Annotated in this window: 99 protein-coding genes and 2 pseudogenes; 52 read left to right on the top strand and 49 right to left on the bottom strand. The window is 72.3% G+C overall.

The window, feature by feature from the left end:
* Positions 1–174: 174 nt before the first annotated feature.
* Genes ABZ453_RS32155 through ABZ453_RS32145 form a run of 3 tightly spaced genes read right to left on the bottom strand, consistent with a single transcriptional unit; the run spans position 175 to position 2,236 of the window.
* Entirely contained in the window at positions 175–1,095 is a 921-nt protein-coding gene (locus ABZ453_RS32155) for an NAD(P)-dependent oxidoreductase (protein WP_359020414.1), read from the bottom strand.
* A 54-nt stretch (positions 1,096–1,149) separates the two neighbouring features.
* Positions 1,150–1,926, bottom strand: coding sequence for a GNAT family N-acetyltransferase (locus ABZ453_RS32150; protein ID WP_359020412.1), 777 nt, complete (start codon positions 1,924–1,926; stop codon positions 1,150–1,152).
* 52 nt (positions 1,927–1,978) lie between these two features.
* Positions 1,979–2,236, bottom strand: a complete 258-nt coding sequence (locus ABZ453_RS32145) for a hypothetical protein (protein WP_359020416.1) — start codon at positions 2,234–2,236, stop codon at positions 1,979–1,981.
* On the opposite strand from ABZ453_RS32145, the pseudogene ABZ453_RS32140 reads away from it, so the two are divergent.
* The 4 genes and pseudogenes from ABZ453_RS32140 (at position 2,117) to ABZ453_RS32125 (ending at position 9,789) form a co-directional block, all read left to right on the top strand.
* Positions 2,117–2,553: pseudogene (locus ABZ453_RS32140) on the top strand (nucleoside deaminase). The gene ABZ453_RS32145 and the pseudogene ABZ453_RS32140 sit on opposite strands and share 120 nt — an antisense overlap.
* A 128-nt stretch (positions 2,554–2,681) precedes the next feature.
* Positions 2,682–6,968: an aminotransferase class I/II-fold pyridoxal phosphate-dependent enzyme gene (locus ABZ453_RS32135; RefSeq protein WP_359020411.1), complete on the top strand. Its 4,287-nt coding sequence runs from the start codon at positions 2,682–2,684 to the stop codon at positions 6,966–6,968.
* Positions 6,969–6,975: 7 nt separating this feature from the next.
* The gene (locus ABZ453_RS32130) at positions 6,976–7,704 is read left to right on the top strand and encodes a class I SAM-dependent methyltransferase (RefSeq protein WP_359020410.1); all 729 of its coding nucleotides are present in this window, start codon (positions 6,976–6,978) and stop codon (positions 7,702–7,704) included.
* A gap of 510 nt (positions 7,705–8,214) precedes the next feature.
* Positions 8,215–9,789, top strand: a complete 1,575-nt coding sequence (locus ABZ453_RS32125; RefSeq protein ID WP_359020409.1) for an alpha/beta hydrolase — start codon at positions 8,215–8,217, stop codon at positions 9,787–9,789.
* A 21-nt stretch (positions 9,790–9,810) separates the two neighbouring features.
* Here the strand turns inward: ABZ453_RS32125 and ABZ453_RS32120 are convergent, their stop codons facing one another.
* The gene (locus ABZ453_RS32120) at positions 9,811–10,236 is read right to left on the bottom strand and encodes a MarR family winged helix-turn-helix transcriptional regulator (protein ID WP_359020408.1); all 426 of its coding nucleotides are present in this window, start codon (positions 10,234–10,236) and stop codon (positions 9,811–9,813) included.
* A gap of 66 nt (positions 10,237–10,302) precedes the next feature.
* Between ABZ453_RS32120 and ABZ453_RS32115 the strand changes: the two genes are divergently transcribed.
* The gene (locus tag ABZ453_RS32115) at positions 10,303–10,725 is read left to right on the top strand and encodes a PaaI family thioesterase (protein ID WP_359020407.1); all 423 of its coding nucleotides are present in this window, start codon (positions 10,303–10,305) and stop codon (positions 10,723–10,725) included.
* A gap of 19 nt (positions 10,726–10,744) precedes the next feature.
* On the opposite strand, the gene ABZ453_RS32110 is transcribed toward ABZ453_RS32115, so the two are convergent.
* A complete protein-coding gene (locus ABZ453_RS32110) occupies positions 10,745–11,440 on the bottom strand; it encodes an alpha/beta hydrolase (RefSeq protein WP_359020405.1) in 696 nt (231 codons plus the stop codon).
* Positions 11,441–11,616: 176 nt separating this feature from the next.
* Here ABZ453_RS32110 and ABZ453_RS32105 point away from each other — a divergent pair, with 176 nt between their 5' ends.
* Both ABZ453_RS32105 and ABZ453_RS32100 read left to right on the top strand, forming a co-directional pair.
* Positions 11,617–12,714: a chemotaxis protein gene (locus ABZ453_RS32105; protein WP_359020403.1), complete on the top strand. Its 1,098-nt coding sequence runs from the start codon at positions 11,617–11,619 to the stop codon at positions 12,712–12,714.
* Between the two features lie 72 nt (positions 12,715–12,786).
* A pseudogene (locus tag ABZ453_RS32100) lies at positions 12,787–13,268 on the top strand (hypothetical protein).
* 19 nt (positions 13,269–13,287) lie between these two features.
* On the opposite strand, the gene ABZ453_RS32095 reads toward ABZ453_RS32100, so the two are convergent.
* Positions 13,288–13,701 (bottom strand): SsgA family sporulation/cell division regulator, encoded by a 414-nt coding sequence (locus ABZ453_RS32095; protein ID WP_359020401.1) that lies wholly within the window; start codon positions 13,699–13,701, stop codon positions 13,288–13,290.
* 415 nt (positions 13,702–14,116) lie between these two features.
* Between ABZ453_RS32095 and ABZ453_RS32090 the strand changes: the two genes are divergently transcribed.
* Positions 14,117–15,547, top strand: a complete 1,431-nt coding sequence (locus ABZ453_RS32090; RefSeq protein WP_359020399.1) for a SpoIIE family protein phosphatase — start codon at positions 14,117–14,119, stop codon at positions 15,545–15,547.
* 18 nt (positions 15,548–15,565) lie between these two features.
* Here ABZ453_RS32090 and ABZ453_RS32085 read toward each other — a convergent pair whose 3' ends face one another.
* Complete coding sequence (locus ABZ453_RS32085; protein WP_359020397.1) at positions 15,566–17,056, bottom strand: hypothetical protein; 1,491 nt, start codon at positions 17,054–17,056, stop codon at positions 15,566–15,568.
* Positions 17,057–17,311: 255 nt separating this feature from the next.
* On the opposite strand from ABZ453_RS32085, the gene ABZ453_RS32080 reads away from it, so the two are divergent.
* Positions 17,312–18,454: an aminoglycoside phosphotransferase family protein gene (locus ABZ453_RS32080; protein ID WP_359020395.1), complete on the top strand. Its 1,143-nt coding sequence runs from the start codon at positions 17,312–17,314 to the stop codon at positions 18,452–18,454.
* A 264-nt stretch (positions 18,455–18,718) separates the two neighbouring features.
* Entirely contained in the window at positions 18,719–20,695 is a 1,977-nt protein-coding gene (locus tag ABZ453_RS32075) for a peptidoglycan recognition family protein (RefSeq protein ID WP_359020393.1), read from the top strand.
* Between the two features lie 10 nt (positions 20,696–20,705).
* Here the strand turns inward: ABZ453_RS32075 and ABZ453_RS32070 are convergent, their stop codons facing one another.
* The 4 genes from ABZ453_RS32070 to ABZ453_RS32055 all read right to left on the bottom strand — a co-directional run bounded on the left by ABZ453_RS32070 (position 20,706) and on the right by ABZ453_RS32055 (position 25,760).
* A complete protein-coding gene (locus ABZ453_RS32070; protein WP_208781660.1) occupies positions 20,706–21,203 on the bottom strand; it encodes a hypothetical protein in 498 nt (165 codons plus the stop codon).
* A 65-nt stretch (positions 21,204–21,268) separates the two neighbouring features.
* Positions 21,269–24,151 (bottom strand): AAA family ATPase, encoded by a 2,883-nt coding sequence (locus ABZ453_RS32065; RefSeq protein WP_359020390.1) that lies wholly within the window; start codon positions 24,149–24,151, stop codon positions 21,269–21,271.
* Between the two features lie 341 nt (positions 24,152–24,492).
* Positions 24,493–25,182 carry a M24 family metallopeptidase gene (locus ABZ453_RS32060; protein WP_359020388.1) on the bottom strand — a complete coding sequence of 230 codons (690 nt, stop codon included), beginning with the start codon at positions 25,180–25,182 and terminating at the stop codon, positions 24,493–24,495.
* Between the two features lie 107 nt (positions 25,183–25,289).
* Entirely contained in the window at positions 25,290–25,760 is a 471-nt protein-coding gene (locus ABZ453_RS32055; protein WP_359020386.1) for a hypothetical protein, read from the bottom strand.
* 138 nt (positions 25,761–25,898) lie between these two features.
* Between ABZ453_RS32055 and ABZ453_RS32050 the strand changes: the two genes are divergently transcribed.
* From ABZ453_RS32050 to ABZ453_RS31990, 13 genes are all read left to right on the top strand, one after another.
* Positions 25,899–26,285 (top strand): helix-turn-helix transcriptional regulator, encoded by a 387-nt coding sequence (locus ABZ453_RS32050; RefSeq protein WP_359020384.1) that lies wholly within the window; start codon positions 25,899–25,901, stop codon positions 26,283–26,285.
* A 61-nt stretch (positions 26,286–26,346) separates the two neighbouring features.
* The gene (modA, locus tag ABZ453_RS32045; RefSeq protein ID WP_359020383.1) at positions 26,347–27,183 is read left to right on the top strand and encodes a molybdate ABC transporter substrate-binding protein; all 837 of its coding nucleotides are present in this window, start codon (positions 26,347–26,349) and stop codon (positions 27,181–27,183) included.
* Entirely contained in the window at positions 27,180–28,037 is an 858-nt protein-coding gene (gene modB, locus ABZ453_RS32040; RefSeq protein WP_359020380.1) for a molybdate ABC transporter permease subunit, read from the top strand. The genes modA and modB overlap by 4 nt, the downstream gene beginning before the upstream one ends.
* Positions 28,034–29,110, top strand: a complete 1,077-nt coding sequence (locus ABZ453_RS32035; protein ID WP_359020378.1) for an ABC transporter ATP-binding protein — start codon at positions 28,034–28,036, stop codon at positions 29,108–29,110. Before modB ends, ABZ453_RS32035 begins: the two co-directional genes overlap by 4 nt.
* Positions 29,111–29,218: 108 nt before the next feature.
* Complete coding sequence (locus tag ABZ453_RS32030; protein WP_359020376.1) at positions 29,219–29,362, top strand: hypothetical protein; 144 nt, start codon at positions 29,219–29,221, stop codon at positions 29,360–29,362.
* A 263-nt stretch (positions 29,363–29,625) separates the two neighbouring features.
* On the top strand, positions 29,626–30,321 hold the full coding sequence (locus ABZ453_RS32025) for a response regulator transcription factor (protein WP_359020374.1): 696 nt from the start codon (positions 29,626–29,628) through the stop codon (positions 30,319–30,321).
* Positions 30,318–31,712, top strand: coding sequence for a HAMP domain-containing sensor histidine kinase (locus tag ABZ453_RS32020; RefSeq protein WP_359020372.1), 1,395 nt, complete (start codon positions 30,318–30,320; stop codon positions 31,710–31,712). Before ABZ453_RS32025 ends, ABZ453_RS32020 begins: the two co-directional genes overlap by 4 nt.
* An 80-nt stretch (positions 31,713–31,792) precedes the next feature.
* On the top strand, positions 31,793–32,161 hold the full coding sequence (locus ABZ453_RS32015) for a hypothetical protein (protein ID WP_359020370.1): 369 nt from the start codon (positions 31,793–31,795) through the stop codon (positions 32,159–32,161).
* Positions 32,158–33,102, top strand: coding sequence for an FAD:protein FMN transferase (locus tag ABZ453_RS32010; protein ID WP_359020368.1), 945 nt, complete (start codon positions 32,158–32,160; stop codon positions 33,100–33,102). The genes ABZ453_RS32015 and ABZ453_RS32010 overlap by 4 nt, the downstream gene beginning before the upstream one ends.
* Complete coding sequence (locus ABZ453_RS32005) at positions 33,099–33,785, top strand: ferric reductase-like transmembrane domain-containing protein (RefSeq protein WP_359020366.1); 687 nt, start codon at positions 33,099–33,101, stop codon at positions 33,783–33,785. The genes ABZ453_RS32010 and ABZ453_RS32005 overlap by 4 nt, the downstream gene beginning before the upstream one ends.
* Positions 33,782–35,107, top strand: coding sequence for an NADH-ubiquinone oxidoreductase-F iron-sulfur binding region domain-containing protein (locus tag ABZ453_RS32000; protein WP_359020364.1), 1,326 nt, complete (start codon positions 33,782–33,784; stop codon positions 35,105–35,107). The genes ABZ453_RS32005 and ABZ453_RS32000 overlap by 4 nt, the downstream gene beginning before the upstream one ends.
* Positions 35,104–35,307, top strand: coding sequence for a ferredoxin (locus ABZ453_RS31995; RefSeq protein WP_359020361.1), 204 nt, complete (start codon positions 35,104–35,106; stop codon positions 35,305–35,307). The genes ABZ453_RS32000 and ABZ453_RS31995 overlap by 4 nt, the downstream gene beginning before the upstream one ends.
* Positions 35,308–35,447: 140 nt before the next feature.
* Entirely contained in the window at positions 35,448–36,344 is an 897-nt protein-coding gene (locus tag ABZ453_RS31990; RefSeq protein ID WP_359020359.1) for a universal stress protein, read from the top strand.
* Positions 36,345–36,365: 21 nt separating this feature from the next.
* Here the strand turns inward: ABZ453_RS31990 and ABZ453_RS31985 are convergent, their stop codons facing one another.
* Together ABZ453_RS31985 and ABZ453_RS31980 are read right to left on the bottom strand one after the other, a co-directional pair.
* Positions 36,366–37,037 carry a DUF4389 domain-containing protein gene (locus ABZ453_RS31985; protein WP_359020357.1) on the bottom strand — a complete coding sequence of 224 codons (672 nt, stop codon included), beginning with the start codon at positions 37,035–37,037 and terminating at the stop codon, positions 36,366–36,368.
* A gap of 339 nt (positions 37,038–37,376) precedes the next feature.
* Positions 37,377–38,162, bottom strand: a complete 786-nt coding sequence (locus ABZ453_RS31980) for an AraC family transcriptional regulator (RefSeq protein ID WP_359020355.1) — start codon at positions 38,160–38,162, stop codon at positions 37,377–37,379.
* 70 nt (positions 38,163–38,232) lie between these two features.
* Between ABZ453_RS31980 and ABZ453_RS31975 the strand changes: the two genes are divergently transcribed.
* Positions 38,233–39,054 (top strand): phytanoyl-CoA dioxygenase family protein, encoded by an 822-nt coding sequence (locus ABZ453_RS31975; RefSeq protein ID WP_359020354.1) that lies wholly within the window; start codon positions 38,233–38,235, stop codon positions 39,052–39,054.
* Complete coding sequence (locus tag ABZ453_RS31970) at positions 39,051–39,323, top strand: hypothetical protein (RefSeq protein WP_359020352.1); 273 nt, start codon at positions 39,051–39,053, stop codon at positions 39,321–39,323. Before ABZ453_RS31975 ends, ABZ453_RS31970 begins: the two co-directional genes overlap by 4 nt.
* 15 nt (positions 39,324–39,338) lie before the next feature.
* Here the strand turns inward: ABZ453_RS31970 and ABZ453_RS31965 are convergent, their stop codons facing one another.
* The 6 genes from ABZ453_RS31965 to ABZ453_RS31940 all read right to left on the bottom strand — a co-directional run bounded on the left by ABZ453_RS31965 (position 39,339) and on the right by ABZ453_RS31940 (position 44,725).
* A complete protein-coding gene (locus tag ABZ453_RS31965) occupies positions 39,339–40,241 on the bottom strand; it encodes a universal stress protein (RefSeq protein WP_359020350.1) in 903 nt (300 codons plus the stop codon).
* 173 nt (positions 40,242–40,414) lie between these two features.
* Complete coding sequence (locus ABZ453_RS31960) at positions 40,415–40,657, bottom strand: DUF397 domain-containing protein (RefSeq protein WP_133048453.1); 243 nt, start codon at positions 40,655–40,657, stop codon at positions 40,415–40,417.
* A gap of 94 nt (positions 40,658–40,751) precedes the next feature.
* A complete protein-coding gene (locus tag ABZ453_RS31955) occupies positions 40,752–41,918 on the bottom strand; it encodes a thiolase domain-containing protein (protein ID WP_208781670.1) in 1,167 nt (388 codons plus the stop codon).
* Positions 41,915–42,964 (bottom strand): thiolase domain-containing protein, encoded by a 1,050-nt coding sequence (locus ABZ453_RS31950; RefSeq protein WP_359020347.1) that lies wholly within the window; start codon positions 42,962–42,964, stop codon positions 41,915–41,917. The genes ABZ453_RS31955 and ABZ453_RS31950 overlap by 4 nt, the downstream gene beginning before the upstream one ends.
* The gene (locus tag ABZ453_RS31945) at positions 42,961–43,902 is read right to left on the bottom strand and encodes an OB-fold domain-containing protein (RefSeq protein ID WP_359020345.1); all 942 of its coding nucleotides are present in this window, start codon (positions 43,900–43,902) and stop codon (positions 42,961–42,963) included. The genes ABZ453_RS31950 and ABZ453_RS31945 overlap by 4 nt, the downstream gene beginning before the upstream one ends.
* Positions 43,903–43,924: 22 nt before the next feature.
* Positions 43,925–44,725: a crotonase/enoyl-CoA hydratase family protein gene (locus ABZ453_RS31940; protein ID WP_359020343.1), complete on the bottom strand. Its 801-nt coding sequence runs from the start codon at positions 44,723–44,725 to the stop codon at positions 43,925–43,927.
* Positions 44,726–44,911: 186 nt separating this feature from the next.
* Between ABZ453_RS31940 and ABZ453_RS31935 the strand changes: the two genes are divergently transcribed.
* The 3 genes from ABZ453_RS31935 (at position 44,912) to ABZ453_RS31925 (ending at position 49,480) form a co-directional block, all read left to right on the top strand.
* Entirely contained in the window at positions 44,912–46,522 is a 1,611-nt protein-coding gene (locus tag ABZ453_RS31935; RefSeq protein WP_359020341.1) for an acyl-CoA synthetase, read from the top strand.
* 253 nt (positions 46,523–46,775) lie between these two features.
* Entirely contained in the window at positions 46,776–48,962 is a 2,187-nt protein-coding gene (locus ABZ453_RS31930) for a sulfatase (protein ID WP_359020340.1), read from the top strand.
* Between the two features lie 110 nt (positions 48,963–49,072).
* The gene (locus tag ABZ453_RS31925) at positions 49,073–49,480 is read left to right on the top strand and encodes an excalibur calcium-binding domain-containing protein (RefSeq protein WP_359020338.1); all 408 of its coding nucleotides are present in this window, start codon (positions 49,073–49,075) and stop codon (positions 49,478–49,480) included.
* Here the strand turns inward: ABZ453_RS31925 and ABZ453_RS31920 are convergent.
* Entirely contained in the window at positions 49,474–50,364 is an 891-nt protein-coding gene (locus ABZ453_RS31920; protein WP_359020336.1) for an alpha/beta hydrolase, read from the bottom strand. The genes ABZ453_RS31925 and ABZ453_RS31920 overlap by 7 nt on opposite strands.
* Positions 50,365–50,525: 161 nt before the next feature.
* On the opposite strand from ABZ453_RS31920, the gene paaK reads away from it, so the two are divergent.
* Positions 50,526–51,821, top strand: a complete 1,296-nt coding sequence (gene paaK / locus ABZ453_RS31915) for a phenylacetate--CoA ligase PaaK (RefSeq protein ID WP_359020334.1) — start codon at positions 50,526–50,528, stop codon at positions 51,819–51,821.
* Between the two features lie 348 nt (positions 51,822–52,169).
* On the opposite strand, the gene ABZ453_RS31910 is transcribed toward paaK, so the two are convergent.
* Positions 52,170–53,672, bottom strand: a complete 1,503-nt coding sequence (locus tag ABZ453_RS31910; RefSeq protein WP_359020332.1) for a metallophosphoesterase family protein — start codon at positions 53,670–53,672, stop codon at positions 52,170–52,172.
* Positions 53,673–53,805: 133 nt separating this feature from the next.
* Entirely contained in the window at positions 53,806–55,302 is a 1,497-nt protein-coding gene (locus tag ABZ453_RS31905) for an acyl-CoA synthetase (RefSeq protein ID WP_359020330.1), read from the bottom strand.
* Positions 55,303–55,391: 89 nt separating this feature from the next.
* Here ABZ453_RS31905 and ABZ453_RS31900 point away from each other — a divergent pair, with 89 nt between their 5' ends.
* Complete coding sequence (locus ABZ453_RS31900) at positions 55,392–57,809, top strand: penicillin acylase family protein (protein WP_359020328.1); 2,418 nt, start codon at positions 55,392–55,394, stop codon at positions 57,807–57,809.
* A 7-nt stretch (positions 57,810–57,816) separates the two neighbouring features.
* Here ABZ453_RS31900 and ABZ453_RS31895 read toward each other — a convergent pair whose 3' ends face one another.
* The 6 genes from ABZ453_RS31895 to ABZ453_RS31870 form a co-directional block, all read right to left on the bottom strand.
* Positions 57,817–59,370 (bottom strand): acyl-CoA synthetase, encoded by a 1,554-nt coding sequence (locus ABZ453_RS31895; RefSeq protein WP_359020326.1) that lies wholly within the window; start codon positions 59,368–59,370, stop codon positions 57,817–57,819.
* Positions 59,367–60,476 (bottom strand): nitronate monooxygenase family protein, encoded by a 1,110-nt coding sequence (locus tag ABZ453_RS31890; RefSeq protein WP_133048440.1) that lies wholly within the window; start codon positions 60,474–60,476, stop codon positions 59,367–59,369. Before ABZ453_RS31890 ends, ABZ453_RS31895 begins: the two co-directional genes overlap by 4 nt.
* 119 nt (positions 60,477–60,595) lie before the next feature.
* Positions 60,596–61,006, bottom strand: coding sequence for a hypothetical protein (locus tag ABZ453_RS31885; protein ID WP_359020323.1), 411 nt, complete (start codon positions 61,004–61,006; stop codon positions 60,596–60,598).
* A 33-nt stretch (positions 61,007–61,039) separates the two neighbouring features.
* Positions 61,040–61,510 (bottom strand): PLD nuclease N-terminal domain-containing protein, encoded by a 471-nt coding sequence (locus ABZ453_RS31880; RefSeq protein ID WP_359020321.1) that lies wholly within the window; start codon positions 61,508–61,510, stop codon positions 61,040–61,042.
* Between the two features lie 78 nt (positions 61,511–61,588).
* Positions 61,589–62,941, bottom strand: coding sequence for a hypothetical protein (locus tag ABZ453_RS31875; RefSeq protein WP_359020319.1), 1,353 nt, complete (start codon positions 62,939–62,941; stop codon positions 61,589–61,591).
* 71 nt (positions 62,942–63,012) lie between these two features.
* Positions 63,013–63,678, bottom strand: a complete 666-nt coding sequence (locus ABZ453_RS31870; protein WP_359020317.1) for an HdeD family acid-resistance protein — start codon at positions 63,676–63,678, stop codon at positions 63,013–63,015.
* Positions 63,679–63,856: 178 nt separating this feature from the next.
* Between ABZ453_RS31870 and ABZ453_RS31865 the strand changes: the two genes are divergently transcribed.
* Positions 63,857–65,266: a DUF2252 domain-containing protein gene (locus tag ABZ453_RS31865; protein WP_359020315.1), complete on the top strand. Its 1,410-nt coding sequence runs from the start codon at positions 63,857–63,859 to the stop codon at positions 65,264–65,266.
* A gap of 12 nt (positions 65,267–65,278) precedes the next feature.
* Here the strand turns inward: ABZ453_RS31865 and ABZ453_RS31860 are convergent, their stop codons facing one another.
* From ABZ453_RS31860 to ABZ453_RS31820, 9 genes are all read right to left on the bottom strand, one after another.
* Entirely contained in the window at positions 65,279–65,479 is a 201-nt protein-coding gene (locus ABZ453_RS31860) for a hypothetical protein (protein WP_359020313.1), read from the bottom strand.
* Positions 65,480–65,501: 22 nt separating this feature from the next.
* Positions 65,502–66,020, bottom strand: a complete 519-nt coding sequence (locus tag ABZ453_RS31855; RefSeq protein ID WP_359020311.1) for a hypothetical protein — start codon at positions 66,018–66,020, stop codon at positions 65,502–65,504.
* Positions 66,021–66,036: 16 nt separating this feature from the next.
* On the bottom strand, positions 66,037–67,665 hold the full coding sequence (locus ABZ453_RS31850; RefSeq protein WP_359020309.1) for an MFS transporter: 1,629 nt from the start codon (positions 67,663–67,665) through the stop codon (positions 66,037–66,039).
* A 105-nt stretch (positions 67,666–67,770) separates the two neighbouring features.
* The gene (locus ABZ453_RS31845) at positions 67,771–68,562 is read right to left on the bottom strand and encodes a class I SAM-dependent methyltransferase (RefSeq protein WP_359020307.1); all 792 of its coding nucleotides are present in this window, start codon (positions 68,560–68,562) and stop codon (positions 67,771–67,773) included.
* Positions 68,559–70,136 (bottom strand): NAD(P)/FAD-dependent oxidoreductase, encoded by a 1,578-nt coding sequence (locus ABZ453_RS31840; protein ID WP_359020305.1) that lies wholly within the window; start codon positions 70,134–70,136, stop codon positions 68,559–68,561. Before ABZ453_RS31840 ends, ABZ453_RS31845 begins: the two co-directional genes overlap by 4 nt.
* Before the next feature lie 66 nt (positions 70,137–70,202).
* A complete protein-coding gene (locus tag ABZ453_RS31835; protein WP_359020303.1) occupies positions 70,203–72,443 on the bottom strand; it encodes a serine/threonine-protein kinase in 2,241 nt (746 codons plus the stop codon).
* Complete coding sequence (locus tag ABZ453_RS31830; protein WP_359020301.1) at positions 72,425–73,348, bottom strand: oxygenase MpaB family protein; 924 nt, start codon at positions 73,346–73,348, stop codon at positions 72,425–72,427. The genes ABZ453_RS31835 and ABZ453_RS31830 overlap by 19 nt, the downstream gene beginning before the upstream one ends.
* Before the next feature lie 9 nt (positions 73,349–73,357).
* On the bottom strand, positions 73,358–74,536 hold the full coding sequence (locus ABZ453_RS31825) for an acyl-CoA dehydrogenase family protein (RefSeq protein WP_359020299.1): 1,179 nt from the start codon (positions 74,534–74,536) through the stop codon (positions 73,358–73,360).
* Positions 74,537–74,660: 124 nt separating this feature from the next.
* Positions 74,661–75,035, bottom strand: coding sequence for a ferredoxin (locus tag ABZ453_RS31820; protein ID WP_356949345.1), 375 nt, complete (start codon positions 75,033–75,035; stop codon positions 74,661–74,663).
* Between the two features lie 100 nt (positions 75,036–75,135).
* Here ABZ453_RS31820 and ABZ453_RS31815 point away from each other — a divergent pair, with 100 nt between their 5' ends.
* Positions 75,136–75,495 carry a DUF6479 family protein gene (locus tag ABZ453_RS31815; RefSeq protein WP_359020297.1) on the top strand — a complete coding sequence of 120 codons (360 nt, stop codon included), beginning with the start codon at positions 75,136–75,138 and terminating at the stop codon, positions 75,493–75,495.
* 121 nt (positions 75,496–75,616) lie between these two features.
* Positions 75,617–75,967: a hypothetical protein gene (locus tag ABZ453_RS31810; RefSeq protein WP_359020295.1), complete on the top strand. Its 351-nt coding sequence runs from the start codon at positions 75,617–75,619 to the stop codon at positions 75,965–75,967.
* Between the two features lie 227 nt (positions 75,968–76,194).
* On the opposite strand, the gene ppdK is transcribed toward ABZ453_RS31810, so the two are convergent.
* Both ppdK and ABZ453_RS31800 read right to left on the bottom strand, forming a co-directional pair.
* On the bottom strand, positions 76,195–78,867 hold the full coding sequence (ppdK, locus tag ABZ453_RS31805) for a pyruvate, phosphate dikinase (RefSeq protein WP_359020293.1): 2,673 nt from the start codon (positions 78,865–78,867) through the stop codon (positions 76,195–76,197).
* Positions 78,868–78,876: 9 nt separating this feature from the next.
* Positions 78,877–79,761 carry a universal stress protein gene (locus tag ABZ453_RS31800; protein WP_359020291.1) on the bottom strand — a complete coding sequence of 295 codons (885 nt, stop codon included), beginning with the start codon at positions 79,759–79,761 and terminating at the stop codon, positions 78,877–78,879.
* A gap of 162 nt (positions 79,762–79,923) precedes the next feature.
* Between ABZ453_RS31800 and ABZ453_RS31795 the strand changes: the two genes are divergently transcribed.
* A complete protein-coding gene (locus ABZ453_RS31795) occupies positions 79,924–80,565 on the top strand; it encodes a universal stress protein (RefSeq protein ID WP_359020289.1) in 642 nt (213 codons plus the stop codon).
* Here ABZ453_RS31795 and ABZ453_RS31790 read toward each other — a convergent pair.
* A complete protein-coding gene (locus ABZ453_RS31790) occupies positions 80,562–81,200 on the bottom strand; it encodes a hypothetical protein (RefSeq protein WP_359020287.1) in 639 nt (212 codons plus the stop codon). The two genes, ABZ453_RS31795 and ABZ453_RS31790, sit on opposite strands and share 4 nt — an antisense overlap.
* A complete protein-coding gene (locus tag ABZ453_RS31785; RefSeq protein WP_359020285.1) occupies positions 81,197–81,817 on the bottom strand; it encodes a sigma-70 family RNA polymerase sigma factor in 621 nt (206 codons plus the stop codon). Before ABZ453_RS31785 ends, ABZ453_RS31790 begins: the two co-directional genes overlap by 4 nt.
* Before the next feature lie 162 nt (positions 81,818–81,979).
* Between ABZ453_RS31785 and ABZ453_RS31780 the strand changes: the two genes are divergently transcribed.
* From ABZ453_RS31780 to ABZ453_RS31725, 12 genes are all read left to right on the top strand, one after another.
* Positions 81,980–82,486 (top strand): hydrogenase maturation protease, encoded by a 507-nt coding sequence (locus tag ABZ453_RS31780; protein WP_359020284.1) that lies wholly within the window; start codon positions 81,980–81,982, stop codon positions 82,484–82,486.
* Positions 82,483–84,768 (top strand): carbamoyltransferase HypF, encoded by a 2,286-nt coding sequence (gene hypF, locus ABZ453_RS31775; RefSeq protein ID WP_359020282.1) that lies wholly within the window; start codon positions 82,483–82,485, stop codon positions 84,766–84,768. The genes ABZ453_RS31780 and hypF overlap by 4 nt, the downstream gene beginning before the upstream one ends.
* Positions 84,769–84,774: 6 nt before the next feature.
* On the top strand, positions 84,775–85,032 hold the full coding sequence (locus tag ABZ453_RS31770; protein ID WP_359020281.1) for a HypC/HybG/HupF family hydrogenase formation chaperone: 258 nt from the start codon (positions 84,775–84,777) through the stop codon (positions 85,030–85,032).
* A 243-nt stretch (positions 85,033–85,275) separates the two neighbouring features.
* Positions 85,276–86,409 carry a 4Fe-4S dicluster domain-containing protein gene (locus tag ABZ453_RS31765; RefSeq protein ID WP_359020279.1) on the top strand — a complete coding sequence of 378 codons (1,134 nt, stop codon included), beginning with the start codon at positions 85,276–85,278 and terminating at the stop codon, positions 86,407–86,409.
* A complete protein-coding gene (locus tag ABZ453_RS31760; RefSeq protein ID WP_359020277.1) occupies positions 86,406–86,879 on the top strand; it encodes a cyclic nucleotide-binding domain-containing protein in 474 nt (157 codons plus the stop codon). Before ABZ453_RS31765 ends, ABZ453_RS31760 begins: the two co-directional genes overlap by 4 nt.
* On the top strand, positions 86,876–87,682 hold the full coding sequence (locus ABZ453_RS31755; RefSeq protein ID WP_359020275.1) for an FAD/NAD(P)-binding protein: 807 nt from the start codon (positions 86,876–86,878) through the stop codon (positions 87,680–87,682). The genes ABZ453_RS31760 and ABZ453_RS31755 overlap by 4 nt, the downstream gene beginning before the upstream one ends.
* A gap of 1 nt (position 87,683) precedes the next feature.
* Positions 87,684–88,439 (top strand): oxidoreductase, encoded by a 756-nt coding sequence (locus tag ABZ453_RS31750; protein WP_359020273.1) that lies wholly within the window; start codon positions 87,684–87,686, stop codon positions 88,437–88,439.
* Complete coding sequence (locus tag ABZ453_RS31745; RefSeq protein ID WP_359020271.1) at positions 88,436–89,809, top strand: nickel-dependent hydrogenase large subunit; 1,374 nt, start codon at positions 88,436–88,438, stop codon at positions 89,807–89,809. Before ABZ453_RS31750 ends, ABZ453_RS31745 begins: the two co-directional genes overlap by 4 nt.
* Entirely contained in the window at positions 89,802–90,425 is a 624-nt protein-coding gene (locus ABZ453_RS31740; RefSeq protein WP_359020269.1) for a CBS domain-containing protein, read from the top strand. Before ABZ453_RS31745 ends, ABZ453_RS31740 begins: the two co-directional genes overlap by 8 nt.
* Positions 90,422–91,543, top strand: coding sequence for a hydrogenase formation protein HypD (gene hypD, locus ABZ453_RS31735; RefSeq protein ID WP_359020267.1), 1,122 nt, complete (start codon positions 90,422–90,424; stop codon positions 91,541–91,543). Before ABZ453_RS31740 ends, hypD begins: the two co-directional genes overlap by 4 nt.
* Positions 91,540–92,574, top strand: a complete 1,035-nt coding sequence (gene hypE / locus ABZ453_RS31730; protein WP_359020265.1) for a hydrogenase expression/formation protein HypE — start codon at positions 91,540–91,542, stop codon at positions 92,572–92,574. Before hypD ends, hypE begins: the two co-directional genes overlap by 4 nt.
* Positions 92,575–92,909: 335 nt before the next feature.
* Positions 92,910–94,238 carry a N,N-dimethylformamidase beta subunit family domain-containing protein gene (locus tag ABZ453_RS31725; protein WP_359020263.1) on the top strand — a complete coding sequence of 443 codons (1,329 nt, stop codon included), beginning with the start codon at positions 92,910–92,912 and terminating at the stop codon, positions 94,236–94,238.
* Positions 94,239–94,271: 33 nt separating this feature from the next.
* Here ABZ453_RS31725 and ABZ453_RS31720 read toward each other — a convergent pair whose 3' ends face one another.
* The gene (locus ABZ453_RS31720; protein ID WP_359020261.1) at positions 94,272–94,817 is read right to left on the bottom strand and encodes a DinB family protein; all 546 of its coding nucleotides are present in this window, start codon (positions 94,815–94,817) and stop codon (positions 94,272–94,274) included.
* Between the two features lie 137 nt (positions 94,818–94,954).
* Here ABZ453_RS31720 and ABZ453_RS31715 point away from each other — a divergent pair, with 137 nt between their 5' ends.
* Positions 94,955–96,328 (top strand): FAD-binding oxidoreductase, encoded by a 1,374-nt coding sequence (locus ABZ453_RS31715; RefSeq protein ID WP_359020259.1) that lies wholly within the window; start codon positions 94,955–94,957, stop codon positions 96,326–96,328.
* A gap of 62 nt (positions 96,329–96,390) precedes the next feature.
* Positions 96,391–97,971 carry an acetolactate synthase large subunit gene (locus tag ABZ453_RS31710; RefSeq protein WP_359020257.1) on the top strand — a complete coding sequence of 527 codons (1,581 nt, stop codon included), beginning with the start codon at positions 96,391–96,393 and terminating at the stop codon, positions 97,969–97,971.
* A gap of 261 nt (positions 97,972–98,232) precedes the next feature.
* Here ABZ453_RS31710 and ABZ453_RS31705 read toward each other — a convergent pair whose 3' ends face one another.
* The 3 genes from ABZ453_RS31705 to ABZ453_RS31695 form a co-directional block, all read right to left on the bottom strand.
* Positions 98,233–99,747: a sialidase family protein gene (locus ABZ453_RS31705; protein ID WP_359020254.1), complete on the bottom strand. Its 1,515-nt coding sequence runs from the start codon at positions 99,745–99,747 to the stop codon at positions 98,233–98,235.
* Between the two features lie 196 nt (positions 99,748–99,943).
* Positions 99,944–102,583 (bottom strand): glycosyl hydrolase, encoded by a 2,640-nt coding sequence (locus ABZ453_RS31700; RefSeq protein ID WP_359020252.1) that lies wholly within the window; start codon positions 102,581–102,583, stop codon positions 99,944–99,946.
* 182 nt (positions 102,584–102,765) lie between these two features.
* Positions 102,766–103,110, bottom strand: coding sequence for a hypothetical protein (locus tag ABZ453_RS31695; RefSeq protein ID WP_359020250.1), 345 nt, complete (start codon positions 103,108–103,110; stop codon positions 102,766–102,768).
* A 386-nt stretch (positions 103,111–103,496) separates the two neighbouring features.
* Here ABZ453_RS31695 and ABZ453_RS31690 point away from each other — a divergent pair, with 386 nt between their 5' ends.
* A complete protein-coding gene (locus tag ABZ453_RS31690) occupies positions 103,497–105,005 on the top strand; it encodes an MFS transporter (RefSeq protein ID WP_359020248.1) in 1,509 nt (502 codons plus the stop codon).
* 96 nt (positions 105,006–105,101) lie between these two features.
* On the opposite strand, the gene ABZ453_RS31685 is transcribed toward ABZ453_RS31690, so the two are convergent.
* Entirely contained in the window at positions 105,102–105,938 is an 837-nt protein-coding gene (locus ABZ453_RS31685; protein WP_359020246.1) for a universal stress protein, read from the bottom strand.
* Positions 105,939–106,399: 461 nt separating this feature from the next.
* Here ABZ453_RS31685 and ABZ453_RS31680 point away from each other — a divergent pair, with 461 nt between their 5' ends.
* A complete protein-coding gene (locus ABZ453_RS31680; protein ID WP_359020244.1) occupies positions 106,400–107,062 on the top strand; it encodes a CBS domain-containing protein in 663 nt (220 codons plus the stop codon).
* Positions 107,063–107,165: 103 nt separating this feature from the next.
* Here ABZ453_RS31680 and ABZ453_RS31675 read toward each other — a convergent pair whose 3' ends face one another.
* Positions 107,166–107,456, bottom strand: a complete 291-nt coding sequence (locus ABZ453_RS31675; protein WP_359020242.1) for a DUF1876 domain-containing protein — start codon at positions 107,454–107,456, stop codon at positions 107,166–107,168.
* Positions 107,457–107,713: 257 nt separating this feature from the next.
* On the opposite strand from ABZ453_RS31675, the gene ABZ453_RS31670 reads away from it, so the two are divergent.
* Positions 107,714–108,739, top strand: a complete 1,026-nt coding sequence (locus ABZ453_RS31670) for a 6-phosphofructokinase (RefSeq protein ID WP_359020240.1) — start codon at positions 107,714–107,716, stop codon at positions 108,737–108,739.
* 122 nt (positions 108,740–108,861) lie between these two features.
* Entirely contained in the window at positions 108,862–109,914 is a 1,053-nt protein-coding gene (locus ABZ453_RS31665; RefSeq protein ID WP_359020238.1) for a class I fructose-bisphosphate aldolase, read from the top strand.
* A gap of 28 nt (positions 109,915–109,942) precedes the next feature.
* Here the strand turns inward: ABZ453_RS31665 and ABZ453_RS31660 are convergent, their stop codons facing one another.
* Together ABZ453_RS31660 and ABZ453_RS31655 are read right to left on the bottom strand one after the other, a co-directional pair.
* On the bottom strand, positions 109,943–110,380 hold the full coding sequence (locus tag ABZ453_RS31660) for an avidin/streptavidin family protein (RefSeq protein WP_359020236.1): 438 nt from the start codon (positions 110,378–110,380) through the stop codon (positions 109,943–109,945).
* A 217-nt stretch (positions 110,381–110,597) separates the two neighbouring features.
* The gene (locus tag ABZ453_RS31655; protein ID WP_359020234.1) at positions 110,598–111,299 is read right to left on the bottom strand and encodes a CBS domain-containing protein; all 702 of its coding nucleotides are present in this window, start codon (positions 111,297–111,299) and stop codon (positions 110,598–110,600) included.
* Between the last annotated feature and the right edge of the window lie 187 nt (positions 111,300–111,486).

The raw sequence follows: 111,486 nt of genomic DNA, 5'->3' as shown, positions 1-111,486 counted from the left end.
CCGCCGATGCGGCTCCCCTCGACGATCGGCGGGCCCACCGCCTCGACCGTGCGCCCCGAGCGGGAGAGTCGGGCGCCGGGAGGCTCTCCCCCGTGTCAGGTTCCCAGCCGCGGCCTTGCGTGGCGGGGGGCCGTTCGGCCTCCGACTCCGGTCCGAACGGCCCCGGTCGGCGGGTCACCGCTGTGCGGCCAGCGCTGCCAGACCGTCCCGGCAGGACGGGTGCACGGGCGTCCAGCCCAGCTCCCGCTCCGCCTTCGCCGAGGACACGCGCATGTTCGTCGCGAACATGGTGTGCGCGTAGGACATCGGTCGGGTCAGCCACCGCGGCACGGTCATCGGCCTGGGCAGGCCGAACTCCTCGGCCACGCACCGGACATGGGCGCGGAAGCCGAACGGGGTCCGGTCGGTGATGTTGTACGCCTGACCGGCCCGGCCGTGCTCGACGGCGGCGACGACCGCGCGGGCCGCGTCGGTGAGCTCGATCCACGGCAGCAACCGTCCGTGGTCGGCGGGAACGGGCAACTGCCGCTTGCGCAGCATGGGCAGGATCGCGTCGGTGCCACCGGGACCGTAGAACAAGCCGAAGCGCAGCGAGATGCCCGCCAACCCGGCGGCCTCGAAGGTCAGTTGTTCCTTGACGCGCATGCCCTCGACATGCCGCTGAAGCTCCGGGGTGGTGCCGCGCGGACCGAACACGTCGTCCTCGGTGATGACGTGGTCGCCGAAATCCCCGTAGCCGTAGCCGAAGACCATCGACTCGCCGATCAGGCGCCGGGCGCCGGTGGCCTGTGCGGCCTCGACGAGATGGGCGGTGCCCTCGGTGCGCAGCGCGTCGGTGGCGTACATGTCGCGGTGGCGCATGGGCGCCTTGCGCAGGGCGGTCGCGGCATGGATGACGGTGTCGAAGTGCTGCCCGTCGACGGCGCGCAGCAGCGCGTCGCGGTCCATCAGGTCGGCCCGTATGCCGTTCGCAGGCCCGCGCCCGAGGCCGGTGACCTTGTGGCCCGCCTCGGTCAGCGCGCGCGTGATGTGACCGCCGAGGACACCGCTGGCGCCCGCGAGGAGGATGCTCTGGCTCTTCTGGTTCGTCGTCATGCCCCTGCGACGGATCGCACCGCCGCGGATGTGACATCCGGTCCCCGGGCCGTCCTAGGGCATGTAGGTGTATGGCGTCGTCGTGGTCAGGGGCTCGAAGCCGAGGCGTTCCAGGATGGGGCGGCTCTGGCTGGAGGCGTCGACCTGGAGGTAGCGGTAGCCGCGTTCCACGGCGGCGCGGGCGCGGTGGGCGACCAGGGCCCGGTAGACACCCCGGCCGCGCCAGCCCTCCACGGTGCCGCCGCCCCACAGCCCGGCGAACCGGGTGCCGGGCACCAGCTCCATCCGGGCCGCGCTCACCGGTTCGTCCCCGGCCAGCGCGACGACGGCGACGATCGTGTCCGGCTCCCCCGTCAGCCGGGCCAGCAGCTGGTGCCGCAGCCGGGAGCCGTCGGTACCGAAGGCCTTCTCGTGCACGTCCGCCACCAGGTCGACGCCGGCCGCGTCGGTGACCGGCAGCAGGCGCACGCCCTCGGGCGGCCGGGCGTCGAGGTCGAGGGCGGCGACCTCGGCGATCATCAGCGTCTCCTCGGGCTCGGCCGTGAACCCCGCGCCCCGCAGCCGCTCCCCCAGGTCCACCGGCAGGTCGTGCCCGTACAGCTTCCACTCGAACCGGCGGCCCAGCCCGGAGAAGTAGGCGATCTGTCCGGCGATCACCTCGTCTGCGTTCGTCTCCTCCAGGTCGGACCACACGACGCCGTTCCAGCCGCGCGCCGAGGAGACCTGGCGGACCACGCCGCCCACCCGTTCCACTCTCGCGTCGGGGCTGTCCGGCTGCGCCCCCTCGCGCATGTCCCGGTCGAAGAGGGCGAGCACCGCTGCGTGATCCATGTGATCACTCCAGCACCGGGGCGCGCGCCCGGCAACCGCTTTACGCACCCAGCTACGCCGCCGCACCGGGCGGACTTTCCAGGCCCGCCGCGTCGCGCCTGGGCTGTCCGCGAAGATCGCCGCAGGAGGAGAGCCGTACGTCATGGTCGTGGGGGACGCCGAACTGCCGTATCGGCGCCGATGTGTCGAGCTGGCGGAAGAGGCGCTGGAGGCCGGGGACGAGCCGTTCAGGTCGGTGCTGGTGGGAGCGGACGGCACCGTGCTCGCCGAGGACCACGACCGGGTGGCCTCCGGCGGCCGCACCCGGCACCCCGAGTTCGAACTGGCCCGCTGGTCGACGGCCCGGCTCCCCCCGAGGAGCGGGCGTCCGCCACGGTATACACCTCGGGCGAGCACTGCCCGAGGTGCGCGGCCGCGCACATCGGGGTGGGCCTCGGCCGCATCGTGTACGTCGCCTCCTCGGAGCAACTCGTCGGCTGGCTGAAGGAGTTGGGCGTGCCCGCGCCGCCGGTGCGCACACTGTCCGTCAACGAAGTGGCACCGGGTGTAACGGTGGACGGGCCGGTACCGGAGCTGGCCGGGGAGGTGCGCGCCCTGCACCGGCGCTTCTACCACCGGGACGCCTGAGGCTCGAACCCGTCCGAGATGCAGCCCCGCGTCAGGGGTGCCTACGATCTGGGGGTACCACACCAGACGGACCGCCAGGTCTCCTCCCGCAGGGGAGGCGTTTGCCTTTGATGCCGACACAACGGCTAATGGCCGCTCATGGCACACTGGTTGCCGCCGCCACAGTCGTGTACATGACAGTTCCGGCGGCACGCGCGCCTCTGTGGGCCCTCATCGGCCTTTCCAGCGCCCTGGCCGTGGTGGCCGGAAGCCAGATCAACCGACCCGCCCACCGCTGGCCCTGGTGGGTGCTGGCCGCCGGATTGATCACTTTCGTCGCGGGGGACACGTACTACAACGTGCTGGAGCAGTACTTCCACGCCTCCAACCCCTTCCCCTCTCCCTCGGACGCCAGTTACCTGGCCACCTATCCCCTGTTCGCGATCGGCCTGTCCGGTCTGGTGCACTACCGCTGGTCGGGCCACGATCTGCCGAGCCTGCTGGACGCGATGATCTTCACGGCCGCCCTGGCCCTGCCGGTCTGGGTCTACCTGGTGCAGCCGCTCACCCAGCTGGACGGGCTGACCTGGCAGCAGCGGGCCATCAGCATCGCCTACCCCCTCGGTGACGTACTCGTCCTCGCCCTGCTCGCGCGCCTGCTCACCCTGAGTTCGGTCGACGGCCACAACCGGTCGGTGCAGCTCCTGGTCATCGGGACAGTCACCCTGCTCGGCTTCGACATCGCCTACGGCATCCTGCAGCTCAACTCCCTGTGGCAGACCGGCACGGCACTCGACGCCGGCTGGATCATCTTCTACACGGCGTGGGCCCAGGCCGCGCTGCACCCGGACATGGCCCAGCTGACCGCGGCCGAACCCCAGCGGCGGGCTCTGCCGGCGCCCCGCCGACGCCTGCTGCTCCTGGCCGCGGCGACACTGATCGCGCCGGGCATCCTGCTGTACGAGGGGCTGACGCGTACGGCCCACGACGCGTCCGTGATCGCCGCGTTCTCCGGCCTGCTCTTCCTCCTGGTGATCCTGCGGCTGTCGGCTCTGGTCGTGGCCCACCGCAGCGCCGTCACCCGGGAACTGACCCTGCGCCGGGCGGCCGCCTCGCTGGTCTCGGCGGTACGGCCGGGGCAGGTAGCCCAGTCCTGCGAGGCGGCCGTCGACCGGCTGCTGGGCACGGCCGTCGGCCACCGGACGCTGCTGCTGCCGGCCGAGCGGGCGGCGGAGCTGGCGCAGTACCACGGGCGGGTCGTGACCGCCCGCGAGCTCGACATCGACACCGGGCCCGATGCCGCCGACACCGTCCTGGTGTGCCTGACGATCCCGCCCGACCGTCCCTACGGCGACGTCCCGGGCGTGCTGCTGGTCGCCGGACCGGTCGGCCCACTGAGTGAGACCCGCGGCTCCCTGGAGATCCTGGCCTCGCACGCGGGCCTGGCCATGGAGCGGGTCTCCCTGCGCCAGGAGATCGTCCGCAGGGAGAGCGAGGCGTACTTCCGCACCCTCGTGCGCAACACCTCCGACGTCATCCTCATCGTCGAGGACGACGACACCATCCGCTACGCGAGCCCCTCGGCCGCCGGCGTGTTCGGCACCGCGGACGTGGTCGGCGCCCCTCTGCCGGACCTGGTCGACCCCCGCGACCGCAACCGGGCGGTACGCGAGCTGCGGGCCGTGCGGGAGTCCGGGCCGCGGGCCACCCACGACCACTGGTGGGTACGGCGCCACAACGGCCGGGTCGAGGTGGAGGTGCGGTGCAGCGACTTCCGGGACGAGCGGACCGTTAACGGCCTGGTGGTCACCCTGCGCGACGTGACCGAGCAGCGCCGGCTGGCGCACGAGCTGACCCAGCGCGCCTTCCACGACTCGCTGACCGGTCTGCCCAACCGGACCCTGCTGCTGGAGCGGATGGAACGCGCCCTGCTGCGCGGACGCCGCGAGTCCTCCCTGACCTGTCTGCTCTTCATCGACCTCGACGACTTCAAGCTGGTCAACGACACACTCGGGCACTCGGCCGGCGACCATCTGCTCGTCTCCGTCGGCAACCGCCTCTCCAAGACCCTCAGGCGCACCGACACCGCGGCCCGGCTGGGCGGCGACGAGTTCGCCGTGCTGATGGAGGACGCCCGTGAACCCCTGGACGCGGAGCTGCTGGCCGCCCAGGTGATCCAGACCCTCACCCGGCCCTTCCACGTCGCCTCCGAGTCGGTGACCGTCTCGGCCAGCGTGGGCGTGGCCACGGCCCGGGACAGCACCGACGCGGAGGAACTGCTCGGCCACGCCGACCTCGCGCTGTACGCGGCGAAGGCGGCCGGTAAACGCCAGTGGCGCCGGTTCCAGCCCCTGCTGCACACCCGGATGGTCGAGCGGCACGACCTGCAGAGCCGGCTGGCCCGCGCGGTCGAGGGCAACGAGTTCGCCCTGCGCTACCAGCCGGTCGTGGACATCACCGCAGGCGAGGTCGTCGGCTTCGAGGCGCTGATCCGCTGGCCGCAGGCCCTGCCCCGGCCGGTGCCGCCGGAGCAGTTCATCTCGATGGCCGAGGAGACCGGGCACATCGCCGTGCTCGGGGCGTGGGTGCTGGAGAACGCGGTCAACGACATCGCCGGACTGCAGAAACTGCCCGGGCCCGCCGTCCCGCCGTACGTCAGCGTGAACGTCTCCGCACGCCAGTTCCGTGACGTGGGCTTCCTGGACCAGGTCGACCAGGCCCTGCGCACACCCGGCCTGGCGCCCGGTTCCCTGCAGCTGGAACTGACCGAGACCGTGCTGCTGCGCCGCGACACCCAGATCCAGGCCGTGCTGCGCTCCCTGAAGGAGCTCGGGGTGCACATCGCGGTCGACGACTTCGGGACCGGCTTCTCCTCACTGCGCTATCTGCGGGACTTCCCCCTGGACGCGCTGAAGATAGACAAGACCTTCATCGACGACATCACCCGGGACGCCCAGCAGGTGGCGCTCGTCGAGGGCATCGTGCGGATCGCCGACACCCTGGGACTGCAGGTGATCGCCGAGGGCATCGAGGACCAGGCCCAGCGCGATCTGCTGGCCGGCATGGGCTGCCGGTTCGGGCAGGGCTTCCTGTTCGCCCGCCCGATGACGGTTCAGCAGAGCGAGCGCGTGCTGCGACAGCACCAGGGACGGTGCCCAGCACCCGCCGTCGCCCCGGGACCGGCGCGCGTCCCGGCCGCCCGGACCGAGGACGGGGAGCGGCGGGCGGCGCGGTGGGCGGACCTCGAACATCTGCGGCGGACCAGCCCGATGAGCGACGCGGTCCTCGACGAGGTACGCGGCCGGCACATCCGCAGCCGCGGCCACTGGCTGATCGACTTCGCGTCCTGCAACTACCTGGGCTTCGACTGGGACCCGGAGATCATCGACTCCGTGGAACCGACGGTGCGGCGCTGGGGCACCCATCCCAGCTGGTCCCGCCTGCTGGGCAGCCCGCGGCTGTACCCGGACATCGAGGAGCGGCTCGCCGGACTGCTGGGTGCCCCCGACACGCTGCTGCTGCCGACGCTCACCCTGATCCACTCGTCCGTGATCCCGATCCTGGCCGAGAGCGGCCATGTCTTCGTGGAGGCGACGGCGCACCGCACGGTGTACGACGGCTGCCTCGTGGCCCGCGGCCAGGGCGCCACCCTGCACCGCTTCCACGCCGAACGGCCCGACGAACTGGAGGCCCTGCTGGCCTCGGTGCCGGCGGGCCTGCCGCGGCTGGTGTGCCTCGACGGCGTCAACAGCATGAGCGGCAACATCCCCGACCTGCCCACGCTGGCCTCGGTGTGCCGGGCCGGGGGCGGGACGCTGTACATCGACGACGCGCACGGTTTCGGGGTGATCGGGGAGCGCGGGCCGCTCGAGCCCTGTCCTTACGGCTCGCGCGGCAACAGCATCGTGCGGCACACCGGTGAGTCGTACGACGGGATCGTGCTGTGCTCCGGGTTCTCCAAGGCGTACTCGTCGCTGCTCGCCTTCCTGGCGCTGCCGACCGAGCTGAAGAACCGGCTCAAGACGGCCGCGGGTCCGTATCTGTACTCCGGCCCCTCTCCGACCGCCTCCCTGGCGACCGCGCTGGCCGGGCTCGACGTCAACGAGCGCCGCGGCGACGCGCTGCGCGCCGATCTGTACCGCCGCACCGCCCGGGTCCTGGAACACCTCGACGACCTGAACGTCGGCACGCTCAACCGGGACCGGCTGCCGATCATCGAGATCCCGCTGGCGAACGCGGACGACCTGGACGCGGTGGCGGACTTCCTGTGGAACGAGGGCATCTATGTGACGCTGGCCTCGTATCCCCTCGTACCGCGTGACCGGGTGGGGTTCCGGATCCAGATCACGGCCCTGAACTCGGACGAGGACATCGACGTGCTGACCGGCGCGCTCAGTCGGCTGGCCGCGCGCTTCCCGTTGAAGGCGAAGGGCTGAGCCGGCCGTGACCACGCACAACGACGACGTGGACTGGGACCGGTGGCCGATCGCGGACTACCTCGCGGAGAACTACCGGGACCTGCATCCGTCGGACGCCGCGGTCATCGCCCACCACTCGGAGTTCTACCGGCGGCTGGCACCGGGCTGTGTCGAGCGGTCGGTCGAGTTCGGCGCGGGGCCCAACCTCTACCCGCTGATCCTCGCGTCCGCCGCGAGCCGCCGTATCGAGGCGGTGGAGGCGGGGGCGGGCAACGTCGCCTATCTGGAGCGGCAACTGCGGCACGGGCCCGACGCGAGCTGGCTGCCGTTCCACGCGCTGTGCCGGCGGCTCAATCCGGACATCCCCGCCAAGCTGGCGGGAGCGCTGGCGTATGTCGACGTCGTCCACGCCGACGCGCGCGGGATGGAACCCGGGGCGTACGGCCTGGCGTCCATGCACTTCGTCGCGGAGGGCGCCACGGAGGACCTCGCGGAGTTCGCCGACTTCTGCCGCGCCTTCGTGCGCTGCGTCGCACCGGGCGGGTATCTCGTGGCGGCCTTCATGGAGAACATGCCGACGTACCGCATCGGCCCGGCCTCCACCTGGCCCGGCTGCCCGGTGAGCCCGGAAACGGTCACCAAGGTCTTCACCCCCCTCACCCAAGCCCTGTCCGTCACCCGCATAGACACCGACCCGACACTCCCGGACTACGGCGACTCGGGAATGGTCCTGCTGACGGCAAGGGCCCGCTGAGCCGGCTGCTCCGGCGTGCGGGACCGGCACCGGCCCCTGACCTGCCGTTCCGGCAACGGCGCGGCGACAATTCGGCGAGCCGACGACCCAGAAGAGACACCGCGACGGCCACTGCCCCGGGAACCCCGAGGCACGGTGCCCCCTCGGCGAGCCGACGGTTCGGACGCGCGGAGCGATGCCGGCCCCCTGACCCACGGTCTGGCTCCGGCACGGTGACGATTCGCCGAGCCAACAATCCAGAAGCGACACCACGACGGCCACTGCCTCGGGAACCCCGAGGCACGGTGACCCCTCGGCGAGCCGACGCTCTCGACGCGCATCGGCCTTTCACCCCGTCGAGCGGCACGGTTGTCGAACCAGCCGTTAAGCCGTCCGATCACTGCCGGCGCGGCCGGAGCGTACGGCACCCCGGACACTCCCGCCCGTGCGGAGGCGCGCGTTCCGGCGTCCGCTTATCGTGATCGAGGGTGCCGTTCTCCCGGTCCGCGACGGGCGCCCATGGAGGCATCGATGCTGGCCAAGCTGTCGACGCGGCCCGCGGTGCGGCGCTGCGCGGTGACCGCGACCGCCGCCGCGACCCTGCTCGCCGCGGGACTGCCGACGGCCGCCGCCGAACGCACCGGCCCCGACCTGTCCCGCTTCTACGGGCAGCAGATCCACTGGACCCGGTGCAAGGGCGCGGACGTGCCGACGGATCTGCAGTGCGGCAAGATCACCGTGCCGCTCGACTACGCCCGCCCCCGCGCCGGCACGCTCGATCTCGCGCTGGCCCGCTACCGCGCGACGGGCCCGAAGCGCGGCTCGGTCCTGCTGAACTTCGGTGGCCCGGGCGGGGCGGGCGTGAGCGAACTCGCGGGCGGCGGCAAGGACTTCATGGGCCTGACGAACGCCTACGACGTGGTCACGTTCGACCCGCGCGGCGTCGGCCGGTCCTCCCCGGTCAGCTGCGGCAACGGTGTCGACGAGGCGGCGGTCGCGGAGGCGGGCGACCCGGACCTGGCCCATCCGCAGGGCGTGCTGCGGCAGTTGCGCAAGGCTGCCGCCGAGTGCGCCAGGCACTCCGGGCCCGTCCTGCCGTACATAGGCACGATGTACGCCGCCCGCGACCTGGACGTGATGCGCCAGGCCCTGGGCGACAAAAAGCTCAACTACCTCGGCTTCTCCTACGGAACCCGGCTCGGCGCCGTGTACGCGGCCCAGTTCCCCAAGAAGGTCGGCCGGTTGGTCCTCGACGGTGTCGACACACTCACCGAACCGATGTCCGAGCAGGGCATCGCGGGCGCCGAGGGACAGCAGACGGCGCTGGACGACTTCGTCGACTGGTGCGTCAAGGACATCGCCTGCCCGCTGGGCCAGGACGCCCGGCGCGCCGGTGAGCAGGTCGTGCAGCTGGTCCACTCCCTCGACGAGGACCCGGTGTCGACCGACCTGGGCCAGCAGTTCACCGGCCAGGACCTCGTGGGCGCCATCGGACAGGGCCTGTACAGCGAGGAGTTGTGGCCCTCGCTGGAGCGGGCCCTGGCCCAACTCGTGGAGGACGGCGACACCCGCGGCGTCATGGCGTTCGCGCACGGCGGTTTCTCGCCCGCCGCACCGCACGCGGGGGACGGCGGCCTGGTCGACGAGGACGACATCCCGCTCGACAATCTCCCCGCGGCGCTGATGGCGATCAACTGCGCCGACGATCCCGACCGCCCCAGCGCCGAGCAGCTCACCAAGGACCTGGCCCGGCTCCGGGCCCAGTACGAGGAGGCCTCCCCCGTCTTCGGCCGCTACCGGCTCACCCAACTGCTCATGTGCTACGGCCGCCCCAAGGGCACCGACTACATCCGCGACAAGGTGCGCGACCTCCACTCCCCCAGGATGCTCCTGGTCGGTACCCGCGGAGACCCGGCGACCCCCTACCGGTGGACCGTGGAGACCGCGAAACGGCTCGGCTCCTCGGCCGTGGTCCTCGACAACAGAGGCGAGGGCCACACCGGTTACGGCTCCTCCAAGTGCGTGCACCAGAAGGTCGACGACTTCCTGCTCTACGGCTCCCTGCCCCCGAGCGGCAGCTCGTGCGGGGCGGACGAGGACACCTGAGGAGGACGCCTGAGGAGGACGTCACTCGTCCCAGTGGGCGAGGCGGTGCAGCACGCCGGCCGTGTGGAGAAAGCCCTCCTCGCCGAGGAGGGACCGCAGTTCGGCGTTGAAGGCGTCGATCTCCGGTTGCGCGGTCCGCAGGGCGTCCGCGCCCATGTCGGTCAACTCCAGCACCACGGCCCGGTGTTGACGCGGATGCGGTCGCTTGCTCAGCAGGCCCGCGGAGCTGAGGCGGGTGACCAGCGCGGTGATGGCGGACTCGCGCAGCCCGAGGGTGCGGGCGAGTTCCTGTTGGGTGGTGCCGGGCCGGTCCCGCACGGCGAACAGCGCCCCGAGCTGGGCCGTGGTGACTCCGGCCGCGGCCACGCAGCGCCGGTCCGCCGTGGTGCGCAGCCGGTGTGCGGCGCGTTGCAGCAGGAAGAACAGTCGCTGGTCGGGCTCGGACATGGGCCGATGTTGACAGAGGACACCGTTGCGCGCCACTCTCACTTCACTGGTGAACTGAGGCTGGAGGTGAGCGCGGCGATGGATCTTGAGCTCGCTCGGAAGACCCTCGCGGCGCAGCCCTTCAGCCGTCTGCTGGGCGCCCGTCTGACGGCGTTCGGGGACGGTGAGGCCACGCTGGAGCTGGACATCCGCGAGGACCTGCTTCAGCAGTACGGCTTCGTCCACGGCGGGGTCCTGTCCTACGCCGCCGACAACACGCTGACGATCGCCGCGGCCACGGTGGCCGGCCCCGGCCTGATCACCTCCGGTTTCACCATCGACTACCTGCGTCCCGCCACCGGCGAGATCCTGCGGGCCCATGCCCAGGTGATGCGGGCGGGCCGGACCCGGATCGTGTGCCGCTGCGACCTGACGACCGTCGGCGGAGCCGGGGCGCGGACCCTGTGCGCGGTGGCACAGGGCAACATCGCGGTGACCGGGCCCCGCTAGGGATCGCGCCGGTTCGGCATCAAGCGGCACCGCCGAGTTCGACGAGGTGCCGGGCCGTGCCGGCCGGGTCGACCAGCTGGTGGAGGTGGGCGCCGGGCAGGTGGGCCACCCGCCAGCCACGTCCGCGCGCCTCGGCGGCGAGGTCGTCGTACGGCGGTCCGAACAGCAGGTAGGAACAGGGGTGGTCCTCCCAGCCGGCCGGGACCGGGATGCGCTGCTCGTAGTAGGACAGCGGCAGGGCGGGCTGTTCCTGGACGACCGCCTTGCGCACCTCGGGATCGGGGAGCATCGGCGCGACGTCCGCCTCGTCCCACCAGTCGGTCCAGCGGGGCAGTCTGCCGCCGACCGCCATCGGGCGCAGGAAGTCGAGCAACTCCGGTGACGCGACCGGGGTTGCCCCGCTCCGGGCCGGCAGCGCGGCGTCGACGAAGACCGAGGCGGCGACCGGTCGCTCGAGACCTGCGCGGATCGTCGGGAGGAACAGGCCCGCGTTGCTGTGGGCGACCAGCGTGACGGGGCTGTCCGCCGGGACCTGCCGCAGGTCGTCACGGACGGCGGCGGCGACGCGCGGCCAGAAGGGCGGGCCACCGGCGCCGACGTGCAGCAGGGACGGCACCCGTACCTGATGGCCCGCGGCCGTCAGGTGGTCGGCCACCGGACGCCAGGTCGAGGGGCCCACGGACGGACTGTGCACGAGAACGAAGATCGACGGCATGGGACGATCCTGTCCCTCCTGCCGGACGGGGCGCGAGGACCTTGGCCGACAGCAGAACGCGACCCGTCCCGCTGCCGCCCCGTTCACCCACCCTGTTCATCCACCCCGTTCATCCCGTTCGCCCGGCCCCCTTGTCCCTAATGCCCCATCCGCGAAACGGTCCTATGGTGCTTGTTATGGAGCACGACCTGAGTCCCACAACCCTGTCCGAGCTCCGGCGCCCGCGGCCCTATCCGGCCGTGTCCGTGCTGACGCCGACGCATCGTCGGGAGCCCGACAACGCCCAGGATCCGGTCCGGCTGCGCAATGTGGTGGCCGCGGCCAAGAAGCAGCTGGAGTCCGATCCCGCGGTCACCCGGGAGCGTCGCTCCGACGTCGTCCACCAGCTCGACCAGGCCCTCGCCGAGGTGGACCTGGCACACGCCGAGGACGGTCTGGTGATCTTCGCCGCTCCCGGTGAGCACCAGGTGTGGTCGCTGGCCCGTGCGGTGCCGGAGCGCGTGGTGCTCTCCGACACCTTCCTGACCCGCAACCTGGTCTCCGCGCAGGCCGCCGAACGGCCGTTCTGGGTGCTGTCGGTCTCCGCCGACCGGGTCACCCTCTGGAGCGGCGGCACCGACCGGGTCACGGAGGACCGCTCCGGCGGCTTCCCGATGACCAGAAGCCCCGAGAACTTCGACGCCGAGCGCCAGGAACGCATCGGCGACATGCCGAGCACCTTCCGCGACGAGGGCACCCGGCACTTCCTGCGGGAGGCCGACGCGGCGCTGGGCATGCTGCTGCGCGAACAGCCCCGTCCGCTGTACGTGACCGGCGAGCAGGCCGCCCTGTCGCTGCTGGACGAGATCGGCAGCGCGACCAAGGAGGCCGTGCACATCCCGCACGGCGGTCTCGCGCACGGCACACCCGAGGCGGTGTGGCAGGCGGTACGGCCGATGGTCGCCGCCGAGGCCCGCAAGGGCACCGACGCCGTTGCCCGCGAGCTGGAATCGGCCCGCAGCCGCAAGGCGTTCGCGGCCGGCGTCGACGAGGTCTGGCACAGCGCCCGCGAGGGCCGGCTGCGACTGCTGGCCGTCGAGGAGAACTACCGCGTCACGGTGAGCGATGTCCTCGGCGACCACCTGGTCCCGGCCGCGAGCGCCGACCTCGACGCCCGTGAGGACCTCGTGGACGAGATCGTCGAGCAGTGCCTGGAGACCGGCGCGGAGGTCCGCTTCGTCCCGGACGGCACGCTCGGCGACGCGCACGGGATCGCGGGCGTACTGCGCTACTGAACGGCCGTACCGACTGCCTCCCTTGACGACCATGAAAAACCCTGGCCGTCGAGGGAAGGCAGCCGACCGACCGTGTCTGAGGTGCTCGGAGTGGCCGTCCTGGGTGCGGGCCACATGGGTGCCGACCATACGACGCCTCGACCGGGTGGTGAGCGGAGCCAGGGTCGCTGCGGTCGCGGATCCCGATGCCGGCCGAGCCGAGGAGGCGGTGGCGGGCATAGACGGGGCCTCGCTGCACACGGATGTGGCGGGCGGGCGCTCTCGCGGGCAGCGCTCGGATCGGCGGCGGGCACGCGATGCGCGTCACCGCACGGGGCACCGAGGCCCGGAAGGTGCCGCAGGACTACCTCGTCCGGTTCGCCGACGCCCACGACCGCGAGGTGCAGAGCCGGGGCGACGCCACCCGGCATGACAGGGGCACCGGTCCGAGCGCCTGGGACGGCTGCGCGGCCTCCGTCGTCGCCGAGGCCGGGGTGGGGGCGCTGGAGAGCGGCGCCCGCATGGCCGTCGACCTCGTTCCGCGCCCGGATCCGTACACCGGGCCCGGACACTGACGCGCGGGAAGGACCCGGCTCAGACGTTGCCGAACAGGGAGCTCAGGCCGCGGTCGACGACCTCGCCGAGGTCCTCCTCGCCGACCCCGACCACGGCGTAGGTGCGCAGCAGGAACCGGCGCAGGGCAGAGGTGTCGAACTGCAGCAGGGCCAGGCCGTAGGGCGAGTGGAGCTCCAGGACCGTACGGGCCCGGCCGCACGGCCAGATGTGCACGTCACCGCCGCCGGTCGGGCCGCGCAGCCCGTCCTCCAGCAGCACGCGGCCGAAGGTCCAGGTGACGCCGGTGCCGTCGAGGGAGACCTGGGGCGGGAAGTCCAGGTGCACGGCCAGCGGGTCCGTGGAGACGTACCGCAGGGTCGTCGGTACGGGCAGCTCCTGCTCGTCGGAGGTGATCAGGCGGCCGCGGGCGGGCTGCTCGAGGGTGATGTCCATGGTCGGTCTCCCCTGCGGTCGAAGGTCGGCCGGTGTGCCGATCTGTTGTTACGACTCCGCAGGCGCCGATCGCATTACGCGGAAGCGCTTTCCAGTTTGTGTGACCTGCGTCACTATCAGTTGAGGCGTGCCGCATGCCGGGCATGCTCGAACAAGCACCCGTCGAACAGGCGACTGAGCACCCGCCCGAGTTCGGCTACGATGCCCCAAGTCACGTACGTCGCCTACGACTTGACCTACCCGGCGCGGTAGGCGATACGCGCAGCCGGACCGGTCCGCGGAGACGCTGGCATATGCCAGAAGCACCACCTCATCGTGTGTTGCCAAATCCCTTACAGCGCGTCGCGGGCTGTGCAACAGTCGTAACGGTCCCTCCGTCCGCCTTGGTCGTACCGTCCCCGCATCGGAGTGCGTCATGCCGTCCCACCTCTCTGCGGATCACCCAGCCGCCCAGCCGCCGGGGCGCGGCTCGGTCGACGCGCTGATATCGCAGACGCGACGGCTGAAGGGCGACGTGGACGCCGTACGGCGGGACACCCACGGCGACGGTTCGGACCCCGAGGAGCGGTGGCAGCGCGCGCTCTGCGATCTGGCGCTGCATCAACTGGACGACCTGGGCGCCCACTTGGCGCAACTACGGGACGGCCCGGCCCCCCTCGCCCCCGTCCAGGAGACGGCCTCCCCCGCCGCTGCCGTGCCGCCCGCTCCCCGGCGCGGCTCGCTGCTCAGCAGGGTCGGCAGCGCCGAATGGAATCTGCTGACCGACGAGGCCAGTTGGTCCGGCGAGCTCTACCAGATCCTGGGCCGCGACCCCGCCGCTCCTCCGCTCACCCTCGACGAACTGCCGTCCATGGTGCTGGACGAGGACCGCGCGAGACTGACGGCGATGGTCACCGACTGTCTCGTGGACGCCAAGCCCATCGACGGGGAGTTCCGCGTCGTACGCCCGGACGGCGAGGCACGGACCGTGCACATGATGGGCGAGCCCGTGCTCGACGCCGACGGCAGCACCGCCTCCATGTGGGCCGTACTGCGAGATGTCAGCGAACTGCGCCGCAGCCAGCGGGCGGTGAGCGAGACCCGTGACTCGCTGCACCGCCACCAGCAGCGCGCACAGACCGAGCACCGGATCGCGGTGGAGCTGCAGGAGGCCGTGCTGCCGCCATGGCGTGGCTCCCTGCGGCTCCCGCACCACGGCCCCGAGACCCTGGACCTCGCGGCCCACTGTCTGCCGGCGTCCCGGAGCGCGCTCATCGGCGGCGACTGGTACGACGCCCTCGAACTGCCCGACGGCCAGACCCTGTTGAGCGTCGGCGACCTCACCGGTCACGGCGTCACTGTCGCCTCCGGCATGGCGATGCTGCTCGGCGCCCTGCGGGGCATGGCGATGGCCGGGACCGATCCGGGCCACCTGCTGTCCCTGCTCAACCAGTTACTCGACGCCACCGTGCAACCCGCCCTCGGCAGCGCCGTCTGCTGCCGCTACCGGCCCGAGACCCGCACCCTGACCTGGGCACAGGCCGGACACCCCGCCCCGCTGCTGTTCCGCGACGGGACGGGGCGCAGGCTGCGGGCACCGGACGGTGTCCTGCTCGGCGCGACCGCCGGTGCCTCCTACGAGCAGACCGAACAGACCCTCGAACCAGGCGACCTGTTACTGCTGCACACCGACGGGCTGGTGCCCGCAAGCAGCCGTGACGAGGCCGTGGGCCGCCTCCTCGACCTGGCCCCACGCTTCGGCGAGGCGCGCACCGCACGGGACTGCGTGCGGACGGTCATGGAGGAGTTCGGTGATGAGACCGAGCGCGAGGACGACGCGTGCGTGCTCGTCGCCCGGGTGATGTAGTACGAGGCGATCGTCCCGCTACACCCGTGCGCTGCCGCCGCCCTTCGTCGGCTTGGGCAGAGCCAGTTTGATCTCCTCACGCAGCTCGTGGATCTTCGGGTAGCTGGAGTACTCGGCGGTCAGCCGGTACATCTGGCGCAGCCGGTCCCAGGTGCGGTGGGAGGAGTTGGATCCCATCGACATCAGGGCCAGCCGTGCGTACCGGTCGGCCTGCTCGGGGTCGTCGGCGATGAAGCAGGCCGACGCCATGGACAGGAAGTCGAAGATCTTCGACCGCTGACGGCCGTCGACCCTGAGTGCCAGGGCCTTCTCCGCGTAGTGCTGGGCGTGCACGGCCGCGCCCGGCTCGTGCTCGGCCAGCGTGCGGTAGGCCAGGGCCTGCATGCCGTAGAGGTCCTCCTCGCGGAACATCTGCATCCAGCTCGGCGGCGGCACGTCCCCCTTGTCGGAGACGAAGAGGTCCTCCGCCTGGCCGAGGGTGCGGCGCATCGCCTGGCCCTTGCCCATGGAGGCCTGCGCCCAGGCCTCGATGGTGTAGAGCATGGCCCGGGTGCGCGGCAGCACCTCCTCGCCGGACCCTGACCGGGCGAGCTTCATCAGGTCGAGCGCGTCGTCGGGCCGGCCCAGGTGCACCATCTGGCGCGCCGCCCGGGAGAGCGCCTCCCCCGCGCGGGGCCGGTCGCCGCCTTCTCTGGCCGCGTGGGCGGCGATGACGAAGTACTTCTGGGCCGTGGGCTCCAGGCCGACGTCGTGCGACATCCAGCCCGCGAGGACGGCGAGGTTGGCGGCGACGCCCCACAGGCGCCGCTGCAGATGGTCGGGGTGACGGTAGGCGAGCATGCCGCCCACCTCGTTGAGCTGGCCCACGACTGCCTTGCGCTGCAGCCCGCCGCCGCGGGCGGCGTCCCAGGCCCGGAACACCTCGACCGAGCGCTCCAGTTCCTCGATCTCCTGCGACCCGATGGGGGCGGCCTCATAGCGGTCGAACCCAGCGGGGTCGGCGTGCAGGGGGTCGTCGAACTGGGGAGCGTCGGCCCTGAGGGCCGGATCGGTGTGCAGCCAGTCGTGCATGGCGCTGCTGAGTGCGGATCCCGCGGTGAGCGCGACACCCGCACCCACCAAGCCGCGTCGGTTGAGCATGAGGTCCATTCCCGTGAATTCGGTGAGGACCGCCGCTGTCCGCTCGGGCGCCCACGGCACACCGTCGGGATGCTCCACGCTCCCGCCGTCCTGCCGTTTCCCCGTACGCCCGTGCCGGACCAGACCGAGGTCCTCGATGGTCACGACACGGCCGAGACGCTCGGTGAACAGAGCCGCCAGCACCCGCGGCACCGGATCGCGGGGGATCTCCCCCGTGTCGATCCAACGCCGCACCCGGGAGGTGTCGGTCGACAGCTGGGGGTGGCCCATGGCCGCCGCCTGCCGGTTGACCAGCCTCGCGAGTTCACCCTTGGACCAGCCGGCCAGGCCGAACAGGTCCGCAAGGCGGGTGTTGGGTTGTCCGCTCACGTCAAGCCCCCAGGTTCTCGGCTGAGTTGACAGTAGCCCTGGGAGAGTTGCCGGGCGACTATTCGCCAGGGTTCGCCAGGGTGCGCCAGATGGTGTGCCACTGGACGACGGGTGTCAGGTAGGAACGCGCCACCCCGACCCGGTTGCCTTTTCGCGAGAACGGCCGCATTCCCCAGGATGCGTCCGGGCGGCCGGGCCGGGCAGCGCACTTGAGCAGACAGGCACAGCAGGCACACGAAGGGATCTGTTTCGCCCATGTACGCAGCATCGTCCTCCGTGTCCGCCCCGCCCCGGTCGCTGTACCCCCGCCCGGCGGGCAGCGGCCCCTACCTCGACCCCGCCGCCCGGCAGGCGGCCCCCGTGCTCGGTGCGGGTCGGCCACGGCGTCCGGCGGGGCTCGGCACCCAACCGCTCAGCGGGAGACTCGACTTGTCCGGCCCCCAGGGCGCCCAGCTGCGTACGGCGATCGCGTCGGTGCACCGCATCTGCCCGGAGTTCGCTCCGGTGCAGGTGCTGCGCCGCAGCGGACGGTCCGTGCTCCTGGTCGGTACGACCGGGCGCAGCACGGCGGTCGCCAAGTGTTTACTCGATCACTCCCCCGCGTGGTCCGAGCGGATCCGGCACGAGATAGCGGCTTACCGCTCGTTCGTCCGGCACCGCCCCCCGGTGCGGGTGCCGAGACTGATCGCGGCGGACCCGGACAACTGCACCCTGGTCATCGAGCGGATGTCGGGACGGGTGGCGGCGCTGCAGCGGCACCCGGCCGAGGCCCCGCCCCGGGCGGACATCAGGGCGGCCCTCGGCGCGATCTGCCGGCTCAACGCCTGGCGACCGCCGGCGGGCACCTTCGACGCCCCGCTCGACTACGCCGCCCGCATCTCCCGGTATCACGAGCTGGGGCTGCTCACCGACCGGGACATGGGGGATCTGCAGAAGCTGCTGCACGGCATCGCGGCGACCGCGGGCCGGCAGGGCATGGGCCAGTTCTGCCACGGCGACGCACTCCTGTCGAACATCCTGTTGTCCCCGGCCGGTCCAGTGCTGGTGGACTGGGAGCACGCGGGCTGGTACCTGCCGGGCTACGACCTGGCGGTGCTGTGGTCGGTCCTCGGGGACGCGCCGGTGGCACGCCGTCAGATCAGCCAGATCGCCCAGTCGGCGGGTCCCGCCTCAAGGGACGCCTTCCTGGTGAACCTGATGCTCGTCCTGACCCGGGAGATCCGTACCTACGAGACGGCCGTGCAGCGTTCGATGCACGACGCGACCCCGGCGGCACCGGGAGTGGCCCACCCGGGTGCTGCGCCGTCCGGCGAGGAGCAACGGCTGCTGCTGCGGCGGCTGCACGACGACTGCCAGCTGGCCCGCAAGGCCGTGCGCGCGGCGGTCGGCACTCGCTGACGGGGACGGCGGTCCGCGGTGCGCCACCGACGGCGCACCGCGGATCTTCGTATGTCCGGGGCCGGTGCGGACACGGCCATTGGTGTGGGCCACTGACGCCCCGCAGGCCCGCACACCGCCCCCGCGAAACTCCGCCACCCTCGTGTTGACATGGGAAATCTCCCGCCTCTGGGCATGATTGACGGATCGTCGGCCAGCGGGTACCACTGACCCACCGCTCGGCCTTGCACGCCCCGTCACGCTCGTCCGTCCCAGGAGGCTGCGTTGAGAGGATCCGTCACCGACCCCGCGTCCACCCCCGGCCACAGACGCGCCCGCACGGCCGCGGGCGCCCTCGCCTCGGCGGCCCTGCTGCTGCCGCTGCTCGGCGCGGCCCCGGCCGCCGGCACCCCCGCGTCGTCCGCGGAGTCACTGCAGCGGGCGTTCGCAGCCGCGGCCGCCGAGTACCACGTCCCGCCGAGCGTGCTGCTCGGCGTCTCCTACCTCCAGTCCCGCTGGGACGCGCACGACGGCGCGCCGAGCGTGAGCGGCGGTTACGGCCCGATGCATCTCACCGACGCGCGCACCGCGCTCGCCGCCACCTCGCACCACAGCGAAGGCACGGAGGACGCCCGCGGCGACGGCGCCCGCCGCGCCCTGCACCCCACCGCCACCGTGCCGGCCGAGTCCCGGCTCCCCGCACGCCTCGAGACGCTGCCGAAGGCGGCCGCACTGACCGGCATCCCGGCCGAGCGGCTGCGTACCGACCAGGCGGCCAACGTCGCCGGCGGTGCCGCACTCCTCGCCGCGGCCCAGAAGGACCTCGGCGAGCCGCTGAGCGGCGACCCGGCGGACTGGTACGGGGCGGTCGCCCGTTTCTCCGGAGCGGACGACACCGCGACCGCGGCCGCCTATGCCAACGATGTCTTCGACGTGCTCCGCACGGGCGAGCGGCGCACCACGGACGCCGGTCAGCGGGTCTCCCTGGCCGCCGAGCCCGGCCTCGCCCCCGACACCGCGCAGATCGGAAGGACGGGCCTGCGCTCCCTGTCCGGCGACGGCACCGAGTGCCCGAAGTCGGTGTCCTGCGAGTGGATCCCGGCGCCGTACCAGCAGTTCGGCGACGACGACTACGGCAACCACGACCTGGGCGACCGCCCGGCCTCGCAGAGCATCAAGTACATCGTCGTCCATGACACCGAGGGCGCCTGGGACGGTGTGCTGAACCTGGTCCAGGACCCCACCTATGTGTCGTGGAACTACACCATCCGCTCCACCGACGGTCTGATCGCCCAGCATGTGAAGGCCAAGGACGTGGCCTGGCACGCGGGCAACTGGTACATCAACGCCAAGTCGATCGGCATCGAGCACGAGGGCTTCCTGGCCGCGCCGGACGCCTGGTACTCGGAGGCGATGTACCGCTCCTCGGCCCGGCTGGTGCGCTATCTGTCCGCGAAGTACCGCGTCCCGCTGGACCGGCAGCACATCCTCGGCCACGAGAACGTGCCCGGCCCGACCACGTCGACCATCCCCGGCATGCACACCGACCCCGGCCCCTACTGGGACTGGCGGCACTACTTCGAGCTGCTGGGCCACCCCTTCAAGCGGACCGCGGGCAAGAGCGGCGCACTGGTGACGATCCTGCCCGACTACGCCACCAACCGGCCGACGTACACCGGCTGTGCCACCTCCGGCGGGCCGTGCGCGGCGCACGGTTCCAGCGAGGTGCGGCTGTACTCCGACCACGACGAGAACTCCACCCTGATCAAGGACGTCGGGCTGCACAAGGGCGGGGACTCCACGATCGACGTCAACGACGTGGGCTCACGGGTCTCCACCGGCCAGCAGTACGCGGTCGCCGGGCACTACAAGGACTGGACGGCGATCTGGTACCTGGGGCAGAAGGCCTGGTTCAAGAACCCGAGGAAGCACCCGACGGCGGTGCCGGCATCGGGTCTCGTCGTCACGCCGAAGGCCGGCCTGGACAGCGTCCCGGTGTACGGACGCGCCTACCCGGAGGCCGCCGCGTACCCGGCGGGAGTGCCGGTCCAGGCGGTGTCCCCGCTGCCGTACACCCTGCCGAAGGGGCAGAAGTACGTGGTCGGGGATCTGGTGCCGGGTGAGTACTACTACGCGGTCACCTTCACCACCGACGCGCACCGGGTCGTCAGGGGCAAGGACCTGTACTACGAGATCCAGTACGGCCACCGGGTGGAGTTCGTCCGGGCGGCGGACGTGCGGCTGCTGCCCGCGGGCAAGTAGGCCAGCCGCGTCAGCCCTGCTGGAAAAGCTCCGCCGGAAGCGGCTTCAGCAGGGCGTACAGGTCGTCGGTGATGGGGCGGTCCCAGGCGGCGATGGTCACCAGGACGTTGTCACTGCGGTCGAACTGGACGCAGGAGATCCGGCTCTCCGACAGCTTCAACCGGCGCACGATCAGCAGGTTGTCGCCCTGCATGACGGGCATGTCCTCGACTCCGACGACGGTGACCTCCTCCTCGTTCTCCAGCGCGAGCAGCAGCTGGGCCACCTCGAAGGGGATCTCGCCCTCGCCGACCTCGCGGGCCGGCGAGCCCTCGGGGAGGTTGCCGATGATCATCGCGGGGCCGCGGCCGCCGAAGAGGTCGTAGCGCAGGAAGACGCCCTGGCAGGTGCCGTCGGGGGCGGGCAGCAGACCGGCGCCGAGGTTGCCGGGCCAGTCGCCCGGGTCCATGGCCAGGACGTCGAAGTCGGGGCCGGCGGGGGTGGCGTTGCGGCGGCGGAGGAACGACATGCGCCCATGGTAATGGGACGAGGGGCCGTACCGCGGGCGCGGGTGCGTACGGGACCGCACCGCTCTCAGGTCGTCCTCAGCGCGGCCGGCAGTCCGGTGATCTCCGTGCCCATCTTCCGGCAGACCGCCGAGAGCAGGCGGACCGCCATCGGCTCGTCGATCTGCATCTCCCGCGCGATCTCCGCCTCGCTGAGTCCCTCGGCCGCCAGGTTCGCGGCGGTGCGTTCGCGGGTCGTCAGGGTGTCCGTCTCCGTGCTGTGCAGGCGGCGGGGGCGCAGTCCGGCCGCGGTGAGTTCCTCGCGGGCCGACTCGACCAGTCCGTCGGCGCCGCACTGGACCGCCGCGTCGAGGCCCCGGTAGAGGTGTTCGGCGGCTTCGCGGGGGCGGCCGGTGCGGCGGAGTTCGGTGCCGAGGGCGACCAGGGCGCAGGCGAGTTCGTAGGCGGCCGGGGAGCGCTCCAGATGGGTGACGGACTCCTCCAGATACTTGACGCGGGCCGATCCCGAGGACACCTCCGCCACGGTGCGCAGGGCCTGCCCCACGGCGGACGGGGTGCCGTACTGCCGGGCGCGGGCGAGCGCTTCGAGGGCGGTGGCGACGGCCCGCTCGGGCGTCTCATGGGCCTCGGCGCGGGCGAGGTGGAGCTGCCAGGGGCACCAGGCCGGGTTGCGCATGCCGCGCGGTTCCAGGCGGCGGCCCGCGGCGGCCAGTTCCTCCGCCGCCGCCTTGGTCAGGCCGCGGGCGAGCAGGAGCTCGCCGTGGACGGTCTGGGCGTCGGGGAAGACGACGGCGGCGGGGAAGGGCGCGCAGAAGGAGTAGTCCTCGCCGACGTGGGTGGCCTCGGTGAGCCGACCGCGGGCGAGCAGGACCTCGATGAGGATGCCGACGGCGTACCAGTGGGCGGGGGTGCCGGGGCCGACGCGCTCGGCGAGGCGGAGGCCGGCGCGGACGAAGTCCTCCGCCTCGGCGAGCCGGCCGCGCCGGTAGCGGACGTAGGCGAGCAGGGTGTAGGCGAAGGAGAGGTGGGCGCCGCGCCAGCCCTGGCGTTCGTAGTCGGCGATGCCGGCCGCGAAGAGCTCCTCGGTGCGGCCGGGCCGGTCGGCGTATGTGAAGGCCAGGGCGACCAGGACGGGCACCTCGAAGCCGCGGTCGGGCTCGGTCCAGCCGAGGCCGCCGTCGAGGGCCCGTTCGGCGTGGTGCAGGGCGATGTGGGCGGGCTCGCCGCGCAGGGTGGCGTCCCAGGCGCGCAGGCCGATGATGTAACGCTCGGTGAGATCGCGGCCCTTGAGGCGGTCGGCGAGCTTGGTGAGGCGGCGGGAGCGCGAGGGGTGGTCGGGTTCGTCGGCGCGGAAGGCGTCCCACATGAGCTCCTCCGACACCATGCGCAGCTTGACCCGGGCGTCGTCGGTCACCCGGATCTCGCGGGCCAGGGTGTCGGAGGCCTCGGCGAGGCGGTCGCTGTGGGCGAGGACCTGTGAGAGCCGGTAGACGATGCGGTGGCGCAGGTCGGCGTCGGCGATGGGTTCCTCGAGGGCGGCGCGCAGATGGTTGACGGTGGTGGCGGGCTCGGTGAGCAGCGAGGCGGAGCCCAGTTCGTACAGGACGGCGGCGCGGGCCTCGGCGGTGGGGGGTTCGCGCAGGGCGCGGGCGAGGTAGCTGCGGGCGGCGTCGGGGGCGCCGGCGCGCAGGGTCTGCTCGGCGGCGGCGCGCAGCTGCTGCACGACCCAGGGGTCGCCCTCGGGGTGGGTCTCCAGGAGGTGGCGGGCGGCCGCGGCGGGGCCGAGTCCCGCGTCGATCACGCACCAGGCGGCCTGACCGTGCAGGGCGACGCGGACGCCGGGCGGGATGGCCCGGTAGACGGCGGTGGCGATCAGCGGGTGGACGAACTCGAGAGTCTCGCCGCCGGTGAGGATGCGGGCGCCACGCAGGGCGTCGGCGGCGTCGGCGGCCTCCTCGTGGCCGAGACCGGCGACGGCGGCGGCGAGCACCGGATGGATCTCGGTGCCGAGGACGGCGCAGGCCCAGGCGAAGCGGACGGTGGAGGCGCCCAGACGTTCGAGGCGGGCGACGAGGCCGCTGCCCTTGACGGCGGCGGCGAGATCGCGCAGCAGATGGGCGCTGTTCTCGGTCGGGGTGAGGCCGCGGTCGCGCACCTTGGCGATCAACTCGACCGTCTCGAAGGGGCTTCCGGCGGTGACGGCCCAGCACTCGCGGCAGAAAGCGTCGTCGGCGTGCGGCCCGAAGGTCTCGCGCACCAGACGGGCGACCGCGGCGGCGCTGAGCGGTTCCAGGTCCAGGGGGCGTCCGCCCGCGCGGCCGGGCAGTCCCCGTAACGGCTCGGCGTGGTCGGGGAGTTCGTCGGGCCGGTAGGCGACGACGACCAGCAGCGGCAACTGTTCGGCGCGCGGGGCGAACGCGGCGAGCCAGCGCAGGGATTCGGGATCGGCCCAGTGGGCGTCGTCCAGCACCAGCACCATCGGGGCGCGCAGCACGGCGAGATGGGTCAGCATCCAGTCCATGCCGTCGCGCAGGCCCTGCGGGTCGGGCGGGGCGGCGGCGGTCGGCGCGCACAGGCCGAGGGCGGGGCCGACGATGTCGTACCAACTGCCCAGTGAGGCCCGCAGATCGCTCTCGCCGGAGCCGGCGAACTGGGGCTGCAGCAGCTGGCGTGCCACGTGGAAGGCGACCCGCTGCTCCTGGTCGCCGCCGCGCGCGGAGAGCACGGTGCAGCCCCGCGCGGTGGCGCGTCGGCGGATCTCGGCGAGGAGGGTGGTCTTGCCGATGCCGGCGCGTCCGGCGACGGCCAGCAGGGCGCCCCGGGGACGGTCGGCCGCTTCGGCGCCGTCCGTGCGCAGTCCGGCCAGTTCGTCCAACGCCTCGTCGACGGCGGCGAGTTCGCTCTCGCGCTCGAAGAGGGTGCGCTTGCTCCGTACGATGCGCTGCACCATGTGTACCCCCCGCCCCGGTGGTGCGCCCGCGCGGGGAGCGAGCGCGCACCGTGGCCTACAGGCTGCTCAGAGTACGCCTCACGGGGGCGCCGCGCCCTGGTCTGACCGTTACTGCCGGACCCGGAAACTTCCTTCATGCAGGAAGTATTTAGGGGTAACGCCCTCTGCCTGGTCTCCTTTGCGCGCCCCACGGCATCCCCTCAACCCCCAGAGGCCCGGCATGAGCACCGAGCCACGACTGGCAGACGTCACCGATCCTCAGGCCCCACCGGCGGGCTCTGCCTGAGCACGGACAACGTCGGCGACCACGTCCTGCCCGCCGCACCGGCCGCGCGGCGGGGTCAGAGGGTGAGCAGCTCCTCGTAGAACCCGCCGAACTCCCGCTCCCGGTCGACCAGATGGATCTCCAGGATCCAGTGACAGCGGCGCCCGGCCTTGTCGGTGCGCCGCAGTGGGGTGTCGTTGGCGGGGGTGATGTACGACTCGGTGTGCGCGCCCTCGATCGTCTCGTGGGGGAACTCCCCGACCAGGTGCCCGGCGTGCCAGCCGCCCAGCTCCCAGCCGGCGTCCTTCGCGAGCCGCTCGACCTCGGCGTACAGCCCAGCGCCGGTGATGTCCGGGTCGGCCGCGAAGACCCGCTTGCCGGCGTCGAAGATCTCCGCCAGGTCGTCGCGCAGCCGGTGTTTGACCGGGTCGTCGCCGAGGACGAAGGTCCGGCCGAAGTCGGCCTCGTACTCCTCGAAGATCGGGCCGAAGTCGGCGAACACGATGTCGTCCGCGCCGATCGTCCGGTCCGGCGGATTCTCCCGGTACGGCATCAGGGTGTTCGGCCCGGAACGCACGATCCGTTTGTGCCAGTGCCGCGTCGTGCCGAACAGGTCGTTCGCCAGATCCCGGATCCGGTCACTGACCTCCCGCTCCCCCGCACCGGGCGCCACGAGCCCCCGCGCCCCGATCTCCGCGAAGAGCCGCTCGGCCTTCGCCTGGGCGTCCAGCAGCCTCGTCGCGCGCGTGATCTCGTCATCCGCCATGCGGCCGACCGTAATCACCGCGATCGTGTCCGGCAACGCGATTCCGGGGGCCTCGGGTGCGCCGCGTATCCCCCGGGCCGATCCTCATCGAGGGCGGGCCACAGGGGTCACGTCCACGCGCGGTAGCCGCCGTCCACACGGATCGCATCGATGCCGCTGATGTGCCGGGCGCCGCAGCGGTCCTGGGGCAGGACGAGTTGGGACCCCGTGCGGTCGAGCGGGGTGCGGTCGATGGTCACCGCGAGCAGGACGGGCGCGCGGCCGAAGTCCGGGTCGATCTCCGCCCAGGACAGCAGGGCGTAGTGGCCGTCCATACCGGACACGGCGATCAGGAAGCGCAGGCGGTCCTTGCCGCGGGCGGGGTCGAAGACGGGTCCGGCCGCTGTCAGTACGTCGTGCAGCAGCGGCCCGGTGAAGCGGCGGTGCTGGACGCCGCCGGCGGCGCACTCGAAGCTCACCTCGGCCGCGTGCTGCGGCCAGGCCGGCAGGTCGGGCACCGTCAGCCGGGCCGGACGGGTCAGATCGCCGGTGAGGGCGAGTTCCGCCACCGGTGCGGCGGCCGTGAGGGACTGGCTCACGGGCTACCACCTCCTGGATGACCGTACCCGGCCGCACTCCCCGTACAAACGCACATGCCAACCTGATAGATCACAATTCCGGCTCATGCGATGTGACAGGAGACTTTTCCCTCGCATCTGCGGCACTATCCTCTGTGTATGCACACCTACCGGATCGGAGACGCCGCCGCGTTGCTCGGCGTCAGCACCGACACCGTGAGGCGTCTGGTCGACGGTGGCAGACTCACCGCCGACCGGGACGAGATGGGCCACCGGATCATCCCCGGGCCCGCTCTCGCGGCCTACGCCCGGCGGTTGCACGGCACAGGGCGGGCGACCACCGGCTCCTCGGCCCGCAACCGCTTCTCCGGGATCGTCACCGACGTGATCCTCGGGGACGTGTCGGCGCAGGTGGAGATCCAGGCCGGGCCGTACCGGGTGGTGGCGACGGTCAGCCGGGAGTCGGCCGAGGAGCTGACGCTGGAGCCGGGTGTTCCGGCGGTGGCCGTGATCAAGTCGACCAACGTGGTCGTCGAGAGTCCGTGACTGGTCCGCCCGGACCAGACGTGATGTTGTGTCCGTGAGGACCAGAGGGAGTGGACCCGTGATGACCCGTACCGCGCGCCGGAACCGCCGGACCCTGCAGGTGGCCGGCGTGGGCGCCGCCGCGCTGCTGGCCCTGACTGCCTGCTCGTCGTCCGACTCGGACTCCTCCTCGGGGAAGTCGGACTCCTCGGCGTCCGCCTCCGGCTCCGCCTCGACGAAGATGTCCGGCACGGTGACCGTCTTCGCGGCCGCCTCGCTCCAGGAGAGCTTCACGGCCCTGGGCAAGGAGTTCGAGAAGGAGCACCCGGGCACCAAGGTCAATTTCAGCTTCGGCGGCAGTGACACCCTCGCCGCGCAGATCACGGGCGGCGCGCCCGCCGACGTGTTCGCCGCGGCGAGCCCGAAGACGATGGAGATCGTGACGGACAAGGGGGACGGGGTCGGCACCCCCGCCACCTTCGTCCGCAACCAGCTGGAGATCGCCACCCTGCCGGGCAACCCCGACAAGATCTCCTCCCTGAAGGACCTCACCAAGTCCTCGCTGAAGGTGGTGCTGTGCGAGAAGACGGTGCCGTGCGGCGCCGCCGCCCAGAAGGCGCTGACGGCCGGCAAGCTCAAGCTCACCCCGGTCTCCTACGAGCAGGACGTCAAGTCCGCGCTCAACAAGGTGGTGCTGAAGGAGGCCGACGCGGCCGTCGTCTACAAGACGGACGTGAAGGCGGCCGGGAGCAAGGTGCAGGGCGTGGAGTTCCCCGAGTCGGCGAACGCCACCAACGACTACCCCATCACCGTGGTCAAGAACGCCCCCAACTCCGTGGCGGCCAAGGCCTTCATCGCGCTCGTACAGTCCGCCGAGGGCCAGAAGGTCCTGACCGAGGCCGGGTTCCTCAAGCCGTGACCAAGGTGGACGCCTCCGACGCCGCGCCCGACACCCTGGTGTCCGGGGCGCGGCGGCGGCGCGCGCGGCGGTGGGGCCGCGGGGTGCCGCTGCCGCTGCTGGTGCCCGCGCTGATCGGCCTGGCGTTTCTGCTCGTACCGCTGGTCGCTCTGCTCGTGCGGACCGAATGGCACGACCTGCCGGGCCAGTTGAGCAGTCCCGCCGTGTGGCAGGCGCTCAAGCTGTCCCTGCTGTGCGCCACCGCCGCGACCGCGGTGAGTCTGGTGCTCGGCGTCCCGCTGGCCTGGCTGCTGGCCCGCGTGGACTTCCCCGGCCGTGGACTGGTCCGGGCCCTGGTCACCCTGCCGCTGGTGCTGCCGCCGGTGGTCGGCGGTGTGGCGCTGCTGATGGCGCTGGGCCGCAACGGGGTGGTGGGGCGGTTGCTGGACTCCTGGTTCGGCGTCACTCTGCCGTTCACCACGGCGGGCGTGGTGGTGGCCGAGGCGTTCGTCGCGATGCCGTTCCTCGTCATCAGCGTCGAGGGCACGCTCCGGGCCGCCGACCCGCGCTACGAGGAGGCCGCGACCACCCTGGGCGCCTCCCGCTTCACCGCGTTCCGCCGGGTCACGCTGCCCCTGATCGCGCCGGGCATCGGGGCCGGCGCGGTCCTCGCCTGGGCCCGCGCGCTCGGCGAGTTCGGCGCGACCATCACCTTCGCCGGGAACTTCCCGGGCCGTACCCAGACCATGCCGCTGGCCGTCTACCTCGCCCTGCAGAACGACCCCGAGGCGGCCATCGCCCTCAGTCTGGTGCTGCTCGCGGTGTCCATCGCGGTGCTCGCCGGGCTGCGCGACCGTTGGATGAGCGCCGGATGACCGGGACCCACGACGTGCGCGCCGACACCGCCCTGGACGGGCTGGACGCCCGCCTGATCGTCGCGCGGGGCGCCTTCCGCCTGGACGTGAGCCTGAGCGTCGCGCCCGGCGAGGTGGTCGCGTTGCTCGGTCCGAACGGGGCGGGCAAGACCACCGCGCTGCGCGCCCTGGCCGGTCTGACGCCGTTGACGGGCGGGCATCTGCGGCTGGACGGCGAGGAGCTGGACCGCACGCCGCCGGAGTCCCGCCCGGTCGGCGTGGTCTTCCAGGACTATCTGCTCTTCCCCCACCTCACGGCCCTGGACAACGTGGCCTTCGGCCCGCGCTGCCAGGGTGCCGGCAAGACGGAGGCGCGGGCGCGGGCCGCCGAGTGGCTCGACCGCATGGGTCTGGCGGACCACGCGGCCGTGAAGCCGCGCCGACTCTCCGGCGGCCAGGCCCAGCGCGTGGCCCTCGCCCGGGCCCTGGCCACGCGTCCGCGCCTGCTGCTCCTGGACGAGCCCCTCGCCGCCCTGGACGCCCGCACCCGTCTCGACGTACGGGCCCAACTCCGCCGTCATCTCGCCGAGTTCGAGGCCGTCGCCGTGCTCGTCACGCACGATCCGCTGGACGCGATGGTCCTGGCCGACCGTCTGGTCGTCGTCGAGCACGGCAAGGTCGTCCAGGAGGGCACCCCGTCCGGCATCGCCCGGCACCCACGCACGGAGTACGTCGCGCAGCTCGTCGGCCTGAACCTCTACCGCGGGCAGGCCGACGGCCACACCGTCCGCCTCGACACCGGCCCCGCCATCACCACCACCGAGGACCTCACCGGCCCGGTGTTCGTGGCCTTCCCGCCGAGCGCCGTCACCCTCTACCGGGACCGCCCCACCGGCTCCAGCGCCCGTAACCTCTGGCGCTGCGAGGTCGCCGGACTGGAGACGCACGGCGACCAGATCCGCGCCGACCTCACCGGCGAACTCCCGCTGGCCGCCGACCTCACCACGGTCGCCGCCGCGGAACTCGACCTGCACCAGGGCGCGTCGGTGTGGGCAACGGTGAAGGCGACACAGACACACGCCTATCCGGTCTGAGCACGCCTTTGACACACGACGCACGGACCGACGCCGATCCACGTCGGGTTTCCGGCGAACTCGGTACTTCGGCCACGGCAGGGCCGTGCCTGGGGCGTCGTCGCCGGGATGCTCCAACTGCTCATCCTGGTGGGCATGTTGTACGACACCGCCCAACTGCTGGCGGGCCGGATCGACGCCGCCATCTGTCGGGCGCGCATGCACGCCCTCGCCGACGACGAGGACGTGCCACGCCCCGGGCGCCCCACGTAGGGCCACGGCACAGGGGGAACCCGCGGCGCAAGGGCCTCAAGGGCCTCCATCTCGGGTCCCCCGTCCCTACAGGCGCGCAGCCCTCCGCGTGATCATCGAAGTAGACGCAGGCGCCGGCCACGGCACCCTCAGGGGCTCCCCCGTCCCCCGCCGTACCGGCGTCTGCGCGCCGAGAGGGACGAACGGCCCCTGCCGTGACGATCGAGTCCACCCCACGCTGGAGGAGAGGCGACCGAGCGGTCCCGATGGAGGCGGTTGCCGGCATGAACGCCGACAGCAATGGTGCGGACAGCGAGACGCGGGTGCTGGTCGTCGAGGACGACCGCGGCATCGCGGAGTCCCTGGTGCGCGGACTGCGGCAGGCCGGCTACACCGTCGACGGCGTCGGCACCGGCCGCGCCGCCCTGTCGTCGCCCACCCCCGACGTCGTACTGCTGGACCTGGGGCTGCCCGACATCGACGGTGTGGAGGTCTGCCGGATGCTGCGTGCCCGGTCCGACGCCGCGATCATCGCGGTGACAGCGCGCGGGGAGGAGGCGGACCGAGTGGTGGCCCTGGACGAGGGGGCCGACGACTACCTGGTCAAACCGTTCGGGCTGGCCGAGCTGCTGGCCCGGATACGGGCCGTGCTGCGCCGCAGGCGTCCGGCCGGCCCCGAGGTCGTACGCCACGGGCCGCTCGCGCTGGACCTGCGCACCCGGCAGGTCTCGGTGGACGGCCGCGCGATCCCTCTGACGCCGAAGGAGTTCGGCATCCTGGAGTGCCTGGCCGCCGACCCTGGACGGGTGGTGAGCCGGCAGCAGATCCTCGAGCGGGCCTGGGACGCGCACTGGTACGGCCCGACCAAGGTGCTGGACGTGCACATCGCCGCGCTGCGCAGGAAGCTCGGCGTGCCGGGCCTGGTCGAAACGGTCTACGGACACGGATTCCGGCTCGGCGCTCCCGAGGAACCGCCATGACCCGCCGTATCGCCTGGACGCTGCTGATCCTGACCTCCGTGCTGCTGGTCCTCGCGGTCGTCCCCCTGGGGGTGCTGCTGACGGCACGCGAACGGGTCGCCTTCCGGGACGACCAGCGGGCGTCCACACGGGTGATCGCCGCGGCGGCCGAGGAGCATCTCTCCGACCACAAACCGGCGACCGCCATGCGCCGGGAGCTGGACGCCGCGGCCCGGGCGGGCGACTGCGCCGCCGTGTACGACTCCGCCGCGCACCTGGTGGCCGCCACCCCGTGTACGGCGGGCCGGGGCGCGGAGGCCTCGGAGCTGGTCGCCCGCGTGCTGGGCGGGCACGAGCCGGGGCCGCCGGAGGACGAGGGACGGCTGCTGACGGCCGAACCGGTCGGCGAGGTGCGCCGGCCGGTCGGCGCGGTCGTCCTGGCCCGGTCCGCGGCGCCGCTCGACTCCAAGATCACGGCCGTGTGGGGCTGGTCGGCGGCGATCGGCGCCGCCGGCCTGGGCGCTTCCGTGCTGCTGTCCGTCCACCTGGCGCGCTGGGTCGGTCGTCCCCTGTCGACGCTGGACGACAGTGCGCGACGGCTGGGCGAGGGCGCCCTCGACGAACGGGCCGAGGTCGGCAGCGGTCCGCCGGAGGTGCGACGACTGGCCGCCACCTTCAACACCATGGCGGCCCGCACGGAGGCGCTGGTGCACGGTCATCGGGCCGTGATCGCGGACGTCTCCCATCAGCTGCGGACCCCACTGGCCGCCCTGCGGCTGCGGCTCGACGTCCTCGCCGCCGGAGCCCGAGGCGACACCGCCGAGGAACTGGCCGGAGCGCAGGAGGAGATCGCCCGGCTGTCGCGACTGGTCGACGGGCTGCTGGCGGTGGCGCGCGCCGAGCAGGCCACGCCTCGTCCGAGCGCCGTACGGGTCGAGGAGACGCTGGCCGAGCGGGTCGCCGCCTGGTCGCCGGTGGCCGAGGACCGCGGCGTGCGTCTGACCTGTGTCTCCGGGCCCACACTCACCGCCGCGCTGGGCGTCGGTCACCTGGAGCAGATCCTGGACAATCTGATCGCGAACGCGGTGGAGGCCGTGCCCGAGGGCGGGAGTGTGACGCTCGACCACGCCGCGGTCGGCGGCTCGGTCCGGGTCCGGGTGCGGGACGACGGACCGGGAATGCCGGCCGAGGTGAAGGCCGTCGCGTTCCGCCGGTTCGGCAACCCGGAGGCCCGGGGTACCGGGCTGGGGCTGGCCATCGTCCACCGGCTCGTCACCGCCAACGGCGGAACGGCGGCGCTGGAGGACACCCCGGGCGGCGGGCTGACCGTCGTACTGGAATTGCCGCTGTGGTCCGAGCGGGGCCATGGGCGGCCGGGGCCGAGGTCTTTACCGGTTCTGAAGAAGACGTGAGCGAGTTCCCGGGGGCCGGGGCCGGAGCCTGGAGGTGAACGCGGCCGCTCAGGGCCGCCGAGGCCCCAGGAGCCGCCGCCATGGTCTCCCCGCCCGACGACTTCCGGCACAGCGAAACTCCGGCCGGATCGCCACGAGCACGTGATCACGGTCTGCGCCGGACCAATCGGCTGACCCGTTGGATCGCCGTCGGCGCGGTGGCCGCGACGGCGGCCCTCGGCGGCGTCTACACCCATCTGCTGCCGGGCCATTCCGCCGCATCCGCGCCCACGACCTCGCCCGCGCCGCAACCGCAGACCCCGTCCGCCACCACGAGCACGAGCACGCATCAGGGAGAGGCGGACGACGAAGGCGGCGACGACGGCGCCTCCGCCCCCGCCCCGCAGCCTCCCGCCCAGCCGCCGGCCGCCGCCCACCAGCAGCCGCAGACCACCACGGGGGCGTCATGACCACGAGCGCCCCCGCACCCTCTCCCGCCGAGGTCTCCTTCCCGGCCCTCGGCACCACGGCCGCCCTGCTCGTGACCGACCCGCGCGCCCTGTCCGCGGCCGAAGCGGTCCTGCGCGAGGAACTGGCCGCTGTCGACCTCGCGTGCAGCCGCTTCCGGCCCGACTCCGAACTCACCCGCGTCAACCTGTCCACGGGCACCCCCACGACGGTCGGCGAACGCTTCGCCGAGGCCCTGGGCGCCGCTCTGCGCGCCGCCCGTCTCACCGACGGTGCGGTGGACCCGACCGTGGGGGACGCCGTGATCGCCCTCGGTTACGACCGTACGTTCGTCTCCCTGCGCCCCGTCGACGCTCGCCCACTGCCCGTCGCCCGACCCGCCACCGGCTGGCGGAGCATCGCCTGGAACCCGCGCACGCGCCGACTGCTCCTGCCCCCGCACACGCGCCTGGACCTCGGTGCCACCGCCAAGGCCCTGACCTCCGACCGCGCCGCCCGGCGCGCCGCCGCGGCCGCCGGCTGCGGAGTCCTGGTCAACCTGGGCGGCGACCTCGCGACGGCCGGCCCCGCGCCCGAGGGCGGCTGGCGGATCGCCCTGGCCGACGATCACGCCCGGCCCTCCGTCGACGGACCCGCCGTCACGATGAACAGCGGCGCGCTGGCGACCTCCGGCATCCGCGTGCGCACCTGGCGGCGCGCCGGACGCACCCTGCACCACATCGTGGACCCGGCCACCGGCGAACCGGCCGCCCCCGTCTGGCGCACCGCCACCGTCGCGGCCGCCGACTGCGTTGACGCCAACACCGCCGCCACCGCGGCGATCGTGCTGGGGGAACGTGCCCTCGACTGGCTGCGCGGCACCGGCCTCCCCACGCGTCTGGTGCGCCTCGACGGCACGGTCGTACGACTCGGCGGCTGGCCCCTCGAAGGAGGTGCGCGATGACGGCCCTGGCCCTGGCCGGCAGCCCGTTGTGGTACGCGAGCCGTGCGGGCGGCACCCTGGCGCTGGTCCTGCTCACGGCGACCGTCGTGCTCGGCATCGCCTCCGGCGGACGTGCGGCGCCCCGGCGTGTCGGCCGGTTCGAGATCGGTCTGCTGCACCGCAATCTGTCCCTGCTCACCCTGGTCTTCCTCGTCGTGCACGTGGTCACCGCGGTGCTCGATCCGTTCGTCCACCTCGGCTGGGCCGTCACCGTGCTGCCGTTCACCGCCTCCTACCGCCCGCTCTGGCTCGGGCTCGGCGCGGTCGCGCTCGATCTGCTGCTGGCCGTGCTCGTCACCAGTGCCGTGCGCCGTCGCCTGGGGGTGCGCCGCTGGAAGGCCGTGCACTGGCTGGCGTACGCGGCCTGGCCCTTCGCTCTCTTCCACGGCGCGGGAACGGGCACCGACACCCGTCTGTCGCTTCAGCTGTGGTTGTACGCCGGGTGTCTGGCCGCGGTGGTCGCTTCGGTGTGGTGGCGGCTGGCCAAGGCGGGTCCCGGCCGGGTCGTCGGACGGCTGGTGGCCGCCCTGACCGCGACCGCCGTTCCGCTGGTGCTCGGCGCGTTCCTCGCCGCCGGCCCGCTGCAGCCCGGCTGGTCCCAGCGCGCCGCCGCCACGGCGATGCTTCTCGGAGGTGGCCGGTGACCTCCGCGACCATGACGGGCTTCCGTCTGCCGCCCGCGCCCGACGCGCCGCGGCTGCTGGCGGGCTGGTACGCGACCGGGCGGCCGGCATCCCTGTCCGATCATCTCCGGCACTACGGACCCTCGCCCGTCACCAGGACCATCGGCACGCGCGCGGTGATGCCGCTGCTGGACGCCCTGGAGACGGCCGGGCTCACGGGGCGCGGCGGAGCCGGCTTCCCCACGACCCGCAAGCTGCGGACCGTGGCCGGCGGTCGCCGTCGCGCCGTGGTCGTCGTCAACGCGATGGAGAGCGAACCGGCCAGCCGCAAGGACGAGTTCCTGCTCGCGGTGGCTCCCCACCTCGTCCTCGACGGCGCGGTGCTGGCCGCGCTTGCCGTCGGCGCCGACACCGTCCATGTGTGCCTGCCCCGTACCCGCAGCGCGCAGTACCAGCAGCTGAGTACGGCCCTGGCGGAGCGTCGCCGTGCGCGCGTCGACGCCGTACGACTGCGTCTGCACGGCCTTCCGCACACGTACGTCTCCAGCGAGTCGACGTCGTTGGTGCGCTGGCTCGACGGAGGGCCCGCCCGGCCCCGAGGCGGGCCGCCGCGCATCGAGGAACGCGGGGTCGACCGGCGCCCCACCCTTTTGCACAACGCCGAGACCCTCGCTCATGTCGCCCTCGTCGCACGCTACGGGCCGGCCTGGTTCCGGCAGGCCGGGACCGCCGAGGAACCCGGCACGGCACTTCTGACCGTCTCGGGAGCCGTCTCGGTCCCCGGCGTCATGGAGGTCCCGCTCGGCAAGCCGCTCACCACGGTCCTCGACCTCGCCGGAGGGCCCACCGAGCCGCTGCGGGCGGTTCTCGTGGGCGGTTTCGCCGGGGCCTGGCTGGGGGCGGCCCATCTGAACACGCCCCTCTCCCGGCGCGGACTGGCTCCGCTGGGTGCCGCGCCGGGTGCGGGCGTGCTGGTGGCTCTGCCCCACTCCGCCTGCGGGCTGGTCGAAACCGCCCGGATCCTGGGCTACCTGGCCGCCAACGGCGCCCGCCAGTGCGGCCCCTGCCACTTCGGACTGCCCGCCGTCGCCGCGGACTTCACCGCCTTGGCCGTCGGCCGAGCCGACCCCGTCCTCCTCGACCGGCTGCGCCGTCGAACGGCCCTCCTGCCGGACCGCGGCGCCTGCCGTCACCCCGACGGTGCCGCTCGTCTCTCCGCCTCGGCCCTGGACACCTTCGCCGACGACGTCGACCGGCACCTCGACGCCGGGGCCTGCCCCGCCGCGCACCGGCGCCCCCGCCTGCCCGTACCGCCCGCCACACCACCGGAGACCTGGCGATGAACCACGACCGGACCCTGCGCGTGGACCGCATCGCCTGCACCGGCGAGGGACTGTGCGCCGAACTGCTCCCCGAACTCATCGGCCTCGACGAGTGGGGCTATCCGATCGTCAGGGACCGCATCGTTCCCGCGCACCTGCGGGGCCACGCCCGGCGGGCCGTCGCGGCCTGCCCACGCCTGGCCCTGCACACCGATGCCTGAAGGGTGCCGACCTGCGATCATCCGGGCCGCACGTCACCACCGGCACGGGCCACTCGGCCCTGCTGCCGCGTCCGTCCCCGGTGGCACGGTGACATCAGGCCGCTTCCGGCCGCTGCCGCTCTCCCGAGGAGGTCCTCGCCATGCCCCGTTCCGTGACCGTCGGAGTGGACGGCTCCCCCGAAAGCCTGGCCGCGGCACGGTGGGCCGCCCGTGAGGCGGAGCGGCGGGACCTGCCCCTGCGCCTGGTGCACGCCTGGGACTGGCAGCCGTACGCCGAGCCGGTGCCCGACGACGCCGCGCACCGGCACTGGGGCGGGCGCGTGCTGAGCGATGCGGCCGAGGAACTGCGCGCCGCTCACCCCCAGTTGGAGATCATCTCGGAGCAGGTGCGGCAGCCGCCCGTCACGGCTCTGCTGGCGGCCTCCGCCGAGGCCGACCCGCTGGTCGTCGGCTCCCGGGGTCTCGGCGGTGTGGTCGGCTTCCTGGTCGGTTCGGTCGGGCTCGCGCTCGCGGCGCAGGCCGACCGTCCCGTCGTCCTCGTCCGTTCCGGCACGGGTCCCGAGGACGAGCACCGGCTGGATGCGGACGGCCGCCCTTCGCCGCGCGCGCCCTACCGGGACGTCGTCCTGGGCCTCGACCCCGAGCGGCCCGACGACACGGTCATCGCGTACGCGTTCGAGGCCGCGGACCGTCGCGCCGCTCGGCTGCGGGTCGTCCACGGCTGGAGCCTGCCGCCCTACCTCGGCTACGGCCTTCCGCTGGATCCGGCGCTCGGCGAGGAACTCGCCGACCGGGAGACCGACGCCGTCGAGAAGGTCCTGGCGCCCTGGCGGGAGCGGTTCCCCGGCGTGGAGGTCGTCGAGCAGACCGCGGTCGGCAGTGCGGGGGCCCATCTCGTGGACGCGGCGGCCGACGCCTCACTGGTGGTCGTCGGTCACCGTGTCCGGCACACCCCACGGGCCTTCCACCTCAGCCCCGTCATCCACGCCGTACTGCACCACGCCACGGCACCGGTCGCGGTGGTGCCGCACGACTAGAAACGGCCACCTGAAACACCTTCATGTCACGTCCCGGATCTCCATACCGCCCGGCTCCGTGCCGCCCAGGTCGAGGCGGAACGGGGGATAGGCGTCCGTCATGAGGGCGACGTAGGCGGCGACCCGCAGGATCCAGCGGTTGAGGCCGAGGATGAAGTCGAACAGATCCTTGGGGTATTTCTCCGTGAAGGCCAGGATCACCGCGGCGATCAGGGCCAGTACGGCGACGAGCCCGCCCTCCCACCAGCCGACGCGCCAGCCGCCGAGGAAGAACCCGATGATGATGTAGTGGGGTATGGCCAGCAGCCACCACTTCACCAGCACCAGTCCCCGGGACAGCCGCTCGGGATAGGCGATCTCCAGCCGCGCCGGATAGCCGGGCTCCTCGCCCAGGCTGAACGGCGGATAGCGGTCGGTGCCCAGAGCGCCGTACGAGTAGTACCCGACCCGCCAGGACCAGCGCAGCACCCCCAGGTTGAAGTCGAACAGGGCGCGTGGGTAGCGCTCGGTGAACAGGATGCTGAAGAACGCGATCACGCTGACGACGGTGAAGGCGATCCACAGGAAGAACAGCACCACGTAGTGCGGGATGATCAGGATCCACTTCACCAGCCACAGCCACCGGGACAATGGCGCGTCGAGCACGGCGTCCACCCGGACCGGACGGTCGGGTACTCCGGCGAGCGTTGTCATGGCAATCAACTCCTTCGGCCCCCGGCGCCGAAGACCGTGAGGGCCCTCAGTACCAGACTGAACCCCATGGGCATCCTGGGCAGAAGGAGCCGTTCGGGGCGCCCAGGGGGCCCACCGGCCCCGGAGAGGCGAGGGGACCGGAGAGGCGAGGGGACCGAAGGTCGGGCCCTTTGGCCCTGCCGGTCGCGGTGGGCGCGGAGTTGTATGGGGGTGGCGGAAAGGACCGGAAAAGGCGCGAGAGACGAGCGGCCGACACCGCGCACCGCGCAATCAGGATCCGCGAGAAGCGGATGGTCCTCTCCGCCGCTCTCTTCCCCGCTCGGCGCGGGCGGACCGGCCTCAGCTCCCGGCGGTGGCCCGTACCGTGCGGGGTGAGGCGCCCAGTTCCCTGTGGCAGGTCTTGTTGAAGGCCTGCAGGTCGGGGATGCCGACCGTGGCCGCGATCGCCGGGATCGCGAGGGTCGAGGCGATGAGCAGGTGCCGGGCGCGCTCCATGCGGCGGCGCCGGATGTAGGCGACGACCGTGTGCCCGGTGCCGTCGCGGAACAGCCGGGTCAGATGGGTGTGCGAGACGCCGGCGGCCCGGGCGATGTCCGGGATGGTCAGGGGGCCGGCCAGCTGCTCCTCGATGTACGCCATGGCGGTGCGCAGCGCGGGGTGTCGGACGCCGGGACGGTGCTCGGCCGCGTCGGCCAGGGCCGTGGTACGCCACAGCACCGTCCACAGTTCCGCCGAGGCCCGCGCCGGGGACTGGGTGCCGGCGGCGACCGTCCGCCGCAGCAGCCCGCTGAGCACGGCCGCCTCGGCGCCCGCGTCCTGCATGGCCGGCACCCGGCGCCGTTCGCCCTCGCCGGGGAGACGAAAGTGGGCGTACAGGTGTTCGCATCGGGGCGTGTCGTAGTGGAAGTGGACCTCCGTGTCGGGCGGTACGAGGCTGATGTGGCCCGGGCGGATGGGATGCCGGGTGCCGCCGAACTCCAGGACGCCCGAGTAGCCGTACAGGTGCAGCTGCCACAGGCGCGGGAGGCGGAAGACCTCGTGCGGGCCGGCCGATCCGTGGACGCCGACGCCCGCGTTGACGACCTGCGGCGGCAGGTCGAGGGCCAGGTCCACGTACTGAGGCATGGTGGAAATTTACCAGCGCTCGCCGAATACAGCCCACGACGGGCCGCCCTGGGCTTTCTACGGTTGCCGTATGTCAACCACACGTCAGCTGCTGAACTCCGTCCAGGTGGCGCGGTTCGTGGCCCACGGATTCCTGCGTCTCGACGCGGTCGTGCCCCCGCAGATGAACGAGGAGGCCCTCGGCGTCTTCGACACCGGGCTCGACCCGGTGCCCTACGGCTGCGAGGTGCCGAAGGCGTTCCCCGAGGGTTCCTTCGCCCGCCGGCTCGTCGAACTGCCCGCCGTCGCGGGCGCGTTGGAGAGCCTTGTGGGGCCGGACCCGACCGTCGACCACCACTTCGTACACACCCGTGAGCCGCACCAGGGCAGCGCCCAGCCGCTGCACGCGGACGCCCTGATCGACCTGCGCACCGACGCGTTCGACGTGCAGCTCATGTACTACCCGCAGGAGGTCACCGCGGACATGGGCGGCACGCTCATCGTCCCGGGCAGCCATCTGCGCCGTACCAACGAGAGCGACACCGGCCGCTACCAGAATCTCCTCGGCCAGACCCGGCTGACCTGCCCGGCCGGCACGGTCGCCCTGCTGCACCACGGCATCTGGCACGGCGGCCGGCGCAACGACAGCGACACCGTCCGCCACATGTACAAGATCCGCTTCAACCCGACCGTGCCGCAGGTGCGGCTGTGGGACACGGCCGACCTGGACGACCCGGCCGTCGGCGAGGAGCTGCGGCGGGTCTTCCCCTGGTACGAGACCGCCACCGGCCGCCTGGAGATCCACAACCGGGTCCGGCTGTGGCGCTCGCTGACCCGCGACCCCGGCTTCGACATCGACCACTGGGCCACCCGGATCTCCAACCGGCCCGCCTCGCGAAGGAGCACGGTGTGACCACCCGACAGCAGGTCCTCGTCCTGTACCTGGGCACCTCCGCCCTCGACTCCGACGTCGTCGGCTGGGCCCGCTACGACGGCACGGGCGGCACCCGGCCCACGACGGGCGACAGCGACGAGCCCCCCTACAAGACGGGCGTGGCAGCCCTGGAGGACGGCTGGCGGCTGTTCCAGGCGGCCCAGCTCGTCCCGCCGTACCCGGGGGCGGAGCACGAGACGTCGTTCCTCAAGCACGAGTTCTTCTTCGAGAAGCTCGTCGAGGTGTGACCACCGGGGAGGGTGTCACTCCTCCGCCGGCGCCGGCGGCACCACCGCGACCGGGCTGACCGCGTGCAGCAGGACCGCGTGGGTGACCGAGCCCAGCATGCGGGCCGGGGCCAGCAGACGCCGGCGGTGGCGGCCGACCACCACCAGGTCGGCGTCGCGGGAGGCGGCGACCAGCACACCCGCCGCGTCGCCTGGCATGGCGTACGCCTCGGCGCGGACGTCGGGGTGGTTCTTGCGATGGGGGGCGAGGAAGCCTTCGGCGAGGGTCCACGTGTCGCGCTCGACGGCCTCCTGGTCGACCATCAGCGGCATGAGCTCCGAGGGGGCCGCCCAGGACTGCACCGGCCAGGCATAGGCGGCGATCACCTGCAGGCGGGCGCCGCGCAGCGCGGCCTCGGTGAAGGCGAAGTCCAGGGTGGCCTCGTCGGGACTGTCGACCTGCAGCCCGACGACGACACGGGGGCCGGGCTCGGCGGGCGCTTCGCCGTGCACCTCGCGGCCGGGCCGCGGGATCACCACCACGGGGCACTCGGCGTCCCGTGCGGCCGCCATGCCGGCGGAGCCGAGCAGCAGACTGGCGAAGCCGCCGCGCCCCCGTGAACCGAGCACCAACAGCTGTGCGTTGGACCCCAGTTCGGGCAGCAGAGCGGTGGGAGCGCCCTCCAGACCCACGTACTCGATGTCCGGCCGGTCCGGCATCCCCGCGACATACGCGTGGACCTGGTCCAGCACCGCATCAGCCTCCGGGTCCGGTGGCCCCGCGACCAGGACGTCGGGCTGTGCCCAGACGGCGTACTGCCGCACATGGACCACCCGCAGCGGCGCCCCGCGTCTGCGGGAGGTGTCGAGGGCCCAGTCCAGGCCGCGCAGGCTGTCGTCCGAACCGTCGACCGCCGCGATGACCGGCAGGGTGCTCATGGGTTCCTCACCTCCGGAGTACGACCGTCCCCCGGGGCCAGCCTCGCGCAGGCGGCGGTCCCGGGGACGTGCTCACGGTCGCGTGTCCGGAAAAACCGGCGAAACGCACCTCCGACGGTTCACACGGGCCGGTGTCCGCGGTTCGGGTTTGGCGCGGTTCGGGTGTCCGCGGTTCAGGTGAGGTCGAACTCGCCCTCCCTGGCACCCGACACGAACGCACCCCACTCCGCCGGAGTGAAGATCAGGGAAGGGCTCTCCGGGCGGCCGCTGTTGCGCATCGCGATGAATCCCTCGACAAAGGCGATCTGGACATCCCCCAGGCCACGGCTGCTCGAGTGCCAGTCGGCGTTGCTGAGGTCCAGCTCCGGCTTGTCCCAGCCCGCGAACGGGTGCTGCTGGATGGTGCTCTCGGCCACGTCCGTGCTCCTCCCGATTTCGTCGTCCGCGGTCAGCCTAGCGATCGGGTCCGACCGCCGACAGGCCACGTGAGGAGGACCTTTCGGGAACCTGTCAGGACTCGGGGGGTTCGGAGCCCACCAGCCACATCGAGAAGAACTGCGATCCGCCGCCGTAGGCGTGCCCGAGTACCCGCCGGGCCCCGTCCACCTGGTGTTCTCCGGCCTGCCCGCGCGCCTGGAGCGCCGCCTCGGCGAAGCGGATCATGCCCGACGCCCCGATCGGATTGGTCGACAGGACCCCGCCCGACATGTTGACCGGCAGATCACCGTCCAGCTCGGTGACCCCGGACTCGGTGAGCTTCCACCCCTCGCCCTCGTCGGCGAAGCCGAGGTTCTCCAGCCACATCGGCTCGTACCAGGAGAACGGCACGTACATCTCGACGGCGTCGATGTCCCGGCGCGGGTCGGCGATGCCCGCCTGCCGGTAGACGTCGGCGGCGCAGTCCTTGCCGGCCTGGGGCGAGACGAAGTCCTTGCCGGCGAAGAGGGTCGGTTCGCTGCGCATGGCGCCGCCCAGCATCCAGGCGGGCGGCCGGGGCGCCCGCGCGGCCCCCGCCCGGTCGGTCAGCACCATCGCGCAGGCGCCGTCGGAGGACGGACAGGTCTCCGAGTACCGGATCGGGTCCCACAGCATGGGTGAGGCCTGGACCTTCTCCAGAGTGATGTCGTGCTCGTGCAGATGGGCGTAGGGGTTCTTCAGCGCGTTGCGCCGGTCCTTGTACGCCACCAGGGAGCCGACGGTGTCGGGGGCGCCGCTGCGCCGCATGTACGCGCGCACATGGGGGGCGAAGAAGCCGCCCGCCCCGGCCAGCAACGGCTGCTGGAAGGGGATCGGCAGAGACAGGCCCCACATGGCGTTCGACTCGGACTGCTTCTCGAAGGCCAGCGTCAGCACCGTGCCGTGGACGCGGGCCGCGACCAGGTTGGCGGCGACGAGGGCCGTCGATCCGCCGACGCTGCCCGCGGTGTGCACCCGCAGCATCGGCTTGCCGACCGCGCCGAGGGCGTCGGCGAGGTACAGCTCGGGCATCATGACGCCCTCGAAGAAGTCGGGCGCCTTGCCGATGACTACGGCGTCGACGTCGGCCCAGGTCAGCTCGGCGTCCTCGAGCGCCCGCCCGGCGGCCTCGCGGACGAGGCCCGCGATCGACACGTCCCGGCGCGCCGCCACGTGCTTGGTCTGGCCGATCCCTACGACGGCCACGGGCTCCTTGCTCATCGCGGATCCCCTTCGAGTACGGCGACCAGGTTCTGTTGCAGACAGGGGCCGGAGGTGGCGTGGGCCAACGCCCGGTCGGACTCGCCCCGGTGGATGCCGGCCGCGGCCTCACCGATGCGGATCAGTCCGGCGGCCATCATCGGGTTGGCCGCGAGGGCACCCCCGGACGGGTTGACGCGCACGCTGTCGTCGAGCCGCAGCGCCTTGCGCAGCACGACCTCCTGCGAGGTGAACGGCGCGTGCAACTCGGCGGTGTCGACGGGCCGCTCGAAGGCGCCCGCCCTCTCGGCGGCCAGCCGCGCGGACGGCGAGTCGGTCAGGTCGCGCACGCCCAGGCTGTGCGCCTCGATGCGGTGGTCGATGCCGCGGATCCACGCGGGGCGCTCGCACAGTTCCCGGGCTCGCTCCCCCGCCGCGAGGACGACGGCGGCGGCGCCGTCGCCGATCGGCGGGCAGTCGCCGGTGCGCAGGGGCCGTACCAGATACTCGCCCTGCGGCACCGAACCCCTCAGCTGAGCATGGGAGTTGGCGGTGGCGTCCGCTCGGCTGCGGGCGGCGACGGCCGCGAGGGCCGGCTCGTCGGTCTCACCCGCGTCGATGAGGGCCTGCGCCTGCAGGGCGGCCAGGGCGACCGAGTCCGGCCACAGGGGCGCCACGTAGTACGGGTCCAGCTGCCGGGTCAGGACGTCACGGACGGAGCCGGGCGAGGACTTGCCGTACGCGTAGACGAGCGCGGTGTCCGCGTCGCCCGTCAGCAGTTTGGTCCACGCCTCGTACAGTGCCCAGGCGCCGTCCATCTCGACGTGCGACTCGGAGATCGGCGGCCAGGCGCCGACCCCGTCGAGGGCGAGGGTGAAGGAGAAGGCGCGGCCGGCGAGGTAGTCGCTGGAGCCGGAGCAGGTGAAGCCGATGTCGGCGGTCTTCAGGCCGGTCCGGTCCAGCGCCTCGTGCAGCACGGGCATGAGCATCTCCACCTCGGAGAGCTCGTCGGTGGTGCGCCGGTGGTCGGTCTGGGCGAAGGCGACGACCGCGATGTCCCGGGTCACAGCAGCTCCTTGTAGGTGTCGTACTCCGCGTCGGGCTCGCCGGTGGGCCGGTAGTGGTCGGGGTAGCGGGCGCCCTCCGTCCACACCGCCTCGACGCGCAGTCCCATGCGCACCTGGTCGTAGGGGATGCCGCCGATCCGGCCGTGCAGGGCGAGGTCGGCGCCGTCGAGGGCGATGTGGGCGTAGACGTAGGGCACTTCGATGTCGAGGTTCTTCGCCTTGATGTTGACGATGCAGAAGGTGGTGACCGTGCCGCGGGGGCCCACTTCGACGTGTTCGGCCGTGGCGACGCCGCAGGTGGGACAGGCGCCCCTCGGCGGCACGTACACCTTGCGGCAGGAGGGGCAGCGCTCGCCGACCGTGCGCCGCTCGGAGAGGGCGTGGATGTAGTCGGACTGCGCGCGTCCCGGGGAGTAGGTGTAGTCGAGGCGGGCGAAGGCGACGATGCCGCTGATCGCGTCCGCGAACTCGCCGCTGTGGCCGGTCGGCCCGGCCGGCTCGCCGTCGTACGGCTCGAAGCAGGCGATGTCGGTGATGGCACCGGAGCGCTCCTCGGCCCAGCGGACGCGGACGCGCATTCCCGTGCGCACGGCGTCGGGGCCGGGGGCGTCGAGGGCGTGCAGGAGAGCGGTGTCGGCGCCGTCCAGGCGGACCAGGACCCAGGCGAAGGGCGTGCCGAGGGGCTGGCCGCGACGGGGGTCGTGGTTCCAGGCCCAGGTGGTGACGGTGCCGGTGGGGGCGACCTCGACGAGATCGCGGATCTCCTCGGCGGTGACGGGGTCGTACTCGACGGGTGGGACGAGGGTGCGGCCGTGCTTCGCCTTCACGCCCAGGACGACGCGCTCGCGCAGACCGGTCAGGAAAGCGCTCTGCACCGGGCCGAGGGAGCGGGTGAAGGGAAATTCGACGGCGAGGGGGGCCTTGAGGACTTCGGGCATGCCCGGTCTCCTTCGGTGGGGGTCAGGCGCGTTTGTAGACGGGCTGACGTTTCTCCGCGAAGGCGCGGGCGCCTTCCTTGGCGTCGGCCGTGTCGAAGATCGGCCAGCCGCGCTTGAGTTCGGAGGCCAGGCCGTCGGTCTCGGTCATCTCGGCCGTCTCGTAGACGGAGGCCTTGATCGCCTCGACCGCCAACGGCCCGCACGCGTTGACCTGTTCGGCGATCTCCAGCGCCCTGGCGAGGGCCGTGCCGTCCGGTACGACATGGCCGATCAGCCCGATGCCGGCGGCCTCGCGGGCGGTGTAGGGGCGGCCGGTGAGCAGCATCTCCAGGGCGTGGGTGCGCGGGATCTGCCGTTGCAGCCGGACGGTCGACCCGCCGATCGGGAACAGGCCGCGTTTGACCTCGTAGAGCCCGAAGGTCGCCGACTCGCCCGCGACCCGGATGTCGGTGCCCTGGAGGATCTCGGTGCCGCCCGCCACGCAGTAGCCCTCGACGGCGGCGATCACCGGTTTGCGAGGGCGGTGATGGCGCAGCAGTGCCTTCCAGTGCAGGTCCGGGTCGGCCTTGAGGCGGTCCCGGTAGTGCTCACCGTCCGTGCCGCGGCCCGCGAGGGCCTTGAGGTCCATGCCGGCGCAGAACGAGTCCCCGGCGCCGGTGAGCACGATCGAGCGCACCGCTTCGTCCTCGTCGGCCTCCACCCAGCCGTCGTACAGCCCGACCAGCATCGGCAGCGAGAGCGCGTTCTTGGCTTCGGGCCTGTTGAGCGTGAGCACCAGTGTGGCGCCTTCGCGTCGCACGGTGAGGTGTTCCGTCCCACCCATGGCCAACTCCCCTCTCCTGGAACGAGAACAGGTTGCAGTAGCCGGGGAGGCACTTCAAGGGTTTTCTGACAGTCAGTCAGATTTCTTCGCGCGACCCCTTCACAGTTGCCGCGCCCTTTGCTCTGATGACCGGCGAACCGACGGATGCGCCTTTCTCCGTCATGGCTGCCGGGGTCAGGAGGAGCGGTGGAGTACAACCTTGCGGACCTGTTCGAGTCGGTCGTCGACGCGGTGCCGGACCGCGAGGCCCTGGTGTACATCGACCACCCCGGCACGGGCGCGGAGCGCCGGCTGACGTACGCCGAGCTGGACGCGGCGGCGAACAGGATCGGACACCATCTGATCGACGCGGGAATCCGGCCGGGTGAGCATCTGGGCCTGCACCTCTACAACGGGGTCGAGTACCTGCAGACGGTGCTGGGCTGCCTCAAGGCGCGGGTCGTGCCAGTGAACGTCAACTACCGCTATGTCGAAGAGGAGTTGGTGTACCTCTACCGGGACGCCGACCTCGTCGCCCTCGTCTTCGACGCGGAGTTCGGCGACCGGGTGGCGGCCGCAGTGCCGCAGTGTCCGAAGCTGCGGCATCTCGTCCGGGTCGGGGACGCGCCCGACATGGCCTCCGTACTGTCCTTCTCCGAGGCGGAGGCGGGGAGTTCGGCCGAGCGCGGGTTCCCCGCACGGTCGGGGGACGACCAGTTCATCATCTACACGGGCGGCACGACCGGCATGCCCAAGGGGGTGATGTGGCGTCAGGAGGACCTGTTCTTCTCGGGGCTCGGCGGGGGCGCGCCGACGGGTGAGCCGGTGAAGAAGCCGGAGGAGCTGGCCGAGCGGGTGGCTGCCGGGGGCAGCGGGATCACGTTCTTCCCCACTCCCCCGCTGATGCACGGCACCTCCACCCTCACCTCCTTCATCGGCTTCAACTTCGGCCAACGGGTCGTGATCCACCGTAAGTTCGTGCCCGAGGAGGTGCTGCGGACCGTCGAGAAGGAGAAGGTCACCAGCATGTCCCTGGTCGGCGATGCGATGCTGCGGCCGCTGATCGACGCGCTGAAGGGGCCCATGAAGGGCACCGACTGCTCCTCGGTGTTCAACGTCTCCTCGTCCGGCGCCGTCATGTCGGAGACGGTACGGAGGCAGTTCCAGGAGCTGCTGCCGGGCGCCATGCTGCTCAACAACTACGGCTCCACCGAGTCCGGCTTCAACGGCACGGCGACGGCGGACTCCGGGGCCGGACAGAGCTTCCGCATCCGCGTCAACGCCCGTACGCAGGTCGTCGATCCGGCCACGCACGAGGCGGTGGCCGTGGGTGAGGTGGGCCGGGTCGCCCAGTGCGGTCATGTGCCGCTCGGCTACTACAACGACTCCCGGAAAACCGCCGAGACCTTCTTCGAGAAGGACGGCAAGCGGTGGGTGCTGCTCGGCGACATGGCCACGGTGGACGAGGAAGGCGTGGTCACCGTCCTGGGCCGTGGCTCGCAGTGCATCAACACCGGGGGCGAGAAGGTGTACCCGGAGGAGGTCGAACAGGCGCTGAAGTCCCACCCGGACGTGTACGACGCGCTGGTGGCCGGGGTGCCGGACGCGCAGTGGGGCAACCATGTGGCGGCGGTGGTCCAACTTCGCGAGGGCGCGTCGCGGCCGTCCCTGGAGGACATCCAGTCGCACTGCCGAACCCATCTCGCCGGCTACAAGATCCCACGCCAGCTGGTGATCGCCGAGACGATACGGCGCTCACCGAGCGGCAAGGCGGACTACCGGTGGGCCAAGGAAGTGGCGGTGGCGGCGGATCGGTAGGAGGCGTGGTGCAGCGGGAGACGAGGGGCTCGTGGGGACGGGGGCGCGGGCAGGGCACCGTGTGGTGACCGGTTCGCGGGGGTGATCCGGGGGCGGGGCAACGGGGTCGTCGTGGGCGGGCGTAGTCTTTGCGCGCGGTTGACCCGGGTGGTTGAACGCGGGGTTACGTGGGGCCGTACGCGAGGTTGGTGGCCCTGGCCTGCAGGTCCGGTCCGCCGTGTCATCACCGCGCTCCGCATGGAAGGACCCTCGGGTGTCGCACCTCACGCCCCCTCGCCAACTGCCGACTGCCGATCCCACGGCACCGGACCCGGCGGAGGAGGCCTCGACCGCCCCGACGGCGACCGGCCCGGAGCCGGGTGCCGTAGCCGACGCACGAACGAGGGACGAACGGGTGTCCGACTCGACGGACGACGCGCCCGCAGCGGACGCGGAGACGGAGACGGCGAGGGAAGACGCCGAGCCGCGGACGGATGACGCAGCGGAGGAAACGGCAGACCCGGCAGAGGACGGAGAAGCGCCGTCCACCAAGGCCGCCGCCGTCCCGCCCACGACCCCCACCAGCGCCGCCATACCTGAGAAGTCCACCGGCGGGACGACCGCCGCGTCGGCCGCCGTGACCGGCGACGAACCCCACGCCGAGCCGAGCGACGAATCCGTCTCCGCCGCCGCGGTTGAAATCGCCACCGCGGCCGACGACGGTCCTCCCACCGAGACGACTGCCACCTCCGCCCCAGACGTGACCGCCCCCGACGCTGACCTGGCAGCCTCCTCCCCCGGCTCCCGCCCCGGCTGGTTCGGGTGGCGGCGGCGTTACCCCCGTGCCGCGGGGGTCGTGCGGGTGGGGACGACCGTGTTGGCCGGTGTGTTCGTGATCGTCGCGGATCTCGTGCCGGACAGGCTCGACCGGATCACCCTCCAGTCGGTCATCCGTCTCCCCGTCGAGCCGATCCTCCTCGCGATCGTGCTGCTCGCCCTGCCCGCGAAGGCGCGGCGCGTCGGGGCCGTCGTGGCGGGCGCGTTCCTCGGTCTGACCACCGTGCTGAAGTTCATCGACATGGGCTTCTACCAGACCCTCGCCCGGCCGTTCGACCTGGTCTTCGACTGGACCCTGCTCAGCGACGGCGCGGACTGGGTGAAGGACTCCTTCGGCCGCTCGGGCGAGGTGCTCGCGGTGATCGGCGTGATCGTCCTGTTCATCGTCGTGCTCGTGCTGAGCGCGCTCGCGGTGCTGCGGCTGTCGGACACGATGGGCCGGCACCGCTCCACGGCCGTCGGCACCACGCTCGTCCTCGGCACCGTGTGGATCACCTGTTTCACGTTGAGCGTGGAGTTCGGCAGCGTTCCGTTCGCGACGAAGGGCTACAGCCAGTTCCTCGCCCACCGCATGCAGTCCGTCAGCGACGGACTGGGAGACGCGAAGGTCTTCGCGAAGCAGCTCCACGTCGACAAGTACGCCAACACCCCGTCCGACCAGCTGCTGACCGGGCTGCGCGGCAAGGACGTGATGTTCACCTTCATCGAGAGCTACGGGCGGGTGGCCATCGACGATCCGGCGATGGCACCGGAGATCGACGCAACCCTCAAGCAGGGTGACGCCAGGCTCAAGGCGGCCGGCTTCGCCTCCCGGAGTGGCTGGCTGCGGTCGCCCGTCACGGGCGCCGGCAGCTGGCTCGCGCACTCGACGTTCCTGTCCGGGCTGTGGATCAAGAACCAGGAGCGGTACCGGACGCTGACCACCAGCGACCGCGCGACCCTGACCCGCTACTTCCAGAAGACCGGCGCCTGGCGCACGGTCGGCATCGTGCCGGGTGTGCGCAAGTCCTGGCCGGAGGGCAAGTACTTCGGCCTCGATCACATCTACGACTCCACGCACCTGGGCTACCAGGGCCCGTACTTCAGCTGGACGCCGGTGCCGGACCAGTTCAGCCTGGAGGCCTTCCAAAAGCTGGAGCACGGCAAGAAGAACCGCGACCCCATCATGGCGGAGATCATCCTGGCCTCCAGCCACAACCCCTGGTCGCCCATCGCCCACATGATCGACTGGAAGGACCTCGGGGACGGCAAGATCTTCTACAAGATCAAGAAGGAGGGCACGAACCCCACGGAGGTCTGGAAGAGCGCGTCGCGCGTACGGACCGAGTACCGCAAGGCGATCCAGTACTCCCTGGACAGCCTGACCGAGTGGATGCAGCGCTACGGCGACGACAACACCGTCCTCGTCTTCCTCGGCGACCACCAGCCGGTCCCGACGGTCACCCGCGGCACCGCCAACAGGGACGTCCCGGTCACCATCGTCGCCCGCGACCCCAAGGTGCTCGACCGCGTCGCGAACTGGGGCTGGACGGACGGCCTCAAGCCCGCGCCCAACGCCCCCGAGTGGACCATGGACACGTTCCGCGACCGCTTCATGGCGGCGTACGGCCCGAACGGCGGGTGACACCCCGGGCCGGAAGCCTCCGGACGGCGTAGCAGGACGCGCCCTTGCGAGGCGGGGTCCCTAGGGTCGGATCACGGTGACGGAGGTCACCGCGCCCGAAGGGACCCGCCATGAACACAGGCATACGCGCGCTCACCACCGCCGCGCTGACGATCCTCGTGACCACCGGCCCGACCGCCGTGGCCGCCCACGCGCAGAACAACCTCAACTGCAGTGACTTCGCCACCCAGGAGGACGCCCAGGCGGAGTTCAACCGCGATCCCAGCGACCCCGACCGCCTGGACGCGGACAACGACGGCATCGCCTGTGAGGACCTGCCGCGCCGAAGTGCCACCACCGTCCCCTCCACGCTGCTGCCCACGCGAGGCGTCAACGGCGGTGTCGGCGGCAGCCAGGGGCCCGCCGGCTTCGAGGTGGCGGGCGGAGTCGGGCTGACCGTGCTCGGGGTGGGGCTCGCCGCCGGTCATGTTCTGCTGCGCCGCCGCCGCGCAACGGCCTGGGCGCAGCGGCGTCACTGAGTCAGGGAGTCTGCTTCCGGCCGGGCAACCGGCGGTGCGGGCACTCCCCGACCGTCCAGGAAACGCGTGACCCGGCCGGCGAACCAGTCGGGGTCGTCCAGCCACGGGTAGTGCCCCGCGCCGGACTGGACGGTGAAGTCGGCGTTCGGGAACGCGTCGGCGGCGGCACGGGCCAGTTCGGGGCGTGGGCCGCCGTCCAGTTCTCCGGCGAGGACGAGGACCGGAGCGGTGACGCGGGCGAGTGCGGCACGGGTGGCGGGTGGGTCGTAGGCGCCGTCCGACCCGTACCTCTCGCACGCCTCGTCGTTGAACTGCTCCTCCGCGCGCGCCTCGTGCCGCCGAGCCGTGTCGTCCCAGCGGCCGTGGAAGAAGGGCGCGCATGCGGGGTCGTAGTCGGACCGTCCCGCCAGCCACCGCTCGAGGGCCGGGAACGCCTCCGGGAACCACGGCTCGCCGCTCCTCAGCCGTGCCGCCGCCAGCCGCTGCTCGGCGGTCGCCGGCATGCCCAGCGCCCACGGAATGGCGGTCACCAGCACCAGCCTCGCCACCCGCTCCGGATACCGGGCCGCGTACAGCATCGCGAGGCTGCCGCCCGCCGAGTGGGCGAGGACGTCCATCCGATCCAGTCCCAGGTGCGCGCGCAGGGCCTCCACGTCGGCCACGAGCCGGTCGCAGCGGTACGAGCCCGGATCGGCCGGTGTCGCGGAGTCGCCCGTGCCGCGCAGGTCGAGCCGGACCAGGCGGCGGTGTGCGGAGAGACCGCCCAGGTCGCCGAGGTAGGCGGAGGCCTGCATGGGGCCGCCGGGCAGGACGACGAGCGGGGCGCCCTCGCCTCGCAGGTGGTAGGCGAGCTCGGTCCCGTCGGCGGCGGTGAAGGTCGGCATGCGCCGATCTTCACCGGCGGCGGAACGACGCCGCAACGGAGTTCCAGAAAATGCGGCCGGACGTCTTGCCTGCGCCTGGACGGCCTGAATTACTGATCCCGAACACCTCGACCGAATGATCGGTCGTCCGGATTGATGCGGTTGGTTAGGGAGAAGTCCCCATGGCGGATGCGACGGAGCTGCTGGACGCGGGGGAAAGGCTGGACGCCGGGGCATTGCGGACGCTGCAGTTGGAGCGGCTGCGGGCCTCGCTGCGGCACGCCTACGAGCACGTGGCCTTCTACGGGGAGTCCTTCGACAAGGCCGGCGTCCACCCGGACGACTGCCGGTCCCTGGCCGACCTCGCCCGCTTCCCGTTCACCACGAAGGCCGACCTGCGCGAGAACTACCCGTACGGCATGTTCGCCGTGCCCCGGAACCGCGTCCGCCGCATCCACGCCTCCAGCGGCACCACCGGCCGCCCGACCATCGTCGGCTACACGGACAACGATCTCTCCCTGTGGGCCGACATGGTGGCCCGCTCGATCCGCGCCGCGGGCGGCCGAGCGGGCGACACGGTCCATGTGGCGTACGGATACGGCCTGTTCACCGGCGGGCTGGGCGCGCACTACGGCGCCGAACGGCTCGGCTGTACGGTCGTCCCCGCGTCCGGTGGCATGACGGCCCGTCAGGTGCAGCTGATCCAGGACCTGGAACCGCGGATCATCATGGTGACGCCGTCGTACATGCTGACGCTGCTCGACGAGTTCGAGCGACAGGGCGTCGATCCGCGTTCCACCTCGCTGCGGGTGGGCGTGTTCGGCGCCGAGCCGTGGACCGAGGAGATGCGGCGGGAGATCGAGGAGCGATTCGCGATCGACGCCGTCGACATATACGGCCTGTCGGAGGTGATCGGCCCGGGTGTCGCGCAGGAGTGCGTGGAGACCAAGGACGGCCTGCACATCTGGGAGGACCACTTCTATCCGGAGATCGTCGACCCGATCACGGGTGAGGTGCTGCCGGACGGCGAGGAGGGCGAGCTGGTCTTCACCTCGCTGACCAAGGAGGCCATGCCCGTCGTGCGGTACCGCACGCGCGATCTGACCCGGCTGCTGCCGGGGACGGCGCGGGTGTTCCGGCGCATGGAGAAGGTCACCGGGCGCAGTGACGACATGGTGATCCTGCGCGGGGTGAACCTCTTCCCGACGCAGATCGAGGAGATCGTGCTGCGCACGCCGGGCGTGGCGCCCCACTTCCAGCTGCGGCTGACCCGTGAGGGACGTCTGGACGCGCTCACGGTACGGGCCGAGGGCCGCCCGGATGCCGCACCGGAGGTCCGTGACGCGGCCGCGCGGGCCATCGCGGCGGCCGTGAAGGACGGCATCGGTGTCTCGGTGGCCGTCGAGATCGTCGAACCGGAGTCACTGGAACGGTCGGTGGGCAAGATCCGCCGGATCGTCGACCTGCGGCGCGCGTGACGGTGGGACGGGGGTCCCTGTCAACACGCGACCCGCTCGCCAGGCACGGCGCAGGGCTCCTCTCAGCCAGCGCCCGCTCACCAGGCACGGCGGAGACCCTCACCGACGCGCGACCCACTCCCCCGGTACGGCGGAGACCCTCACCGACCCGCGACCCACTCCCCCGGGCACGGCGGAGACCCTCACCGACCCGCGACCCACTCCCCCGGTACGGCGGAGACCCTCACCGACCCGCGACCCACTCCCCCGGTACGGCGGAGACCCTCGCCAGCCCGCGACCCACTCCCCGCGCACGGCGGAGACCCTCGCTGGCCCGCGACCCGCTCCCCGGGCTGACGGGGACTCCTGTCAACCCGTCGAGCCGGTCGCGGCCAAGGGCGCCAGGGTCGGCCGGGTGATCCCGGACAGGTCGCGGTAGACCACGCTGTTGCGGTCGGTGACGGAGCGGCCGAGCGCGTGGTGCGGCCACAGGCCCCCGGCCATGCGCCGACTGCGCTCGCCCCACTCCAGGGCCTCGGCGCCGCGCGCCTTGAAGAAGTTGAGGGCGTAGCCGCCGGAGTGGACGCGCAGCAGGCTGAAGCCGCCGGGGTACTCCTTGGCGGCGCCGACCTCCTGCAGGGCCACGTGCGGCGCCTGGGGCAGCACGGTGCGCTTGTTGCGGTGGGTGTGGCCGGCGTGGTGGAGGAAGACGCCCGGGGTGGCGGCATAGGCCTCCAGGATGGCCCGGGCCTGGCGTCGGCCCAGGCGCTGGCCCGCGCCGACGGGGAAGAGCGAGTCCCGTACGGTCAGCGGATGGTGGCCGAAGACGACGGTGGGCTGTTCCCGCTGTTCGCGCAACCGGCTGCGGAACCAGGCCAGTTGCTCGGCGCCGAGCCCGCCGGAGTCGGCGCCGTTGCCGCGCTTCTCGTAGGTGTCGAGCCCGATGATGCGCAGCCCGCCCAGGTCGCGCTCGAAGTACCCCGGCTCGTCCGGCCGGCCGAAGCCGTGGCGGAAGGTGTCGCCGTCGGACTCCTCGACCGCTCCGGGCCGGTCGTGATTGCCCCGGACGACGAAGTAGTCCCGTCCGTGCGTCCCGAAGCCGTCCAGGATGCCTCTGGCCCGCGCAAGATCGGCGGCCGAGCCGCCGGCCGAGATGTCGCCCGCGGCCAGCAGCACGTCGGCCCCTCGTCTGCGGGCCTCCTGCACCAGGGCCCGGGTCATGAGCTCCGGGTAGGGCGCGAGCCCCGGCTGCTGGGAGATTCCGCGCATGAAGGGGATGCCGCCGACGAGCCCGGCGGTGGTCTCGCCGAGGTGCAGGTCGTTGCAGAGCGCGAGGGAGATCAGATGCCGGCCGGGCGGGGGCAGGGGCGTGGTGAAGGAGTACGGGCCGCCGTGCGAGCCCAGGCCGTGCAGGGAGGTGCCGGCGGCGTTGCCGCGGATCAGGTGCAGGGCGGTGGGCCGGGCGGCCACGCCCCTGGAGCGGGCCTGGTAGTAGTACGTCTGCCCGGGCTCCAGGCCGGTGAGTTCCACGTGGTGGTGGGCCGTGGGCAGGTCCTCGCCGGCGACCCGGTCGAGCCGGCCGGGATGGGTGCCGTAGACGACCTCGCCCTCGGTGAGGGCGGGCAGCATGTGCCCGAAGCCGTCGTCGGTGCCCGGCAGGCCGGTGTACCAGGTGATGATCGCGCGGTCCTCGATCAGGGTGACCAGTTCCAGATGGACGGCGGCGATCGGGTGGTGGTGCGGCAGTCGGGTGCGGGCGGCGGAGACGGCGCGCAGCAGCGCCGGGGCGAGGAGCGCTCCGGAACGCAGCACCTCACAGGGGCCGGGGACTCCGGCGAGGGCGGCGAGAGGAGCGGGGAAGCAGCAACGCATGCCTGGTCTGTGTCCTCCTGCCGTAAACAGGAGCCATGCTACTGGCGGCCGTGCCGGGTACGAAACGGGTCTTTCCTGTGCATCGCATCACGTGCCCGGGAAGGGGCGCCTCGGGTACCCAGGCCGCGCCGCGTCATGCGCCGAGGCCGTCCCGCAGCTCCCGCTTCAGGATCTTCCCGCTGGCGTTGCGCGGGAGTTCGTCGACGAACACCACCCGCTTCGGGGCCTTGAAGTGCGACAACTGCTCGCGGGTGTGGGCGATGAGCTCTTCCTCGGTGACCTCGCCGCGCGGTACGACGACCGCCGTGACGGCCTCGACCCACCGCTCGTCGGGCAGGCCGATCACGGCGACCTCGGCGACCGCCTCATGGGTGTAGAGGGCGTCCTCGACCTGGCGTGAAGCGACCAGGACGCCACCCGAGTTGATGACGTCCTTGACCCGGTCGACGATCGTGTAGTAGCCGTGCGCATCGCGTACCGCGAGGTCGCCGGAGTGGAACCAGCCGTCCCGGAAGGCCTCCGCGGTCTCCTCCGGCTTGTCCCAGTAGCCCTCGCACAACTGCGGGGAGCGGTAGACGATTTCACCGGGGGTGCCGTCGGGGACGTCCTTGCCGTCCTCGTCGACCACACGGGCGTCGACGAAGAGCACGGGCCGGCCGCAGGAGTCCATGCGGCCCTTGTGCTCGTCGGGGGCGAGGACGGTGGCCAGGGGGCCGATCTCGCTCTGGCCGAAGCAGTTGAAGAAGCCGAGCTTCGGCAGCCGTTCGCGCAGCCGCTCCAGGACGGGTACGGGCATGATCGAGGCGCCGTAGTACGCCTTGCGGAGGCCGCTCAGGTCCCGAGTGGCGAAGTCGGGGCGGTTGGACAGACCGATCCAGACCGTCGGCGGCGCGAACAGGCTGTCCACGCGGCCCGCTTCGATCAGGTCGAAGAGGCGGTCGCCGTCGGGCGCGTCGAGGATGATGTTGGTGGCGCCGACGGCGATGTACGGCAGCAGGAACACATGCATCTGCGCCGAGTGGTAGAGCGGCAGGGAGTGCGCGGGTCGGTCACCGGCGGACAGGTCCAGGGCGGTGATGGCGCTGAGGTACTCGTGGACCAGCGCGCGGTGCGTCATCATCGCGCCCTTGGGCAGGGCGGTCGTACCGGAGGTGTACAGCAGCTGCGCCAGGTCCTCGGTGCGCGGTTCCGGGCCGTCGTACGCGGGGGCGGTCGAGAGCCGGGCGAGCAGGGAGTCGTCGGTGTCGCGCAGCGGCAGGGTCCGGACGTCGCCCGCGAGTCGGTCCGCGAGGTCGGGGTCGGCGAGGACGAGCGAGCTGCCCGACTGGCCGACGATGTAGGCGAGATCGTCGCCGGTCAGGTTCTGGTTGACCGGGACATGGACAAGGCCCGCGCGGGCGCAGGCGAGGAAGGCGATCAGGTAGGCGTCGGAGTTGTGGCCGTAGGCGCCGACCCGGTCGCCCCGCTCCAGCCCCTCGCCGAGCAGGACGCTCGCCGCGCGGGAGACGGCCTCGTCGAGTTCGCCGTACGTCCATGACCGCTCGCCGTACTCCACCGCGACCCGCGCGGGGGTGCGCCGGGCGCTGCGCCGCAGCACCCCGTCAACCGTGCTGCCGTGTCCCTGCGTCATGACTCATGATCCTCGGCCCGTGGCCGGGGCAGGTCAAGCACGTTCGTACGGTCAATCGCACCTTCCCCCGATGACGTTGGGAGACACCCTTGCGCATCCGCCCGAGACGACTGCTCATCGCGGCGTTAGCCCTGCTCACCGCATCCACCGCGCTGCCGGCCGCCGCGGCCGACCGGCAGGCCCGCCAGGAGGATCCGGCACGCGGCGGACTGTCCGCCGTGATCCGCTACACCGAGTACGGCATTCCCCACATCGTCGCCGAGGACTACCCGGATCTCGGCTTCGGCACCGGCTGGGCGCAGGCCGCCGACCAGGTGTGCACGCTCGCCGACGGCTTCGTGACCGTGCGCGGCGAGCGCTCGCGCTACTTCGGGCCGGACGCGGCGACCGACTTCTCGCTCTCGTCGGCCGCCGACAACCTCTCCAGTGACCTGTACTTCCGTGGCGTGCGGGAGTCCCGCACGGTGGAGAAGCTGCTCGCCGAACCGGCACCGCTGGGCCCGAGCAAGGACGCCAAGGACCTGATGCGGGGCTTCGCCGCCGGGTACAACGCCTGGCTGGCCCAGAACCCGATCAATGACCCGGCGTGCCGCGGTGCCGCCTGGGTGCGGCCGGTCACGACCACGGACGTGGCCGCCCGCTTCTACGCCATCTCGGTGCTCGGCGGCCAGGGCGGCGCCGTGGACGAGATCACCGGCGCACAGCCGCCCACCGGCACCGGCACCGGCACCGGCACCGGCACCGAAGCCACCCTCGACGCCCAGGCCCTGATCAGGGTCGTGCGCGACCGGACCGCCGACTCGGACATGGGGTCGAACGCCGTCGCCTTCAGCGGTGCCACCACGGCGAACGGACGGGGTCTGCTGCTGGGCAACCCGCACTACCCGTGGCACGGCGGGCGCCGCTTCTGGCAGGTGCAGCAGACCATCCCGGGCGAGCTGAACGTCGCCGGGGCCTCGCTACTGGGCTCGCCGACCGTTTCCATCGGCTACAACTCCCGGGTGGCGTGGAGCCACACCGTCGCGACCGGGGTTCCGTTCAACCTCACCCGGCTGACGCTCGACCCGGCCGACCCCACCGTCTATCTGCTCGACGGCAAGCCGGAGCGGATGACCAGGCGGATCGTCACGGTGGCGGTCAAGGACGGCGCCCCCGTGACCCGCACCCAGTGGTGGACCCGCTACGGCCCCGTCGTCGCCGACCCGCAGGGCGATCCGCCGCTGCCCTGGACGGCCACGACTGCCTACGCGCTCAACGATCCCAACGCCGCCAACCTGCGGTTCGCCGACACCTCGCTGGGCTTCGGCAAGGCACGCGACACGGCGGACATCCTCACCTCCCTCGACCGGCACCAGGGGCTGCCGTGGGTGAACACCATCGCCGCGGACTCCTCGGGGCACTCCCTCTACACCCAGTCGCAGATCCTGCCCCGCATCACCGACGACCTCGCGGCGCGCTGCTCCACGGACCTCGGCAAGGTCACCTACGCGCAGGCGGGCCTGGCGGTCCTCGACGGCTCGCGGGGCGACTGTGCGCCCGGCAGTGACAAGGACGCCGTGCAGCCCGGCACCTTCGGGCCTTCCCGGATGCCGACGCTTCTGGACGCCCCCTACGCGGAGAACTCCAACGGCAGCCCCTGGCTGACGAACCCCGATCACCCCCTCACGGGATACGAGCGCGTCTTCGGGGACATCGGCACTCAGCGCCAACTGCGGACACGGGGTGCGATCGAGGACGTGGCGGCGCTGGCGAAGCGGGGCGGGCTCACGGTCGGGGACCTGCAGCGGCAGGAGTTCGCCAATCGGGCGCCCGCGGGCGAGCTGGCGGCGGCCGACACCGCGAAGGCGTGTGCCGCGCTGCCCGGCGGCATGGCAACGGCCAGTGACGGCAAGGCGGTTGACGTCACCGAGGCCTGCGGGGCGCTCGCGGCCTGGGACCGGACCATGAACACCGACAGCCGGGGCGCCCTGCTCTTCGACCGCTTCTGGCGCAGGCTGACGGCCACGGTGCTGGCGGCCCAGTTCTGGAAGGTGCCGTTCTCGGCGGCCGACCCGGTCCACACACCGAACACGCTCAACACCGCCGCGCCCGGCTTCACCACGGCCCTCGCGGACACGGTCGGCGAACTCCGGGCTGCGGGCATCCCGCTCGACTCCCCGCTCGGGGAGCACCAGTTCGTGGTGCGCAACGGCAGGCGCATCCCCGTCCCGGGCGGTACGGAGAGGCTGGGTGTGTGGAACAAGATCGAGCCGCTGTGGAACGCGGCGCGGGGCGGCTACACGGAGGTGACGACCGGCTCCAGCCACATCCAGGCCGTCGGCTGGGACGGCAGCGGCTGCCCGGTGGCCCGCACCCTGCTGACGTACGCCCAGTCCGAGAATCCCGACTCGCCGCACTACAGCGACCAGACCCGGCTGTTCTCGGGCGAGAAGTGGGTGACCGCCCGCTTCTGCGAGAAGGACATCCGGTCCTCGCCGGTCCTCAGGGTGATCCGGGTCCGGTCGTGACGGCAGCTCACACCGGACGGGTGCGGCCCTCCCAGTAGGGGTCCCGCAGCCGTCGCTTGTACAGCTTGCCGTTGGGGTCGCGGGGCATCTCGGCGATGAAGTCGACGCTCCTGGGCCGTTTGTAGCCGGCGAGTTGTCCGGCGCAGTGGGCGAGGAGGTCGGCGGCGAGGTCCGGTCCGGGTTCATGGCCCGGGGCCGGTTCCACGACCGCCTTGACCTCCTCGCCCCAGTCGTCGTGCGGGATGCCGAAGACGGCGGCGTCGGCGACGGCCGGGTGGGCGAGCAGGGCCGACTCGATCTCCGCGGGGTAGATGTTGACGCCACCGGAGATGATCATGTCGATCTTGCGGTCGCGGAGGAAGAGGTAGCCGTCCTCGTCGAGGTAGCCGAGGTCGCCGACGGTGAAGAAGTCGCCGATGCGGTTCTTCTTCGTCTTGGCCTCGTCCTTGTGGTAGGCGAAGCCGCCGGTGTTCATCTTCATGTAGACGGTGCCGAGTTCGCCCGGCGGCAGCCGGTTGCCGTCGTCGTCGAAGACGGCGAGTTCGCTGATCGGCCAGGCCTTGCCGACCGTGCCGGGCTTCTTCAGCCAGTCCTCGGCGGTGGCGAAGGCGCCGCCGCCCTCGCTGGCCGCGTAGTACTCCTCGACCGAGTCGCCCCACCAGTCGATCATGGCCCGCTTGACGTGGTCCGGGCAGGGGGCCGCGCCGTGGATGGCGTGCCGCATGGACGAGACGTCGTAGGACCGCCTGACCGGCTCCGGCAGGGCGAGCAGGCGGTGGAACTGGGTGGGGACCATGTGCGTGTGGGTGCACTGGTGGGTGTCGATCAGACGGAGCATCTCCTCGGGCGTCCACTTGTCCATCAGGACGAGGCGGTGCCCGATGTGCAGCGACGCGCCCGCGAACTGCAGTACCGCCGTGTGGTAGAGCGGCGAGCAGACCAGGTGGACGTTGTCGTCGAACGGTTTGATGCCGAAGATGCCGAGGAAACCGCCGAGATACGCCTCCTCGGGACGCTTGCCGGGCAGCGGGCGGCGGATGCCGCGGGGGCGGCCGGTGGTGCCCGAGGTGTAGTTCATGACCCAGCCGAGCTCGCGGTCGGAGGGCGCCGACTCCGGCCGGCCCTCGAGGAGTTCGGCGTAGGGCCGGAAGCCCTCGACCGTGCCGACGGCGTAGCGGTGGGTCGCCGGCAGGCCGGCCTCGTCGGCCGCGTGGCGGGCGGGGGCGGCGAAACGCTCGTGGGAGATGAGCACCTTGGCACCCGAGTCGGCGACGATCCAGCCGATCTCCGGACCGACGAAATGATGGTTGACCGGGACCAGGTAGAGGCCCGCCTGGCTGGCGGCCAGGTACGCGGTGAAGAACTCGGGGCCGTTCGGGAGGACGACCGCGAAGGCGTCCCCGCGTTCGAGACCGGCGGCGCGCAGGCCGTGGACGAGCCGGTTGGTGGCGGCGTGCAGGCGTCCGGCGGTCCACTCCTCGCCGTCGGGTGCGATCAGCACCGTGCGGTCGGGGTCGTGGGTGGCCTGGGCCCAGAATCCGGCGGGGGGCGTGCTGGTCACTTGCCGCTCCTTCCGGCGATGCGGTTGACGCGGTCGACGGCTTTCTCGAATCCGCGGGTGAGGTCGTCGAAGACGGCCTGGACACTGCGTTCGCTCGTCATCCGGCCGACGATCTGCCCGACGGGCGTGCCGAGCAAGGGCGCGACCTCGTACTTCTGGATGCGGGTGAGGGCCTCGGCGACGAGCAGGCCCTGCAGGGGCATGGGGAGGGTGCCGGGGCCGTTCGGGTCGTCCCAGGCGTCGGTCCACTCCGTGCGCAGCTGCCGGGCCGGTTTGCCGGTCAGGGCGCGGGAACGGACGGTGTCGCCGGAGCCGGCGGCGAGCAGTTTCCTGGTCACCGCGGGCGAGGACATGTCGGCCTCCGTGCAGGTCAGCCAGAGGGAACCGAGCCATACGCCCTGGGCGCCGAGGGCGAGCGCGGCGGCGACCTGCTGTCCGCTGCCGATGCCGCCGGCGGCCAGCACGGGGAGCGGGTCGACGGCCTCGACCACCTCGGGGGTGAGCACCATGGAGGCGATCTCGCCGGTGTGGCCGCCGGCCTCGTAGCCCTGGGCGACGACGATGTCGATGCCGCCCTCCTTGTGCTTGACCGCGTGCCGGGCGCTGCCCGCGAGGGCGGCGACGAGGACGTCGTGCTCGTGGGCGCGGGCGACGACGTCGGCGGGCGGGGAGCCGAGGGCGTTGGCGAGCAGCCGTATCGGATAGTCGAAGGCGACGTCGAGCTGGGTGCGGGCGACCTGCTCCATCCACCCGGTGATGCGCCACCCGGACGCCTCCCCCTCGGCCAGTTCGGGCACGCCGTACTTGGCGAGGGTGTCCTTGACGAACTGGCGGTGCCCCTCGGGGATCATCGCCTCGACGTCGGCCTCGGTGACGCCCTCCACCTTCTTGGCGGGCATGACGACGTCGAGGCCGTAGGGCTTGCCGTCGACATGGGCCTCGATCCAGTCGAGGTCGCGTTTGAGGTCGTCGGGGGCGGTGTAGCGGACCGCGCCGAGCACACCGAAACCGCCGGCCCGGCTGATGGCCGCGGCGACGGCGGGGAACGGCGTGAAGCCGAAAATGGCGTGCTCGACTCCCAGTGTGTTGCTCAGCTCCGTCTGCATGGGCGCAGGATGCCGCAGTCCTCCGGCCGACGGAAGACTTTTTCTGACGCTCCATCAGATTTCTCCGGCGCCGGACCCCTTGGGGGGCGCCGGCGCCGGGTCCCGCTGCCGACGGATCGTCAGATGTCGTGCCCCGGGCGCTCGAACGGGTCGAAGGACTCGTCGTCCCGCCGGACCACGCACAGGGCCCAGATGATGAACCCCGACATCGCGATCATCACGACCGACCACACCGGGTAGTACGGCAGCGAGAGGAAGTTGGCGATGATGATGAGAGCGGCGATCCCTACCCCGGCGACCCGCGCCCACGTCATGGCCTGGAACAGCCCGAAGCTCACGAGCACGCCGACGGCGCCCAGGATCAGGTGGATCCAGCCCCAGCCGGTGAGGTCGAACTGGAAGACGTAGTTGCGGGTGTTGACGAAGATGTCGTCCGAGGCGATCATGAGCATCACGGCCCCGAAGGTCATCAGCCCGCCGGCCCAGGCCTGCCTGGTGGCGTGTGCGTGTGCCGGGTGTGTCGCGGTCATGGCGCTGCCTCGATTCCTGTCGTCCGGTGCGCCTCAGAGGTGGTTCGCGGAGGAGCCGACGCCACCCGCGCGGTCGGAGGCGCCTGAACCACTGAGAACCAGTTCCTTGGCCCGGCGGTAGTCGTCGTCCGTGATGTCGCCGCGCGAGCGCATCTCGGAGAGCTTGGCGAGATCGTCGACGCTGCTGGACCCGCCGCCGCTCCTGGCCGTCTCGCGTACATAGCTGTCGAAGGCCTCCTGCTGTGCGCGCGCCTGAGCGATCTCCCGGTGCCCCATGTTCTTGCCGCGGGCGATCACGTAGACGAAGACACCCAGGAAGGGCAGGACGATGACGAACACCAGCCAGCCGGCCTTGCCCCAGCCGCTCATCTCGTGGTCGCGGAAGATGTCGACGACGACCCGGAAGAGCAGGATGAACCACATGATCCACAGGAAGAACCACAGCATGGACCAGAAGACGCTCAGCAGCGGATAGTCGTACGCGAGGTACGTCTGCGCGTTCATGTCTCTCCTCCGTCCCGGGCACGGGCCCGGCAGCCCGTCCGTCTGCTTTCAGCGTGGGCACGGCAACCCCGCGGGGCATCACCCCGGGCGGGTGAGTCCGGAGGGCGCATCAGCCGCCGGAGCCCCGGCGCAGGCGGCGACCTGCACGGCGAAAAGGACGGCCAGCACGAGGCCGAGCACGAGGATCACCCCGCCGACCGTGGGGTGGTTCCACAGCACCAGGGCCACGGCTCCGGCACCGATCGCCAGGCCACTGATCCACTTCCCGTGGATGTCCAGCCACCGTCCCGTGCCGCCCGTGCGCACTCCGGTCCGGCCCAGCGCCCGGCCGGTGGCGGTGGTGCCGCGCCGGGCCAGCCCCCGCAACCGGCGGGCGACCCGGCCAGGACCGTACAGGTAGGCGGCGAGCGCCGTGATCACGGCGACGACCAGAAGCGTCCGGGTGCTGTCGCGCAGGAAGCGGACGAAGGTGTCGTAGATCGCCGCGGCGGCGTCGGTGGGCAGGGTGTCCGAGGGGACCGTGTCGAGGTAGACGCGTCGGAGGACGGCCAGCGCGACGAGCAGCACCACCGTCATCACGCCGATGCCCGAGGCCGTGATCAGCAGCATCAGCCGGTGCGCCGGAGCGGCCCACACGGCGCAGGCGGCCGCGACCAGGGTCAGTACGGGCAGCCAGGTGCCCAGGACGTCCAACAGCCGCATGCCGTCCTGGGCCCTGCCGAGCCGCTCGGTGCGGAACAGGGTGATCGTCCGGTCGCTGTCCGGGATGGCGGCGGCCTTCTCGAAACCGGCGGCGACCAGCCGCTGCCGTACCTGGTCGACCACTGGGCCCAGGTCGAGCTGGACGGTGTCGCCCTCGGCACGCAGCGCACCGCTCCTGTCGCCGGTCAGCATGCGCACGACGGCGGCGTGGGCACGGCGGTTGGAGCCCTCCCAGGCCTGCCGGAAGGCGTCACTGGTGATCACCCGGCTCACGTTGCGGTGGACGACGCCCGTGACCGCGGAGCGCAGCGGGCCGGCCAGTGCCGTGGAGCCCTCGACGACACGGGGTGGGGCTCCCGACTTGCGCAGGGCCGTGGTGAGCGACGCCGTGAGGGCGTCGACGTCGAGGTTGGACACGACACGACGGGTCAGTCGGTCGATGAGGATGTCCTGCACCGCCGGGTCGGAGGCGAGGGGCGCCACCGTCCGGACGTAGCGGGCGGTGTCGGCGACCTCGTCGTGGACCCAGGCCGCCACCAGGGCCAACGGTGTGAGCAGCATGGTCAGCACCAGCAGGACCGTGGCCACGGCGTGGCGGAGATGCCGGTGGCGAACGGTGGCCGCTCGGCGCAGCCGCTGGAACTCGGCGTGCTCGTCGGCGGTCAGGACGTGAGCGCCGTGCGCGGCGCCGTGGTCGGCATGTGGTGCGGAGACCTTGTCGGTACCCATGGGTCCCCCCCTGTCGTATGCAGCGGGGGCTCCCGGGACGATGAGACCGGCCCGCAAGCCCCCGCCCGTTGTCAGTCAGGTACGGCGGGCCCGCCCCGGTTCGCCGTCAGGGCCCTGCGCAGGGCGCTTCGCCAGGCCAGGGCGAGGGCGAGTTCGGCCACGCCGAGCAGGACCAGCCACACTCCGAGCAGCCGGGTCAGGGCGCGGGCCGAGTCGGTGGGCGTGGCCAGTACCAGGACTCCGGCGACGCAGGCGAGCGCCGCGGCGCCCAGGACGAAGCCGCGATGCGGGAGGTCCCGGGCGGTCAGCGCGGTGTACGCCGTCAGGATGCCGCCGACCAGCCAGACCGCCCCGACGATCAGGGACAGCGTGGCGACGGTCTGCAGCGGGTGGCGCAGGCACAGCACACCCGCCAGCACGAACAGCACGGCCACCAGCAGGGCGGGCAGGCGTTCGCCGTGCTCGCGGCGGGAAAAGGCTGTGACGAACCGGAACACCCCGCCCACCAGCAGGTACAGCCCGATCAGCACCGCGAGGACGTGCAGTGTCTCGTCCGGCCAGACCAGGACGATGACGCCGGGCACCACAGTGGCGATCGCCGAGGCGAGGATCCAGGTCCACGATCCGCCGAGACCCGCGAGGACGTCCGCCGGGTCGCCGGGCGGCGCGGGCGGCGCCTGGTCGCCGGGCGGGTACTCGGGTGCGGTACGGGGTGCCGGGTCACGCGACATGGTCATGGCGCCTCCTCGCGTGATCGGGTGGGCCGCGACGGGCCGCCTGCGGGGCCGTGCGCGCGGGACTCCCACCCGGCCAGCGTCCCGCCCGCCACCGGTCGCCGGGTCACCCCTCGCGGGTGATCCCTGTGCGCGGGTGCGGCGGTGAGGTGGGGTGAGAACCCGTTTCGGAGGTGTCACCATGTCCGCACACAGCCCGTTCACGTCCACCCTGTCGGTGCCGGACAGGGTCTCCTACGGCAAGAGCGAGCGCGGCCGTCTGCCGCGTTCGAGCCACGGCCGGTTCGACCCCGGGCCGGAGCGGCCGGACCCGATCGCCGTGATAGAGCGTCAGTCCGCCACACGGGTGCCCGAGCTCGTGCCGATCCGCTACAGCCGGATGCTCGAGTCGCCGTTCCGCTTCTACCGCGGCGCCGCCGCCATCATGGCGACCGACCTGGGCGCACTGCCCCACAGCGGGCTGCGCGTGCAGCTGTGCGGGGACGCCCATCTGCTGAACTTCCGGATGCTGGCCTCTCCGGAACGGCACCTGGTGTTCGACATCAACGACTTCGACGAGACGCATCCCGGCCCCTTCGAGTGGGACGTCAAGCGCCTCGCGGCCAGCTTCGTGATCGCGGCCCGCGCCAACGGCTTCCCGACCGCGGAGCAGGATCGTGCCGTCCGGGTCTGCGTGCGCGCCTACCGGGAGCGGATGCGGGAGTTCGCCGGCATGCGCACCCTCGACATCTGGTACGCCCTGGACGACGTGGACAAGCTTCGCGGACTGATGGCCTCCTCGATGGACAAGAAGGAGCGCCGCCGTACCGCGCACGCGGCGGAGCAGGCCCGCACCCGCACCCATATGCAGGCCTTCGCCAAACTCACGCATGACACCCCCGAGGGCCGGCGCATCGCCCCGGACCCGCCGCTGATCACTCCGTTCGCGGACCTGCAGACGGAGCCGGGCGAGGAAGGGCGTGAGAAGGAGCTGCACACCCTGGTGGAGGACTACGCGCCCACGCTGTCCTCGGAGCGCCGGCACCTTCTGCGCCACTACCGGCTGGTCGACCTGGCCCGCAAGGTGGTGGGCGTCGGCAGCGTCGGCACCCGGTGCTGGATCCTGCTGCTGCTCGGCCGCGACGACGACGATCCCCTGCTGCTGCAGGCCAAGGAGGCGCAGGAGTCGGTCCTCGCGGCCCACGCGGGCGGCGAGGGGTTCGACAACCAGGGCCGTCGGGTGGTGACCGGGCAGCGGCTCATCCAGACGACCAGCGACATCTTCCTCGGCTACACCCACGTCGTCGGCCTCGACGGCCAGGAGCGGGACTTCTACGTACGACAGCTGCGGGACTGGAAGGGCATCGCCCGGCCCGAGACCATGGAGCCGGACATGCTGAACCTGTTCGCTCAGGTGTGCGGGGCCTCGCTGGCCCGGGCCCACGCCCGCTCCGGCGATCCCATCGCGATCGGCGCCTACCTGGGCTCCGGCGACGGCTTCGACCGCGCGCTCGTGGGGTTCGCCCAGGCCTACGCCGACCAGAACGAGCGGGACTACGCGGCGCTCCGGGTCGCCGTGGACTCCGGCAGAGTCACCGCCAAGACACTCTGACCCCGAAGCCGGTCACTCGGGCACCTGACACATCTCGACCACCCGCAGCCCGAGTGACCGGCAGCGGATCAGCAGCCCGTACAGCTGGGCCTCGTCAACGACCGGGCCGAACAGCACCGTCTGACCCGACATCACCACGTGATCGAGTTCGGGGAAGGCCGCGGTCAGGGTCGTCGACAGCTGACCGTCGATGCGGATCTCGTAGCGCTGCATGAGCCGGCCTCCCTCTGTGCGTTCAGTGCGTCAGAAAGATCTTGAGTGTGATGATCAGCAGACCGAGCACCAGGTTGACCACGGCGGTCGCGGTCACCAGCGGCCAGCCGGCCCCGGCGCGCCGGGCCGCCGCCATCGACCAGCCGATCTGACCCGCGACGGCGACGCAGAGCGCCAGCCAGAGCGCGCCCTGAATGTCCAGGCCCAGCAGCGGGCTGACCGCCACCGCCGCGGCCGGCGGCACCGCCGCCTTGACGATCGGCCACTCCTCCCGGCAGACCCGCAGGACGACCCGGCGGTCCAGGGCCTGCCGGGCCAGCCGGGCGCCGAACAGCTGGGCGTGCACATGCGCGATCCAGAACACCAGGCCGGTCAGCAACAGCAGCAGCACCAGTTCCGGGCGCGGGAACGAGTCCTGCGTGGCCGCCCCGACCACCACGGACGCGGCGAGCATGGAGCCGTAGACGCCGCCCGTGTAGTCGGAGGCGGCCCGGTGCTCCACGCTCCGGGCCCCCGGCGTGATCCGGTCGGTGCGGGACATGACGGCCGCTCCCTTCTCAGCTCGCGCCGCCGACGGCCTGCGCCGCCGCCCCTGACTTCGGCTGCCGGGCCCGCGAGGCCGGGGCGCCCGGCAGGCCCGGGGTGACCAGGAAGCTCGCGAGGGTGATGCCGCCCGCGGCGAGGATCGCCGCCTTCAACCCCTGGAGCTGGGCGGAGGCGTAGGAGTCCGTGAGCGCGTCGACCTCGCCGGGTGGCAGTCCGGCGCGATCGGCCGCCGTACGCACCTGGTCGGTGGAGACGAAGCTGATGCCGGACTCGAGGGCCACGCTCGTCTCGTGACGGGTCTGGTCCGACAGCTGCGGGTTGTTCTCCACCTGGGTGGTGAAGGCGTGGGCCAGCGCGCCGACGAGCAGCGAGCCGATGAGCGCGGTGCCCAGCGCCGAGCCCAGGTTCTGGGCCGTGAACTGCAGCCCGCCGACCTCGCTGCGCTCCTCCTCACCGGCGCTGGACTGCACGACGTTGCCCAGCTGCGAGGCGAGCAGCCCCATGCCGATGCCCAGCACGGCCATGGCGCCGGCGAACTGGGCGTCGTCGATGACGGGATCGATCGTGACGAGCAGCCAGATGATCGCCGCGGTCAGGGTCAGCAGTGCCAGCCGGACCATCCTGCGCGGGCCGACGACGCGCCCCAGCCGGGAGGCGACCGTGGAGGACGCGAGCATGGTGATGGAGACGGGCAGCAGGCGCAGCCCGGTCTGGAACGCGTCGAAGCCCTGCACCACCTGCAGATACAGGGGGATGGCGAAGAACAGGCCCAGTAGGATGAGGTTCTGGCTGAGCAGCGTCAGCAGCCCGGACCGCAGGGCCGGCCGGTGCAACAGCGCCAGGTGGACCAGGGGGTCGGCCCCGCGGGCGTCCCTGCGGTGCTCCCAGCGTACGAAGACGCCCAGGACCGCCACGCCGGCGCCGATGACGAACAGCGTCGGCGCGAAGCCGAACACGGTGAAGGGCGGGTTGCGCGGCTGCACCCAGCCCCAGGTGCCGCTCTGGAGCACGCCGAGCACGCCCAGGCCGAGACCGGACGCCGAGAGCACGGCTCCGACGACATCCAGATGCGGGCGCGGACCGCTCCGCGGGACCTCCGCGATGGCCTTGCGGAAGAGCAGGACGGCGGCGACGACCACGACCTCGCCGGCGAAGACCAGCCGCCAGGTCAGGTACGTCGTCACCCAGCCGCCCAGCAGCGGGCCGACCGCGATCCCCGCGCCGGCGAGCCCGCCGACGACCCCGTAGGCGATGGCCCGTTCGCGCCCTCGGTACGCCTCCGCGACCAGGGCCGCCATGGCCGGCAGCACCATGGCGGCACCGAGTCCCTCGATCACCGACCAGCCCACGGCGAGGACCCACAGGGTGGGGGCCAGCGCGGTGATGAGGGATCCGGTGCCGTAGACGGTCATGCCGAGCAGGAACACGCGGCGGCGGCCCCACATGTCCCCGAGCCGACCTCCGATGATCATGAACGCGGCCATGACCAGGGCGTACAGCGTGATGACCGCCTGGATGGCGGTGACCTCGGTGTCGAAGTCCTTGACCAGCTGGCTGATGGAGACGTTCATGACGGAGGTGTCCAGCACCATCAGGAACTGGGCCGTCCCCAGAACGATCAGAGCGCGCCAGTGTCGCATGATGTCCACCTCGCCGAAGTCGGCCCCCGGGCACAGGTTCCGCCCCTCCCATGGGAGCCGGTGGACCGGCCCGCCGCCTCACCCGCTGCGGGCGAGACGCGGTGGTCACGGCAGGTGGTCGCTTCGCCCTGTCGCCGCGCGCGCCGTCAGGACGGGCTGGTAATAGCCGCTGGTCTCGGGCGGGTGCCAGGTGACGTCCGTGAAACCGGTCCGGGTCGCCGCGTCCGCCACCTCGTCCCGGGTCGCCGCCCGGGAGGTCGTCCGCCGTACCCGCACCTGCCAGCCCGCTCCGTCGGGTGCCAGTTGGAAGTACTCCTGTTCGTAGCCCTCGCCGTCTTCGTGCCAGTGCCACAGCTGGAAGGTGATCGACCGGCCGTCCGGACCGTGGGAGACCTGGGGCGGCGAGGAGGCGGGACGGGTGCGGCGCAGCTCGTCGTAGTCGCGGAGGGTGAGCAGGAGCAGGCCGTCGTCCCTCAGGACACGCCGCATGGCGCCGAGTGCCGCCGTCACGTCGTGGACGGTCAGCAGGTGGGCGAGGGAGTTGTCGGCACAGACAACGACATCGAAGGCGGCCGTCCTGAAAGGGAGTTGACGCATGTCCGCCGCCACAGCCGGAAGGTTCGTCCCGCGGGACGTGGCTTCGGCGGCGGCACGAGCGGCAGCCACCGGGCTCAGGTCGCTGCCGACCACCCGGTGTCCGGCGCGGGCCAGGCCGATCGCCTGGGTGCCGATGCCGCAGGCGCAGTCCAGCAACCGGTGCGGACCCGGACCGAGTGCGCGACGGATCATGGGGTCCAGCACGGCCGCCTGCCGGGCCATGCTCGCCTCCCAGTCCGGGAAGACGCGGTGATAGTCCGCGGCGAGCGAGTCGTAGAAGTCCCGTGCCGAAGCGGTCACTCGCCGGTCGCCTCCAGCACCGCCATCGCCGCGTTGTGCCCCGGCACTCCGCTCACTCCCCCGCCGCGCACCGCGCCGGCACCGCAGAGCAGCACGTTCGCGTGCCCCGTCTCCACGCCCCAACGGCCGCTGTCCGTAACGGAGTAGGGCCAGGAAAGCTCCCGGTGGAAGATGTTGCCGCCGGGCAGCCGCAGGTCGCGCTCCAGGTCCAACGGGGTCTTCGCCTCGATGCAGGGGCGGCCGTCGGCGTCGGTGGCGAGGCAGTCGGCGAGAGGTTCGGCGAGGTGGGCGTCGAGCTGGGCGAGGGTCGACTTGAGGAGTTCCTCGCGTACGGCGTCGTTGTCCCGGTCGAAGAGCCGGGCCGGGGTGTGCAGGCCGAACAGGGTGAGGGTCTGGTAGCCCCGCTCGACGAGGTCGGGGCCGAGGATCGTGGGGTCGGTGAGCGAGTGGCAGTAGATCTCGGAGGGGGGCGCGAGGGGCGGTCGGCCGGCGGCGGCCTGGGCGTGGGCGGTGGCGAGCTGCCGGTAGCCCTCGGCGATGTGGAAGGTGCCGGAGAACGCCTCGCGAGGGTCCACCGACGCGTCCCGCAGCTTCGGCAGCCGCGTGAGCAGCATGTTGACCTTGAGCTGAGCGCCCTCGGCGGGAGCGGGCGGCGTGTCGCCGGTCAGCTCGGCGAGGGCCTGCGGGGAGGCACCCACCAGGACGTGCCGGGCGGCGACGGTGCCCTCCCCGTCGGCCGTGCGGTAGGTGATCTCGGCGGTTCGGCCGTCCGTGTCGATCCGTACCGCCTCGTGCCCGGTGGCGAGGACGGCACCCGCGTCGCGGGCGGCGCCCGCCAGCGCGTCGGTCAACGCGCCCATGCCGCCGACCGGCACGTCCCAGGCGCCCGTACCGCCGCCGATGACGTGGTAGAGGAAGCAACGGTTCTGCGCCAGGGACGGGTCGTGGGCGTCGGCGAAGGTGCCGATCAGGGCGTCGGTGAGGACCACGCCCCGCACCAAATCGTCGGCGAAGCGGTCCTCGATGGCCACGCCGATCGGTTCCTCGAACAGGGTCCGCCAGGCTTCCTCGTCGTCGACGCGGCGGCGCAGCTCCTCCCGGTCCGGCAGGGGCTCGGTGAGCGTGGGGAAGACCCGCTCGGCGACGCGGCCGGTCATGCCGTAGAAGCGCTGCCAGGCCTCGTACTCCCGCTCGGAGCCGGTCAGCCGGGCGAAGGCCTCGCGGGTGCGCCGCTCCCCGCCGCCCACCAGGAGTCCGGTCGCCCTTCCGTCCCGCTCCACGGGTGTGTACGAGGAGATGGTGCGGGCGCGAACCCGGAAGTCCAGACCGAGATCCCGGACGATCTTCTTCGGCAGCAGGCTGACCAGGTACGAGTAGCGCGACAGCCGAGCGTCGACCCCCGCGAACGGACGGGTGGACACCGCGGCTCCCCCGGTGTGCTCCAGCCGCTCCAGGACCAGCACGGAGCGTCCGGCCCGGGCCAGGTAGGCGGCGGCGACCAGGCCGTTGTGCCCTCCGCCGACGATCACGGCGTCGTAGGTGCGGTGCGTCGCGGGTCCCTCGTGTGCAGACATGCTTCTTGGTAACACGCGATGATCGTCAGCTGCCAGGGGTGTACGGCGATACGGACCCCGGAGCGCTCAGCGTCCGTGGGAGGCCCGCTGCTGGCGCAGTGCCGCCACCCGGCGGTACAGCTCGACGGCCTCGGCGCCCCGGCCGAGTTGTTCCAGGCAGTGCGCCTCGTCGTTGCGGCTGGCCAGGGTGTCGGGGTGGTCGGCGCCCAGGACACGCTCCCGGGCGGCGGCCACCCGGCGGTACTCGGTCAGGGCATCGGCCCAGCGGCCCAGCCACCCCAGGCCGACGGCGACCTCGCGGCGGCTGACCAGCGTGTCGGGGTGCTCGGGGCCGAGGACGCGCTCGCGGATCGCGCAGACGTCGCGGGACTCGGCGAGGGCCTCCTCCCAGCGGCCGAGCCGGCCGAGGTTGACGCCGAGGCCGTGGCGGGCGCGCAGGGTCTCGGGGTGGGTGGGGCCCTGCACGCGGGTGCGGTCGTCGATCAGCTCGCGGTACAGGGTGAGGGCCTCCGCGCTGCGGCCGAGGCGGCCCAGGCTGATGCCGACCTCGTAGCGGGCGGCGAGGGTGTCGGCGTGGTCGGGGCCCAGGGCCCGGGCGCGGGCCTCGGCGACCTCGCGGTAGGTCTGCAGGGCTTCCGGCCAGCGGCCCAGCTGGCCGAGCGCGTAGGCGACCTCGTAGCGGGTGACCAGGGTGTCGGGGTGGTCGGGCCCGAGCACGCGGGCGCGTGCGGCGGCCACCTCGCGGGCCATGCGGTACGAGTCCTCCAGACGCCCGAGCCTGCTGAGGTTGAAGGCGAGGTTGTGCCGGCAGCGCAGAGTGTCGGGGTGGTCCGCGCCCATCCCCCGCTCACGGGCGGCGAGCACCGACTTGTACACCTCGTGGGCGTCGAAGTGGCGGCCCAACTGGCCCAGCACGTACGCCATTTCCTGGCGGGCGGCGAGGGTGTCGGGGTGGTCGGCGCCCAGGGCGCGGGTTCTCGCGGCGGCCACGTGCTTGTACTCCTGCAGCGCCTCCGCGGCGCGGCCCGTGCGGCTGAGGGTGAAGGCGACCTCGTACCGGCTGGCGAGGGTGTCGGGGTGGTCGGTGCCGAGCAGGTGGGCGCGTTCGGCGGCGACCGCCCGGTGCACCTCACCGGCCTCCGCCCAGCGTCCGAGTCTGCCGAGGCTGAGTCCGGCGTTGTGTCGTCCGGCCAGCGCGGCGAGCGTCTGCGGGGACGGAGCGGAGGGCCGGTCGGGCGCCGGCTCCTCCGCGTGGCCGTGCGCCGGCCGGGCGATCCACTCGCCGGTCAGCCCGGCCCCGGCGTCCGGCGGGGTGGTGCTCAGCCCGGCTCCGGTGGCCTTGTGGCCGGTGGTCATCCCGCGCGTCCAGGACGGCAGGCGGGCCTCGCGGGAGGGAGCCTGCTCGGGCGGCCGGAGCACCGGCTGCGGGGTCACCACGGTGGGCACGTAGGCCGGTGTCGTCCGGCCCATGTTGATGCGTCGGCCCAACTCGCGGGCGTCGTGCGGGCGTTGTTCGGGGCGTTTGGCCAGTAGGTCGAGGATGACCTTCTCGAGGTACTCGGGCAGTTCGGGGCGTCGGCTGCGCGGCGGGCGGGGCGGGGTGTCGCGGTGGCCGACGAGGATGGCCCAGGCGTCGTCGAGGTCGAAGGGCGGGGCGCCGGTGGCGATCTCGTAGAGCACGCAGCCCAGCGAGTACAGGTCGCTGCGCTGGTCGACCTCGGAACCGCCGATCTGCTCGGGGGACATGTAGTGCGGGGTGCCCATGGCGATGCCGGTGCCGGTGAGCCGGGAGGTGAAGCCGATGTCGTGGCCGAGGCGGGCGATGCCGAAGTCGCAGATCTTCACCGTGCCGTCGGTGAGCCGCATGATGTTGGCGGGCTTGAGGTCGCGGTGCACGATGCCCTGCCGGTGGGTGTAGGCGAGGGCGGCGGAGACCTGGTCGGCGATGTCCACGACATCGGCCACCGGCAGCGGGTGGTGCTGGTTGTCCTCCAGGAGCTGGCTGAGGTTGCGGCCCTCCAGCAGCTCCATGACGAGATAGAGGACGCCGTCGTCCTCGCCGAAGTCGTGCACCACCGTCACCCCGCGGTGCTGCAGCGCGGCGGCCACGCGGGCCTCCCGGCGGAAGCGTTCCCGCAGGACCCGGGTGAAGGCCTGGTCGTGGTGGGGGCCGAGGGGCTTGAGGCACTTCACGGCGACATGCCGGCCCAGCGACTCGTCCCGGGCCCGCCACACCTCGCCCATCCCGCCCCGCCCGATCAGGTCGAGCAGCCGGTACCGGCCATGGATCAGCCTGCTGTCCCCCATCTCCCGCGATCGCCCCCCGTACGGTTCGCCCCACCCACCCCTGGCTCGTCCAGTATGGCCAGCTGTCGTCCGAGTTTGTACGGTGCGGGGCGCGCGCCCGGGCCGAGGCGTGCCATGGCCCGCAGGATGTGTTTGGGCGGGAGCTGCCAGCGCACACGTGCGGGAACGCGGCGCAGCAGGTTGCCCGTGGCACGCAGGCGCAGGGTGACGGTGGCGGGTTTCGGGGCCGGTCTGCCGTACAGCTCGTGGGCGTACGGCGGCAGGGCGGCGTACGCCAGGTGCGCCACGCGCCGCCACAGCACCTCGCGCGCCGGGACGAGAAGGGGGTGCGTCGGGGGGCGGAGCAGGAAGTCGTCCACTTCGTGTGCCTCGGGTCCGACGGCGAGCTCGGGTCGGACCTTCTCGAAGTAGGCGTTCATCTCCTGCTGGTTGGCGGGTACGGCGTCGGGGTCGAGGCCCACGAGGCGGGCGCTCGCCCGGTGTTCGCCGATGTAGCGGTCGGCCTCGGCGTCGGTGAGCCGGAACCCGGAGCGGCGCAGGACCTGCAGATAGGAGTCGATCTCGGCGCAGTGCACCCACAGCAGCAGCTCGGGTTCGTCGACGCCGTACCGCTCACCGGTGACCGGGTCGGTGGCCGACAGCATGCTGTGAATCTTGCGGACGCGGGCGCCCGCGCGCTCGGCGGCCTCGGTGGTGCCGTACGTCGTCGTACCGACGAAGTTCGCGGTCCGCATCAGCCGGCCCCAGGCGTCCTTGCGGAAGTCCGAGTTCTGCATGACGCCGCGCACCGCGCGCGGGTGCAGGGCCTGGAGGTACAGCGCACGGATGCCGGCGACCCACATCATGGGGTCGCCGTGCATCTGCCAGGTCACGGAGTCGGGGGTGAACAGCCCGGGATCGCCCATGACCGCAGGCTAGCGCCGTACGCGCGGCATCCCCAGGCCGATCCACGAGATGATCTCCCGCTGGATCTCGTTGTTGCCGCCGCCGAAGGTGAAGATGACCGCCGAGCGGTAGCCGCGCTCCAGTTCGCCGTGCAGGACCGCGCCCACCGAGCCCTCCTTCAGCTCACCGGCCGCGCCGACGATCTCCATCAGCCAGGCGTAGGCGTCGCGGCGGGCCTCGGAGCCGTAGACCTTGACCGCGGAGGCGTCCTGCGGGGTGAGGGTTCCGTTCTGCACGGCGTTGACCATCTGCCAGTTGAGGAGCTTCATCGCGTCCAGCCTGGTGTGCGTCTGGGCCAGGCGGCGGCGCACCCAGGGCAGGTCGACGACACGGCGGCCGTCGGCGAGCTTGGTCTCCATGGCCCAGCGCTGCACGTCGTGCAGGGCGCGGATGGCCATGGTGCCGTGGGCGGCGAGGGTGACGCGCTCGTGGTTGAGCTGGTTGGTGATCAGCCGCCAGCCCTGGTTCTCGGCGCCGACCCGGCGGGAGACGGGCACGCGGATGTTCTCGTAGTAGCTGGCGGTGGTGTCGTGCGAGGCGAGGGTGGTGATGACGGTGCAGGAGTAGCCGGGGTCGGTGGTCGGCACCAGCAGCATGGTGATGCCCTTGTGCGGCGGGGCGTCCGGGTCGGTGCGGGTGGCCAGCCACACCCAGTCCGCGGTGTCGCCGTTGGTTGTCCAGATCTTCTGTCCGTTGACCACGTACTCGTCGCCGTCACGAACGGCGCGCGTCTTCAGTGCAGCGAGGTCCGTGCCCGCGTCGGGCTCGCTGTAGCCGATGGCGAAGTCGATCTCGCCGGAGAGCACCTTGGGCAGGAAGTAGGCCTTCTGCTCGTCCGTGCCGAACTGCATGATCGTCGGGCCGACCGTGTTCAGCGCCATGAGCGGCAGCGGGACACCTGCCTGGGCGGCCTCGTCGAAGAAGATGAACTGCTCCATCGCCGTGAGCCCGCGCCCGCCGTATTCCTTGGGCCAGCCCACGCCGAGCCAGCCGTCCGAGCCGAGGCGGCGGATGGTCTCACGGTAGAAGCGCTTCTGGGCGGCCGGGTCGCCGTGCCGGGCGTAGGCGTTGTCGGGCACCAGCTCGGCGAAGTACGAGCGCAGTTCGGTGCGCAGCCGCTGCTGCTCGGGCGTGTATTCGAGGTGCACGGCGCCTCCAGGCCTCCCAGTCCGGTCCTGACGGCGCACACCGTAGAACGTGTTCCAGAAATTGGGAATGCCGAGGACCGGGCCGGTGCCGCAGCGCCTGCCGCCGACCCTGCCGTGCGCTGGGTCAGTTCAGCGTGGCCAGGAAGTCCGTGCACGCCTGCGCGCACTCCCGGCACGCCTTCGCGCCGTCCTCGGCGCCCGGGTATCCGTCGAAGACATGCGCGCACTCCAGGCACACCGTGCGGCACCATTCGACCTGTATGCGCATGCCGGCCTCGTCGAGCCGGTTCTGCTCCGACAGGACACGGCAGGTCGCGTCGCACACCTCCGCGCACATGATGCCCTTGCGTCGTACGAGTTCCTGCTGTTCCGTCCCGTCGGGGTCCACCAGGCTGGCGCGCAGGGCACACGAGCGTGCGCACTCGGTGCACGCCTGCGCGCAGGCGAAGCGGTCCTCCAGGAACCGGAAGAGCTCCTCTTGCGTCGTCGTCGTTGTCACACCGTGCGGGTAGCCGGTGCCCCGCACGTCAAACACCGTGCCGAGGGCCGCTTTCGCAGGTGAGTCGGTTCATGGCGAAGGTCGGGGGTACCCGCGTGCCATGACCAACGCATCGATGGACATCGCCGCGAGCAGCGCCGCCGCCATGGGGCTGATCGCGGCCGGAGTGGTGATCGTGCTGGTGCTGATCGGCGCCTTCGTCCTGGGTGCCCGCGTCCGGCGCCGCGAGCCGGCGCCGCCGAAGCCGCACGAGCAGCCCCGGGTGCCGGACGGGGGTCCGGTGCGCGAGGTGCAGGAGAACCGCGAGCCCGACGAGGTGCCCCGCGGTGACCGGCGGCTGACCCCGCACGAGCTGCCGAACCATGGCAACTCCCCGTCCCGGACGGCCTCCTCGCAGGATCGGCCGCGCTGGAGCGAGGGCAGCAGCGGTTCCTTCGGCAGCGGCGGCCCGGGCGGCTGACCCCGGCACCCCCGCAACCCGAGGGAGGACCGGCACCCCCCGCCCGAGCGAGGACCGGCACCCGGCACGCCCGAGGGAGGACCGGGCCCCACGCGCACGCCCCAGGGAGGAAGCGAGAGCCATGACCGACCCCGCCCGCAACACCCTGCCCCTGCCCGACTACGACCATCTGCCGATCGGCGGTCTGGAGAGCCGCGTACGGTCACTCTCCGCCGACGAGGTGGCGGACCTGCTGGCCTACGAGCGCTCGCACGCCGACCGGCTGCCGGTGACCGAACTGCTGACGGCTCGCCTCGACCAGCTGCGCTCGGGCGCCGAGCCGACCTCGGGGAACCCGGGCGCCCTGCGTCCCGAGCAGAACAGCGGCCGGGCCGGCTCGCCGGTCTCGCCCGCGACCTCGCCGCAGCCCTTCAGCCCGCCGCCGCACGGCACCCCCGACCAGCGGGGCAAGCCGAAGGCCGACCGCACCTGATCCGCGTCCCGCGACCGTTCCCGGGCGTTTCCGGCCGGGGCGCCCGGGCACTTGACCGATCACCTTGTGGTCGGTCGTGGTCGCCCAGCGCAGCAGCGCCCGCCCCAGCCACGAGCGCGTGCGCGGCCGTACCGGCGCCTGGCGCGGCCGCGCCGTCCTCCTGTCCACCGCCATGCGCCGCCGGGTACCCGGGGGCGGCGGGCTCACTCACCGCCCCCGGGGGTCTCTCACCTGCTGTCACTCACCCCGGTGGTCTCCGTCAGAGCCGCGCGTCCGGCCTCCAGGCGGGCGGCCGGGATGCGGAAGGGCGAGCAGGAGACGTAGTCCAGTCCCACCCGGTGGAAGAAGTGGATCGAGGCGGGGTCGCCGCCGTGCTCTCCGCACACGCCCGTCTCCAGCCGGGGGTTGACCGTGCGGCCGGCCTCGACGGCCAGTTCCACGAGCCGTCCCACGCCCTCCTGGTCGATCGAGTCGAACGGCGAGACCTCGAAGACGCCCTTGTCCAGGTACAGGGGGAAGAAGGACGCCTCTGCGTCGTCCCGCGACAGGCCCCAGGTGGTCTGGGTGAGGTCGTTGGTGCCGAAGGAGAAGAAGTCGGCGGCCGTGGCGATGCGGTCGGCTACGAGGGCGGCGCGCGGCAGCTCGATCATCGTGCCGATCGGGCAGTCCAGCTCGACGCCGGTCTCCTTGGTGACCTCGGCGAGGACGCGTTCCGTCTCCGCGCGGGCCAGGCGCAGCTCCTCGACCGTGCCGACGAGCGGGATCATGATCTCGGCGCGGGGTGTGCCGCCGTCCCGCAGCCGCCGTACCACCGCCTCCGCGATCGCCCTGACCTGCATCGCCATCAGGCCGGGCACGGCCAGGCCCAGACGTACACCCCGCAGCCCCAGCATGGGGTTCTGCTCGTGCATGCGCTCGACGGCGGCGAGCAGCTCGACGTCGTGCGGGTCCGGGTGCCCGGCGCGGGCGATCCGTACGGCCAGCTCGGTGCGGTCGGGCAGGAACTCGTGCAGCGGTGGGTCGATCAGCCGGATCGTCACGGGCAGCGCGTCCATCGCGGCGAGGATGCCGGTGAAGTCCTCGCGCTGCAGCGGCAGCAGGGCGGCCAGTGCCTGCTCGCGCTCGGTGTCGGCGCGGGCCAGGATCATCGCCTCGACCAGGGCCCGGCGCTCGCCGAGGAACATGTGCTCGGTACGGCACAGTCCGATGCCCTGCGCCCCGAGCGCACGGGCGCGGACGGCGTCCTCGGGCGTGTCGGCGTTGGCCCGCACCTCCAGGCGCCGTACCGCGTCGGCGTGGGCGAGGGCACCGAGCACGGCTTCGGTGAGCGGGCCGGTGGCGGTGCCGGACTCCAGGGCGCGGCCGACGTCGGACGGGGTGAGCGGCAGTTCGCCGAGGTGGACGGTGCCCGCGGTGCCGTCGACGGAGACCGTGTCGCCCTCGCGGACGACGACTCCCGCCTCCGTGGTGAAGAGACGTCCCGCCGGGTCGACGGTGAGGGCCTCGGCGCCGCACACGCACACCTTGCCCATGCCGCGGGCGACCACGGCGGCGTGGCTGGTCTTGCCGCCCCGGCTCGTGAGCACGGCCTGGGCGGCGATCATGCCGGGCAGGTCGTCGGGCGTGGTCTCGCGGCGTACCAGCACCACGCGTTCGCCGGTGGCGGCTCGGCGTACCGCCTCGGCGGAGTCGAACACGACGGCTCCCACGGCGGCGCCGGGTGACGCGGGCACGCCGTGGGCGAGGGGCCGGTCGGCGGACTGCACGTCGAAGCGGGGGAACATCAGCCGGGTCAGTTCGGCGCCGTCGACCCGGACCAGGGCCTCGTCGTCGGTGATCGTCCCTTCCTCGCGCAGGTCGTGGGCGATGCGGAAGGCGGCCTCGGCGGTGCGCTTGCCGACCCGGGTCTGCAGGATCCACAGCTTGCCGCGCTCCACGGTGAACTCGACGTCGCACAGGTCGCGGTAGTGGCTCTCCAGGGTGCGCAGATGGTCGCCGAGTTCGACGTAGGAGCGCGGGTCGAGCGTCTTCAGCTCGCTCAGCGGCAGCGCGTCGCGCACGCCGGCGACGACGTCCTCGCCCTGGGCGTCGGGCAGGTAGTCGCCGTACATGCCGCGTTCGCCGGTGGCCGGGTCGCGGGTGAAGGTGACTCCCGTGCCGGAGTCGTGGCCCAGGTTGCCGAAGACCATCGCCTGGACGTTGACGGCCGTGCCGAGGTCCTCGGGGATGTGCTCGCGGTGGCGGTAGACGCGGGCGCGCTCGGTGTTCCAGGAGTCGAAGACGGCGCGGATGGCGCGGGAGAGCTGCTCGGCCGGGTCCTGGGGGAAGTCCTCGCCGGTCTCCTTGCGGATGATCGCCTTGAACTCCTCGGTGAGCCGGGCGAGTTCGACGGTGTCGAGGTCCGCGTCATGCGCCTTGTGCGCGGCGATGGCCTGTTCGAACAGGTCGCCGTCCACGCCCATCACGGTGTGCCCGAACATCTGGATGAGCCTCCGGTAGGAGTCCCAGGCGAACCTCTCCTGCCCGGACGCCTTGGCGAGCCCGGTGACCGAGCGGTCGTTGAGGCCGATGTCGAGGATGGTCTCCATCATGCCGGGCATGGAGAAACGGGCGCCCGAGCGCACGGACACCAGCAGCGGGTCGTCGGGGGCTCCGAGGGTGCGGCCCATGGCCCGCTCCAGGCCGGCCAGCGCCTGCGCGGCCTCGATGCCGAGCTCGGGCGGCTCCTCTCCCGTGGCCAGATAGACCTTGCAGGCGTCGGTGGTCACCGTGAACCCGGGCGGGACGGGCAGCCCGATCCGCGTCATCTCGGCGAGTCCGGCGCCCTTGCCGCCGAGCAGGGCGGCCATGTCCCGGTCGCCCTCGGCGAACGTGTACACGTACTTCGTCGGCTTGCTCATGACGGCCTCTCAGTCGTGGGGTACGACGGCCACGGGGCAGCCGACGTGGTGGATGGCGGCGTGGGTGACGGGGCCGGTGCGCGGGCCCGCGGGCCGGTCGGTGACGCGGCGGCCGACGACGAGCAGGCCCGCCCCGGAGGCGGCCCGCAGCAACGCGGACCGGGCCCGGTCCTCGGTCACCGTCTCGAGGGCCTCGACGCCGGGATACTTCTCGCGCCACACCTGCAGCACGGCGCTCAGGAAGCCGAGCCACTCCTCGGCCCGCTCGGGACCGGTCAGCAGGCCGATGTCGCCGGCGCCGAGCCCGATCGGGGACGGCGGCTGCCAGGCGTACACGGCCCGCAGCCGCGCGCCGCGCGAGCGGGCCGCCTCGAAGGCGAACTCGATCACCTCGTCGCAGGGACCGGTCGGATCGATGCCGAGCACCACGTCCCCGACATCACCGGTGTCGCCCGGAAACCGCTCGTCGGCCGGCCCCTCGTCCGCCCGGACGAGGACGACGGGACAGGCGGCCCGCGCGACCACGCCCAGCGCGACGGAACCGACCAGGAAGCCGGTGAAGCCGCTCAGTCCGCGTGAGCCCAGCACGAGCAGGTCGGTCTGCTCGGCCGCCTTCAGCAGCGCGGCGGTCGCGGGTCCCTCCATCTGCTCGTCCTCGACGCGGACACCCGGGCAGGTGCGGTGGACGCGCTCCTCGGCCTGACGCAACGCGCGCCGCGCCAGGTGCCGTTGGGCGGCCGTGGCGGGTTCGCCCGCGTCCTGACGCGGATGCCAGTTCCACACGTGCACCAGACGCAACGGCCGCTCACGGCGGACCGCCTCACGGGCGGCCCAGTCCGCTGCGGCCAGACTCTCGGCGGATCCGTCGACGGCGGCGATGACGGGTGGCAGCATGCTGCGCACCTCCTGCGCTCGGTCTGCTCCTCGCTGCCAGCGTCCGCCCCGCGCCTACCGGCGGGTATGGGCCGCCAGGTCTGTGCCCGGGTCCGTTCGGCCCTGCACCGTGGGCCGCCTTCCGGGCACAGTGGAGACCCCGGGCCCGGAAGGCGGCATGCCATGGAACGAGTGATCATCGCCTGTGTCGACCAGTCGCCCCAGGGCCGGGCCGCGGCCGCCTGGGCCGAACGGGAGGCCGCGCTGCGCGCGCTGCCCCTGCGCGTGGAACAGGGCCCGCCGCCCGGTGACGGCGCCTACGCCGACGCGGAGTTGATCGTGCTCGGCCTGGTCCAGGGATTCCGGCTCCCCGCCATCCGGACGGCTCCCGTCGTGGTCGTCGCGTGGACGCCTTACCGCCTCCCCGAGACCGTGACGGTCGGCCTCGACGCCCACAACCCTTCGAGCGGCGTGCTCGCCTTCGCCTTCGAGGAGGCCCGTCTGCGCGGAGTGCTGCTGCACGCGGTGCACTCCTGGGACCTGCCCGCGCAGGCAGCCGAGCGCTCGCCGCTGCCAGTGCTGGAGGAGGACCGTGCCACCTGGGAGGACCAGGAGGTGCAGGTCCTGTCCGACGCCCTGCGGCCGTGGCGGGGCAAGTACCCCGACGTCGACGTCCTGGAGGATGTCGTCCTGCTCGATCCGGCCGAGGCGCTGGTCCACGCGGCCGGCACCTCCGGGCTGGTGGTGGTCGGCCGCCGCACCGGCGACACCGCCCTCGACGTGCTGGAAGAGGTGCGGTGCCCGGTCGCCGTGGTGCCGGGTTAGCGGCTCGAGCCCTGGGGCCAGGCGGGGACGCACGTGGGCGGGGTGCCGTCGATCCGGCCCGCCGTGATGACGTACGCGGCGCGGTCGGGGTCGGTGCGCACCAGTGGGAAGGCGACCAGCAGGTGCTGTCCGGCAGCGATCCTGTCGGGGCGGACGGTGAGGACCGGCTTGCCGCCCTTGGCCAGTTCGATGCGCCAGGTGGCGGAGGGCGCGTCGTCGCCGGAACTGGTCGGCGTCACCGTGCACGCCGGGTCCCCGGCGTACACGACGGCCGGGACGCCGAGGCGGTTGAGGTCGCGTTGCAGCCGGGCCGTGTCCAGCAGTCTGCCGTCCGGTCCGCCGATGGCGAGCCTGACCCTGCCGTCGGCCTCGCGCTGCAGCGTGTACGCGGCGGTGGTGATCTTCTGCGGCCGCTGTACGGGGGTGGCTCGGGCCGGGGTGGTGGGGCGGTCGACGGCCACGGTGGTGAGGGCGGCACCGACCGCGGCGACGCCGGCGAGGGCGAGCGGCAGCCGGTGGCGGACCACCCAGGGGCGGCGCCGTACCGGGGCGGGAGCGACGGCTCGTTCCGCGGCGAGGGCGGTGAGCCGGTCGCCGAGGCGCTGCTGGAAGCCGACGGGAGTACGGGTGGTCATGATGCGTTCTCCAGGGCGGTGTCGGGCAGTCGGGGGCGATCGGCGTCCTGCGCGGGGGCGCCTGCTTCCGGGTTTGCGGCGCGCAGTGCGCGGCGGGCCCGGTGCAGTCGGACCCGTACGGTGGCCTGGCTGAGGCCGAGGGCCTGGGCGGCCTCGCGGGGTGTCAGCCCGTCGACGGCCACGAGGTCGAGCACCGCACGCAGCGGTTCGCTGAGGGCGCCGTGCCGTCCGGCGAGCTCCCGCACGGCCCGTTCGGCGTCGATGCGCTCCTCCAGGGCCGCGATGTCCTCGCTCTCCAGCAGCCGACGTCCGGTCAGCCGGGCCACCGCCCTCAGTTCGCGGACCGTGCCGCGGCCGTGGGAGGACATGACGTTGCGCGCGATGCCGTACAGCCAGGCGATCGGCGCTCCCTGCCGGGCGTCGTAGCGGTCGGCGGCCTCCAGGGCGGCGACGAACACGTCGGCCGTGAGGTCGGCCGCCAGGTGGGGGTCGGCGGTGCGGCGGGTCACGAACGTGAGCACGGCCTCGAAGTTCTCCTCGTAGAACGCCGCGAATCCGGCGGGATCGCTTCTGGGCGGTGCGGGTCGCCGTCGGCCACCGCGCTCGGGTGTGTGCACCCGTTCCTCCAAAGGGGTCGGTCGTCCTTGCACCCGTTCTTGGCCGCAGCACGGCGCGGCGTTACATCCTGGCCGCCCGGTCCCTCGCGGGGCGGACCGGCCCCGCCGGTCAGGCCGTTCGGCCCATGTGACCTTCGGCTGCGGCGGCCCACGGTGAGCAGCATGAGGACCCGTACGCGGATCGCGGTCATCGGTGTCGGCAACGAGTTCCGGCGCGACGACGGCGTCGGCTGGGCCGTGATCGCCCGGCTGCACCGGCGCGCCGAGGACCGGCCGCTGCCGCCGGACACCGTGCTGGCCACCTGCGACGGTGATCCCGGCCGGCTGATCGGCCTGTGGGAGGGAGCTGCCCTCGCCGTGGTCGTGGACGCCGCCCACGCGCACCCCGGCACCCCCGGCCGCGTGCACCGCCTGGAACTGGACGCCGGCGTCCTGGCCCCGGCGTCCGCCACCAGCTCGCACGGGCTGGGTCTCGGCGAGGCGGTGGAGCTGGCCCGGGCCCTGGACCTGCTGCCGGAGCGGCTCGTGGTGTACGCGGTGGAGGGCGCCGACGGCGACTTCGGCACCGGCCTCTCCCCCGCCGTCGAGGCCGCCGTGGCCCCGTTGGCCGAGGCCGTCGAGGGCGAGATCGCGCGCCGAGCGGACGTGGCGGCCCGGAGGCGGCCATGACGGTACGGCGCTTCCATGTCGAGGGCATCGTCCAAGGTGTCGGCTTCCGGCCGTTCGTGTACCGCACCGCTTCCTCGCTGGGTCTGGACGGCTGGGTGGCCAACGTCAACGGACATGTGGAGGGCGAGGTCGCGGGGCCGCCGCGGGCCGTCGAGGAGTTCGCGGCGCGGCTGCGCGCGGACGCCCCCGCGCTGGCCCGGGTGCGCCGGGTCCGGCTGAGCGAGGCCCGGCCGGTCGACGTGGGCCCCGGCTTCCGGGTCCGGCACAGCGCGCCCGCCGACCCCGGCCCGGCGGTTCGCGAGATTCCGCCCGACGCGGCCATCTGCGACGTTTGTCTGCGCGAACTGCGCGATCCGCGCGACCGACGGCACCGCTACCCGTTCATCAACTGCACGGACTGCGGCCCGCGCGCCACGATCATCGAGGACCTCCCCTACGACCGTGTCCGCACCACCATGCGCCGCTTCCCGCTGTGCGCCGCCTGCGCCGCCGAGTACGCCGACCCGGCCGACCGCCGCTTCCACGCCGAGCCCGTCGCCTGCCCCGCCTGCGGGCCGCGGCTGGCCTGGGAGGACCTGCGGGGCGAGGAGGCCCTGCGGCACGCCGTGAAGATGATCGACGATGGCGGAATCGTCGCGCTGAAGGGACTCGGCGGCTATCAGCTGCTGTGCGACGCGGGTGACTCGCGGGCGGTCGGGGAACTGCGGCGGCGCAAGCACCGTCCGACGAAACCGTTCGCCGTGATGGTGGCCGACCTGCGCACCGCGTCCCGCCTGGCCCGCATCGGCGCCACGGAGGAGCAGGCCCTGACCTCCCCGGAACGCCCGGTCGTACTGCTGGCCCGAAGCCGCGGGCACGGCCCGGACCCGCTGGCCCGCGAGGTGCACCCCGGTCTCGCGCGCGTCGGCCTGTTCCTGCCCACCACCGGCCTGCACCACCTCCTGCTGGACGAGCTGGCCCGGCCCCTCGTGGTCACCAGCGGCAACCTCAGCGACGAGCCGATCGCCGTGGACGACGACGACGCCCGCCGCGCCCTGGCAGGGGTCGCGGACGGGTTCCTCACCCACGACCGGGAGATCCGTTCCCGCTACGACGACTCGGTCGTGCAGTTCACCGGCCGCACCCGCGTCACCGTCCGACGGGCCCGCGGACTGGCCCCCGCCCCGCTGCCAATGACCGTCCGGGAACCGGTCGCCGGCGCCGGTGCCCAGCTCAAGCACACCTTCACCCTGGCCGCCGACGGACACGCCCACATCGGCCCGCACACCGGCGACCTGGCCGACCTGTCGACCCACGAGGCGTTCCTGGCGTCGTACGACCATCTGCGCCGGCTGACCGGCATCGAGCCGGGTGTCGTCGCCCACGACCTGCATCCCGGCTATCTGTCCACGCAATGGGCCGAGGCCCAGCCGGTGCGGCGGATGGCGGTGCAGCACCATCACGCGCACGTGGCCGCCTGCGCGGCCGAGCACGGAGTGCGGGGAGCGTTCCTCGGGATCGCCTACGACGGGCTCGGACTCGGCGACGACGGCACGCTGTGGGGCGGTGAGATCCTCCTCGCGACGCTGAGCGGATACCGCCGGGTGGGCCGGTTCGCCACGGCGCCCCTGCCGGGCGGGGACGCGGCGGTGCGGCATCCCTCCCGTGCGGCGCTCGGGAGGCTGCTCGGCGGCGAGACCCTGGGCTCCCCCCGTCCGTACCCCTGGCTCACCCGGCACTTCACCGAGCGGCTCGATCCGCGCGAGGTGGCCACCGTGCGGGCCATGGTGGCCCGGGACGTCAACTGCCCGCGCGCCTCCAGCGCCGGACGGCTCTTCGACACGGTCGCCGCGCTGCTCGGGCTCGCCGACCGGGTGAGTTACGAGGGCGAGGCGGCCGTCCTGCTGGAGGCGGCGGCGGGCGACCAGCACGCCGTGCCGCTCGGCCACCGGATCGTGCGGGCGCAGGGACTGTGGGTGTACGACCCGACGCCGACGCTCGTCGATCTGCTGACGCGGCAGCTCGGCGGCGAGTCGGTGGCCCGGCTGGCGGCGGCCTTCCACGCGACGGTCGCGATGGTGACGGCGGAGCTCGCCGCACGGGCCGTGGCCGATGGCGCACCGCGCACGGTGTGTCTCGGCGGGGGCTGCTTCGTCAACCGGCGGCTGCTCACCGAGGTGCGGCGGCGGCTGCACTCGCACGGGCTGCGGGTGTTCGTCGGCGGTCAGGTTCCCGTCGGGGACGGCGGTGTCAGCTACGGGCAGGCGGCGGTCGCGGCGGCGCGGCTGGCCGGGGAGGAGTGAGCGGGGATGTGTCTTGGCATTCCGGGACGGGTGACGGAGGTCCACGACGACGCGGGCCTGCGCATGGCGACCGTCGACTTCGGTGGGATACGGCGGGAGGTGTGCCTGAGCTGCACGCCCGAGGCGGACGTGGGGTCGTACGTCATCGTCCACGTGGGCTTCGCGATCACCCTGGTCGACGAGGCGGAGGCCGAACGGACCCTCGACGTGCTGCGCGCCATGGCGGGGGCGGTCGAGGGCGAACTGGGCGAACCGCTGCCTTAGGGCTGCCCCAGGGCCTGTCCGAGAATTCCCGTCTGCCTCGCGACGCCTGGCAGGCACTCCCCCACTGTCCGAAAGGCGTGGGGAGACCCCCGCCGCGTTGCCGAACCGCCCACGTGGCTCCGCGCCGGCGTCATGAGATCCGGTCGACTCCGCGCCCAGGGCCGGTCGGCCCATGCACCCGGCGGGGGACGCGTCGGAAGCTGAGGGTGGACGAGCACGATCAGCCCTGACGAGGAGGACCGTATGAGCGTCACCACAGCGTCTGCCGTGCTCGACCGGGACGGGTTGGACGCCTTGGTCACGGCTCTGGTCGGGCAGGGGCGCACCGTCGTCGGACCCACGGTGCGGGACGGGGCGGTCGTGCTGGCGGAGCTGACGTCGGCCGACGCGCTGCCCTTCGGGTGGGGCGTGGAGCTGGAGGCCGGGCGGTACCGGCTGGTGCGACGTGAGGACGGGGCCGCCTTCGCGCACAGCGCGGGACCCCAGTCCTGGAAGAACTTCCTGCATCCGGCGCGGGAGAGGCTGTGGAGTGCCGACCGGACGCCGGAGGGGGACGTGTCCTTCACCCCCGAGGAACCCGACGCCCCCGACTACGCCTTTCTCGGCGTGCGGCCCTGTGATCTGCGGGCCATCGCCATTCAAGACCGGGTGCTGACCGGTGGCCGGTTCGAGGACTCCGGGTACGGGGCACGCCGGCGGCGGGCGCTGCTCATCGCCGTCGAGTGCGTGGAGCCCGGCGCGACCTGCTTCTGCGTGTCCACCGGGGGCGGGCCCGCCGCCGATCCGGGCTACGACCTGGCGCTGACCGAGGTGGTGGACGGCGACGGACACCGCTTCCTGGTGCGTGTGGGCAGCGAGGAGGGTGCCCGGCTGCTGGAGCTGGTGCCGCACCGCGGCGCCGACCCGGGCACCGAGACCACGGCCCGGGCCTCGGTCGACGCGGCACGCGACCGCATGGGGCGCTCGCTGCCGCCCGTCGACCTGCGCACGCTGATGGGCGCGAGCCTGGACGCCGAGCGCTGGGACGAGGTCGCCGAGCGCTGTCTGACCTGCGGCAACTGCACGATGGTGTGTCCCACCTGCTTCTGTGTCACCACCGAGGAGGTCACCGACCTCACCGGCGACCACACCGAACGGTGGCAGCGCTGGGACTCCTGCTTCGACCTGGACTTCTCCTTCCTGCACGAGGGGCCGGTCCGTTCCTCGGGCAAGTCCCGCTACCGGCAGTGGCTCACCCACAAACTCTCCACCTGGCACGACCAGTTCGGCAGCTCGGGCTGTGTCGGCTGCGGCCGGTGCATCGTCTGGTGCCCGGCCGGGATCGACATCACCGAGGAAGTCGCCGCGCTGCACACCGAATCGGAGACGGAGCGATGACCCCCTCGATCACCCTGCGCCTGGAACACGCGATGCCCGTCGAGCACCGGGAACGGCTGCTGCGCATCGCCCGCGAGGTCGACCTGAAACCGGACACCCGGCTCTTCGAGGAAGGCGGGCGCGCCGACCGGTTCTGGATCGTCCGCGACGGCACGGTCGCCCTCGACATGCACGTCCCGGGCCATCGCACACCGGTGATCGAGACCCTCGGCACGGGCGATCTCGTGGGCTGGTCCTGGCTGTTCGAGCCGTACGTCTGGCAGTTGGGCGCGGTGGCGATGACCCGGGTGCGGGCGTACGAGTTCGACGCGGTCGCGGTGCGTCTGATGTGCGACGACGACGCCGCGTTCGGGCGGGCGGTCGGCCGCTGGGTGGGCCGGGTGCTCTCGCACCGGCTGAACGCGGCGCGGGCCCGGCTCGTCGACCTGTACGGCTCCCCGGCCGCATTCCTGAGCGGTGGTGTGGAATGACCGCCGTGCCCGTCCCCCATCTCGTGGTCGACCGGCGCAGGGAGACCGCGGAGACCGTCACGCTGCGGCTGGAGCCGGTCGGCGAGGCGCTGTCGCAGTTCGCGCCGGGGCAGTTCGCGATGGTGCACTGCTTCGGACGCGGGGAGATACCGCTGTCGGTGAGTTCCGTGCAGGGCACGGGCGGGCTCGCGCACACCATCCGCAGCGTGGGCGCGGTCTCCGACGGGTTGTGCGGGGCGCGCGTGGGTGACGTGGTCGGACTGCGCGGCCCGTACGGGACGAGCTGGGAACTCGAACGGGCGCGTGGGCAGGACGTGTTGGTGGTGGCCGGCGGCATCGGCCTGGCGCCGCTGCGGCCGCTGATCCTCGGTGCGCTAGCCGAGCCCGCGGCGTACGGACGGGTCAGCGTGCTGGTCGGCGCACGGACCCCGGCCGACCTGATCTCCCGCAAGGAGCTGGAGCAGTGGGCCACGGCGTACACGGGTGTGACCGTGGACTGGCCCGACACCGGATGGCACGGGGACGTCGGGGTGGTCACCCAGCTCCTCGGCCGGGCGCCCTTCGAACCGGACCGCACCTGGGCGTTCGTGTGCGGTCCCGAGCCGATGATCCGCGCCACCGCCCGGGATCTCGCGCATCGCGGGGTGCCGCCGGAGCGCATCCGGGTCTCGCTGGAACGGAACATGCGCTGTGCGACCGGGCACTGCGGTCACTGCCAGCTCGGCCCGCTGCTGGTGTGCCGGGACGGGCCGGTCGTCGGCTGGGACCAGGCCCAAGCCCTGCTGTCGGTAAGGGAGTTGTGAGATGAGCGCGCCCAAGCTCGCCGTGTTCAAACTGGCCTCCTGCGACGGCTGCCAGCTCACCCTGCTGGACTGCGAGGACGAACTCCTCGCCCTGGCCGGCACGGTGGAGATCGCCCACTTCCTGGAGGCCACCAGCACCGTCCTGCCCGGCCCCTACGAGCTGTCCCTCGTCGAGGGTTCGATCACCACCGCCCAGGACGCCGAACGCATCCGCACGATCCGCGCCAACTCCCGTCACCTCGTGACGATCGGGGCGTGCGCGACGGCCGGCGGCATCCAGGCCCTGCGGAACTTCGCGGACGTGGACGAGTTCCGGCGCGTGGTCTACGCCCACCCCGAGTACATCTCCACCCTTGCCACTTCCACCCCCGTCTCGGCCCACGTCGACGTCGACTTCGAGCTGCGCGGCTGCCCCGTCGACAAGCGGCAGCTCATCGAGGTGATCACCGCCTTCCTCGCCGGGCGCAAGCCGGACGTGCCGAACCACAGCGTGTGCTTCGAGTGCAAGCGGCGCGGCACGGTCTGCGTCACGGTCGCCGAGGGCAAGCCCTGCCTGGGCCCGGTCACCCATGCCGGGTGCGGGGCGCTGTGTCCGGCGTACCGGCGCGGCTGCTTCGGCTGCTTCGGTCCGTCCGGGTCGGTCAACCTGCCCGCCCTCATCCCGGTGCTGCGCCGCGACGGGATGGACGACGAAGCCGTCGTCCGCTTCCTGCACACCTTCAACGCCGCCGCCTTCGACAAGGAGTTGACGTCGTGACCCACCGCGGATCCCGCGTACTGCACGTCGGCTCGCTCTCCCGGGTCGAGGGTGAGGGGGCGCTGAGCCTGCACGTCCACGACGGCACGGTCACCGCGGCCCGGCTGGAGATCTACGAACCGCCGCGGTTCTTCGAGGCGTTCCTGCGCGGACGCTCCTACACCGAGCCGCCCGACATCACGGCCCGGGTGTGCGGGATCTGCCCGGTGGCGTACCAGATGAGCGCCTGCGCGGCGATCGAGGACGCGTGCGGGGTGACGGTCGATCCGGTGATCCGCGACCTGCGGCGGCTGCTGTACTGCGGGGAGTGGATCGAGAGCCAGGCCCTGCACATCTATCTGCTGCACGCCCCGGACTTCCTCGGCCGCCCGAGCGCGATCGACCTGGCCCGCACCCACCGGGCCGAGGTGGAGCGGGGGCTGCGGCTGAAGAAGGCGGGCAACTCGCTGATGGAGCTGCTCGGCGGTCGGGCGGTGCATCCCGTCAACGTCCGTCTCGGCGGCTTCCACCGGGCGCCCACCCGCGAGGAACTGCGCCCGCTGCGCGAGGAGTTGAAACGGGCCCTGGACGACGCCTGGGCCACCGTGCGCTGGGTCGCCGGTTTCGAGTTCCCCTTCGCCCACACCTCCGCCGACCTGCTCGCGCTGGCCGCCCCCGACACGTACGCCATCGAGAGCGGCACCCCGACCGTGCTGCGCGCCGACGGCGGCACCGAGTCCTTCCCCGTGGCCGAGTTCACCGACCGGGTGCGGGAGATCCATGTGCCGCACTCGACCGCCCTGCACTCGCGCCTCGACGGCCGGCTGCATCTGACCGGGTCGCTGGCCCGGTTCGCGATCGGCGGCCGGAAGCTGTCGCCGGTCGCGATCGAGGCGGCGATCGAGGCGGGGCTCGGCGATCCGCGCGAGGGCGCCGTGTGCCGCAACCCGTACCGGTCCATCCTGGTACGAGCGGTGGAGACGCTGTACGCCGTCGAGGAGGCGCTGCGGATCATCGACGGGTACGAGCCGCCCGCACGCCCGTACGTCGACGTGCCGCCGGTCGCGGGGGTCGGTCACGGCGCCACCGAAGCTCCACGCGGCATGCTCTACCACCGCTACGAACTCACCGACGACGGCACGGTGACGAGCGCCGTGATGGTGCCGCCGACCGCGCAGAACCAGGGCGCGATCGAGGACGACCTGCTCCGTCTGGCCCAGCGTGCGATCGGTGAACACGACCCGGGTGACGACGAGTTGACGGCCCTGTGCGAGCGGGCGATCCGCAACCACGACCCGTGCATCTCGTGCTCCACCCACTTCCTCGACCTCAAGATCGTCCGCACCTCGGGAGCGATCCCGGACGAGACCTCGGGAGGCTGCGATGCCTGAATCGCCGTTCACCGTGAGCGATGTGATGACCCAGACCGTCATCGCCGTCGGGCGTGACGCGCCCTTCAAGGAGATCGTCGAGCTGATCGACCAGTGGAAGGTCAGCGCCCTGCCGGTGCTGGAGGGCGAGGGCCGGGTCGTCGGCGTGGTCTCCGAGGCCGACCTGCTGGCCAAGGAGGAGTTCCGGGACACCGAGGAGGGCGACCCGGCCGAACGGACCAAGGCCGGCGCCGTGACCGCGGGCGAGTTGATGAGCACGCCCGTCGTCACCGTGCATGCGGACGCCTCGCTCGCCGAGGCCGCCCGGATCATGGCACGCCGGCACGTCAAGCGGCTGCCCGTGGTCGACGCCGTGGGCATCCTGCAGGGCGTGGTCAGCCGCAGCGACCTGCTCAAGGTCTTCCTGCGGGACGACGAGGAGATCGCCGAGGAGATCCGGCACGTCATCCTGTCCCAGCTGCCCGTCACCACCGGTGCCCTGACCGTCTCCGTCGCCGAAAGCGTGGTCACGCTTGGCGGCGTCCTGCCCGACCGGACGCTGGTGCCCGTGGTGGCGCGCGCGGTGCGGGCGGTCGAGGGCGTGGTCGACATCCGGCTGGATCTGACGCACCGATGAAGTACCTCGACGAGTACCGCGACCCCGTCCTCGCCAGGCGCCTGCTGGACGAGCTGGACCAGGCCGCCACCCGGCCCTGGCGGATCATGGAGGTGTGCGGCGGGCAGACCCACACCCTGGTCCGCCAGGGCATCGACGAGCTGCTGCCGGCCGGCATGCGCATGATCCACGGTCCCGGCTGCCCGGTCTGCGTGACCCCGTTGGAGACCCTGGACCGGGCCATGGCCATCGCCGCCCGGCCCGGCGTGATCTTCACCAGCTTCGGCGACATGCTGCGCGTGCCCGGCACGGACACCGACCTCCTGTCGCTGCGGGCACGCGGCGCCGACGTCCGCGTGGTGTACGCCCCGATGGACGCCGTACGCCTGGCCGCCGCCCACCCCGACCGTGAAGTGGTCTTCCTGGCCGTCGGGTTCGAGACGACCGCCCCCGCCAACGCCATGGCCGTCCTGCACGCGGCCCGCCTCGGACTGACGAACTTCTCCCTCCTCGTCAGCCACGTCCTGGTCCCGCCCGCGATGACCGCGCTGCTCGACGACCCCGAGTGCGAGGTGCAGGCGTTCCTGGCGGCCGGGCACGTGTGCGCGGTGATGGGCTGGCGCGAGTACGAGCCGATCGCGGCCCACTACCGGGTGCCGATCGTGGTCACCGGCTTCGAGCCGCTGGACCTGCTGGAGGGCATCCTCATGGCGGTACGGCAGCTGGAGTCCGGCCGCTTCGAGGTCGAGAACCAGTACGTACGGGCGGTGCGCCGCTCGGGCAACACCACGGCGCAGGACGCGGTCCGAGAGGTGTTCCAGGTCACCGACCGCGCCTGGCGCGGCATCGGGGCGCTGCCCGACAGCGGCCTCGAACTGGCCGACGCCTACGCCGCGTTCGACGCCGCCCGCCGCTTCGAGGTGGGCGGGCTGTGCCCGGTGGAGGACGCGGACTGCATCGCCGGCCCGATCCTCACCGGCGCCAGGCTGCCGACCGACTGCGCGGCCTACGGCACCCGCTGCACGCCCCGTCATCCCCTCGGCGCGCCCATGGTGTCGTCCGAGGGCACGTGTGCCGCCTTCCACGCGGCCGGACGCACCGCCGCATCCGCCGACGTCGCCGTGAGGAGCACGCCATGACCGTCCAATGCCCCACACCGAACCACGAGGACGAGGTCGTGCTGCTCGGCCACGGCGCCGGCGGCCGCCTCACCGGCGAGCTGCTGGACCGGCTGGTGCTGCCCGCGCTGGGCGGCACACCGGGGCCGCTGGAGGACGCGGCCCTGCTGCCGGGCCACCCGGACCTGGTGATGAGCACGGACAGCTTCGTCGTCAGCCCCCTGTTCTTCCCGGGCGGCGACATCGGTTCCCTCGCCGTCCACGGGACGGTCAACGACCTGGCCATGCGGGGTGCCCGGCCGCTCGCGCTGTCCGTGTCGCTCATCATCGAGGAGGGCCTGGAGCTGGCCGAACTGCGGGCCGTGATGGACTCGTTGGGCAAGGCGGCACTGGAGGCCGGGGTGCCGGTCGTGACGGGCGACACCAAGGTGGTGGGGCGGGGCGCCGCCGACCGGCTGTTCGTCAACACCACCGGCGTCGGGCAGCGCCACCCCTCCCTGTCCCCGTCCGCCGCCTCGGCCCGTCCCGGAGACGCGGTCCTGCTGTCCGGGCCGATCGGGCTGCACGGCACGACCGTGCTGAGCACCCGCGAGCGGCTGGGCTTCGAGAGCGACATCGCCTCCGACACCCGGCCCCTGCACCGTCTCGTCGAGACCCTGGCCCCGCTCGGCGCAGCCGTCCACGTCCTGCGCGACCCCACGCGCGGCGGTCTGGCCGCGGCCCTGAACGAGATCGCGCGGGACTCGTCCGTCGCCGTCGAGATCGAGGAGAACGCCGTCCCGGTGCCGGAGGCGGTGGCCTCGGCCTGTGACCTGCTGGGCCTCGATCCGCTGATCGTGGCCAACGAGGGCTGCATGGTCGTCTTCGTCGACGCATCCGCCGCCGAGGAGGCCCTGACCTGTCTGCGGTCACTGCCGGAGGGCGCGCAGGCGGTTCGGATCGGCGAGGTCCTGGAGCAGGGCCCGGGCGGCCGGGTCACCCTGCGCACCCTGGTGGGGGCCCGGCGCATCGTGGACATGCCGCTGGGTGAGCAGCTTCCACGGATCTGCTGACGCCGCGGGGGCTGTGACGATTCCCTCCCCTGTGGAACTCTGGGCGACGGTAGGACGCTGAGGCCCGGCGAGGTGCGGGAGGCGGTGTGAGTCCTGAAAAGCAGGGAGCGCACGCCCCGGACGGTCCGGAGGCCTCCTTGGGACGCAGGCGGTTCCTGCAGGTGTGCGCAGGCGTCGGGGTGGGATCGGCGGCCGCCGCCGCATGCGGTCCCGCGTCGAGGAGCGACCGTCCCCACCGCCGTACGAACAGTGGCGCGAACCACGGCCCGCCTGCCGAGAGCGACCGCCCCGGCACTTCCGACTGGCGGATTCGCTCCCTGGGACCCCCGGACGCCGTGACCGGCTATGCCGACCGGGTGAGCGTGGCCGCCGGGGAGGAATGCGGGCTGTACGTGTCGACCACCGCGTCGGCGTTCCAGGTCTCCGCCTTCCGCGTCGGCTGGTACGGCGGCAAACAGGCCCGGCGGGTGTGGTCCTCCGGGCGTGTGCCGGGCCGCGTCCAGCCGGCTCAGCGGTTCCTGCCGGACACCCGCACCGTCCGCGCCGACTGGCAGCCCACGTTGACCTTCACCACCGAGGGCTGGCCGGAGGGGGCGTACCTGCTGCGGCTGGAGGCCGACAACGGCCATCAGCGCTACATCCCGCTGATCGTGCGCTCGGTCCAGGGCCGTGGGCGTACCGTGCTCGTGCACGCGCCGGCCACCTGGCAGGCGTACAACCGGTGGGGCGGCTACAGCCTCTACGGCGGGGCCGACGGCTCCTACTTCACGCGCTCCCTCGCCGTCAGCTTCGACCGGCCCTACGACTCCGTCGGCGTCGAGAAGTTCCTGGTGTACGAGCGGCCGTTGGTGGTGCTGGCCGAACGGCTCGGCATACCGCTCGCCTACACCACCGGCGCGGACGTCCACCGCGATCCCAGCGTGCTGCACGGCGCCAGAGCCGCCGTCTGTCTGGGCCACGACGAGTACTGGACGCCCCAGCAACGCCTGTATGTCACCGAAGCGCGGGACGCCGGCACCAACATCGCGTTCCTCGGCGCCAACACGTGCTTCCGCCGGGTGCGCCTGGAAGCGGGCGAGGCGGCGCCGGAACGCACGGTCGTCTGCTACAAGTCGGCCTACGACAGGGACCCCTACGTCCGCTCCCGGCCCGCCCTGGTCACCACCGACTTCCGCGCGCCCCCCGCCCCCGACCCCGAGAGTTCCCTGACCGGTGTGCTCTACGAGGGCTATCCGACCGACGCCCCGTACGTCGTACGGGCCGCGGACCACTGGCTGTACGAGGGGACGGGCGTGCGCCCCGGCGACGGCTTCGACCATCTGGTCGGTGTCGAGTACGACCGTGTCTCCCCCGGCTCTCCCGTCCCCGAGCCCCTCGAGATCACCGCCCACTCGCCGCTGCTGTGCAACGGCAGCCCGAGCCACAGCGACTCGGCGTACTACACCGTCGGCGGCGGCGCGGGTGTCTTCGCCACCGGCACCATGCGCTGGGTGGAGGCGCTGATGGCCGGCACCGCCGACGGCGGCCGCGACCACGGCATGGACGCCCGCACCCGTGCCTTCGTCACCCGGACCACGGAGAACCTCCTGCGCGGCTTCGCCGAGGGTCCCGCCGCCCGTCACCGCCCCGCGCCCCGCCCCAACGTGAGCGAGGTGTACGGCTGAGCGGTCCGGTCCACCGAGGTGCTCTCGCGTCCCTCACACCCCGACCGCTCCGTCGATCCGTTCGCGGATCAGGTCGGCGTGTCCGTTGTGCCGGGCGTACTCCTCGATCATGTGCAGGAGCACCCAGCGCAGGGAGACCGTGCCGCGCCAGGCGTCGTGGCCCTCGACGTCGAGATGCGGTGCCGCGGTGACGAACGCCTGCGCGAAGGCGACTTCGTCGTGCCAGGCCGCCCAGGACTCCGTGACGGCCTCGGGGTCGGCGCCGTCGAAGTCACCCTCCGGGACGGCCGCCGACGAGAACCGCAGCTCGACGTCGGCGCCGGCGAGCACGGCCCGGAACCAACGGCGTTCCACATCGGCGAGGTGCCGTACCAGACCGAGCAGGGAGAGCGAGGACGGCGACACGGAGCGCACCGCCAACTCCGGCCCCAGACCTAGGCACTTGAGTTTCAGCGTGGCGCGCTGGGCGTCGAGCATCGCCACGATCATGGCCCGCTCGTCACCGGTCGCCGGGCCGCTGAACCGGTCCTCGCTGCCGGTGCCGGTGAACAGTTCGATCCGTCGGTCGGGAACCTTCATGCTCACATCATGGATGCCTGGGCACGGTCGGCGCATCCCGGTCCACACGGCCCTGGCCGGGGGCCGGACGGCACCCTCCCCCTGGGGCGGGTTCGGCGCCAGGATCAGCGGCGTACCCGGGCGAAGGAGGGCGTGTGATGGCGGACACCGAGGTGCTGCTGGCGGATGCCGTGGGGGCACGGCACGTTCTGGCCGGAGCGGAGATCCCCCCGGAGTACGCGGGTGACGAGTCGCTGGCGGCCGTGCGTCAGACGCCCGCGTACCTGGTCCGGCCCGCGACGTCCGCCGAGGTGGCGGACGTGCTCAGGATCGCCGGTGAGGCCGGGATCCCGGTGACCGCCCGCGGCTCGGGGACCGGGATGTCGGGGGGATGCGTGCCCCGGCAGGGCGGGATCGCCGTCTCGTTCGAGCGGATGAACCAGATCCTGGAAGTGGACGCCGTCAATCACGTGGCCGTCGTCCAGCCCGGTGTCACACTGGAGCAACTCGACCGCGCGGCAGCCGAGTCCGGCCTCCGCTATCCGGTGCGACTCGGCGAGCCCACCGCCAGCATCGGTGGCACCATCGCCACCAACGCGGGCGGAATGCACGCCGTCCGGCACGGGGTCACCCGCCACCACGTGCTCGCCGTCGAAGCCGTCCTGGCATCCGGCGAGATCGTGCGCAGCGGGGGCAAGTACGTCAAGACGTCCACCGGCTACGACCTGGCCCAGCTCCTCGTCGGCTCCGAGGGGACGCTTGCCCTGGTCACGGAGGCGACTCTCCGACTGCGGCCACGGGTCCGGCACTCGACGACCTTACTGGCGCCGTTCGCCTCGGCCGAGGACGTCTTCCGGGCGGTCCCGTCGCTCGCGGCCGGGGATCTGGAGCCGGCCGCGCTGGAGTACGTGGACCTGCTGGCCATGGCGGCGATCGCGGACGACCACGAGATCGGGCTGGGCGTCCCCGCTTCCGTGCGTCTGACCGCGCTCGGCTATCTGCTGGTCGTGCTGGAGAGCCGCTCCGCGGCACGGCTCCAGGAGGATGTCGAGGTGGCCGGCGAACGGTTGCTCGGACTCGGCGCGGTGGACGTCTTCGTCCTCTCCGCGGCCACGGCTCGGCGACTCGTCGACGCCCGTGAGCGGGCCTTCTGGACGGCGAAGGCGGCCGGCGCCGACGACGTGGTGGACGTGGTCGTGCCGCGCGGTGAGCTGTGTGGCCTGCTCGTCGCCGTCCAGGCAGCCGCCGAGGACACAGGCTCGCTGGTCACCGGCTGCGGCCACGCCGGCGACGGCAACGTGCACCTGTCGGTCTTCCAGCCCGACCCCGTCCGCCGTGACGAGGTGCTGCGCCGGCTGTTCCGGGCCGGCCTGGAGCGTGGCGGCGCCGTCTCGGGCGAACACGGGATCGGCAGGGCGAAGAAGGCGTACTTCCTGGAGCTGGAGAACCCTGTACGAGTCGAACTGATGCGGCGGATCAAGCATGCCTTCGACCCGGACGGAATCCTCAACCCCGGTGTGCTCTTCGACTGAAGCACCGGATTCCGCTGCACCCCCACCGGCATGACCATCACCAGGCGAGGACGGGACGAGACGTGAACGGAGCGGAAGCGGTCGTGGCGACCCTGCTCACATGTGGTGTGGAGGTGTGCTTCGCCAATCCGGGCACATCCGAGATGCACCTGGTCGCCGCGCTGGACCACCAACCCGCGGTCAGGGCCGTGCCCTGCCTCTTCGAAGGCGTCGCGACGGGGGCGGCGGACGGTTACGGCCGGATGACCGGCCGTCCCGCGGCCACCCTGCTGCACCTGGGGCCGGGCCTCGGCAACGGCCTGGCCAACCTGCACAACGCCAGGCGCGCGGCCACCCCACTGGTCAACCTCGTCGGCGATCATGCCACGCACCACAAACCGTTCGACGCCCCGCTCGAGTCGGACATCGACGCGCTGGCCGGTACCGTCTCCGGATGGGTGCGCCGCTGCACCGACGCGCGAGCCGCAGGCATGCACGCGGCTGCCGCCGTGGCCGCCGCCACGGCACCCCCGGGCCAGGTGGCCACGCTGATCCTGCCCGCCGACACCTCCTGGTCGCCGGCCGCCTCCCCCGCACCACCCCTGCCTTCCCAGGCTCCCACGCCCGTGGCGGACGACACCGTGGCCGCCGTGGCAGCCGCCCTGCGCTCCGGTGAACCGGCCGCCATCCTGCTCGGCGGACCTGCCACGCGCGCGCCCTCGCTGCGCGCGGCGGCCCGCGTGGCCGCCGCCACCGGGGCCCGGCTGCTGTGCGAGACGTTCCTGGCGCGCCTGGAACGCGGCGCGGGCCTGCCCGCCGTCGAGCGGCTCGGTTACCTGCCCGAGGGCGCACGCGCCCAACTCCACGGCCTCCGGCACCTGGTACTGGTCGGCGCCCGTTCCCCGGTGTCCTTCTTCGCCTATCCGGAGACACCCAGTCTCCTCGCCCCCCGCGACTGCGACGTAGGGTCCCTGGCCGGCCCGGGCGAGGACGTCATATCGGCCCTCACACACCTCGCGGAGATGCTCCCGCCCGCGATCGCCGCCACGGCGGCCCGGGCGAGGGCCGAGCCGCCTGCAGGCGAGTTGACCGGCGAGACGGTCGCCGCGGCCGTGGGTGCGCTGCTGCCCGAGGCGGCGATCGTGGTGGACGAGGCCAACACGTCGGGGCTGTGGCTGCCCGCGGCCACCGGCGGAGCACCGCCGCACGACTGGCTGACCCTCACCGGCGGCGCCATCGGGCAGGGCCTGCCGCTGGCCGTCGGCGCCGCGATCGCCTGCCCCGATCGGCCGGTGGTGTGCCTGGAGGCCGACGGCAGCGCCATGTACACCCCGCAGGCGCTGTGGACGATGGCCCGCGAGTGCCTGGACATCACGGTCGTCGTGCACGCCAACCGGTCGTACTCCGTCCTGGAGATGGAGTACGACCGCCTGGTCCTGCCCCAGGACACCGAGGGTCACCGCAGGGCCCGCCGGGATCTGCTGGACCTGTCCCGGCCCGACTTGGACTTCACCGAGCTCGCCCGGGGCATGGGCGTGCCCGTCTTCCGAAGCGCCGACGCCGCGGAGTTCACGGCCCAGTTCGCCAAGGCCCTCGCCGAACCCGGCCCCCACCTCATCGAAGCCCCCGTTCCCCCGCTCTTCGGCCCGAGGCGAATCTCATGACTGACGCCCGTCTCCAGGGCCGTCGGGCCCTGGAGACGGGGCGGTTCGGGCCATCCAGGTTCATCCCATGGAGAACGACATCACCGCCCGGTCCCGCCCAGGTCACCGGGAAGAGGCTCCGCTGGGTCCGGCTCAGCGGGATCGCCGTCGCCGAGCCCTCGTTGCTGCGCGGGCTCAACCGGTGCCGGCACGGACAGGGGTGCATATGGACACGCGCCTCTGCTGCGCAGCAGGAGCGGGCCGTGCCTCGGGGGCCCCGGGTCAGGGGCTGTCCTCGCCGCCCTCCGTGCCGCCGTTGGCCAGCCACTGGGCATAGGCGATCGCGGCCAGGCGGGCCGAGAGGATGTTGTCGCGGACGGTGGCGGTCGTGGCGGGCGCGGTGCCGGCGGCCGCGGTCAGACCCGACGCCGGTGCGTACATCGCCTCGTTGAAGACCGACCCGCTGGGCGCCGACGCCACGGCGAAGACGGGATGGGCCGTTCCGCCGGAGAAGGACGTGGAGATGTAGTCGCCGACCATGGTGCCCTGCGTGGTGTTCGCCAGCCAGGAGTGGCTCATCGGGCCGGCCAGCTGGGTCGGCGCGGTCCAGGTGCTGCCGCCGTTGGTCGAGGAGACGTACCCGACGTCCAACTGGCAGGTGGTAGCGGTGCAGTTGGCCACCGGGTGGTAGTAGTACGTCAACGCCAGGTGCGCCGTGCCGCCCGATGTGGCCGGATCGACCGCGAGCCCGGGGATGAAATGGTCGACGGTGCTGGTCGTCGCGTCGATCGGGATACGGGTCACCGAGGACCAGGTGGTGCCGTTGCTGCTGGTCGCCATCACGATGTCGTTGGCGGTGCAGGAGCCCCCGCTCGCGCGGAACCGGCAGTCCTGCCAGACCACGTACACCTTGCCGACGGCATCGATCTCCGCGGAGGGCAGCGGGCCACTGCGCAGGCCGCCGCGCACGGTGAAGGTACTGACGGTCGCCACTGTGGTGGCGTTGGTCCAGGAGCTGCCGCCGTTGGTGGAGGTGAAGGCGCGGATGGCGGTCTCGGAGGCGTTGGCGATCGGCACGACCACGGTCCCGTTCGGCTGGACGACGGGCTGACCGCCGAGGCCCGTGGCGTTGTTGCCGGTGTTCTTCGACGCGCCCCAGGTGAGGCCGCCGTCGGAAGAGGTGGTCATCTTGATGCGGTCGCCGTCGCCGTTGTTGTCGTACTCGGTGTAGCAGTTGCCGTAGAAGGCGCTGGTGGCGGTGTTGTCGCAGACGATCCAGTTCTTGTCGAGGCTCGAACCGGTCGCGGTGACCACGGGGTTGCTCCAGGTCAGTCCGCCGTCGGTGGAGCGACTGGTGAACACCTCGGGCACGGAGACGGACGAGGTGATGGGGATGCTGGAGATCAGCCAGACGTTGTGCCTCGCGTCGTAGGCCACCGACGCGTCGCTGACGCGTTGGAAGGTGCCGCCTGCCTGGGTGGTGATCCCCGGCAGGAATCCCTGGGTCCAGGTGGCGCCGCCGTCCTTGGAGGTCGCGAATCCGACGTTCGAGCCACCGCCGTCGGTGAACCGGCCGACCTGGAAGGCGGAGACGATCGTGGAGCCGTAGGAGAAGGTGTCCGGCTCGACCTCGGTGGCGTGCTGGCTGGTGGAGTTGGTGTACGGGTCGGAGCTGATCCGGGTGAGGGTCGGCGCGGCGGTCGCGGTGCCCGTCGACAGGACCAGCGTGCCGGCCGCGAGGGCCGCCGTCACCAGGCCGGGTCTCGCCAGGCGGTGGAGCAGTGAGTTCAGGGCCATGATCCGTTCCCTTTCCGAGAAGGGGCACGTCCGGCATTCGGGACGCCGCCACTTTGCTGCTCTTGCATGGTCATGTCAACGCACTCTGTACCAACCCGGCCCGCTCCATGGAGAATTGACGGCCCCTTGACTCTCACGCCGAGGGCGGTGACCCCGGAAGCCGGGGTCACCGCCCTGTCCGACTGCCCTACGACGGTCAGTCGCAGTCGCGCACCTTGATGGTGTAGATGCCGCGGCCGTGGGTGGCCGCGTACAGGGTGCGGCCGTCGGGGCTCAGCTTCAGCTGGAGCACGGCGACGGCCGGGAGGGAGCCGACGCGCTGCCACTTGGTGTGGCCCGGGGCGCGGTAGACCACGCCCAGGTCGGTGGCGACGGCCAGGCCGCCGTTCGGCAGGACGATCGCCGAGTTCGTCGGCACGTCGGGGAGGTTAGCCGAGACGTCCTTCCAGGTGGTGCCGCCGTCGGTGGACTCGAAGACGTGACCGACGCCGGCGCCGGGGCCCTCGGTCCAGTGCCGGGAGAAGCCGTTGACGGCGAGGAAGACGTGGTCGGCGTTCTTCGGGTCGACGGCGAAGCCGCTGAGGTAGCGGTTGGGCACGGTCCCCGTGGCCGGCAGGGTGATGTCGTGCCAGCCGGTGCCGTCCGCGTTGCCGACGGAGATGCCACGGGCGAAGCCCTGGTTGTTGCAGGGGCCGCACCAGGCCGCGTACACCTTGCCGCCGGAGGCGGCGACGGCGGTCGCGGTGCGCCCGGCGCCGAGGTCGTACACGCTCTTCCACTCGGAGCCGCTGCGGATGGCGTAACCGTGGGTCTGCACCCAGATGTGCCGGCCGCCCGCGATCCAGGTGTTGCTGTCCTTGGCGTCCGCGGCGAGCGGCGCGATGAAGCGGGCCTCGCTGGTGGCGTTGTCGGCGGGGGCGACGTTGTAGGAGGTCGCCTTGCTCGGGTCCGTCACCCAACTGCCGTCGTTGACCGCGCAGTTCTGGGTCACCTGGACGGACAGGTAGACGTACTCCTCGGCGATGTTGCAGCCGTTGGCGGGATCCGTGAGCGTGTCGCCGCCGTCGCCGCCGAAGTTGGAGCCCATCACGGTGTCGTTGCCGCGCAGCACGGACTGGCCGTTGTCCTGGAGGCCGCCGGTGACGGAGACTCCGCCGTGGTCGGGGTCCTTGCCGACGCCGACCGAGTAGTACTGCAGGGTGTCGATGGTGCCGTCGTTGAGGGAGGTCCAGTCGGTGGCGTGACCGGAGGCGTCCTGCGAGCCGTTGACGGGGCGCTTGTAGACACCGCCGTCGTTGCCGACGTACACGAAGCTCTTGCCGTGGTAACGGCCGATGGCGACGCCGTGCTGGTCGGAGTGGGTGGTCTGGTTGCAGTCACCGGTCTGCTTGGCCGGGTCGATGCTCCAGCAGGAGAAGCCGAAGTTCCAGTACGGGCCGACGGTCGACCAGGTGGTGCCGCCGTCCTTGGACTCGTAGACCTCCTCCAGACCCGCGTAGACGTGCTTGGGGTTCGCCGGGTCGACGGTCAGGAACTGGTTGTACCAGGCCTGCACGCCGGGCATGTAGCCGCTGGAGGTCAGCGCCGAGCCGTCGGCGGCCAGCTGCTTGTAGTCGGCGACCTTCGTCCACGGCCCGAACGGCGAGGCGGCGCTGTAGATGCCCATGAGGCCGCTGTCGGGGTTGGACGCCATCTGCTCGGGCGACTCGTCGATGGCGTAGTAGCGCGAGCCGTCGGCGGCGCGGGCGAAGGTGACCGTGCCGACGTTGTCCGCGTCGGTCGGCAGGTCGCCGAAGCCGCTGGTGATCCGCGTCCAGGCGCCCTTGGCGTTCTTGGTGTAGAAGCCGTTGTAGTCGTCGCCGCTGCGCCAGCCTACGGCGAGGATCACCTTCGAGGGGTTCTTCGGGTCGAAGGCGATGTCGTTGGTGATGTTCTTGTACGCGGCCGAGTCGTCGTTCGCCTTCGAACCGCCCGGCAGATAGTCGGGGTTGGGCGCGAACTCCAGCTTCCAGGCGCCCTTCAGCGTCTTGGTGGAGTGGCTCCACACGCCCTCGCTGGTCGCCGCCCACACCTTGCCCGCGCCGAACCGGAGTTGGCGGACGGTCGTGGACTCCAGTTCGTCACCGCCGACCCGGCCGCGGGTGGAGAAGCCGCCGTGGTGCGGGTCGGACAGCACGTACACGCCGCTGCCGAGGTAGGCGTCCGCGTTGGTGTTCGCCTCGCCGGTGCCCAGCCACAGCCGGCCGGCCCCGTCCAGCGCGAGGGCGCCGGTCGACTGCGAGGGCAGCTTGTCGCTGATGGGCTTCCAGTGCCCGCCGCCCCGCTTGGACCGCCACACACCGCCGCCGGCGCTGCCCGCGTACACGTATCCGTCGTCGTCGGCCGCGATCGCGGCCATACGGCCGGTGACATTGCCCGAGCCGCCGCTGGAGTTGGAGTCGATGTCCCGGTAGCGGGAGTCGTCGGAGTTGTAGGGCAGGTCGGTGATGTCACGCCAACTGCCACCGGTGGCGGGCAGCTTGGTCAGGCTGCTCCAGGCGGCGCCGTACGCGCCGGGTGCGACGATGCCGGGCGAGGTGCGGGCCTCGGCGTACTGGTCGGCGCCCTCGGCGATCTCGTCCGCCTCGTTGCCGCCGTCGGGGTCGCCGTCCTGCGCCTTCGGACTCATGACACCCGCCGACTGACCGCGTTCGGCGGCCAGTTGCTTGAGCGCGCGGACCCCGAAGGGGCTGCTGTTCCCGCCGGACGAGGCGCTCGCGGGTATCGCGACGAGGCCGGCGGATGCGGTGATGGCACAGATCGTGAGCCATCGTCTTCTACGGGTCGGTGCTGGCACCAGGTCCTCCCAAACGGGCATCGAAAAGCCGTCGGGAGAGACCCGATCATGGCCGGAAGGGGTCGTCCGGCGCTTGGGAAAGCTTTGACCAGAACCTGACATCGTGTGGCGTTCCACGAGAACCGCCGCCGGTGGAGAGGTGCCGCCCCACCACTTTCAGCCGGGTCCGCCGTGCCGTGATGCTACGTCAGTTTCGTTGTCCGGCGCGGCAGTCGGCCCACCGGGGCCCGGCGTCGTTCGGGACCGTGGCGGGAGCCGATGCCCTCGTCCTCGCAACCGACCCACATCGAAAGGTCGTACGGCGTGGGAGGAATGAACACCACGTCGGGCTGTGCGGGTGCCTCGGCCGGTTCCCCGGTCGCCGCGCTCTGCCCCAACAGCTCAAGGTCCTCCCGCAGATGGTCGGCGTCCGCGCGCACCCGGCGAACGTCCAGACCGTCGCCCAGGCAGGTCTGCAGCCGGCCCACCGACCGGACGAGGTCGTCGAGAGCGTGCCGCGCGTGCGCCAGCTCGTTGTGAACGGTCATCTGCCCCTCACCTCCGGAGATCCGCGTGACAGGGTGTGCCACGGTCTGCGACGGCGCGAGCAGGGCGCCGTACACCCATGCTCTGCGGAGCCACGACCTCCGCACAGGGGCCGTCAGGCCCTTCGGCCGGGGCCGAACAGCAGCGGCGAGGAAGAACTGCCCGCCATCGGATCGGCCGGACCGACGACACCGAGGAGGGGGCCTCCTCGTCCTCGGGACCGCGTGCCCGCCGGCCGGCCCTCGCACGGGACGTTCGGCACCTGCCGGACGCGCGCGGAGAGGCGCCCGATGGAGTCATGACCAACGTGCGTGATATGCCGCAGGCGGCTCCGGCACCCGGAGCGGGCGGCGCGAGGAGCCGATGGACCGCCCTCGTGGTGCTTTGCGTGTCCCTGCTGATCGTGACCTTGGACAACACCATTCTGAACGTGGCCCTGCCCACGCTGGTGAGGGAACTCGGGGCGACCACCACCCAGTTGCAGTGGATCGTGGACGCCTACGCGCTCGTGTTCGCCGGACTGATGCTGGTGTCCGGCAGCAGTGCCGACCGGTTCGGACGGCGGCGCGTCTTCACCGGCGGTCTCGCGGTGTTCGGAGCCGCGTCCGCGTGGGCGGCGTACTCCGGCTCGGTGGGGACGCTGATCGCGGCGCGGGCCGGCATGGGTGTCGGCGCGGCGATGATGATGCCGGCCACCCTGTCGATCATCACCGACGTCTTCCGGGACCCCGGCGAACGTCGGCGTGCGATCGGTGTCTGGGCCGCCACCAGCGGGCTGGGCATCGCCATCGGTCCGGTGGCGGGCGGGCTGCTCCTGGAGCACTTCTGGTGGGGCTCCGTCTTCTGGGTCAACATCCCCTTCGCCATGGCCGGTCTGGTGTGCGCCCGGCTGCTGGTACCGGAGTCCCGCAACCCCGCGGCGCTGCGACCCGACCCGGCCGGATCGGTGCTGTCGATCGCCGGCCTGGGGCTGCTGCTGTGGGCGATCATCGAGGCGCCGACGCGCGGCTGGTCGTCGGCGATCGTGCTCGGCGCGGGCGGGGCCGGCGTGGCGGTGCTGGTGTGCTTCGCCTTGTGGGAGCGGGCCTCGGCCCATCCCATGCTCAATCTTCACTTTTTCGCCGAGCGCCGCTTCTCGTTCGCCACGTCGTCCGTGGCCCTGGCGATGTTCGGGCTGTTCGGGGCGCTGTTCGTGCTCACCCAGTACCTGCAGTTCGGCCTCGGCTACTCGGCCCTGGCCACGGGTGTCCGCATCCTGCCTGTGGCCGGTCTGCTGGCGGTGGTGGCACCGCTGTCACCCGTACTGGTGCGCGCGGCGGGCACCAAGGTGGTCGTCGGAACGGGGCTGCTGGTGGTCGCGGGCGGGCTGTGGCAGCTGTCGCTCGCGGGCGTGTCGTCCACCTACGGGGACGTGCTCACCGGAATGCTGCTGCTCGGTCTGGGCGCTGGGCTGGTGGTACCTGCGTCGCTGGACTCGCTGATGGGCACCCTGCCGCCGGGCGACACGGGTGTGGGCTCGGCGTCGAACGGCGTCTCCGTGCAGTTGGGCGGTGCGATCGGTGTCGCTGTGATCGGAAGCCTGCTGACGACCCGTTACCAGGACCGCATCGGCCCGCCGATCGCGCCGTACCACCTCCCGAGCGCCCTGTCCGACAGTGTCCGCGGCTCCCTCGGCGGCGCACTCGCCCTGGCCGAACGGGTGGGCGGTACCTCCGGCCGGCTGCTCGCGGCGCTCGCCCGCTCCGCGTTCGTCAGCGGCATGGGCCTCGGCCTGGCCGTCGGCGCCGCGGTCGCCGTGGCCGGTGCCGCGCTGGCCTTCGCGGCTCTGCCGTCCCGGCCGCGGGCCGACGCACCCGATGAGACGGGTCCGGCACGTCGGAATCCCGGACGCGACTGACCACAGGGGCCCTGCCCTCGTAGGAGGTGCGGGGCCCGTCCGACCGGGTCTGCCCCCGCAACCCAGGACGGAACGCGACGGAGACGGCGGGGAGCGCTACACCGGGCGGGGCGACGACACGGTCGACGGCCGGTCCCGGAAGACGGGGGTCGCGTCGGCGACCGACAGGGGGCCGAGGGAGGCCTGGTAGTGATGGCCGCAGAGGTAGAGGTCCACCGTACGGCCTTCGCCCACCGGCACGAGAACCTTGACCTGCGGTGGGGCGGAGCAGCAGCACGCCCGCGTGGGCCAGCCGACCGTGCCGCCGCCGTCGGTGGCGGACGCGCGGATCTTCTCCTGGGCATGCCGTGGTTGTCGCATGGCGTCGGACGCTTTCTTCAGGGGCTGACGGTTTCGGCGACTGCCGGCCGTCCAGCGGGCCAGTTCACTCAGGGGGATCGTCAGTACCTGGCAGGAGGCGTGCCTGGCGCAGTAGCCGCAGGTGGACCTGCGAAACCAGCGCCACGGCCGGAGCCGGCGCAGTCGGCGGGCGGGCGACCTGCCCACGACCAGCAGGTCGTCGTCGCGGTACGCCGCGGCGACCAGCACAGGGCCGGGCGCGCCCATCGACGCCACCGGGTGGACGCAGACGTCACGGGGAAGGCCGCCCATCGCCTGCTCGAAAATCCGCGTCACCGTGCCCAGTTCCCGCTGCTCGCAGTCCGCCAGCAGCTGATGCCAGGGTTCGGATGTCGAGGGTTGCGGCAGACGGGACAGACGCCAGTCGGGCGGGCTCTGCCAGGCCGGGCCACCGCTCGGCGCCGGATAGGCGCGTACGGCGATCAGTTCCCGGCCCAGCCCCCTGGCCTGCGCCACGGCGGCGTGCAGGGCGCGCAGGCCCATCGGAGAGTCGTCCACGCCGACGATGACGCGACCGCCGGATGCTCCGCCCATGTCCGCTCACCGTCCCTCGCTCGCAGCTCCTGTTCACCACCAGCATCCATGCGGGCGGCGGGGCCGGACATGGGCCACAGGTACTGCGTGCGGGGACGCACGACCCCAGGCGCGGACGTCCGGCCCGGCGGACGCCCGCCCGGAGACGCGCTGCCGGGGAGGGGGTTCGGGAATCCCGCCCGAGCGGCGGACATGCCCGCACGAGCTACCGGCGCACGGACATGAGGCCGACGACCCACGTGCGGCCACGGCCCTTCGCAGGATCGTCCCCGCTCCTGCATGCAACGTCGCACGCACGGGCCTCGGACACATGGGCTCAGGAACCCTGGGCCGCGGGGGCCGGACGGCCCGGTTTGCGGGACGTACGGCCCTGAACGGGTGCTGGACGACTCTCCTGCGGGCGGCTCACCCCTGACACGCTGGAGATGTGACCATCTCGGCTGCTCCGGAGGGAGGACGACATGCAACACCGTACTGTTGCCGACCTGATGACCCATGACGTCGTCCGGGCCCGGCCCGACACCCCCTTCAAGGAGATCGTCGAGCTGCTCGCGGACAACGACATCACCGCCGTACCGGTGGTGGACGAGCTGGACCACCCCTTGGGCGTGGTGTCCGAGGCGGATCTGTTGCGCAAATGCTCCGCCCAGGGCGACCCAGCCAGCCGGACCCCTGTGCCGCATCTGGAGGCGTGGGAGCGGGCCAGGGCCGAGGGGGCCAAGGCCAAGGAACTGATGTCGGCTCCCGCCGTGTGCGCCCGTCCGGAGTGGACGGTGGTCGAGGCGGCCCGTCTCATGGCACTGCGGAACGTCAAGCGGCTGCCCGTGGTGGACGAGGCGGACCGGCTGAAGGGCATCATCAGCCGTGGGGACCTGCTTCGGATCTTCCTCCGCCGGGACGACGCCATCCGCGACGAGATCGTACGAGACGTGCTGCAGCGGACGCTGAGCCTCGCGCCTTCGGACGTGACCGTCGAGGTGAGCGAGGGGCAGGTGACCCTCCGCGGATCCGTGGAAGCGAGCAGTCTGATCCCCATCATCGAAAGGCTGTGCCACAACGTCGACGGCGTGGTATCGGTCTCCGCCCACATCGGGTACCGGTTCGACGCCTCCCGGACGGATTAGGGCTGGACCGGGGCCGCATGCGCTCGCCCCGTCGACGTGAAGACAACGTCAGGGGCGCCGCGGGCCCTGTCCGCGGCGCCCCTGACAGTCATATGGTCTACGGTCACATGGGCCAGGCGATGGCCGACGCGGACTCCCGCCCGCCGGTGGACGCGTCCACGGCGCCGATGTCCCGCTCGGCCGTGTCCACCAGCTGCCGGGCGAGGTCGTGCAGCGCCCGGCCGGCCGCGAGTTCGTCACCGATCTCGGGCACGTCGGTGTCACCGGGACTGCAGTGAGCGGTCCCGTGACCGGTGAGCGAGGTGGTACCGGTGTCCAGCACCACCCGTGCCTTCGTCATCCTCTCCTCCTCGAAGAGGTAGAGACGGACCTTCCATTCCGCGGTGTGCGACATCGTCTCCTCCTCTTCCCGGTACTGATCACCGGCGGCCCGTACAGGCCGGGGGCAACGCGTCCGACCTCGGCATCACCTCCACACCTCCCCTTTCATGCTCGGTCGTCGGCAGGTCCCGGTCACGGGGCCGAAGGTCCTCGGTTGCGGGTCCGAGAGGAGTCGCTCCCCCGGCTGCCGACGCTCATGATGGGGAGGAGACGCCTGGCTCTCCGGGTGATCGAGGGCCCGCCTCCGCCCGGGGAGAGAGGGAGGAAGCCATGAAGATCGGAGTGCTGACCGGCGGCGGCGACTGCCCCGGTCTCAACGCCGTGATCCGCAGCGTCGTGCGCAAGGGCGTCCAGGAGTACGGCTTCGAGTGCGTCGGCCTGCGCGACGGCTGGCTCGGTGCGCTCCGCGGCACGGTGATGCCGCTCGACATCGCCGCCGTGCGCGGGATCCTGCCGCGCGGCGGAACCATCCTCGGTTCCTCCCGTACCAACCCCCTCAAGCACGAGGACGGCCTACGGCGCGTCCAGGACACCCTGGCCGCGCTCGAGATCGACGCGCTCGTCGTGATCGGCGGCGAGGACACCCTCGGCGCGGCCACGGAACTGAGCCGCCAGGGGGTCAGGCTGGTCGGCGTGCCCAAGACCATCGACAACGACGTGGCCGGCACCGACTACACCTTCGGCTTCGACACCGCCGTCGGCATCGCCACCGAGGCCATCGACCGGCTGCACACCACCGCCGAGTCGCACATGCGCACCCTGGTGGTCGAGGTGATGGGCCGTCACTCCGGCTGGATCGCCCTGCACGCCGGCATCGCGGGCGGCGCCAACGTGATCCTCGTCCCGGAGCGGCCCTTCGACGTCGACCAGGTCTGCGCGTGGGTGAAGAACCGCTTCAAGATCCATTACGCGCCGATCGTCGTCGCCGCCGAGGGAGCCGTCCCGAAGGAGGGGCAGATGGTTCTCAAGGACCGCTCACTGGACGAGTACGGCCATGTGCGGCTGTCCGGCATCGGCGAGTGGCTGGCGCAGGAGATCGAGGGCCGTACGGGCACCGAGGCACGCACCACGGTGCTCGGGCACGTCCAGCGCGGCGGCACTCCGAGCGCCTTCGACCGGTGGCTGGCCACGCGGTTCGGGCTGCACGCCGTCGACGCGGTCAGGGACGGCGACTTCGGCACGATGGTCGCCCTGCGCGGCACCGACATCGTCCGCGTCCCCCTCGACGACACCCGCGGCAGGATCAAGGTGGTGGACCCGGCGCTGTACGACGAGTTCGAGGTGTTCTTCGGCTGAGGCGCTCCAGGGCCGTTCGACCCCCGTGAGGGGCCCAACGGGCTCTGCCGAGCCGACACGACCGCACAGCACGGTGACAGGGGGCCGAGAGACGGCCCCGCGAACCTTCCGGGGGTGCCCCCATGACCGACATCCAGGGTCTGCTCGGCGACGACGCGAAGGATCTGCTGACCCACACCGCCCAGGGGATTCCCCGGGAGAGCCTGGTGCTGCCCGGCCACGACTTCGTCGCCCGGGTCGTGGCCGCGACCGACCGCTCGCCCCGCGTGCTGCGCAACCTGCAGTCCCTCTTCGACCACGGCCGTCTGGCCGGTACCGGGTACGTGTCGATCCTCCCCGTCGACCAGGGCATCGAGCACTCCGCGGCCTCCGCGTTCGCCGCCAACCCCCGCTACCTGGACCCGAAGAACATCGTCGAACTCGCCGTGGAGGGCGGCTGCAACGCCGTCGCGAGCACCCTGGGGGTCCTCGGGGCCGTCTCCCGGCGCTACGCGCACAAGATCCCCTTCATCGTCAAGCTCAACCACAACGAACTGCTGACCTACCCGAACCACTACGACCAGATCATGTTCGGCGATGTCCAGCAGTGCTTCGACCTCGGCGCGGCCGGTGTCGGCGCCACCGTCTACTTCGGCTCGGAGCAGTCGGACCGTCAACTGCGCGAGGCCAGTGAGGTCTTCGCGCGCGCCCACGAACTGGGCATGTTCACCGTGCTGTGGTGCTACCTGCGCAATTCCGCGTTCAAGAAGGACGGCGTGGACTACGCCGTGTCGGCCGACCTCACCGGCCAGGCCAACCATCTCGGCGTGACCATCGAAGCCGACATCGTCAAGCAGAAGCAGGCCGAGAACAACGGCGGCTACCCCGCGCTCGGCTTCGGCAAGACCGACCCGCTCGTGTACGACACCCTCACCACCGACCACCCCATCGACCTCACCCGCTGGCAGGTCGCCAACTGCTACATGGGCCGTGTCGGTCTGATCAACAGCGGCGGGGCGTCGACCGGACAGGGGGACCTCGCGCAGGCCGTCCGCACCGCCGTGATCAACAAGCGGGCGGGCGGCACGGGCCTCATCACCGGCCGCAAGGCCTTCCAGCGCCCCACAGCCGAAGGCATCGACCTCCTCCACGCCGTCCAGGACGTCTATCTCGACGACAGCGTCACCATCGCCTGACCGGCTCCCGGACCGGCTCACACCGGCCTCACCGCGCCGCTGTCCGCCAGGCTCGGACGTAGGCGGTCCCGGCGTGCCGCAGCCGCTGCTCGGCCTGTTCCGGGGAGGGCGGTTGCCGGGTGAAGACGTCCTGCCCGACGGATGTGGCCTCCCAGGTTTTGGGCGCGGTCGCGGAGGCCGTGAGGAGCCAGGTGGCGTAGATCCGCTCCTCGCCGTCGTCGTAGTACTGACCGCTCCAGCTGGTCACCGACCCGGCGTCGGTCCGTCCGTTGCGCCAGGCCACCGTCCAGCCGAGCGGGGCCCCGTGCTCCGGGACGGCGGCCGCCTCGCACCGGCCGACCAGTGGGTACGTTCCCACGGCGTGGCCGGCGGCCGAGACGTAGGTACCCCTGAGGCCGCCGGTCGGATCCGTCGTGATCCGCATGTGGGAGCCGATCTCGCTGTACCAGTCACCGCTGATGCTCATCGTTCGTCCTCCTCCGCTTCGGGCCCCGGTCCCGTCGCCGCTGTTGCGCGGCCCCGACGGCGTTCGCCGGGGCGCACACCGGCTCCCTGCGCCCTTCTCCTCCACACAGGCGGGCTGCGGCCGCACGGCCAGGGCCGAACAGACCGCGTCCCCTTCCGGTCGCGCCCGCGGCCTCACCGGTTCCGCGGCGTCGTTGTCCGCCGGCACGTGTCCGTGTTCACATGTGGCCGGACGTCCCGGGGGCGGAACGCGGCCGAGCGGTGTTCGGACGGTGGGTGAGCCGGCTGGTGACCGCGACGACCCCGTCCACGTGACCGGCGATCCGCACCGCGAGTTCGATGTCGTCGCGCCGCTCCAGAAGCCCCTTCAGCGTGACCACTCCGGCGTCGACCCCGACGTCCACCACATAGCGGGGAACATCGAGCCCCCGAGTAACCCGTCGGGTCACATCGCGGCGGATCTCCTCGTCCGTGCGCAGGAAGACCCGCAGCAGGTCGCCCCGGGTGACGATGCCGACCAGACGGTGCTTGTCGTCGACGACGGGCAGCCGCTCGACCCGGTGCTCCCCCATGGTCCGCGCAGCCGCCGTGACGTAGTCCTCGGGGGTGGCGGTGATCGCGGGCCGGGTCATCAAGTGCTCCGCCGTCATGGCGCGCGCCTTCGCCGCGGTCGTGCGGGCCGAGCGGGTCAGCCTCGGCCTGCGGACGTGGCGGTGGCCGCGGTACTCGACCTGGTGCGCCTGACGCTGCAGGAGATCGGTCTCGGAGATCACGCCCACGACCTTCTCCTCGGCGTCCACGACGGGCAGCCCGCTGATGCGGTTGTCCGACAACAGCCGGGCGACCTGCTTGAACGGCGTCTCCCCGTCGGCGCGCACGACCTGTTGGGTCATGACGTCCTTGATCCTGCGGTACCTCATCGTCCTTCCTCCCTGTCGTCTCGGGTCACGGCCCCCTCGGCCGTGCTCAGCCATGTCCGGTCAGCGGGGGTCGGGGAGCGTGGACGCCGTAGCCTCGATCCACCGAGCAATGGCCGGTCCAGGGCTTGGACATGAAGACGCGGATGCCCTCTGAGCTGGGATGATGGGACTTCCTACGGTTCCACAT

The organism is Streptomyces sp. NPDC005799, assembly GCF_040630525.1.
Lineage (GTDB): Bacteria > Actinomycetota > Actinomycetes > Streptomycetales > Streptomycetaceae > Streptomyces > Streptomyces griseorubiginosus_B.
This window is presented reverse-complemented; position numbering and strand designations above follow the sequence as displayed.

Bases quoted from the DNA above. Each gene is read 5' to 3' on its own strand.
- ABZ453_RS32155 (WP_359020414.1), bottom strand. From the start codon at position 1,095: ATGACGACGAACCAGAAGAGCCAGAGCATCCTCCTCGCGGGCGCCAGC.
- ABZ453_RS32150 (WP_359020412.1), bottom strand. From the start codon at position 1,926: ATGGATCACGCAGCGGTGCTCGCCCTCTTCGACCGGGACATGCGCGAG.
- ABZ453_RS32135 (WP_359020411.1), top strand. From the start codon at position 2,682: ATGGCCGCTCATGGCACACTGGTTGCCGCCGCCACAGTCGTGTACATG.
- ABZ453_RS32125 (WP_359020409.1), top strand. From the start codon at position 8,215: ATGCTGGCCAAGCTGTCGACGCGGCCCGCGGTGCGGCGCTGCGCGGTG.
- ABZ453_RS32120 (WP_359020408.1), bottom strand. From the start codon at position 10,236: ATGTCCGAGCCCGACCAGCGACTGTTCTTCCTGCTGCAACGCGCCGCA.
- ABZ453_RS32110 (WP_359020405.1), bottom strand. From the start codon at position 11,440: ATGCCGTCGATCTTCGTTCTCGTGCACAGTCCGTCCGTGGGCCCCTCG.
- ABZ453_RS32105 (WP_359020403.1), top strand. From the start codon at position 11,617: ATGGAGCACGACCTGAGTCCCACAACCCTGTCCGAGCTCCGGCGCCCG.
- ABZ453_RS32095 (WP_359020401.1), bottom strand. From the start codon at position 13,701: ATGGACATCACCCTCGAGCAGCCCGCCCGCGGCCGCCTGATCACCTCC.
- ABZ453_RS32090 (WP_359020399.1), top strand. From the start codon at position 14,117: ATGCCGTCCCACCTCTCTGCGGATCACCCAGCCGCCCAGCCGCCGGGG.
- ABZ453_RS32080 (WP_359020395.1), top strand. From the start codon at position 17,312: ATGTACGCAGCATCGTCCTCCGTGTCCGCCCCGCCCCGGTCGCTGTAC.
- ABZ453_RS32070 (WP_208781660.1), bottom strand. From the start codon at position 21,203: ATGTCGTTCCTCCGCCGCCGCAACGCCACCCCCGCCGGCCCCGACTTC.
- ABZ453_RS32065 (WP_359020390.1), bottom strand. From the start codon at position 24,151: ATGGTGCAGCGCATCGTACGGAGCAAGCGCACCCTCTTCGAGCGCGAG.
- ABZ453_RS32060 (WP_359020388.1), bottom strand. From the start codon at position 25,182: ATGGCGGATGACGAGATCACGCGCGCGACGAGGCTGCTGGACGCCCAG.
- ABZ453_RS32050 (WP_359020384.1), top strand. From the start codon at position 25,899: ATGCACACCTACCGGATCGGAGACGCCGCCGCGTTGCTCGGCGTCAGC.
- modA (WP_359020383.1), top strand. From the start codon at position 26,347: ATGACCCGTACCGCGCGCCGGAACCGCCGGACCCTGCAGGTGGCCGGC.
- ABZ453_RS32035 (WP_359020378.1), top strand. From the start codon at position 28,034: ATGACCGGGACCCACGACGTGCGCGCCGACACCGCCCTGGACGGGCTG.
- ABZ453_RS32030 (WP_359020376.1), top strand. From the start codon at position 29,219: ATGCTCCAACTGCTCATCCTGGTGGGCATGTTGTACGACACCGCCCAA.
- ABZ453_RS32025 (WP_359020374.1), top strand. From the start codon at position 29,626: ATGAACGCCGACAGCAATGGTGCGGACAGCGAGACGCGGGTGCTGGTC.
- ABZ453_RS32020 (WP_359020372.1), top strand. From the start codon at position 30,318: ATGACCCGCCGTATCGCCTGGACGCTGCTGATCCTGACCTCCGTGCTG.
- ABZ453_RS32015 (WP_359020370.1), top strand. From the start codon at position 31,793: ATGGTCTCCCCGCCCGACGACTTCCGGCACAGCGAAACTCCGGCCGGA.
- ABZ453_RS32010 (WP_359020368.1), top strand. From the start codon at position 32,158: ATGACCACGAGCGCCCCCGCACCCTCTCCCGCCGAGGTCTCCTTCCCG.
- ABZ453_RS32005 (WP_359020366.1), top strand. From the start codon at position 33,099: ATGACGGCCCTGGCCCTGGCCGGCAGCCCGTTGTGGTACGCGAGCCGT.
- ABZ453_RS31995 (WP_359020361.1), top strand. From the start codon at position 35,104: ATGAACCACGACCGGACCCTGCGCGTGGACCGCATCGCCTGCACCGGC.
- ABZ453_RS31990 (WP_359020359.1), top strand. From the start codon at position 35,448: ATGCCCCGTTCCGTGACCGTCGGAGTGGACGGCTCCCCCGAAAGCCTG.
- ABZ453_RS31985 (WP_359020357.1), bottom strand. From the start codon at position 37,037: ATGACAACGCTCGCCGGAGTACCCGACCGTCCGGTCCGGGTGGACGCC.
- ABZ453_RS31980 (WP_359020355.1), bottom strand. From the start codon at position 38,162: ATGCCTCAGTACGTGGACCTGGCCCTCGACCTGCCGCCGCAGGTCGTC.
- ABZ453_RS31975 (WP_359020354.1), top strand. From the start codon at position 38,233: ATGTCAACCACACGTCAGCTGCTGAACTCCGTCCAGGTGGCGCGGTTC.
- ABZ453_RS31965 (WP_359020350.1), bottom strand. From the start codon at position 40,241: ATGAGCACCCTGCCGGTCATCGCGGCGGTCGACGGTTCGGACGACAGC.
- ABZ453_RS31955 (WP_208781670.1), bottom strand. From the start codon at position 41,918: ATGAGCAAGGAGCCCGTGGCCGTCGTAGGGATCGGCCAGACCAAGCAC.
- ABZ453_RS31945 (WP_359020345.1), bottom strand. From the start codon at position 43,902: ATGCCCGAAGTCCTCAAGGCCCCCCTCGCCGTCGAATTTCCCTTCACC.
- ABZ453_RS31940 (WP_359020343.1), bottom strand. From the start codon at position 44,725: ATGGGTGGGACGGAACACCTCACCGTGCGACGCGAAGGCGCCACACTG.
- ABZ453_RS31925 (WP_359020338.1), top strand. From the start codon at position 49,073: ATGAACACAGGCATACGCGCGCTCACCACCGCCGCGCTGACGATCCTC.
- ABZ453_RS31920 (WP_359020336.1), bottom strand. From the start codon at position 50,364: ATGCCGACCTTCACCGCCGCCGACGGGACCGAGCTCGCCTACCACCTG.
- paaK (WP_359020334.1), top strand. From the start codon at position 50,526: ATGGCGGATGCGACGGAGCTGCTGGACGCGGGGGAAAGGCTGGACGCC.
- ABZ453_RS31910 (WP_359020332.1), bottom strand. From the start codon at position 53,672: ATGCGTTGCTGCTTCCCCGCTCCTCTCGCCGCCCTCGCCGGAGTCCCC.
- ABZ453_RS31905 (WP_359020330.1), bottom strand. From the start codon at position 55,302: ATGACGCAGGGACACGGCAGCACGGTTGACGGGGTGCTGCGGCGCAGC.
- ABZ453_RS31890 (WP_133048440.1), bottom strand. From the start codon at position 60,476: ATGCAGACGGAGCTGAGCAACACACTGGGAGTCGAGCACGCCATTTTC.
- ABZ453_RS31885 (WP_359020323.1), bottom strand. From the start codon at position 61,006: ATGACCGCGACACACCCGGCACACGCACACGCCACCAGGCAGGCCTGG.
- ABZ453_RS31880 (WP_359020321.1), bottom strand. From the start codon at position 61,510: ATGAACGCGCAGACGTACCTCGCGTACGACTATCCGCTGCTGAGCGTC.
- ABZ453_RS31875 (WP_359020319.1), bottom strand. From the start codon at position 62,941: ATGGGTACCGACAAGGTCTCCGCACCACATGCCGACCACGGCGCCGCG.
- ABZ453_RS31870 (WP_359020317.1), bottom strand. From the start codon at position 63,678: ATGACCATGTCGCGTGACCCGGCACCCCGTACCGCACCCGAGTACCCG.
- ABZ453_RS31865 (WP_359020315.1), top strand. From the start codon at position 63,857: ATGTCCGCACACAGCCCGTTCACGTCCACCCTGTCGGTGCCGGACAGG.
- ABZ453_RS31860 (WP_359020313.1), bottom strand. From the start codon at position 65,479: ATGCAGCGCTACGAGATCCGCATCGACGGTCAGCTGTCGACGACCCTG.
- ABZ453_RS31855 (WP_359020311.1), bottom strand. From the start codon at position 66,020: ATGTCCCGCACCGACCGGATCACGCCGGGGGCCCGGAGCGTGGAGCAC.
- ABZ453_RS31850 (WP_359020309.1), bottom strand. From the start codon at position 67,665: ATGCGACACTGGCGCGCTCTGATCGTTCTGGGGACGGCCCAGTTCCTG.
- ABZ453_RS31840 (WP_359020305.1), bottom strand. From the start codon at position 70,136: ATGTCTGCACACGAGGGACCCGCGACGCACCGCACCTACGACGCCGTG.
- ABZ453_RS31835 (WP_359020303.1), bottom strand. From the start codon at position 72,443: ATGGGGGACAGCAGGCTGATCCATGGCCGGTACCGGCTGCTCGACCTG.
- ABZ453_RS31830 (WP_359020301.1), bottom strand. From the start codon at position 73,348: ATGGGCGATCCCGGGCTGTTCACCCCCGACTCCGTGACCTGGCAGATG.
- ABZ453_RS31815 (WP_359020297.1), top strand. From the start codon at position 75,136: ATGACCAACGCATCGATGGACATCGCCGCGAGCAGCGCCGCCGCCATG.
- ABZ453_RS31810 (WP_359020295.1), top strand. From the start codon at position 75,617: ATGACCGACCCCGCCCGCAACACCCTGCCCCTGCCCGACTACGACCAT.
- ppdK (WP_359020293.1), bottom strand. From the start codon at position 78,867: ATGAGCAAGCCGACGAAGTACGTGTACACGTTCGCCGAGGGCGACCGG.
- ABZ453_RS31800 (WP_359020291.1), bottom strand. From the start codon at position 79,761: ATGCTGCCACCCGTCATCGCCGCCGTCGACGGATCCGCCGAGAGTCTG.
- ABZ453_RS31795 (WP_359020289.1), top strand. From the start codon at position 79,924: ATGGAACGAGTGATCATCGCCTGTGTCGACCAGTCGCCCCAGGGCCGG.
- ABZ453_RS31790 (WP_359020287.1), bottom strand. From the start codon at position 81,200: ATGACCACCCGTACTCCCGTCGGCTTCCAGCAGCGCCTCGGCGACCGG.
- ABZ453_RS31780 (WP_359020284.1), top strand. From the start codon at position 81,980: ATGAGGACCCGTACGCGGATCGCGGTCATCGGTGTCGGCAACGAGTTC.
- hypF (WP_359020282.1), top strand. From the start codon at position 82,483: ATGACGGTACGGCGCTTCCATGTCGAGGGCATCGTCCAAGGTGTCGGC.
- ABZ453_RS31770 (WP_359020281.1), top strand. From the start codon at position 84,775: ATGTGTCTTGGCATTCCGGGACGGGTGACGGAGGTCCACGACGACGCG.
- ABZ453_RS31765 (WP_359020279.1), top strand. From the start codon at position 85,276: ATGAGCGTCACCACAGCGTCTGCCGTGCTCGACCGGGACGGGTTGGAC.
- ABZ453_RS31760 (WP_359020277.1), top strand. From the start codon at position 86,406: ATGACCCCCTCGATCACCCTGCGCCTGGAACACGCGATGCCCGTCGAG.
- ABZ453_RS31755 (WP_359020275.1), top strand. From the start codon at position 86,876: ATGACCGCCGTGCCCGTCCCCCATCTCGTGGTCGACCGGCGCAGGGAG.
- ABZ453_RS31750 (WP_359020273.1), top strand. From the start codon at position 87,684: ATGAGCGCGCCCAAGCTCGCCGTGTTCAAACTGGCCTCCTGCGACGGC.
- ABZ453_RS31740 (WP_359020269.1), top strand. From the start codon at position 89,802: ATGCCTGAATCGCCGTTCACCGTGAGCGATGTGATGACCCAGACCGTC.
- hypD (WP_359020267.1), top strand. From the start codon at position 90,422: ATGAAGTACCTCGACGAGTACCGCGACCCCGTCCTCGCCAGGCGCCTG.
- hypE (WP_359020265.1), top strand. From the start codon at position 91,540: ATGACCGTCCAATGCCCCACACCGAACCACGAGGACGAGGTCGTGCTG.
- ABZ453_RS31720 (WP_359020261.1), bottom strand. From the start codon at position 94,817: ATGAAGGTTCCCGACCGACGGATCGAACTGTTCACCGGCACCGGCAGC.
- ABZ453_RS31715 (WP_359020259.1), top strand. From the start codon at position 94,955: ATGGCGGACACCGAGGTGCTGCTGGCGGATGCCGTGGGGGCACGGCAC.
- ABZ453_RS31705 (WP_359020254.1), bottom strand. From the start codon at position 99,747: ATGGCCCTGAACTCACTGCTCCACCGCCTGGCGAGACCCGGCCTGGTG.
- ABZ453_RS31695 (WP_359020250.1), bottom strand. From the start codon at position 103,110: ATGACCGTTCACAACGAGCTGGCGCACGCGCGGCACGCTCTCGACGAC.
- ABZ453_RS31685 (WP_359020246.1), bottom strand. From the start codon at position 105,938: ATGGGCGGAGCATCCGGCGGTCGCGTCATCGTCGGCGTGGACGACTCT.
- ABZ453_RS31680 (WP_359020244.1), top strand. From the start codon at position 106,400: ATGCAACACCGTACTGTTGCCGACCTGATGACCCATGACGTCGTCCGG.
- ABZ453_RS31675 (WP_359020242.1), bottom strand. From the start codon at position 107,456: ATGTCGCACACCGCGGAATGGAAGGTCCGTCTCTACCTCTTCGAGGAG.
- ABZ453_RS31670 (WP_359020240.1), top strand. From the start codon at position 107,714: ATGAAGATCGGAGTGCTGACCGGCGGCGGCGACTGCCCCGGTCTCAAC.
- ABZ453_RS31665 (WP_359020238.1), top strand. From the start codon at position 108,862: ATGACCGACATCCAGGGTCTGCTCGGCGACGACGCGAAGGATCTGCTG.
- ABZ453_RS31660 (WP_359020236.1), bottom strand. From the start codon at position 110,380: ATGAGCATCAGCGGTGACTGGTACAGCGAGATCGGCTCCCACATGCGG.
- ABZ453_RS31655 (WP_359020234.1), bottom strand. From the start codon at position 111,299: ATGAGGTACCGCAGGATCAAGGACGTCATGACCCAACAGGTCGTGCGC.